Raw genomic sequence first — 113,107 nt, forward strand, 5'->3', positions numbered from 1 at the left:
ACGTACAGGCCTTGCTTGGCCTGCAGGATCCTGCGGACGCGACCGATTGGGGTCCGATTCGCGCCGCACAGCTTCATGCCGGGAGCAAGCTCGCCAGCTTTCTCGTGATCGCAAACGGGATCGGAGCGGTGCTGGTCGTGGCGATCCTGTCGCACACCGTCCCGCTCTGGCCACTGGCAATCTGGGGTGCGGTGACCACGCTCACCAGTGTCGTGGTGGCGGTTCGACGCCATGCGTCGCGACACCGCTCCGCCTATTCGGCACGGCTGAACGACATTCGCCAGACCTTGCTCGACGGCATTCTGCTCGGGGTCGTCTGGTCGATCCCGCCGATCTTCACCGGCCTGCGCGGCGACACCGCAACCGCGCTGTATCTGTGCGTCGCGCTGTCGTTGCTGATGACGACATCCGCCATCGCCATCGCCGCGCTGCCGCTCGCAACGCTGAGTTTCCTGGCGATCCTGGGGGGCGCTACCGCTGCGATGATGCTGCTGACCGAAAGCCCGCTGCTCGTGCCCGCGGTGCTTGCGTTCACGGTCGTCCTGATGGTGACGTGCTTCACCCGTGCCAAGGCGCTCGTCCTGTTGCGCGCAAGCGAGATCGCGATCGCCGAACGCGACGAGACCGTCAGTCTGCTACTGCGCGAGGCGGAGGAACATTCGTCCGACTGGCTGTGGGAAACCGATGCGTACCGCCGCGTCGTGCGCGCTTCGCCGCGCTTTGCCGCTTCCGTCGGGCTCGACGTCGAAACCGTCAATGGAAAGTCGCTGCTCGAGGTGCTCGCCGGGCCGACGTGGAAGGCCAGCGCGTTCCCGCCCGAACTGCGCCAGCTCGCCGAATTCCTGAAAGGGCGCGACGCCTTCCGCGGCCTGGTGCTCCCGGTCAAGGTCGGCTCCAGCGAACGCTGGTTCGAGATCACCGCCAATCCCCGTTATGACGAACGCGCGGTGTTCATCGGCTTTCGCGGGGTCGGATCGGATGTGACCGAACAGCGTGCGTCGGCCGACGAGATCAACCGGATGGCACGCTTCGATACGCTGACCGATCTCCCCAACCGCTTGCTGATCAACGAAACGCTCGCCGACGCGATGGCCGACGCCGCGAAATGGGGCAGCCGCTGCGCGTTCATGATGATCGATCTCGACCGGTTCAAGGCGGTCAACGATACGCTCGGCCATCCGGTCGGGGACCGCTTGCTCGGGCGCGTCGCGGAACGGCTGGCGCTGCTGATGACCGACAATGAGATCATCGGACGTCTGGGTGGGGACGAGTTCGCGGTGGTCGTGCGCGACGCAGGCGACTCGGCGCGGGTCGAGCGGCTCGCTCAGACGATCGTCGATGCGCTGGGGCAGCCGTACGACCTGGACCAGCACACGTTGTACACGGGCGCCAGCGTCGGCGTCGCGATCGGTCCGCGTGACGGACGGACTGCCGAGATGCTGATCCGTTCCGCCGATCTCGCGCTGTACCGGTCCAAGGATGCGGGCGGCGGCACCTATCATCGCTACGAACCACAACTCCATGTCGTTGCCGAGGAACGGCGCATCTTGGAACAGGCGCTGCGCCATGCGCTGAGCAACGACGAACTGCACATCTGCTATCAACCGGTCGTCAATTCCATGACCGGTAGGCTGATCGGGTTCGAGGCGCTGGTCCGCTGGACGCATCCCGAACTGGGCGTGGTCTCCCCCGACAAATTCATCCCCTTGGCGGAAGATGCGCGGTTGATCGCGCCGATCGGCGAATGGGTGCTTCGCGCCGCGTGCAACGAGGCGGCGCGCTGGCCCGGCACCGCGCGAATCGCGGTCAATGTCTCGGCCGAACAACTGCACCACCCCGGCTTCGTCGCGATCGTCGCATCGGCGCTGAGCACATCGGGGCTGCCCGCGCGGCGGCTCGAACTCGAAGTCACCGAGAGCGTCTTCATGCGCGACGATACGACCGCTGTGAAAGTGCTCGACCGGATCCTGGCGCTCGGGGTGCGGCTCAGTCTCGACGATTTCGGCACCGGCTATTCGTCGCTCGGCTATCTCAGTCGCACGCGCTTCTCGACCATCAAGATCGACCGCAGCTTCGTTACCGACGCGTCGAAGGGCGTACGCGAGGCGATCGCGATCGTTCGCGCGGTCATCGCGCTGGCGCAGAGCCTCGGCATGACCACGACCGCGGAAGGCGTGGAAACCGAAGAGGAATATCGCATGGTCCGCGACCTCGGCTGTACCAAGGTGCAGGGCTATTATTTCGGGCGCCCGCTGCTGGTCGAGGATGCGCGCGATGTCGCATTGCGGGCGGCACAGGATCTCGCGATTGCTTGATCCGCTTGCGATCCGCAAAATGTCGCGATAAGGAAGCCCTCGATAGGGGTGTAGCTCAGTTGGTTAGAGCGTCGGTCTCCAAAACCGAAGGCCCACGGTTCGAGTCCGTGCTCCCCTGCCACTTTCCAGAATCACCGCCTTTCTCGCGCCAGCTTGATTTCGCAGGCGGTGCGGATTAGGGTCGTTTCATTCCGAAATTGGGAATGACCGTCATCGGCCCTTCACAGGGCCGGGCAGCGGGCCCATGTCCCATCCTTCGGCGAAAAACACGAGTGCAGCACAGTGGCGAAGACGACTCCTCTCGAATTCATCCGTCAGGTTCAGGCCGAGACCAAGAAGGTCGTGTGGCCGACGCGGCGCGAAACGCTGATGACGGGGCTCATGGTTGTGATCATGGCCACGCTGCTGGGCGTCTTCTTCTTCGTCATCGACACCACGTTCGAGACGATCGTCCACCTGCTGCTGACCCTCGCGAAATAACGGACAGACAGACGACATGGCACGTTGGTACATCATCCACGCCTATTCGGGTTTCGAGGGCAAGGTCCGCGACGCGATCATGGCGGAGGCGACTCGCATGGGGCTCGAGCAGCTCGTCGAGCAGATCGAGGTTCCGACCGAGACCGTGACCGAAGCCCGCCGCGGCAAGAAGATCGCGGTCGAGCGCAAGTTCATGCCGGGCTACGTCCTTGCCAAGCTCAACATGAACGACGACGTCTATCACCTCGTCAAGAACACCCCGAAGGTGACCGGCTTCCTCGGGCCGAACGGCAAGCCGCAGGCGATTCCGGAATCGGAAGCCGCCCGGATGCTCAGCACCAAGGACGAAGCCGCCGCCGCTGCGCCCAAGCAGAAGGTCAAGGTCGACTTCGAGATCGGCGATTCGGTCAAGGTGCTCGACGGTCCGTTCGCAAGCTTCAACGGCATCGTCGAGGAACTCGATTTCGACCGCAGCCGCGTCAAGGTGTCGGTCTCGATCTTCGGTCGCGCCACCCCGGTCGAGCTCGAATTCGAACAGGTCGAGCGCAGCAAGTAAGTCATTGTAATACCAGGCGTCTGCACCGCCCTCTGGGGGTCGGACGCTTGGATTTCCTCCTGCCATGCGTGCGCCCGGCGGCAGGCCCTAGGCGTGATCCCCGATCAGCCATATATGCTCCGATACCATCGCCGATCGGACCCAGCATGAACCGCCGCATCCTGATTCTCACGCTCGGCGCGTTCGCCCTCGCGACGACCAGCGCGACCGCGGCACCCGCCGCCCCCCCGCCCGCTACACGTGCAACGATCACCGTCTTTGCGGCGGCATCGCTGACCGACGCGCTCCAGGCCGTCGGCAAGGCCTACACCGCGCGGACCGGCGTCCCCGTCCGCTTCTCGTTTGCGTCCAGCAGCCTGCTCGCCCGCCAGATCGAATCGGGCGCCAAGGCGGACATGTTCGTATCGGCGGATCTGGCGTGGATGGATCACGCGCAAAAAGCGGGTCGGATCGACGCAGGTAGCCGCCGCACGTTGCTGCGCGGCCGCCTTGCGCTGATCGCCCCGGCTGATTCGCGCGTCACGGTCCGTATCGCGCCGCGCTTCCCGCTGGCACAGGCGCTGGGGGCGAATGGCCGGCTTGCGGTCGGCGATCCGGCTTATGTCCCCGCGGGCATCTACGCCCAGACCGCCCTCACCCGTCTCGGCGTATGGCCGTCGATCCAGACCCGGCTTGCGCGCGCCGACAATGTCCGCGTCGCCCTGTCCTATGTCGCGCGACACGAAGCCCCGCTCGGGATCGTGTACGAAACCGACGCCCGCGCCGAACCCGGCGTCCGGATCGTCGGCATCTTTCCCGAGGCGAGCCACCCCGCGATCGATTATCCGGCCGCACTCGTCCGCGGTGCCACGCCCGCGGCGCGCGGGTTCGCCGCCTATCTGCAAAGCCCCGCCGCGAAGGCGACGTTCCGGCGCTACGGCTTCCGGACGTTCGGCTAAGGCGTGCTGACCGCGACCGAATGGGAGGTCCTCGCGCTCAGCGTGTCGATCGCGGGGCGCGCGGTGCTGTTCGCCCTGCCGCTCGCGCTGATTGCGGGATGGCTGATGGCGCGGACGCGCTTTCCCGGACGGACGCTGCTGGATGCCGTGCTGCACTCGTCGCTGTTCCTGCCGCCGGTGGTGGTCGGCCTCGTGCTGATCCTGCTGTTCGGCAATGACGGACCGATCGGAGAGGTGCTGGCACGGTTCGGCATCCGGCTTATCTTTACCGCCAACGGCGCGGCGCTGGCCGCGGGCGTGATGGCCTTCCCGCTGATGCTGCGCGCCTGCCGCCAGGCGATCGAAGCGGTCGACCCGCGGATCGAGGCGGTCGCGGACAGTCTCGGCGCTGAGTTCTGGGACCGGACCTTCTCGATCACGCTGCCGCTCGCCGCACCGGGCCTGATCGCCGCCGCGGTGATCGGCTTCGCCGCGGCGCTCGGGGAATTCGGTGCGGTGATCACCTTTGCCGCCAATATCCCCGGCGAAACGCAAACCCTCGCGCTCGCGATCTACGCAGCCCTCCAGCAGCCCGGCGGTGAGGCGGTAGCGCTGCGGCTCGCGGGGATCTCCTTCGGCGTCGCGATCGTCGCATTGCTCTCGTCCGAGGCGCTGCTTGCCTATGGCCGGCGGCGGAGCGGGCAATGATCTCGGTTGCGATCCACCGGACCCTCGGCGCGTTCGATCTCGACGTCGCGTTCGAAGGCCCTGCGGACGGCGTGACCGTGCTGTTCGGCCCATCGGGCGCGGGCAAGAGCGCGACCCTTGCGGCGATCGCGGGGAGTGGCGCTATCGATCGTGGGCATGTTGTGCTCGGATCTCGTGTCCTGTTCGACAGCGCCACACGCGTGAACGTCCCACAGCGCGCACGCCGGATCGGCTGGGTCTTCCAGGATGCACGGCTGTTCCCGCACCTGCGTGTCGAGGCGAACCTGCGCTACGGTATGAAGCGGGCATCCGGCGCACAGCGAATCGACTTCGACCATGTCGTCGGCGTGCTCGACATCGGGCATCTGTTGCGCCGCGGCGTCCGCGACCTGTCCGGCGGCGAGCGCCAGCGCATCGCGCTCGGCCGGGCGTTGTTGAGCCAGCCCGAACTGCTGCTGCTCGACGAGCCACTCGCCGCGCTCGACGGTGGCCGCAAGGCCGAGGTGCTCGCCTATATCAAACGCCTCAAGGCCGACTTCGCATTGCCGATGCTGTATGTCACGCACAGCCCGGACGAGGTTCATGCCGTGGCGGACCATGTCGTCATGCTGGACCACGGGCGTGTCGTGACGACGGGCCCATCCACGATCGTACAAGGCGCCCGGATCTGCGCGAAGATTGTCGGCCACGACGAACACGGTGTGCTGTTGCGCGTGCCGCACGGGGAAGCCGCCCCCGGAACGACGCTGGACCTGATCGTCGACCGCTGATCATCGCCCCCATATTGCGTTTTTCGCCGCCTTCCCCTATGGCGCGCGCTTCGGTCAGGGTCATCCCTGGAGGCTTGGCCGGAACATACCACTTCCAGTATTTCGGAGCATTGCAATGAGCGAACAGATGACGCTCGCAGCCGAGACGCGCGAACAGGTTGGCAAGGGAGCCTCCCGTTTGCTTCGTCGTGAAGGCCGCGTCCCCGCCGTAATCTACGGCAACAAGCAGGAACCCCTGTCGATCCACGTCGAGGAAAAGGCGCTGATGCGTCTGCTCAACACGGGTCACTTCATGAATTCGGTCGTCATGGTCGGCGCCGGTGGCCAGCAGGTTCGCACCCTGCCGAAGGACGTCACCTTCGACGTCGTCACCGAGCGTCCGGTCCATGTCGATTTCCTGCGGATCGGCGCGCATTCGACCGTCACCGTCGCGGTTCCGGTCGTCTTCACCGATGAAGACGAGGCCCCCGGCATCAAGCGGGACGGCGGCGTGCTCAACGTAACGCGTCACGAAATCGAAGTCGTCTGCGACGCAGCCGAGATCCCCGGCGAGATCACCATCTCGCTCGCAGGCCTCGAAGTCGGCGCATCGATCCACATTTCGGACGTGAAGCTGCCCAACGGCGTCGAGCCGTCGATCGCCGACCGCGACTTCGCGATCGCCACGATCGTGCCGCCGACGGTCCCGACCGCAGCGGACGAAGAGCTGGAAGCAGCGGTTGCCGAAGCGCAGTCGTCTGAAGCCGAAGCAGCTGGCGAAGCCGCTGCCGAGGACGACAAGGCCGAATAAGCCGGTCTGCCCCTCCCTGCTTGCAGGGAAAGGGCTGGAAAAAGGGACAGTCTGCGGCGCGAGCGTCCGGCGGGCTGTCCCTTTTTTTTGGAATTGACGATGGTGCGTCTCCCTGCCCGTTCGGTTCGAGCGGCACGAGAGATACAGCGGGCAGGCAGGACACGACATGCAACTCTGGGCCGGTCTCGGAAATCCCGGTGCGCAATACGCACTCAACCGGCACAATGTCGGCTTCATGGCGGTCGACACGATCGCCGAGATGCACGGCTTCGGCAGCGTCAAGAAGGCGTTCCAGGGCTGGACCCAGGACGGCCGGATCGGCAGCGAGAAGATCCTGCTGCTCAAGCCTGCAACCTTCATGAACGAAAGCGGCCGCAGCATCGGCGAGGCGATGCGCTTCTACAAGCTGACCCCCGCCGACGTCACCGTCTTTTATGACGAGCTCGATCTCGACCCGTTCCGCGTCAAGGTGAAGACCGGCGGTGGTGCCGCCGGGCACAACGGCATCCGCTCGACCGCACAGCATATCGGCGAGGAGTTCCGCCGCGTGCGGATCGGGATCGGGCATCCCGGGCACAAGGACAAGGTGTCGCCGTATGTGCTGGGCAATTACGCCAAGGCCGAGATGGACCCGTTGAGCGACGTGCTCGGCGCGATTGCGGCGGAGGTGTCTTGGCTTGCGGCGGGGGACGACCAGCGGTTCATGAGCGACGTGGCCTTGCGGCTGGCGCGGTAGGCTGGCCTTTTCCTTCTTCCCTTCCCCATTCCTCTTTTTCCCCCTTCCTGTTTCCCTTCCCCGGCGAAGGCCGGGGCCCAGTCGCGCAGGTCGAAGTAACGATGCGCCACCGCCGCCATGTTCGGCCCTCTCCTGGGCCCCGGCCTTCGCCGGGGAAGCGCGAAGAGAGGAAACCGCCGCCACCTAAAATGACCCGCGAAAGAAAAAGCGCCTCCACCAACCGCCGTGCGCAACCGATCGCTTGGCAACGGCAGCGCACTGGAGGATAGGCGAGCCATGAAAACCTCCCCCGTCCGCAGCCTGTTCGCCACGCCGTTCTACGACGGCAAATTGAAGGACGCGGCGCTGGTGGCCGAGCTCGACCGGTCGTGCCGGATGCTCGCGGAGGACGATCGCGCGGGGCGGACCTGGTCCAAGGCGCACGGCTATCGCGGCTACACCTCCTACGCCTCGCTCAACGACTTGCCGATGCGCGACCCCGCGTTCGGCGATCTCGTCAAACTGCTCAACAAACACGTCGCGAAGTTCGCCGAGGCGTGCGCGTTCGATCTGCAAGGCGGCAAGCTCAAGCTCGACAGCCTGTGGGTCAATGTAATGAAGCCGGGCGGCACGCATTCGGGGCACGTCCATCCGCACAGCGTGATTTCGGGGACGGTCTATATCGCGGTGCCGGACGGCGCGGGCGCTTTGAAACTCGAGGATCCACGCTTGCCGATGATGATGGCCGCCCCGCCGCGCCAGCCCGATGCGCGCGAGGACCAGCGGACGTTCGTCTATGTCGAGCCCGAGGCGGGCAGCGTCTTCCTGTGGGAAAGCTGGCTGCGTCACGAAGTCGCGCCGGGGACGGCCAAGGCCGAGCGGATCAGCATCAGCTTCAACTATCGCTGGTGACGGTTGGCGGAGCGGCTTTACCGTCTCCGCCCCCTTCCCGACACACTGGCATTCCGCCGCGCAACGGCCTATCGCCCACGCTTCACATCATAACGCGCTTCAAGGACCATCATGGGATTTCGCTGTGGGATCGTCGGGCTGCCGAATGTCGGCAAGTCGACGCTGTTCAATGCGCTGACGCAGACCGCGGCGGCGCAGGCCGCCAATTACCCGTTCTGCACGATCGAGCCCAACGTCGGCAACGTCGGCGTGCCCGACGACCGGCTGTCCAAACTGGCGGCGGTCGCGGGATCGGCCAAGATCATCGAGACGCAGCTTGGCTTCGTCGACATTGCCGGGCTGGTGCGCGGCGCATCCAAGGGCGAGGGCCTTGGCAACCAGTTCCTCGGCAACATCCGCGAAGTCGACGCGATCGTCCACGTGCTGCGCTGCTTCGAGGATGACGACGTCACCCATGTCGAGGGCAAGGTCGACCCGATCGCCGACGCGGAGACGGTCGAGACCGAGTTGATGCTGTCCGACTTGGAAAGCCTCGAAAAGCGCGTCCCCAACCTCGCCAAGAAAGCGACGCAGGGCGACAAGGAAGCCAAGATCGGTGCCGCCGTGCTCGGCCAGGCGCTCGAACTGCTCCGCGAAGGCAAGCCCGCGCGGCTGACCGTCCCCAAGGATGAGGACGAAGCCCGCGTGTTCGCACAGGCGCAGTTGCTCACCGCCAAGCCGGTCCTCTACGTCTGCAACGTCGAGGAGGCGAGCGCCGCCGAGGGCAACAGCCAGTCCGCGCGCGTGTTCGAAAAGGCCAAGGCCGAGGGGGCGCAGGCGGTCGTCGTCTCCGCCGCGATCGAGGCCGAGATCGCAACGATGGACGCCGCGGAACGCGGCGAATTCCTGTCGGAACTGGGGCTGGAGGAAACCGGCCTCGCGCGCGTCATTCGCGCCGGATACAAATTGCTCTCGCTGCTGACCTTCTTCACGGTCGGTCCCAAGGAAGCGCGTGCCTGGACGGTCCATGCCGGGGCCAAGGCCCCGCAGGCCGCGGGCGAAATCCATACCGATTTCGAGCGCGGCTTCATCCGCGCCGAGACGATCGCCTATGACGACTATATCGCGCTGGGCGGCGAAACCGGTGCGCGCGACGCGGGCAAGCTGCGCCAGGAGGGCAAGGAATATGTCGTCCACGACGGCGACGTGCTCAATTTCCGCTTCAACGTGTGATGTTGCTGGGCGAGCGGCGCGCGCGTAATAGTGCGTGCGTGTTCGCCCGGATGATCCTTGCGCTGTTGCTCGCCGCCTTCGCCTTTCCGGCGATGGCGAACGGGCCGTGCCATGATTCCGCTGCGATGATGCCCGGGATGACGATGTCAGCGATGGCCGCGCCGATGGCGCACCGCCAGAATGCACAGCACGACCGATCCGATCAGCCGCGCGGCATGGCGGCGCATGTCTGCATCGGCTGCATCCCCCCGGCGATGATCGCGCCGCGTCCGGTATCGACGCCCTTTACGTATGCGCCCGTGCGCCGCGCGATCGCCGTGACGGCGTTTGCCGCGGGTCGCAGCGCGCCGCCGATCCTGCCCCCTCCGCGACCGACGGTCTGACTCAAGCGGCGCATTTGCGCGCCGCGCAGACCTGATCGATCCGCGAAGGACTTACGATGAACCGACCCCTGTTGGTCACGGCATGCGCCGTGGCCGCGTTGCTGCCGTCCGTTGCACGCGCGCAACATGTGATGATGCCCGGCATGAAGATGGATACGCCGAAGGCAAAGGCGAAACCCGCCCACGCGCGTCCTTTGGCGCGAGCGAAACCCGCCCCTTCCCCTTCTTCTTCGCCTTCCCCGGCGAAGGCCGGGGCTCAGTCGCGCAGCGTCGATCCGCATGCGCAGCACACAATGCCCATGGACGCCACGACTGGGCCCCGGCCTGCGCCGGGGAAGCAGGACTTGAGTACATCTGCTCCCCCCGCCCCTTCTACTCCCCCTCCTCCTGCTACTTCCCCTTCCCCGGCGGAGGCCGGGGGTCAGTCGCGCAGCCTCGATCCCCACGCGCAGCACACAATGCCCATGGACGCCACGACTGGGCCCCGACCTGCGCCGGGGAAGCAGGGCGGGGCAACTGCGCCGACTCACATGATGTCGGACATGGGCATGGCCATGCCGGGTACCCCCGCCACGCCGCAAGCCCCCCACGCCGGACACAACATGGCGGGCATGACAATGCTCCCCTTCGACGGTGCATACGGCGAAGGCTCGGGCACGTCGCGCAACCCCGGTAATGCCGGACAAATGCTCGGCGAGCACCTCATGCTCGGGCAGTGGGGCGTGATGCTCCACGGCTATCTGTGGGGCACCTATACCAACCAGGGCGGCCCGCGCGGCGCCAACATGGCGTTCGTCGAATCGATGGCGATGCTGTCGGGCACGCGCGATCTGGGAACCGGCGCGCGGCTTCAGCTCCGCACGATGATGAGCCTCGAACCGCTGATCGGCAAAGCCGGCTACCCCAATCTGTTCGCGACCGGCGAGACCGCCGACGGCGTCAATCCGTTGATCGACCGCCAGCACCCGCACGACCTGTTCATGGAATTGTCCGCGCGCGTCGACGTCGACGCCGGCAAGGGCAGCGCGTTCCTTTATGGCGGCCCGGTCGCCGAACCCGCGCTCGGTCCCTCTGCCTTCATGCACCGCGCGTCTGCCACCTACGAGCCGATGGCCCCGATCACGCACCACTGGTTCGACAGCACGCACATTGCGTACGGCGTCGTCACCGCGGGCTATGCCGCCCCCCGCTGGCAAGTCGAGGCATCGGCGTTCCGCGGGCGCGAACCCGACCAGTATCGCTGGGCAATCGAACGCCCGTCGCTCGATTCTTGGAGCGTCCGCGCGACCTGGACGCCCTCCCCCGCCTGGGCGGTGCAAGCGAGCCACGGGCAACTCAAGAGCCCCGAACAGCTCGAAGCGTTCCGCAACGAAGCCCGCACCACCGCAAGCGTGCAATATGCGCACGGCGGGGTGGCCACACTGCTCGCCTATTCGGCCAAGCACAAATTGCCGGGCCGGGTGCTGAGCGCGTGGCTGGCGGAGGTAAACTGGGGCATCAATCGCCACGACACGCTGTTTGCGCGCGGCGAGAGCGTCGCCAACGACGAACTCTTCCCCGATCCGACAAGCCCGCTCCACGACGCGAAGTTCCGTGTCGGCAAGCTGGAGGGCGGCTACGCCTACCGGCTGCCGCTGGCCGGGCCGTTCGATCTGGCGCTTGGTGGGGCGGTCGGCGTTTATGCAAAACCCAAGGCACTGGATCAGGCTTACGGCACGTTCCCGGTGAGTTTCAGCCTGTTTGCCAAGGTGTCGCTGGCGCGATGAGTTCGGCCTTCGTTCGCGCCGCAAGAATGTCATTGTCGTGACGCAGTTTTCGCGCAAGGGCGGAGTCATGCGTTGGACCACCCGGATTCTCGCCGCTGCGCTGTGCGCCGCTCTGCAAGCCTGCGTCACCGCGCCCGTCAATGCGCCCAGGCGGGATGCGATGGCGGCGGTGGAAACGCCGCGCGCACCGGTCACGATCCTGATCTCGATCGACGGTTTCCGCCCGGACTATCGCAACCGCGGCGTGACGCCCAATCTTGATGCGCTTGCAGACGGCGGGATCAGCGCAGCGATGCGGCCGTCCTTCCCCTCGGTCACTTTCCCCAACCATTATGCGATCGTCACGGGCCTGCGCCCGGATCGCAACGGGATCGTCGGCAACCGCATGGAGGACCAGCGTCGCCCGGGCGAGGTCTTCACGATGCAGAGCGATGATCCGTTCTGGTGGACCGAGGCCGAGCCGATCTGGGTGACCGCAGAGAAGGCAGGCATTCGTAGCGCGACGATGTTCTGGCCGGGCTCCAACGTCGACTGGAACGGCATCCGCCCCGATGATTGGCAGCAATACGCCCATGCCATCGATGCGCGTCAGCGGGTCGACTCGATCATCGACTGGTTGCGCCGCCCAGCGGCGACACGGCCCAGATTCCTGACGCTCTATTTCGACGCGGTCGATAGCGCCGGACACAAATACGGCCCTGACGATGCCCATGTCACCACCGCGGTCCGCGACGTGGACACCGCGATCGGTCGCCTGCGCGCGGAACTGTCCCATCTGGGGCAACCCGCCAATCTAGTGATCGTCGCCGACCACGGGATGGCCCCGATCAGTCCGGCCCGTGTCGTGCGGATCGACAAGATGCTCCCGCCCGATGCGTTCCACGCCGTTACCGACGGTCCCTATGTCGGGCTGGACCCGGCAGCTGGGCGTGATGCGGAGGTGGCGCGTGCCCTCCTTGCCCCCCACGACCACCTGCAATGCTGGCGCAAGGGCGCGGTGCCGGAGCGTTTCCATTACGGGAAGAATGCGCGGGTCCCCGCTTTCGTATGCCTTGCCGAAACGGGCTGGCTCGCGCTGACCAAGGACGCGCCGATCGATCACCCGGTATCCGGCGGTACGCACGGCTTCGACCCCACCTCACCCGAGATGGCTGCGCTGTTCATCGCAAACGGCCCCGCGATTCGGCCGCGCGGCGCAATCCCGGCATTCGACAATGTCGATGTGACGCCGCTGCTGCGCGACTTGCTGGGCCTTCCGGCGGACGCGAAGCTGGACGGGGACGACGCGCCGTTCCGGGAAGTAGTGGCGCGCTGATTTCCGGAAAACATACCGGCCGGGGCCAGGCGAACTTGTCGCTTGCACTCGTGTCGCGGCCATCCGACACTCGCGCCATGCAGTATTTCGAAGACATCGTACCAGGGACCAAACAAGCGTTCGGTACGTACCCCGTCACGCGCGAGGAGGTGATGGCGTTCGCAAAAGCCTATGACCCGCAGCCCTTCCACCTCTCCGACGAGGCCGCTGCCGCCACGCATTTTGGTCGGCTATCCGCCAGTGGCTGGCATACCTGCGCAATGACGATGGCGATGGTCGTCGCCAATCTGGAGGCGAACCAGCAAGCCGGGCTGGGTTCCCCCGGGATCGACGCATTGCACTGGCTGAAGCCGGTCTATCCGGGCGACACGCTGCGCTGCGAGACCGAGATTCTGGACAAGCGCGCGTCCCGCAGCCGACCGGAAATGGGGAGCTATCGCAGCCAGATGACCGTGCTCAACCAAGACGATGTCGTGGTCATGACGTTCGTGTCGACCGGGCTGATCCGGACTCGCCCGATCGACTGACCCGCCTCAGCGCGGGCGGCCGCCACCCGAACGGCCGCCGCCCTGACGCCGCCCGCTGCTGCTATATCCGCCCGGACGTCCACCGGGGCGGGCACCGATGCTCCCGCGTCCGCCACGCGGAACCCCGAAGCTCCCACGATCCCCGCCGCGAACGCCGTAGCTGCCGCGGAAGCCGCCACCCGGACGACCGCGCACGCCGTAATCGCGCCACATCGGGCGGATCTCACGGCGCGCGCTGCGCCATCCCTGTGCGCGGCCCTGCCAGTATCCGCGTTGCTGCGCGTTCCAGCGATACCGACGATTGGACCGGTCGAACACGTAATAGCCGGTACCCGGATAGTAGAAGTTGTTGTTCCAGCCCCAATAGGGATCGCCGGCATAGCCACCGTAATAGGGGTCCCACGCCGCATTGGCGTAGCCGGCCCCGATCCCGACACCGCCGTATCCGCCACCATAGCCATAACCGTCAGCGCAGGCACCAAGCCCCAGCGTCGCCGTCAATGCGGCGACGGCAAAGGCCAGCTTCTTCAAGGGACAAGGTATCGAGATCGACATGGCGGGGCTCCAATGGTGGCCCGGCGCAGGTCGAGCGTGTCACCCTATAACCGTTTGCGACACTACCCGTTCCGCCCGCGCGCTCAGTGCCCGGGGAAGGCGATCAGCGAATCGACCGCGATCCCGTCTGCGCGCAGTGCGTCCGCACCGCCAAGATCGGGCAAGTCGACGAGGAACTGCGCCTGTTCCACCACCGCTCCCGCCTTGCGCAGCAGCCGCACAGCGGCGCGCGCGGTCCCGCCCGTCGCGATCAGATCGTCGACCAGCAACACGCGTTTGCCGGGCGCGCAGGCGTCCTCGTGCATTGCAATCCGGTCGGTGCCATATTCGAGCGCATAATCCTCAGCGATTGTCACGCCGGGCAGCTTGCCGTCCTTGCGGATCAGCAAGACACCGGCGTTGAGCGGTGCTGCAAGCGCAGCCGCGAAGATGAACCCGCGTGCCTCGATCCCCGCGACCAGATCGACCGGCCCGATCGTCGCTGCCGCCATCCGCGCGATGCTTTCGGCGAAACCATGCGGGTCGAGCAACAGCGTCGTGATGTCGCGAAACTGGATCCCGGGCTTGGGAAAGTCCGAAATGGTGCGGATCAGGGCCTTCAGATCATCGTTCACAGCGGACTTCCCTCGTCGGTCCGGCAAACGCCGGGGGGTGCCTCCTACCCACAAGCGGGATCGCATTCACGCAAAAAGAGGCGGCCCGGGCACTGGCCCGGACCGCCTCCGATATTGGATGACGCCACGCCGCAGCAGCGGCAGGGCGGATACTCAGTGCTTCAGGTCGCGCCAGATGTTCTGGTACGCGCCATAAGCGAGCGCCGAGAAGAACAGCAGGAACAACACCACCGCGATCCCCGCGCCATGTCGTTGCGGCAGATTGGGTTCGGCGGCCCATGCTAGGAACGCGCTGACGTCCTTGGCATTCTGGTCGACGGTCGAGGTGGTCCCGTCGAGATAGGTGACCTGTCCGTCCTGCGTCAGCGGGGGCGGCATCGCGATGTTGAGGTTCGCGAAATACGGGTTGAAGTAGAGCCCGTCCGGCGTCTTCGCGTCGGGGAACTTCTTGAGCAGCTCGGCGGGCTGGTCGGCATAACCGGTCAGCAGCGAATAAGTATAGGCCGTGCCGTCATGCCGCGCCTTGGTGATCAGCGACAGGTCTGGCGGGTTGCCGAGGCCGGGGTAATAGACCGTCGGGAACTTGTCGGCGGGCGTGTTGGGCCGCTCGACCTTGTCGCCGCTCTTGGGATCGATATCCACCGCCTTGACCGCCCAGTCCGCCGCGAACTTCTTCACCTGCCCAGCCGAATAGCCGAGCTGGGTCAAATCACGGAACGCGACATGCTTGAGCGAATGGCAGTTGGCGCAGACTTCCTTGTAGACCTGCAGCCCGCGCTGGAGCTGGCGCTGGTCGTAGGTTCCAAAGAAGCCGTTCGACGCGAGCGACAGTTCCTTGGGATGCTTGTGGAATTCCTCGGTCGCGGTGGGGGCGACGGGGTCGGTGATGAGCCCCGAGATCGAGCTGAACAGAGCCAGCCCGAGGACGAAGACGAAGGCAGCCCCGACGGCCCATGAAATGTAGCGGATCATGCTCGAATTGCCCCTTATTCGGCCGGAACCGGGCTACCGCTGACCGCGGTGTGCGCCGGACTTGTGCCACCCTTGCCCGCCAGCACCGCCTCGGTGATCGAGCCCGGCAACGGAAGCGGCCGCTCCATTCGTGCGACGATCGGCAGGATGATCAGGAAGTGCGCGAAGTAATAGGCCGCGCAGATCTGGCTGAGGATGACGTATACCGGCTCCGCGGGCGACCCGCCGCAATAGCCGAGGATCAGCACATCAGCGACGAGCACCCAGAAGAACGTCCGGTATACCGGACGGTAGTTGGACGAGCGCACCGGCGAACTATCGAGCCACGGCAGGAAGAACAGCAGCAGGATCGACCCGAACATCGCGAGCACCCCCCACAGCTTGGCCGGAAGGATGAAGTCGACCGTGAACGCACGCAGGATCGCGTAGAACGGCCAGAAATACCATTCGGGCACGATGTGTGCCGGCGTCTGCAACGGGTTGGCCGGAACGTAATTGTCCGGGTGGCCGAGATAGTTGGGCGCAAAGAAGATCAGGCAGGCGAAGATCAGCAGGAAGATGCCGAGCCCGAAGCCGTCCTTCGCGGTGTAATAGGGATGGAACGGCACCGTGTCCTGCTCACCCTTGACGTCCACGCCGGTCGGGTTGTTCGACCCCGGAATGTGCAGCGCCCAGATGTGCATGATGATGACACCCGCGATCACGAACGGCAGCAGGTAATGCAGCGAGAAGAAGCGGTTGAGCGCGGCATCGTCCGGCGCGTATCCACCGAGCAGCCAGATCCGGATCGTCTCGCCGACCACGGGGATCGCCGAGAAGAAGCCGGTGATGACCTGCGCGCCCCAGAAGCTCATCTGCCCCCAGGGGAGCACATAGCCCATGAACGCGGTCGCCATCATCAGCAGGAAGATGGTCACGCCAAGCAGCCAGATCATCTCGCGCGGGGCCTTGTACGACCCGTAATAAAGCCCGCGGAAGATGTGGATGTAGACGACGATGAAGAACATCGACGCGCCGTTGGCGTGCGCATAACGCAGGAACCAGCCCGCGTTGACGTCGCGCATGATGTGCTCGACCGAATCGAACGCGACCCCGCCGTTCGCCGCATAATGCATGGCGAGGACGATGCCGGTGATGATCTGGATGCCGAGCGCGGCACCCGCGAGCACCCCGAAGTTCCAGAAATAATTGAGGTTGCGCGGCACGGGATAGCCCGCGCCGACCGCGCCATAGACGAGGCGCGGGAGCGGCAGTCGCTCGTCGATCCACTTGGTGAACCCGCTTTGCGGTGCGTAATGCTTGGCCCAGGGAAAACTCATCGTTCTATCCTCAACCCACCGTGACCGTTGTCGGCGTCGTGAATGCATATTCCGGAACCGCCAGATTGGTCGGCGCCGGGCCTTTGCGGATGCGCGCAGCGGTGTCGTATTGCGACCCGTGGCACGGGCAGAAATAGCCGCCGTACTGGCCGCGATTCTCGCTTGCGACGATGCCCTGCGGAATGCAGCCGAGATGCGTGCACACGCCGAGCGTGATCAGCCAGTTCTTCTTGCCCTTGGTCCGCTGCTCGAGCGTCTCGGGGTCGCGCAGTTCGGACAGCGCCACCTTGTCGGCGGCGGCAATCTCGGCAGGCGTGAGGTTGCGGACGAACAAAGGCTGTTTGCGGAACGAGGTGACGATGCCGGACCCCGCCTCGATCTTCGAGAGATCCACCTCGGTCGTCGACAGGGCTAGCACGTCGGCGGAGGGGTTCATCTGGTTGATCAGCGGGACGATCGCGACCACGCCACCGACACCGGCGGCGGCGACTGCCGCGATATTGAGAAAGTCGCGACGGCGCGGCGCTGTCTCGTCGAATGGAGTGGGATCTTCCCCAATTGGCACGGCGGAATCGACTGTTGCCATTGAATAGCCCTTGTACCTCTGCCCTTCGCCCATCTGCTACGTGGCGACGGTCGTTCGTTCATATTGGGAAGAGCGGACACGAATGTGCCCGTCTGCCAGTCGCCCCCGCACCGTAGTTGGGGACGGTTCATGTTAGACGGCGTAACGACATTTTGCCAACAGCAATTCGTGCGTGGTAGCGGGCTGTCGATGCGTATCGCCCTTTACCAACCCGATATCGCCGGCAACGTCGGCGCCATTCTCCGTCTCGGCGCGTGCCTCGGCGTTCCCGTCGATGTGATCGAGCCGACCGGTTTCACCTGGAGCGACAAGGCGCTCGCACGGTCCGGAATGGACTATGCGGATACCGTCGACGTGACCCGGCATGCCGACTGGGATGCGTTCCTGCCGACCGTGACGGGCCGGCTGGTGTTGTTGACGACCCGCGGCGGGACTCGGCTCGACGCCGCGACCTTCGCGGCCGATGATACGCTGCTGCTCGGATCCGAGGGCAGCGGCGTCCCCGACAGCATCCATGCGCTCGCCGATGTCGCGGTGCGAATCCCGCTTGCGGCGGGGATGCGGTCGCTCAACATCGCGGTGGCGGCGGGAATCGGGGTCGCGGAGGCGCTGCGACAGACCGGCGGCTGGCCACACGACCCGTGATCCGACATTCCCTCAGGATCCGTCATTCCCGCGTAGGCGGGAATCCATTATCGCAGCGGCTGCAAGCGGCAAGGCAGGTCAGCCAGTATGGATCCCCGCCTCCGCGGGGATGACGGAATAGGGGATGATGGAATGGGGGATGACCGAATGCAGGAACGATAAAAGCGGGACGTAGCCCCCTAAGCACCTTTACCAATGGTTCACCCCGCGCACCGTGACGAGTAGAGCCCCTCCCCATCACAACAGGACAGCTAAGCCGTGGACATTGCACTCGACCCCGAACAGGCCCGCGCTCGCACATGGTTCGAGCTGTTACGCGACCAGATCTGCGCTGAATTCGTCGCGATCGAGCGCGAAGCAGGTTCGGATGCGGACTTCGAGTACACGCCGTGGGACCGCACCGATCCCGATGGCTCGCCCGGCGGCGGCGGCGTACGCGGGGTAATGAAGGGCAAGGTGTTCGAGAAGGTCGGCGTCAACGTCTCCACGGTCGGCGGTACGTTCGAGGGCGATTTCGCCAAGTCGATCCACGGCGCGGCGGAAAACCCGAGTTTTTTCGCAACCGGGATCAGCCTGGTGGCACACATGGCCAATCCGCATGTGCCCGCCGTCCACATGAACACGCGCTTCCTCGTCACGACCAAGCGCTGGTTCGGCGGCGGCGCGGATCTCAACCCGCCATTGCCCTATGCTGAGGATACCGACGAGTTCCACGACGTGCTGAAGGCCGCGTGCGACCCGCACGGTGCTGATTATTACGATCGCTACGCCAAATGGGCGGACGAGTATTTCTACATCCCGCATCGCAAAGTTCATCGCGGCGTGGGCGGCATCTTCTGCGATCACCTCGAGGGCGACTTCGACGCGAACTTCGCGTTCATCCAGGATATCGGGCGCGCGTTCCTCGACGTTTACCCACGAATCGTACGGCGGCGCATGAACCTGCCGTTCACCGCCGCCGACACCGCCCAGATGCTCGAGTGGCGTGGGCGCTACGCCGAGTTTAACCTCGTCTATGACCGGGGCACGCTGTTCGGGCTCAAGACGGGGGGCAATATCGATGCGATCCTGATGAGCCTGCCGCCGCTCGCGACATGGTCCTGAACACGGTCGGCATCGCATGGCGTTGATTCCGGTTCGCGAGAATGAGGTCGCTGCGGTGGTCACGACGCTGGAAATGCGTCGGCGCCCGCCGCTGCGACCGCTTCCTGCAGCACCGCTGCGGCTGGTGCGCTGGCATCAGCCCGACGCGGACAAATATCGCGCGCTGTTCCGCCGCGTCGGCGCGCCGTGGCTGTGGTTCTCGCGGCTGGTGATCGACGAAGCCGCGCTACTGAAGATCATCCACGATCCCGCCGTCCAGGTCTTTGCCGCGATCGATTCCGCCGGGATCGAGGTCGGGTTCCTCGAACTCGACTTCCGGCAAAACGCCGCGTGCGAAATCTGCTACTTCGCGTTGATTCCGGAACTCGCTGGTCGTGGGCTGGGACGGTGGCTGATGGCGGAGGCACTCACCCGCGGCTGGGGCAAGGACATCAAGCGCGTCTGGCTACACACATGCTCGCTCGATCATCCGTCTGCGCTCAACTTCTACCGCAAACAGGGGTTCGAGCCGATCCGTCGGACAGTCGAGACCTTCGTCGACCCGCGCCTCAGCGGTCACCTGCCCCCCGACAGCGCGCCTCACATTCCCTTGTTGAGCCGCCGATAGAGCGCAACCTGGATCAGCAAGGTCGTGACCATTCCGATCGTCACGCCTGCCGCCGCCCCCACCTGAAGAATCGCGGCGACAACGGGGTTTGCGAGCGGTGCCCCGGCCAATGCCGCGCCGATGCTGCGGAACGGCAGCGCCAGGATGTCGCCCATCAACACCGTGATGCACGCAAGCCCCATCAGGATCAGCCCGTGACCGCGCGTCAGCCGGAAGCTCTGGGTAAAGGCGGCGATCACCCCCATCGAGGGTTTGCCGATCAGCAACGGCAGGGCGAGCAGCAACCGCCCCTGCAAGTACAACCCGGGCAGGAACAGCAGCAGCGTGCCCAGGCTGACCGGGAACGACATCAGCAGCGACAGCAGCACGACGCGCGGCAACAGCGCCAGCGCCTGCAGCAACGCGCCTTGCGCGGTCGGGCGGTCACGGTCGAGATACAGGAACAGCACGGTTGCACTGCCGAACAGCAGGATGATCGACAGGGCGATGACCGGCAAGCTGTACACTTGCGACCACGCCTGAACGGCGGCCAGCCAGGCGCTCGTTTCCTCGGCATTGCTTGGCAGCGCGGGCGGCCTCGCCACGAACATCGCGAGCGCGATCTGCGGTACGAACAGCAGCAGCCCGCACACCCCGATCAACACATCGCGATCGCGCTTCGCCATCGCCCAGGCGTCGCGCAGGACGCCCGCGATATCGAGTCTTGCCAGTGCCTGTTTCATGCGCCCTCGACGATCGCGGCAAACGGGCCCGACGCATCCTTTGCGTCGCGCAATGCCAGATACAGTTTTGCCAGAAACGCGAACGCCAGCACCGAGAACAGCGTCGAGACGATCGCCACCACGCACGCCGTCAGGATTGCCGACAACGACATCAGTCCGACGCCCCCGATCAGGATGCCGAACACCGCACCCGCCACCATCCGCGCGGCCAGTCCGGCGATCTGCGACACGATCAGATACAGCAGGATCACGCCCATGATCTTGAGCGCGCTTCCGCGGGTCAGGCGAAACGCGCGGGCGAACACCCCCAGCCCGCGATGTTCGTTGATCAGCGTGGGGTAGATCACCGACAGGCGCGCAACGATCCACAACAGCACCGGCAGCAGCACGAGCGAATAGAGGCTCGCAAACAGCACGATCGGCGCGCTGACGGTTTCGAGCGACGGTTGCACCGTCGTCTGCCCCGTCATCTGCGCCATCGGAATACCGCTCATAGCGAAACCGATCATCGCAGGGAGGAAAAGCGCGAACACCGCGACCAGGGCGATGGCGTTGACGGCAACCACGGGAAGGAAGCGACGGTTGGCGGTTCGGACCGCCCCGCTCCGGCCTGCGGCCGGGTCGATCGCGAGCGCAGTCACCGCGACCGCGCCCCAGTTGCTCGCCAGCGACAGGATCACGACCAGAATGCCCGCGACCGAACTACCCGTCAGCCCGATCGCGCCGACGAGCGGCATGAGATTCCCGATCAGCGCGATCGGGACGAACATGCCCAACAGCACGATCGGCGTCAGCGGCGCGAGATTGTCGCCGACGAACTCGGTCGTCCGGTCCCATACCGTACTCATCGTCGCCGTCACATGTGGTCTCCCCGTCTGTCGACCCATAAGGGACGCCTGCCCCGAAAAGCGCATTGGCGCGCTGTTAGCGCAACGCCGGACAGCTTGCCAATGACTTGCACCTGCGGCGCGACTGGAGCAATCGAGCATGGGTGGACCATCTTCCCGACGACATCGAATGGCGCATCGCCCCCGCCCCCGTTCCCTATGCGGAAGCACTCGCCGAAATGGAGGCGCGCGCGGCAGCGGTCGCCGAGGGCCAAGCGCGCGAATTGATCTGGCTGCTCGAACATCCCCCCGTCTACACCGGCGGAACCAGCGCGGACCCCGCCGACCTGCGCGATCCGCAGTTTCCCGTGATCGGCACGGGACGCGGCGGGCAGTATACCTACCACGGCCCCGGCCAGCGCATCGGCTATGTCGTCCTCGACCTTACCCGGCGCGGGCGCGATGTGCGCCAGTTCGTCTACGCGCTCGAAGGGTGGGTGATCGATACGTTGGGGAATCTGGGGATCACCGCGTTCCGCGCGCCGGGGCGGATCGGGATCTGGACGACGGTGCCCGATCCGGTCTTTCCGCAAGGCACGACCGAGGCCAAGATCGGTGCGATCGGGGTGCGCGTGCGCCGCTGGGTGACGCTCCACGGTTTTTCGGTCAATCTCTCGCCCGACCTGTCCCATTTTGCGGGAATCGTCCCCTGCGGCATTGCCGACTTTGGCGTGACCAGCGCGGAAGCACTTGATACGCCGATCGATTTTGCAACCTTTGATGCCGCCCTGGCGTTGCGACTTCCAGCCTTCCTAGAAACTCATTCTTTGGGGCGGCAAAACTAGGCTTGAGGGCCAGACGTATTACGACTAATGTCCACCACGGTTTGGGTATTAAAGGTCTCGAGACCTGCCAATCCATCTATCTAGGGAGCTTTCCAATGCGTGCATTCATTTCCAAGGTCGCTGCTGGTTCGATGATCGCTGTTGCAGCGATCGCGATTTCGGCTTGCACTCCGAAGACCGAGACGACGACGACCGACAACACGATGGTCACCGACCTGAACTCGACCGACACGATGGCAACGTCGACCAACGACACGATGACGTCGACCGACGGCGCGATGGCAAACGACGGTGGCATGATGGCGAACGACACCATGATGATGTCGAACACCACGACCACGACCACGAACGCGATGTAATCTTCCCTCACGGGAAACATCGTTGAAGGGGCCGCTCGGGAAACCGGGCGGCCCCTTTCGATTCGTGGCATGCGGGGCGTCGCCGGGCCGGATTTTTCTAATCGGGATCCAGGCGATTTCAGACTTGGTTTGCGACGGGCCGATCGGCTAAAAGAGTTGGGAAGCTCCGCGAAAAGCCGTAAGCGCTGCTGCGTGAATCGAGAGGGAACGAATGACTGTGTTGCGTATTTTCGCTGCGTTGACCGCCACTTGCGGCGTCGCGCTGGCAACTCCTGCTTCGGCGCAGTTCTTTTTCCAGTCGCATGACATGACGGCACCGCCCATCTCGGGCGATGAACCCGGCCAGCTCGCGCTGCCGGATGCGACACCTGCGGAAGTGCGCGCCAATCTGCTGTGGAACCTGCGCTCCGCCCTCAACGTCGCGGCGCTGCAATGCCAGTTCGAGCCGACGTTGCTCAACGTCGAAAACTACAATGTGATGATCAACAATCACAAGGACGAGCTCAAGACCGCGTTCGACACGCTGGTGAAGTACTTCAACCGCGTCAACAAGACACCCAAGGCCGGTCAGGCCGCGCTCGACCGGTTCGGCACGCGGACCTATTCGTCGTTCACCACGGTCGGCGCGCAATACGGCTTCTGCCAGACCGCGTCGCAGATCGCGACCAGCGCCGCTTATGCAAAGCGCGGCGAGCTGTACAAGGTGGCGATCGCCGACATGGGCACGCTCCGCAACTCGCTGACCCCCTGGGGTGAGCAGCGCTTTGCCCGCCGCCCCCGAATCGAGACGCGCGTTTCGGTCCCCCGGTTCGATGAGATGTGCTGGTCCAAGAACGGCGAGTGGGTTTCGCGGCGTTGCGGCGAGTTCAAGGCAACCTTGCGCTGACACGACCGCCTCAGTGCGGGATGCGGCGCAACGCCTGCATCCCGCACTGGACGCCTAGCGCAGGCCCAGGGTCTTGTGCGCCTGCAACGTCAGCCGCCACCGCGGCCGCGCCATGACAAGATCGATCGCCGCTGCATGGTTCGCAACCGCATCGACACTGTCGAGCGGCTGGATCAGATGGTGTGCAAAATCCCACCGCTCCAGGTCGGCGACGTCGCTCCCCGGCTGTGGCCATACCAGCTTCAGCTCGTCGCCCTGTCGCTGAACCACCACGCTGCCCGCCTTGGGGCTGATGCACACCCAGTCGATGCCGGGATGTGCGGCCAGCGTGCCGTTGCTCTCCATGGCGATCGTGAAGCCGGCGTGATGAAACGCCTCGACCAGCGCGTCGTCGATCTGGAGCATCGGTTCGCCACCGGTCAGAACGACGAACCGTTCGCTCAGACCCTCGCCCCAAAAGTCGACCGCCGCTGCCACCAATTGCGTCGCGTCGGCGAACCGGCCACCACCCGCACCATCGGTACCGATAAAATCGGTATCGCAAAACCGGCAGACCGCAGTAGCGCGGTCCTGTTCACGCCCCGACCACAGGTTGCACCCGGCAAAGCGCACGAACACCGCACGACGCCCCGCCTGCACACCCTCCCCCTGGAGCGTCAGGAACATCTCCTTGACCGCATAGCTCATGGCGTCAGACCGCGTAGCGCGTCGGATCGGGCAGGCCAGCATCCTCGAAGCCCTTCTTGCGCAGGCGACAACTGTCGCACGTTCCGCAGTGCAGCCCCTCGGGCGTGGGATCGTAACAGGACCAGCTCATCCCCGCATCGAGCCCGAGCGCCGCGCATTCGCGTACGATATCGGCCTTTGTCATGTGCTGGAGCGGCGCGTGGATCTTGAACGGCTCGCCTTCGACCCCCGCTTTGGTGGCGAGCTCGGCCAGCCCTTCGAAGGCCGCGATGAACTCTGGTCGGCAATCCGGATAGCCCGAGTAATCGAGCGCGTTCACCCCGATGAACAGGTCGCGCGCGCCCGCGGCCTCGGCCCAGCCAAGCGCAAGGCTGAGGAAGATCGTGTTGCGTGCCGGAACGTAGGTCACCGGAATACCCGGCAGCACGCCTTCCTTGGGAACGTCGATATCCGCCGTCAGCGCGGACCCGCCGAATGCCGACAGGTCGAGCGGCAGGACGATGTGCCGCTCCGCCCCCAGCGCCTTGGCAATCGTGCCGGCGGCATCGAGTTCGCAGCGGTGCCGTTGATTGTAATCCACCGAAAGCGCGAACAAGCGGTAGCCGTCAGCCTTCGCCCGTGCGGCGGATACCATCGAATCTAGCCCGCCCGATACCAGCACGACGGCTGCAGGGGCGACCTTTGGGGTCTTTTGATCTGTCATGATGCGCCGGTAGATAAGCGCCGTCCCCGCGACACGCAAGCACGCCGCCCTGGATGGCCGCTGCACAGAAAAATGGGCCGCCCGTAAGCGACCCAGGGGGTGCCCGAGTATGGGCAGATCAGGAGAAAGCTTTCCGTCTGGAATGCAGTCTTTGATCTACCCCTCAATGCGTAAATGAAACACTAACGATACCGCCGGATCAGTGCACGCGTGCGCCCGGCGTGCAGGCCCCGATGTATCGCGCCTCGAACGAATCCTCGAACGGCGCGCCGTTGATGATGCCCTGCGTATCGAGGTTGAAGGAACGCGGCGTAGCGACCTTCACGGTGGTCTGCCCGTGGCTTCCCTGACAGGTGTAGTGCACCGCGGTGGCGTTCGCGTCGTTGACCGTGACGGTGTGCTGGCATTGCGCGACATCATGTCCGTAATGGATCAACACACGCGGGTCCCGGATGCAGAGCGTGCGGGTTTCGGGATTGGTCCCGATTTCCTTCAACTGCCACTGCCCTCGTTCGACCCGTGCCAGCGCCACGAGCGCAGGATTCGCTGCCGCCGTCGCAAGCCCGCCGCCCAACACCAGGGCAATGCCGACTAGCGAAGCCCGCACCATGTTCCGATTCTTCATGATCATCCTAGACGTCCCCGCCGAACCTGCTGCACGCCTGCCGCGCACCGCTGCCGCCTTGACCGCTATCTGGGGAGTGCGCGCCGACTTACAATGACGCAGGCGTAACAATCTCGAGTGTGGCGGGAACCGGAAACTTCTGCGCACAGAACGCACAATCGACGACGATCATGCCATCGGCGTCGGCCATGTCGCGCTGTTCTTCGGGCGGGAATTTGGCAAGAACAGACGCAATATAGTCGGGCGAACACCGGCAGCCGCGCACGAAGCGTGTCTCGCCCTGTACGCGCACCTCGGTCTCTTCGTTGAACAACCGCCATACCAGCATTTCCAATGCCAGCGCGGGATCGGCCAGTTCTTCTGGCTTCATCGTACCGCCCAGGATCGCGACATGCTCCCATTCGGGGTGATCGAGCCGCGTGTGGATCCGGTCACGCCCGTCCTCGCCCTCCGGCAGATGCTGCAACAGCAATCCGCCCGCGACACGGCCGTCGGCACCATTGCCCTGCATTCCGACGCGGATGAGGGTGGGGATTTGCTCGGACTGGAGGAAATAATGTTCGGCCGCCTGGCTGAGTGAATCGCCATCGAGCGGGACGATCCCCTGATAGCGTTCCCCGGTGGTCGACTGATCGAAGGTGATCGCCAGATACCCCTTGCCGAACAGCGCGTAGAGGCTCGGATCGGCTGGCGCTTCGGCGAGCCGATCGGCGTCGAAATCAACATAGCCGCGCAGTTCGCCGCCGCGGTAATCGCACACCAGCAGCTTGACGATCCCGCCCTCGGTCTGCGCCTGCATCGTGAGCTGGCCGCCTGCTTCCTTGAGCGTTGATCCGATCAGCGCAGCAAGCGTCAGCGCCTCGGTCAGCAAAGCCTCGATCGGTGCGGGATAGGCGTGCGCGGCGAGGATCGTGTCGAGCACGGGCGCAAGGCGCACGATCCGGCCACGGGCATGGCGCGCGGGGATGGTGAAACCGATCGCGCGATCGATGTCGGCGGGGGTGGTGGGGACGGGGGTCATACTTTTCTCGCGGCGATTACGTCACCCCAACCGTTCGCCCTGAGCGAAGTCAAAGGGCCCGCGCCACGCATGGGGCTTCGACTTCGCTCAGCCCGAACGGTGGGGAACTAAACGGGACAACAGAACCAAGAAGATAGGAACCCCCAGCCCCCAATCAACCGATCTGCCCGAAGCACCACCGGAGCACCGATTTCTGTGCATGCAGCCGATTCTCCGCCTCGGGCCAGATCAGCGACTGCGGCCCGTCGATCACCTCGGCGGTCACTTCCTCGCCGCGGTGCGCGGGGAGGCAGTGGAGGAACTTGGCATCGGGCTTGGCGGTCGCCATCAGCGCGGCATCGACCTGATAGGGCCACATCGCCGCGAGCTTGGTCTCGGCATGGTCCTGCCCCATCGAGATCCACGTATCGGTGACGATCACGTCCGCGCCCTCGACCGCCTCCTTGGCGGTGCCGACGATGCGCGCGCGCCCCTTGCCCAGCGCAACGTCGCTTTCGGGCGGCATGAACCCCTGCGGGCACGCCGCAACCACGTCGAACTGCATCAGCCCGGCGGCCTCCATGATCGACGCAAGCACGTTGTTGCCGTCCCCAAGCCATGCGACCTTGAGCCCCGGCAGCGGCTTGCCTGCTTCCATCAGCGTCAGCAGGTCGGCCATGATCTGGCACGGGTGCGAGTTGTCGGTCAGGCCGTTGATCACCGGGATGGTCGCATGGCGCGCCATCTCTTCCAGTTTCTCATGGTCGTCAGTGCGTAGCATGATCGCATCGCAATAGCCCGACAGGACGCGTGCGGTATCCGCCACCGTCTCCCCGCGCCCGAGCTGGGTCGTGCCCGCGTCGAGAATCACGCTGTTCCCGCCCAACTGGCGGATCGCCATGTCGAAGCTGACGCGCGTGCGGGTCGAGTTCTTCTCGAACACCATGGCGAGCGTATGCCCGGCGAGCGGCGCGTCCGCATCCGGCTTGCCCTTCGGCCAGCCGGCGCGCGCCGCCTTGCGGTCGAGCGCATCGGCAAGCATCGCGGCGACGCCGTCGGGGCCCGCGTCGGAGAGGCTAAGGAAATTGCGCATCATGCCTCCCTCTCCCCGCTCGCGGGGAGAGGGCAAGCGAGCGCAGCGAAGCGCGGGAGAGGGGCAGTCACGCGGACGGCAGTGTCAGGCACTGCCCCTCTCCCCGACCCTCTCCCCGCAAGCGGGGAGAGGGAGACTTGCGCGCTCACGCCGCCACCGCCATCGCGGTATACGCCCGCGCGCCGTCGCTCAGCTTCTGGACGAACTCGGTAATATGCGCCTCCTCGATCACGAGCGGCGGAAGCACGCGGACGACGTTCTCGCCCGCTGCGACCGTCAGCAGCCCGTGATGATCGCGCAGATGCGCGACGAAATCGCGCGCGACTGCGCTGTCCTTCAACTTGATGCCGAACATCAGGCCCTTGCCGCGTACACCCTCGAAGATCTGGTCGTGGTTCGGGATCATCTGCTCGACCGACGTACGCAGCCGTTCGCCCATCGCGGTGACATGCTCGAGGAAACCGGGTTCGAGCATCACGTCGAGGATCGCCTCGCCCGCCGCCATCGCGAGCGGGTTGCCGCCATAGGTCGAGCCATGCGTGCCGAACACCATGCCCTTGGCCGCTTCCTCGGTCGCAAGACACGCGCCGAGCGGGAAGCCGCCGCCGATGCCCTTCGCCGAGGAGAGGATGTCGGGGGTGATGCCGTAATGTTCATAGGCCCACATCTTGCCGGTCCGGCCGTAGCCGCACTGGACTTCGTCGAGCACCAGCAACAGGCCATGCTCGTCGCACGCCTTGCGCAGGCCCTGGAGGAACTCCGGCGTCGCCGCCGAGACACCGCCCTCGCCCTGGATCGTCTCGACCATAAAGCCCGCGGTCGTTTCGTCGATCAGCGCGAGCGCCGCTTCGAGATCGTTGAACGGCGCATAGGCGAACCCCGGCAGCAACGGCTCGAACCCGTCGCGCATCTTGGGCTGGTTGGTCGCCGAGATCGCACCCATCGTGCGCCCGTGGAACGCGTTGTTGAAGGTGATCAGCGTGGTCCGCTGCGGGTTGCCGGTGACGAAATGATAGCGCCGCGCGGTCTTGATCGCGCATTCGACCGCTTCGGTGCCCGAATTGGTGAAGAAAACCGTGTCGGCGAACGATTGCTCGACGATCCGCTGCGCGAGATGCTCGCCCTGTGGGGAACCGTAGAGGTTGGAGACGTGCATCAGCGTCGCGGCCTGCTCGGCGATCGCCTTGACCAGCGCGGGGTGGCCGTGGCCGAGCGCGTTGACCGCGATCCCGGCGGCGAAGTCGAGATATTGCGCGCCATCCTCGCCGTAGAGATAGACGCCCTCGCCGCGCACCGGACGCACGCCACACCGTGGGTATACGGGCATCAGGGCTGGGGTCGACACGACGCGTCTCCTTCAAAAAGCAAAAGGGCGACCTGTACGGTCGCCCGATCACGGTTTTTACGGAGATTGGGGGGCGAGCGCAACACCATGTGTTGGTGGTTGCGTGTCGGGCTCAGGCGGGGCGTTTCATAGGAAGGGATTTATCACGCAAAGGCGCAAAGGCGCGAAGAGAAGAAGATGATGCAGGCTTGACCGAGCAGGGCGCGCCAGGCTGTTCTGAATGAGCTTCGCTCGGCACACTCTGCCGCAGGCATTCAAAACCTTCCTCCTTCTTCTCTTAGCGGCTTTGCGCCTTTGCGCGATAAAACCCTTCTACCACCGCCAACCCAGGACGCAGCGTCAGTTCTTCAACCGCCACCCGCTCCGCAGCAGCAGATAGCACAGCAGCCCGAGCACGATGTCGATCGCCAGGATGATCACCGACCCCAGCATCACCGGCGAATCCGCCGTCCCCAGGAACCCGTAACGAAACCCCGAGATAATGTAGAAAAACGGATTGGCATGGCTGAACGCCCGGAACGCCGGTGCCAGCTTGTCGACCGAGTAGAACGTCCCCGACAACAACGCCAAAGGAGTGATCACGAAGTTGGTCACCGCCGCCGCATGATCGAACTTGTCCGCCCACACCGACGTCAGCACGCCAAGGAACGACAGGAACGCCGCGCCCAGGAACCCGAACCACAGGATCGCCAACGGATGCCGCGGCGTGACATGAACGTCCGGATAAAGCGCCATAGCCAGCCACACCACGAACCCGACGATGAACGCCCGCGTCATCGCGCCGCCAACCAGTGCGGTCAGCAATTCCATCGTCGACAGCGGCGGCTGGAGATAATCGACGATCGTCCCCTGGATCTTGCCGACCATCAGCGAGAAACTCGCATTCGCAAAGGCAGGCCCCATCATCCCCTGGCTGATGATCAGCCCGGGCGCGATGAAATCGGCGAACGGGATCTCGACCCCGCCGACCAGAACCGGGCGTTTCGCGCCGGTTGCGATGGTAAAGACGACCAGAAACAGCAGCGTGGTGATCGCGGGCGCCCACACGGTTTGCAACTGCACCTTGAAGAAGCGGCGAACCTCCTTGATATAGAGCGTTCGCAGACCGCCCCAATTGACGCTCCGGATGACCGGGACGCCGGGGGCGTTCATCGCCGTTGTACGAATTTCGCCGATTGGGGGCTGGCTGCTCATGGCATGGTCGCTAAAGACTGCCGCCGCCGCCTGCAACCCGGAACAGGAATTTGGCGGCCCGGGACGATTGGAAACGAGAGCAGATGAGCTGGACCGACGAACGCATCGATATGCTGCGCAAGATGTGGGAAGCAGGGCAGACCGCGAGCCAGATCGCCGAGGAACTCGGTGGCGTCAGCCGTAACGCCGTGATCGGCAAGGCGCATCGCCTGGGTCTCCAGTCGCGCCCGTCGCCGGTCAAGCCCAACGATGGCACCGCCAAGGCCGCCGCCGCTACCGCCGCAGCTGCCGCCCCCCAGGCAGCCGCACCGCCCGAACCCAAGCCGACCCCGGCCCCTGCTGCACCGCGTCCGCCGGTCGAGCGAGTCGCGCCTCCCGTCGCCGCAGCCCCGCCCCCGCCGCCGCCCGCTCCGCGCCCGGTGATCGAGGCGGACGCCGATGACGAGATCGAGGACGACGCCGACGACGACGCGACGGAGACCCCCGCCGCACCGCCGCGCCCGGCTCCGCCGATCATGCGCTCGGTCGGCCCCGGTGGCTTTCTCCGCCAGGCCCCCGGCGAACAGCAGGCCCCGATCACGCCCGCCCCGCCACGGCGCCTCGTTCCGGCAAAGCCGTCGGCCGACATGGCGGGCAAGACGACGCTGCTCGATCTGAGCGACAAGATCTGCAAATGGCCGATCGGCCATCCTGGCGAACCCGACTTCCACTTCTGTGGCGAAAAGGTGAACCCGGGGTTCCCTTACTGCGTCGGCCATTGCGGCCACGCCTATCAGGCGCAGCTTCCGCGCCGCGATCGTCGCCCCGCACCGCCGCTGCCTTTCGGCGGCCCGCGCGCGCGCTAAGCCGCTACGGCAGGTAGGAAAAAGGGGCCGCGCACCATCCGGTGCGCGGCCCCTTTTGTTTTTGCCGAGGTAGCGGCGGCCTTAGAAGCGGAACTGCGCGGTCGCGCGGACGCTGTGCCAGCGGAACTTGTCGTCGCTGCGACGGAAGTCGGTGCCCGCCGTGTTCGGCGCGAGCACGAACGGGTTGGTTGCAGGAGCCGACCCCTGCGTCACGCGAACGCGCGCACCGTCGTCCTTATACTGGTTGTACAGATACTCGAGCCCGACAGAGAAATGCTTGCCAAGCTTCTGCTCGACACCGCCGCCCGCGACAAAACCCCAGGCATCATCATCGCCGCCCGCTGCGAAGGCATTGGCGGTGTTGCTGGTCTCGAAGGTCGAGTTGATCTTGGCATAGGCAACGCCGCCGGTGCCGTAGAACAGCGTGCGATCGAGCGCATAGCCTGCGCGCGCGCGGATGTTGGCGTTGTAGTCGACTTCGCGCGTCATCGTGTAGGATGCGGGCGTGGTGCTGAACCCCGAGACGCTGTCGCGGACTTCGCTCTTGCCGAATTCACCGATCGCACCGACGACGATGTTGCCGAACTGCTTGTCGAACCCGACGCGTGCCGAATAGCTGATATTGTCCTTGTCGTTGCGGCAATTGGCGTTCGCGCTGGAGCGCGCTGCGCCGTTGCAGAAGCCCGGCGAGAAGGCATTGCCGCCCGCCGCCGTCGTCACCGTGTCGCCGAACCGGCCATCGCCGTTGCGATCGAACAGGATCGACGAGCCGACGTCATTGGGCTGCGCATCGAAGCCGACCGTGCCGCCGACATAGACGCCGTCGAACGGCTTATCGTCCATGTCCTGTGCGATTGCCGGCGCACCAAAAGACACCAGCGCAGCGCTCGCGGCTGCGAGGAAATAGGTTTTACGCATTAAAAACTCCCTGTCGTGCTTGTACAAAGCAGCTCAGGAACGTCTCGACCGGAAGATGGAGGCAGCGGCAACATTACTTTACGGCAACCGTCGGAACCGGCAAAATTCAGATCAATATTCAGGTCGGGCAATGCCGCTTGGCAGTGCCACCCCGCGCACCGTATAGCGGGGTATGTCCGAAGACCTGTTCGCAGCGACCCCGAAACACGTTCCTACCGATTATGACGCCGCGTCGATCGAAGTGCTCGAAGGGCTCGAACCCGTCCGGCGGCGGCCGGGCATGTATATCGGCGGCACCGACGAGCGCGCCTATCACCATCTCGCCGCCGAAGTGCTCGACAATGCGATGGACGAGGCGGTCGCGGGCCATGCCACGCGGATCGAGATCGAACTCGCGCCGGGCAACCGACTGACCATCTCGGACAATGGCCGCGGCATCCCGGTCGACCCGCATCCAAAGTTTCCGGGCAAGTCCGCACTCGAAGTGATCCTGTCGACGCTCCACTCGGGCGGCAAGTTCGACGGCAAGGCGTATGCGACCAGCGGCGGCCTCCACGGCGTCGGGGTCAGCGTCGTCAACGCGCTGTCATCGGACACGGTGGTCGAGGTCGCACGCGGACGCGAACTGTACCGCCAGAAGTTCGCGCGCGGCGAAACGCTCGGCCCGCTCGAGCATGTGGGGGCAGCACCCAACCGGCGCGGGACGACCGTTGCGTTCACCCCCGATACCGAAATCTTCGGCCCCGACATGGGGTTCAAGCCCGCCCGGCTCCACCGCCTCGCCCGGTCCAAGGCGTATCTCTTCGCAGGCGTCGAGATCCGCTGGAAATGCGCGCCGGAGCTGATCGGCGACGACACGCCCGCCGAAGCGGTGTTCCAGTTCCCCGGCGGCCTCGCCGATCACTTGCGCGAGCAACTTGGCAAGCGCGAATGCGCGACGACCGAGCTGTTCGTCGCGCGGCAGGATTTCCCCGGCACCGCGGGCCGCGTCGAATGCGCGGTCGCCTGGCCGTTGTGGAGCGACGGCAGCTACAGCTGGTATTGCAACACCATCCCCACCCCCGACGGCGGGACTCATGAGAACGGCCTTCGCGCCGCGCTGGTCAAAGGCATTCGCGCGTTCGGCGATCTGGTCGGCAACAAGAAGGCCAAGGACATTTCCGCCGAGGACGTGATGACGGGCAGCGAGCTGATGCTCAGCGTCTTCATCCGCGATCCGCAGTTCCAGAGCCAGACCAAGGACCGCCTCACCTCGCCCGAGGCGGCGACGCTGGTCGAGCGCGCGGTGCGAGACCATTTCGACCATTTCCTCAGCGACAATATGGACCGCGGCAAGGCGCTGCTGAGCTATGTCGTCGAACGGATGGACGAGCGGCTTGCGCGGAAGGCCGAGCGCGAGGTCAAGCGCAAGACCGCCACCTCGGCGCGCAAGCTGCGGCTGCCGGGCAAGCTGACCGACTGCTCGTCCAACGGCCCCGAAGGCACCGAGATCTTCATCGTCGAGGGCGATTCGGCAGGCGGATCGGCCAAGCAGGCGCGCGACCGCAAGACGCAGGCGATCCTCCCGATCCGCGGCAAGATTCTCAACGTCGCGTCGGCGACCTCGGCGAAGATCCACGCCAACCAGGAAATCGCCGACCTGATCCTCGCGCTCGGCTGCGGGACGCGCAAGGACTGCAACCCGGATCACCTGCGGTATCAGCGGGTCGTCATCATGACCGACGCAGACGTCGATGGCGCGCATATCGCGACGCTGCTGATGACCTTCTTCTTCCAGGAAATGCCCGAGATCGTTCGCGCCGGAAACGTCTTCCTCGCGCAGCCGCCGCTGTACCGGCTGACCGCGGGAACCAAGAGCCTCTACGCGATGGACGACGCGCACCGCGCGCAGCTCGAGGCGACCGAGTTCAAGGGCAAGAAGGTCGAGATCGGGCGATTCAAGGGCCTCGGCGAGATGAACCCGATGCAGCTGCGTGAAACGACGATGGACCCCAAGACGCGCTCGATGCTGCGGATCACGCTGCCGCAGGAATATGAGGCGCGCGCGGGCGTGAAGGATCTGGTCGACCGGCTGATGGGCACCAACCCCGCGCATCGTTATGCTTTCATTCAAGAAAATGCCGCCCGGATGGACGAGGACGCAATCGACGCCTAGCCTTTCTCCCGAATCAGGGAGTCCGGGCGATGGTGGCAACGCGGTGGTCGATATTCGGGGTTCTGCTGGCGGCGACGCCGCTGACAGCCCAAACCACCCCGCCCCCGGCCGTGCCCGACACCGCCGCCTCCGGACGCGACATCGTCGTCGTCGGCAGTCGTGCCCCCGACCTGCGCAAGCGGCTCGACATCTGCATCGCCGAGGGGTGTCGCCCCGACAAGGATATCGGGATGACGCTCGATCTGGCGCAGGCGCAGTTCGAGGCGGGGCATTATGAGGACGCGCAAGCCGCCCTACTCGCCGCCCGCCACCGCACCGCGCGGTTCGCCAAGGACTATCCGGTCGCGGTCGCCAACCTGTTCCACGCCACCAGCATGATCTCCGCGCACCTCGGTGATCCCGAGCCCGAATGGTCGAACGCGCTCAACACGATCAGCGCGATGAAGGCGGGAATGTCCGAAAAGGATCCGCGCGTGTTCATCGAACGCATCCAGCTCGGCGATGCCTATGCCCGCGCCGGGCGGTTCGACGAAGCCAGCGTGCAATATCGCGAGGTCGCTGGCCGCGCACGCAAGCTTGGGATGATCGAGACCGAAGGGTTGGCGCGCGTGCGCTACGCAACGCTCAAGACTCGCCTCGCCGAACAGGTCTATGCCCATTACGCGCCGGTCGCGCGCAGGGCGATCGACGCGATCCTCGAACGGCGCGAACCCGAAATGCAGCCGATGGTCGAAAGCGCGCGCCAGCTGAAGATCCAGCTCGCCGCGATGACCGCGACCGACGCCGAACTCGACCAGCTGATCGCGCGCTATCCTACTCAGGCGGCCGGTGCGCCTGCGGTGCTGCTGTATGCGCCGCCGGTGCTGATGACCCCGACCGGGCAGCGCCGCCCCAATGGCACTGCCGCCGACAGCTACACGTTATTCAAGTTGAACCCGACGACGGTCTTTCTGGAACATCTGGACTATCTCTGGATCGACGTCGTCTACACCATCGGCACCGACGGCCGGGTCCGTGATGCGCATGTTGCCGGTCAGGGCGAGCAAGTTGCCGGGACCGGGGACTGGCCCGACAAGATCGTGGAGGCGATCGACGCGCGCCGCTACGCGACCCAGGCAATGCCCTCCAGGGGCCGCGAGCGCTATACCTTTACGTCGAACATGACGATCAAGACCGGGACGCGCATTCCAGGCCGCAGCGGCGTTCCGCGTCTGCTTCGCGCCGATCTCGACCCCAGAACCGACACGCCGCTGCGCGAACAGCAGTCGTAACCAGAAGCGGGATCGGCGACGCGCATGTCGCCAATCCCGCCACGTGTCTTACAGCGCGACCACGCCGCCGTCGTTCTTGGTGATCACCACCGTGGCCGAGCGCGGACGGATCGTCGCCGCGGCGGTGCCGGTCGCCTGCGTGTCGGGCCAGTGGCTGGTGATGTTCGACGGGTTCCCGTTTTCGCCCGGATGCTGGATGTTGACGAACAGCGTCTTGCCGTCCGGGGTCGAATCCACCCCGGTGATTTCCGCCTCGAGCGGGCCGACCAGGAAGCGCCGTAGCGTCGTGCCCGGCGCCTTGCCGACGCGCGTCGCCTGCGTGCGCCCGGCGTTGCTGACGGTCTTGACGCCGCCGTCGTTGACCGGCCCCGGTATCGCGGCGAGCATCATGCAGTTGGTGACGTCGGTATAGGCGCTGTCGTCGGTCTGGATCCACAGCACCGGCGTCACCAGTCCCGAGGCGTTCGACGGCCGCCCGAACCACAGGCCGTCGGGGCTCGAGAAATCGTTGGTCGCATCGAGGCCGGACAGGTTGATGTTGACCGGATCGAGATCCGCGCCCGCGCCGAACGCATAGATGTCCCAGGCGAAGCCGAGCGCCTCGGACGTGTCGCCGGTCTCGCGCAGGCGGATGATGTGGCCGTTGCGGTTGGACACCGAGGTGCTGGGCGGATCGAGATAGGCGCGCGGGTTGGCGGCATCGGTATTGGCCGCGGTGCGCGAACTGTTGTTGGTGAGCGTCAGATACACTTCGCCGCTGACCGGGTTGACCGCGGTCCATTCCGGGCGGTCCATCTTGGTCGCGCCGAGCGCATCGCCCGCGAGGCGCGCGTTGGCGAGCACGTCCGCCTGATCGGCAAAGGCATAGGTCGCGTTGCCCGCGGTCAGCGGCCCGCTGCCGAATGTCAGCGGCGACCAGCTGCCCGAACCATCGGCGTTGAACTTGGCGACATAGAGCGTGCCGTTGTCGAGATATTTGTCGCCGATCGACAGGCGGTCGGCGGCGCTCGCATCGGCCGCGGTCCACGGCGTGTTCGAGACGAATTTGTAGAGATATTCATTCTGCGCGTCGTCGCCCATGTACCAGGCGGGCTTGCGCCCGACGACGAAGTTGGACGGCCAGCAGCCCTCATGATTGAACCGACCGAGCGCGGTGCGTTTGCGCGGCGCACTCGCCTTGTCATACGGATCGACCTCGACGACCCAGCCGAACTGATAGGGCTCGTTGCGGAAATCGTCGGTCGCGGTCGCGCCGGTGACCCGTGCGTCCCAGCGGCGGTAGAGCGTGTTGGTGCTGTCCGCGGGGACGACCGTCGACCAGCTGTAATTGCCCGTCGCGCTGGTCACGCCGGAACGGGTCAGCGCGGTGACTTCCCGTGTCGTCCGCAGCGCATTGTCGGTCGCGGTCGGGCGGCGGAAATAGCCCGCCCAATTCTCCTCGCAGGTCAGGTTGGTCGCCCACGGCGTATAGCCATTGGCGCAATTGTTGATCGTGCCGCGTCCAGCGACGCCGGTCGGCGAAAACGCGGTCTTGAGCAGGTCGCTGCCCTTCGCCGGTCCGTTGAAGACCATCGGCGTCAGCGGCGTGATCCGGCGGTTGAGCGCGCCCGCCTGGACATAGCTCCATGCACCCGCACTGCTGCGCGTCACCTCGACGACGCTGAGGCCGTGGCACTCCATTTCCTTGAGCGCTTCCGCCTCGGGGCGAACGCCGCCGGGGGAAGTCGCGCCAGCGGTGTGGAGATACGGCTGGTTGATGTTCTCGTGGTTCATCACGAGCAGCCCGCGCGTGCTGCTCGTGTCGTCGCGCGTCGTTCCGGCAGCGGCCAGGCCGAACCAGTGCAGCGCATCGCCATGATCGCCCGCGCGGGTCGAATAGCTCGTGTCGGTGCCGTCGTTCTTGTACGCGGGCGTTGCCGCGTCGATCGGATCACCCAGGCGGTAGAGGATCGAGACGGTATAGCCCGCCGGTACCGTGACGACGTCGAGCTTGTTCTTGGAAACGGCCGCAAAGCCGAGCGTTGCCGGGCTCACGACGACCGACGTGTCGGTCGTGATCGTCAGGCCATTGGTGTCGGTCGAGCTGTAGCGGAACACCAATGTGGTGGCCGCACTGACGCTCGGGGCGATGAAGGTCGTGCCCGCCGCCGTCTGCGTCAGTCCGACGCTGGGACCGGAAACCTGCGTGAACCCGCTCTGTGCGACTGTCGCGGTGTTGGCAGCGACACCGGTCAATGTAACGACACGGCCAGACGTCGTCTCGCCCGACGATCCCGCGGTGACGGTCGGTCCGGGGCCCGAGTCCTTGTCCTCGCCACACGCCGACAGCACCGCGCCGCCGAACACCGCGAACGCCGCCGCCTTGGTGCCGCCGAACAACGCGGCGCGGCGCGAATAGCGCCGGTCGATCAACGCGTTGAGCGAATTGCCGCCATTGCTGCGATTGGTGTCGATGTCGCCATCGTCATAGCCGATGGTGATGCTGGTCGAGTCGGTCATGCGTCTGCCCCCGTCGATCGCGTGGTCGCGTCGTTTCTGGGAGCAGCCATGCCGCGCCAACCTGACGGGAAGACGTCAATTCCGATACGGAACGAAGACGTTGCGATGACGGATCAGTGACAACCGCGGCAACGCCCGCGCGAAACCGTCATTCCGCGGGATTCATCCGCTTCTGGTGATATTTCAAGCGAATGACGACCGCAGCGATCATGTGAAGCGCAGCGACACCCAGCAGGAACAACGGCAGCACCATCGGGATCTGCGGCGCATAGCGCGCGCGCACCAGGGCCAGCACCGCGGCGATGATCGCCACCGCGACTCCCATCCACCGTACCGGGCGCGCGACCATCCGCAATTCGCGCTGATAGGCGGCGCGTTCGCCGGGATCGTTGAGGTTGGGCGGGGGTGTCATCGATCGATCCATTCGGTTGCGAGCAGCCCCCACAGGAAGGTGTCCCGCACGCCGATATGCGTCTCCCATTCGCCCCGCAAGCGACCTTCCAGTGTGAAGCCGAGCGCCTTGAGCAAAGAATTGGAGCGCACGTTGTCGGGATCGGTGTCCGCAAACACGCGCCGCTGTCCTTCGGTGACGAACAGATGGTCGATCACACACGCCACCGCCTCGCGCGCCAGTCCCGCACCGCCATGCGCGCGTGCAAGCACATAGCCGATTTCCCAGACGCCCGCGCGTTTCTCCCCTGCTGCGACGAAACCGATCGCGGTGTCGTCCGTCGGCAAGGTGATCGACCAGGCGCGCCAACTCCCCTCGCCTTGGACGAAACTGGCACGCACCGCCTCGACCGTCTCATACGGCGCATGCGACCAGTAGGTCATCGCGTGCGGGTCGGACAGCGTCGGGAACAGCGCATCGGCATCCTCCACCGTCCGCGGCCGCAACCGCAGCCGCGCACTGGCGAGGACCGGAACGTCCCTCACCGCGTCAACGCAGCGACGAGCGCCTTCACCTTCTTCTGTCGCCACTGCGGCAGCGGTGCGACGAGCCAGTACCCGAGCTGATACGCCTTGGCCTCCGTGATCGCGACGATCCGGCCGGACGCCAGATCCGCCGCCGCCAGCAATTCAGGCACCGTCGCGCGCCCCAGCCCCTGCGCCGCCGCATCGATCGCCAAGCCGGCATCGCTCACGCGAACGAGCGACACCGACTCGTCGTTAATGCACCCGGGCCACGAGATCCGCGTGTCCGCGCCGCCGCCCGGCCGTTCGACCGTCACCATCCCGGCGGAGGCGATCGCCTCGCCCTCATGCTCGCCCGGGCCATCGCCCCAGCGGATCGCGAGGTCGAGGTTGGCCTCGGTGAAATCGATCGCCGCGCTCGCATTGGACGCGTCGGCGGAAATCAGCACGAAGCGCATCTCCGGGTCATCGCGCGCGATGTCGGCAAGCCGCGGCATCAGCCATTTCTCGGTCAGGTCGCGCGGCGCGGCGATCGTCAGCGACTTGCTCGTCTGCCCCGCCTGCATCGCGCGGACGGCTTCCTCGAACTGCAGGAAACCGTGGCGCAGAGCCGCAAGCCCGCCCTCGCCCTCCGGCGTCAATTCGAGCCCCTTGGTGGTCCGACGGAACAGCACGACCCCGAGCGTGTCCTCCAGCGCCCGGATCTGCTGCCCGACCGCCGCCGGGGTGACCGCCAGTTCGTCCGCCGCACGCGTGAAGCTCAGGTGCCGCGCAGCCGCATCGAGCACGCGCAGTCCATTCAGAGGCAGATGCGTGCGTTTCATCCGCCGGTTGCCCCGAACAAACGACTCATGCGCCCACCGCCGGCGCGATCAGCGTGAACCGCGGGATGTCGACATCGAACGCGGCACCATCCTCGGCGAGCATATGATAGCTCCCGACCATCGCCCCGCTCGGCGTCGCCAGCGGACACCCCGAGACATAGTCGAAACTCTCGCCCGGCGCGATCGTCGGCTGTTCGCCGATCACACCTTCGCCTTCGACGGTATGGCGTGCGCCACGTCCGTCGGTGATGATCCAGTGCCGCGTCAGCAGCTGGACCGTCCGGTCCGACACGTTCTCGATCCGGATATGATACGCCCAGAACCACCGCCCGCGCTCGGGCTCGGACTGTTCGGGAAGGAAGCTGACGGACACCCGGACGACAACGCCGAAGGTTTCCGCGACATAGGGGAAAAGCGCCTTCACGAAGCGGACTCCCTGCACTGACCGCCCACGATACTCAAAGCCCCGCCGCCGTCAGCGCCTGATCGATGTCCCCGATCACGTCGTCCGCGTCCTCGAGCCCGACGTTGAGCCGCAGCAACCCCTCGGTCACGCCCATCTCCAGACGCTTGTCCTCGGCGACACTCGAATGCGTCGTCGAGGCAGGATGCGTCATCAGCGACCGCGAATCCCCGATGTTGTTCGAGATGTCGACAAGCTCCAGCGCGTCGAGCAACGCATGTGCCTGCGTACGCCCCGCCACTTCGAACGCGAAGATCGGGCCGCATGCCTCCATCTGGCTCATCGCCAGATTGTGCTGCGGGTGGCTCGGCAGGCCCGGATGCAGGATCCGCGGCACCCGCCCCTCGATGAACCGTCCCACCTTGACCGCGTTCTCCGACTGCCGGCGGATCCGCAAGTCGAGCGTCTCGAGCCCCTTGAGGACCACCCACGCATTGAATGCGCTCAGCGTCGGCCCGGTGTTGCGCGTGAAGGGGAGCAATGTGTCGTTGATGAACGCTTCCGTTCCGCACACCGCGCCCGCCAGAACGCGCCCCTGCCCATCCATCATCTTCGTCGCGCTATAGGCGGTCACATCCGCACCGAACTCCATCGGACGCTGCAGCGCCGGCGTCGCGAAGGCGTTATCCACCACCGACGTGATCCCGCGCGCCCGCGCGATGTCGCAGACCGCCTTCAGGTCGACCACGTCCATCGTCGGGTTGGCGGGGGTCTCGAAGAAAAACACCTTCGTGTTCGGGCGGCACGCATCCTCGAACTGCTGCGGATCACGCGCGTCGACGACGGTCGTCTCGATCCCGAACTTGGGCAGCAGCGTATCGACCAGCCACCGGCACGATCCGAACGCCGCACGCCCCGCGACGACATGGTCGCCGGTCTGAAGCTGGCACAACAGGACCGCGGTCATCGCCGCCATGCCGGTCGCCATCGTCCGGCACGCTTCCGCGCCTTCGAGCAAGGCGATGCGGTTCTCCAGCATCTCGACCGTCGGGTTCTGCAACCGCGAATAGGTCATGCCGGTCTGCTCGCCGGCGAAGCGCGCAGCGGCGTCCGCCGCGCAATCATAGGCATAGCCCGACGTCAGGAAGAGCGCCTCGGAGGTTTCCCCCCATTCGCTGCGCGCGGTGCCGCCGCGGACGGCTTGCGTTGCGGGGCGCCACTGGCGGGTGATGCTCTGGTCTTGTCCGGTACGGCGTTTCATGGTGCACGCTTTGCCGGTTGGCGGCGGGGCGCGTCAATGCCCGTTCCCGCCGACATCGCTTGAAAGCAAGTCCGTTCGGCTGGATAGAGGCGCTCGTGAGCGACGCCCGGCCCCATCCCTATCGTGCAGCGGCCGCTCTGGCGCTGCTCGCGCAGGCCTTGTTCAGCTATCGCCTGACGATTCCCACCAAGCTGATGTTCGACGAAACGCATTACGTCCCCGCCGCACGGACGCTGATCGCGCTCGCCGGACCGACCAATATTGAGCATCCGTTGCTCGCGAAGGAAATCATCGCCTGTGGCATCCTGCTGTTCGGCGATACGAGCCTGGGGTGGCGGTTCTTCTCGACGCTCGCCGGGACGGGCATCGTCCTCGGGGTGTTCGCGATTGTCTGGCTGATGCTGGGGCGCGTCCGCCCAGCGGTGTTCGGCGCGCTGTTCGCGCTGTTCAACGGCACGGTGTATGTCCAGGCCCGCATCGGAATGCTCGACGGCTTCATGGCGGCCTTTGCGATCCTCGGTTTGGCGGCGTTGATGTGGGCGATGCGGGGACGCACCGCGGCGCAGGCATGGTCCCGCTGGATTCTGGGGGCAGCGTTGCTGGGGCTTTCGGTTGCCGCGAAGTGGGCGGCGGCGCCATTGATCGCCTTTGCCGCGATCGGCTTCGTCCTGCTGCGGCTCCACGACGCCCGCAACAGCGGAAGGTCCGTGTTTGCCGCGCTGAATGCCGGGGGGCATCGCCACTGGCCCGGGATGTCGGCGGTTCCTGCCATTCTGGCGCTGGGAATGGTCAGCGTGGCGGTATATTTCGCCACCTTCGCGCCTGCTTTTTTCTACACCCACGATCCTTTGACGTTCGGCACGCTCTTCTCGTTCCAGCAGCGGATGTACGACCGCCAGACACTGCCGTTGCCGCCGCATCCCTATCAGTCTGACTGGTGGGCCTGGCCGATCATGCTCCGCCCGATCTGGTATCTGTACGAGCGCGTCGACGGGGCCCAACGCGGGGTGTTGCTGATCGGCAATCTCGCAGTGCTGTGGGGCGGGCTGATCGCGGTTGCCGGGTGCCTGTATGTTGCGGTTCGCGACAGGGTGCCGAAACTGTCCGCCGCAGCGGGATTGTGGGTCGCCAGCTATCTCGTCTGGATCGTCATTCCGAAGAAGATCGGCTTCTTTTATTACTATTATCTGCCGAGCATCGCGCTGTGCATCGCGCTTGCGGTGGCGTTCGATCGGTTCGCGCTGCCCCGGCGCTGGGAACACATGTTCCTCGCGGCGACGATCCTGCTCTTCGCGGTCTTCTACCCGGTGTTGTCGGCTGCACCGCTCCCGGGGCCAGATGCGTTCCGCTACTGGACGTGGTCGCCGACCTGGGTGTGAGCCGCGCTGAAGACGTAAGCTGGACTACCCAACGCCAACACCACCCCATTCCGTTCGTCCTGAGGTGCGACCGAGTAGGCGAAGCCGTATCGAGGGCGCGTATCGAAGGACAGGTCGCCCCGCCGCCCGACATCAAAAAGGGCGCCCGGGTTTCCCCGGACGCCCCACCAGTTCGGACTGCGCTTGGGAGCAGCCCGATCTGTTTCGCAATTACATGCCGTTCGACAGGTTCGTGTCGGCATCGTTGGTGCGCATGTCGGTTGCCTGGTTCTGGCCCGTTGCGCGCACTGCGTCTGCCGTGTTCTCGAGCATTGCTTCGCCTGCTGGGGTCGTTGCGTTGTCTGCAGCGTCCTCGAGGTTGTCAGCAACGGCTTCGGAGTTGGCTTCGATATTGTCGGCAGCCTGCTCGCGCGGGGTCGAGTTGCAAGCGGCCAAGGAAACCAGACCAGCAGCGGCTGCGAGAACGAACATCTTCTTCATCGTGATATACCCTTTTCGAACGGCTCGAAGGCCGAAGGGACATAAATCACAGCGCTCCGCTTTGTTCCAGTATCCACATCATAAATTTCGTATTCTGGGCGAACGATACTGTAAAATAACGATTATTTTATCTACAGTTGATCGCCTTCGTCCGCCGCGGCATCAGTCCAGCGTCAGGACGATCTTGCCCACATGATCCCCCGCCTCCATCCGACGATGCGCAGCGGCCGCCTCCGCGAGCGGGAATGTGCGATCCAGCACCGGCTTCAACCGTCCGGCCTCGACATGCGGCCAGACCGTGCGATGCAGTTCATCCGCGACGAGCGTCTTGAATGCGGTATCCCGCGCCCGCAGCGTCGATCCGGTCAGTGTCAGGCGCCGTCGCATGATCTCGAAGATCGGAATGGTCGCGGTCGCGCCGCCCTGTACCGCGATCGAGACGTGCCGCCCGTCTTCTGCAAGGCATTGCAGGTTGCGCGCGACATAGTCGCCGCCGACCATATCGAGCACGACGGCACATCCCGCCCCGCCGGTGATCTCCTTGACCCGCTCGACGAAGTCTTCGGTCTTGTAGTTGATCGCATGGGCCGCGCCGAGCGCCTTGGCCGACGCGCATTTGTCGTCCGACCCTGCGGTGACGATCACCGTCAACCCGAAGATCGCACCGAGAGAGATCGCCATCGTCCCGATCCCGCTGGTGCCCCCATGGATCAGCACCGTGTCGCCTTCGGTCGCGTAGCCGCGCTCGAACAAATTGGTCCACACGGTAAACAGGGTTTCAGGCAAAGCCGCCGCCTCGACCATCGACAGTGCATTGGGCACGGGCAGCACTTGCCCCGCCGCGACGGCGACATACTCGGCATACCCGCCGCCTGCGACCAGGGCGCACACCGGCTGGCCGAGCATGTGTCCCGCAACATCGGCACCCTGCGCCACGACGGTACCAGAAATTTCGAGCCCGAGAATCGAGGGTGCCCCCGGCGGCGGTGGATAACCGCCCTTGCGCTGGAGCACGTCCGGCCGATTGACCCCCGCGGCAACCACCCGGATCAGAGCCTCCTGCGCGCCGATCTGGGGCACCGGCCGTTCCACCACCGTCAGCACTTCCGGACCACCCGGTTCGCTGGGGTCGATCGCGCGCATCGTATCCGGCACATCCTGCATCGCTTCTACGCCCCGTCTTACTGAGCACCACGGGGAAGTCCCTTTGGTCCGCGTGCCTTATTGACATCCCCTGCGTGCGGGTCAACGATCCTCCCCATGGACATCGACGAGATTCTCCCGAACACGGCGGGCGATCCGCTCGCTGCGGTTGTAGCGCAGGACCTGGACCCGCTTTCGGTCAAGGAACTCGACGACCGGATCGTAATGCTCGAACGCGAGATCGTCAGGACGAAGGCGAAACGGGATCGCGCCGTCGATCATCGCGCCTCCGCAGACACACTCTTTAAGTCTTGAAGTGTCGGGTTCCGGAACACAGGAACACCGAGAGTCGTTTTCAAGAGGTTGATGCGGGCGTCCTGCCTTCCGACATAGCAGGAAAGGGCCGCCCGTCTGACGTGGCCCGCAAGGAGTAACTACAGATGCCATCCTTCGCCTCCGCGCTGGAAACCACGTTGCACAAGGCTCTCGAAGCCGCGTCTTCGCGCCGGCACGAATATGCTACGCTCGAGCATCTGCTGCTCGCCCTTATTGATGACGAACATGCGTCGAAGGTGATGCAGTCGTGCGGCGTTGACACCGCCGAGCTGACGACGACCGTCAAACATTATCTGGATACCGAGCTCGAGGCGTTGAAGGTCGACGCCGCGACCGATCCCTCGCCCACCTCGGGCTTCCAGCGCGTCGTCCAGCGCGCGATCCTCCACGTCCAGTCCTCGGGCCGCGACGAAGTGACCGGCGCGAACGTGCTCGTCGCCTTGTTCAGCGAGCGCGAGAGCTATGCGGTCTATTTCCTGCAGCAGCAGGACATGAGCCGCCTGGATGCGGTGAGCTTCATCAGCCACGGCGTCGGCAAGGGCGGGTCCGCGCCCGAAGCCTCCAGCCCCAAGGGTGCCGAGGAAGAGAAGCCGCAGAAGCCCGGCGAAAAGGGCAAGGAAAGCGCGCTCAAGCAGTTCTGCGTCGACCTCAACGAGAAGGCCAAGAAGGGCAAGGTCGATCCGCTGATCGGTCGTGGCCCCGAGGTCGATCGTACGGTCCAGATCCTGTGCCGCCGTTCGAAGAACAACCCGCTCTATGTGGGCGATCCCGGCGTCGGCAAGACCGCGATCGCCGAGGGTCTCGCGCGCAAGATCGTCGAGGGTGACGTTCCCGAGGTGCTGCTTCCCGCGGTGATCTATTCGCTCGACATGGGCGCGCTGCTCGCGGGCACGCGCTATCGCGGCGATTTCGAGGAGCGCTTGAAGGCGGTCGTGACCGAGCTCGAGAAGATGCCCGACGCGATCCTGTTCATCGACGAGATCCACACCGTGATCGGCGCTGGTGCAACCAGCGGCGGCGCAATGGATGCGTCCAACCTTTTGAAGCCGGCTTTGTCGGGCGGCACGATCCGCTGCATCGGCTCGACCACCTACAAGGAGTTCCGCAACCACTTCGAGAAGGACCGCGCACTGCTGCGGCGCTTCCAGAAGATCGACGTCAACGAGCCGACGATCGAGGACACCGTCAAGATCCTCGCTGGCCTGCGGACCGCGTTCGAGGAGCATCACAAGGTCAAGTACACGCCTGACGCGATCAAGTCGGCGGTGGAACTGAGCGCGCGTTACATCAACGACCGCAAGCTGCCGGACAAGGCGATCGACGTGATCGACGAAGTCGGCGCGATGCAGATGCTGGTGCCGCTCGCCAAGCGCAAGAAGACGATCACCAGCCGGGAGATCGAGCAGGTTATCGCTACAATGGCGCGCATTCCGCCTAAAAGCGTGTCCACGGACGACACAAAGGCGCTGGAATCGCTTGAAACCGATCTCAAACGCGTTGTGTTTGGGCAGAATGCGGCGATCGAAAAGCTCGCGTCGGCGATCAAATTGTCGCGTGCGGGTCTGCGCGATCCGGAGAAGCCGATCGGCAACTATCTCTTCACCGGCCCCACCGGCGTCGGGAAAACCGAGGTTGCCAAGCAGCTTGCGACGATCATGGGGATCCCGCTCCAGCGCTTCGACATGTCCGAATACATGGAACGCCACTCGGTCTCGCGACTGATCGGCGCCCCCCCCGGCTACGTCGGCTTCGACCAGGGCGGCCTCCTCACCGATGCGATCGACCAGCAGCCGCACTCGGTTCTGCTGCTCGACGAGATCGAGAAGGCGCATCCCGACCTGTTCAACATCCTGCTGCAAGTGATGGATAACGGGCGTCTTACTGACCAGCACGGCAAGACGGTCGACTTCCGCAACGTCATCCTGATCATGACGACCAATGCGGGCGCCAGCGATATGGCGCGCGAAACATTGGGCTTCGGCAACCTCACCCGCGAGGGCGAGGATGAGCAGGCGGTCCAGAAGATGTTCACGCCCGAGTTCCGCAACCGTCTCGATGCGATCGTGCCGTTTGGTTATCTGCCGACCGAGGTCGTGGCGCGGGTGGTGGACAAGTTCATCCTCCAGCTCGAGTTGCAGCTGGCGGACCGCAACGTCCACATCAACTTGGACGACGAAGCTAAGACCTGGCTCACCGCCAAGGGCTATGACAAGCTCTACGGTGCGCGCCCGATGGGTCGTCTGATCCAGGAGAAGATCAAGCAGCCGCTCGCCGAGGAACTGCTGTTCGGCAAGCTGGTCCACGGTGGCGAGGTGACGGTGAAGATGAAGGACGGTGCACTGTCGTTCGAAATCACCTCCGCCCCGCCAAAGAAACCGCGGCGCAAGACCCCCGGCAAGGTCGACACGACCGCCAAATAAGCATCTCGCCACGAGACATCAGCGCGGGTTCGGTTATGCCGAGCCCGCGTTTTTTGTTTGTGCGGTTTCCGCCCAAGCCTCCCCATCATCGAACGGCATTGCGCACTTGCAACGGGGACATTTGGTTCCGCTACCAAGCGGACCCCCGTGGTTGAGCGTGCCAAGCCACGGCAAACATTCCTTGAAATGCGTGGCAAAGTCGGATTGTTACTTTCTGTTCGCCCTTCTCGGCCTAGGAATCGGCCATGCGTCTCACGATCCCATCACGACTGCTCCTCCTCTTCCTGACGTGCTGCACGATCGTGTTTCTGGTCCAGCCGGCTAAGGCTAAGGCTAGGGGCACCGGTGAACCGATCACGACGTGCATCGTACGCGACCGACCGGGCCTGACGTCGACGCAACTGTTGCGTCCTTCAACACCCGTCTCGTGCCTGACGGACCAGCGGACTTTGGGTCCGGGGAACTACTGGATCCGCTCAACGCCCTTGCGCCGGGGCGGACCGGTCAACGTCCGCAGCGCCAGCCTTTGGCAAGGTACGCAGAACCTCTATGCGCTCTACGCGGACGGAGCCATCGTCCGCACGACGATCGATCAACGGCATGCATCGCGCTATATGCAATTAGGCGCCCTGCTGGAGGTGCCACTCCCCGAGCGTAACGCCCCACTCGTCCGCCTGCTGTGGCAGGTCGACGATGCCGCCAACCTCCGCGGAATCGTACGCGACCCCATGCTCGCGACGGACGCGGAAAGCGTCCGGTCCAACCTGTTGCTCGGCGGACTATATGCAGCGTTCGCGGGACTTTGCATTGCGCTGCTGTCGTACAATTTCGCGTTGTGGGTCGCGCTGCGGCACCGTTTCCAGCTTGCCTATTGCGCGATGGTCTTGGGGTTGCTCGCGTACACCGTGTCGTCCTCGGGGTATCTGGCCTGGATCTATCCGGACATCGGCAACAACGATCGCATCCGCTGCAACTATCTGCTGCTGGGCCTATCGACGGTCGCAGCGTTCGCCTTCGCGCGCGCTTTTTTTGAAGAGCGGGTGTTTGCGGGTCGGGTCGGAACGCTTGTCCAGATCAGTTGCGGGATCACCTTTACCGCCTCGCTCACCTTTTTCCTGTTTGGTCCCTTGCAGGTCAGACTGTTTGACCGGTTGTACTCGCTCGCCTTCGTGCTCCAGATGGCGATGGTGATCCCCCTCCTGTGGCGGGCCTGGGTATTGCGGAGCAATTACCTGTGGGTCTTCGCGCTGGCATGGGCGATGCCGATCATGATGGCGACCGTCCGTATCGTCTGTTCGCTCGGCATCATCCCCTGGAACTTCTGGCTCGACAATTCCACGATCGTATCGATGACCGTCGAGGCGCTGCTGTCGAGCATCGCAATAGCATATCGCATGCGGCTGCTGAGCAACGAACGCGACGAGGCGCGTGAGCGCGAAATTGCGGCACGATTGCTGGCAGATACGGACCCGTTGACCGGTCTGCTCAACCGCCGCGCGTTTCTCAATCAGGCGATCGGGCGAACGGGGGAACAGATCCTGATGATTGCGGATCTCGACCATTTCAAACAGGTCAACGAAACCGTCGGCCACGATGGCGGCGACGAAGTGTTGCGCGTGTTTGCGCGCACGCTGTGTCAGGTTGTCCCGGCAGACGCACTGGTGGCACGGATCGGCGGGGAAGAGTTCGCGGTTGTCCTTGCGGCGGGAGGAGCGTTTGATCCTGAAGACATCCTTGCGGGACTTCGGGCCGAACGGATGCCCTACGATGTCACGATCACCGCGAGCATCGGGGTCTGTGTCGGCACGCTCGAACGCGAACAGGACTGGAAAGCCCTCTACGGTTGCGCCGATCGTGCTCTATTTGAAGCAAAATCCGCAGGACGTGACCGCGCGCGTGTCCGCGTATTGACGAACCAGCGGACGGTGCAAATCGTACCGCCGCTTGCCGTCATCAGGTGAAGCGGTTATATCGGCTGCGTAAGGAGTCAGCTTGGTGCGAAATCGTCAAATGATCGTCGCATTGTGCGCCATTCTGGTCGTCGCAGCCGCAATTCAGCGGCATCCGACGGCGGATATTCGCGTTTTGACGCATGATTCGTCCGACCCGACGCCGCATCAGGTGAAGGCCGCGCTTGATCTCGGCTTGCTCGGGATCTCGGTTCTCTACACCTGGACCGCACGCCCGCTCAGCTGACACAATCGCTTACACGCGGGTCGCCGGGCGATGTCCGCAACGCCTTGCGGGTCCCGGATCGCTTGCTTACACCTGTGTCAATGAACAGACCCGAAGCGCTCTGGCGCGAATCGTATCGTCATCCCGCTGCCTGGGACAGCACCTACCCGCCGCTTTCGATGGCCACGCTGTTCGACGACGCTGCCGCGCGCGGCGGCAAGGCGCCGCTGATCGATTTCATGGGGCGGCATTACAGTTTCGCAGAGACATTGGACGGCGCGAACCGGGTTGCGGCGGGGCTCGCTGCGCTCGGCTACGGCCCTGGCGACCGTATCGGCCTGTTCCTGCCCAACGTGCCGCATTACGTTGCGGCCTATTACGGTATCCTCAAGCTCGGCGCGACCGTCGTCAATTTCTCCCCGCTCTATACCGCGGCCGAACTGGCGCATCAGGTCGAGGATTCGGGAACACGCCTGCTGTTCACGCTCTCGGCGAACCAGTTGCTCCCGACCGCGCTCGAAGTGCTGGAGCAGAGCGGGCTGGAGCGACTGGTGGTCGGATCGATCGCGGGTGCCCTGCCCCCGACGAAATCGCTGCTTTACCGCATGTTCAAAGGCGGTGAGGTGACGAAACGCCCCGACGATCCCCGGATCGTCGCTTTCTCCAAACTGATCGCGAACGACGGTGCCCATCGTCATCCCGAGATTGATGCGGAAAAGGACGTCGCGCTGATCCAGTACACCGGCGGGACCACCGGCGCGCCGAAGGGCGCGATGCTGACGCACCAGAACCTCACCGCCAACGCGCGCCAGGTGATGGCGATCGACCCGCATCCCGACGGCCCTGACCGCATCCTCGGCGTGCTGCCGATGTTCCACGTCTTCGCCAACACCTGCGTGCTCAACCGCACGGTGCTCAACGGCGGGTGCATCGTGATGCTGCCCCGGTTCGAAGCCGGCGCCGTGCTTGCCGCGATCGGACGGACGAAAGCCACCGCGCTGCCCGGCGTACCGACGATGTACCAGGCGCTGCTCGATCATCCCAAGATTGGCGCAACGGATTTCTCGTCGCTCAGGATCTGCATTTCGGGCGGAGCGCCGCTTGCGCCCGAACTGAAGGCGAAGTTCGAACAGATGACCGGGGCGACGGTCGTCGAAGGATACGGGCTTTCCGAAAGCTCGGGCGTGCTCTCCGCCAACCCGTATGAAGCCGAGGGCAAGCCCGGCACGATCGGCCAGCCCCTCCCCGCAACGCGCCTACGGTTGGTCGACAAGGCCGATCCGACTCTCGATGTGGCCGAAGGGGAACCCGGCGAGATCGTCGCCTGCGGACCACAGATCATGAAGGGCTATTGGAACCGCGCCGATGCCGATGGCGATGTGTTCATCAACAATGCCGACGGCAAATGGCTGCGCACCGGCGACGTGGGGACGATCGATGCCGACGGGTTCGTCAAGATCGTCGACCGGTTGAAGGACATGATCTCGGTATCGGGTTTCAAGGTCTTCCCGAGCCAGATCGAAGCGGTGCTGTACCATCATCCCGCGGTCAAGGAAGCGCTCGTGATCGGCCTTCCCGATGCGTATCGCGGCGAACATCCGCGCGCTTACGTCACGCTCAACGACGGCGTTGACGTGGACGGCATCACGCTGCGCGACTGGCTCAACCCGCAGGTCGGTCGCCATGAACGCGTCGATGAGGTCGTCGTCCGGTTGACTATGCCCAAGACAATGATCGGCAAGCTCAGCCGCAAGGATTTGATCGCAGAGGTCGTTGCGGATACGGCATGAAACCACGGCTCGGGTCGGCGAGCCAAAGGAGCATGCGATGGCGAACCTGATCCTGCACGAATATGCCGCGTCCGGTAATTGCTACAAGATCCGCCTGACCGCAGCGCATGTCGGCATCCCGCTCGAACGGCGCGAATATGACATCGTGGCGGGCGATACGCGGACCGCTGCGTTCCTTGCGGACATCAACCCCGACGGCCGCATCCCGGTCCTGCAAGTCGGCGACGATTTCCTGCCCGAAAGCGCTGCTGCATGTCTGTATCTGGCCGATGGATCGGCGCTCATCCCGCAGGATCGGTTCGACCGCGCCGACATGTTCCACTGGATGTTCTGGGAGCAGTATAGCCACGAACCCAATATCGCGACGGTGCGATTCTGGATGACGATGACCGGCGAGGATCGGCTGAGCGACCTCCAGCGAATGCAATTGCCCGCAAAACGCGCTGCGGGGGCCGCAGCGCTTGCGCTAATGGACGCGCACCTCGCGCGCACGCCGTTCCTGGCCGCGGGCCGGTTCACGCTCGCCGACGTTGCGCTCTATGCCTATACGCATCTGGCGGATGAGGCAGGGTTCGAACTGCACCGTTATCCAGCCGTCCAGGCATGGCTCGCCCGTGTGGCTGCGATCCCCGGACATGTTACGATGTGACAGTTGGATGAAGCACCCCACGTCCGATTGTAACAATCCCAAGGCATAGCCCGTGGTCATCCAAAGGCTTTCCGGGATGCCGAACGATGGACGCAATCACGACGCTTGGCCTCGAGCGCCCCACTGGCGAGCACCAGACCGCGTTCAACACGATCGCCGACCTTGCCGACTTCGCCAATTCGCGCCCGGCCATTCCAGAACAGCCGATCGGCGAACGCCGCAACTATCGCACGATCTGGATTTCGGACATTCACCTCGGCACGCGCGGGTGCAATGCCGGGATGCTGATCGACTTCCTCGACCATGTCGATAGCAAGCGGATGTATCTGGTCGGCGACATTATCGACGGCTGGCGGTTGAAGAAGAAGTTCTACTGGCCGGTCGCGCATAACGACGTCGTCTGGCGCCTGCTCAAGCGCGCACGGCGCGGGACCGAGGTGATCTACATTCCCGGCAATCACGACGAAGTGATGCGCCAGTTCACGGGGCTGGACTTTGGTGGCGTAGCGATCCGTCGCAAGGCGATCCACGAAACCGCCGACGGCCGCCGCTTGCTCGTGCTCCACGGCGACGAGTTCGACGCGATCACGCTGGCGCATCGCTGGCTCGCGCATGTCGGGGACGTTGCCTACACACTGCTGATGACGCTCAACCGCTGGATGAATGCGTATCGGCGGGCATTCAACCTGCCTTATTGGTCGCTGTCCAAGCATGCCAAGGCGAAGGTCAAGAACGCGGTGGAGTTCATTTCCAACTACGAAGAGGTGATCGCGCAGGCGGCGGGCTCGCGCGGGGTCGACGGGGTAGTGTGCGGACACATCCACACCGCGGAATTCCGCGACATAAACGGAATTGCCTATTATAACGACGGCGACTGGGTGGAGGGCTGCACCGCTCTGGTCGAACATTTCGACGGTCGCATGGAATTGCTGCATTGGGCGGACGAGATCGCTGCACGGGAGAAGGCTCGACCGAGTGCGAAGATCGCGCATTTGGCGGCCTGACGCCGGTGCGGATCGCGATCGTCACCGATGCCTGGAGCCCGCAAGTCAACGGCGTGGTGCGCACGCTGCAGGCAGTCCGCGCCGAACTGATCAAACAGGGGCATGAAGTCCTGATCGTCTCGCCCGATCTGTTCTATTCGATGCCTTGCCCGACCTACCCCGAAATCCGCCTCGCCTTTGCGCGGACAGCGGCCGTCGGGCGTATTCTCGCAGATTTTGCGCCCAATGCGATCCATCTCGCGACGGAGGGTCCCGTCTGTCTCGCCGCGCGCCGTTGGTGCCTGACGCGGGGTTTCCCCTTCACGACCGCCTATCACACGCAATTCCCCGACTATGTCTCGGCGCGCACGGGGGTGAACCCCGAATGGGTATGGCGCTACATCCGCTGGTTCCACTGGCCCGCGCAGTCGATCTTGGCTTCGACCCCGTCGATCGCCGCGACGCTCAAGGCGCATGACCTGACCCGCGTCCGGCACTGGGGCCGGGGTGTCGACCTGTCCACGTTCGGAACCGACATACCACCCGACCCCGCGATCCGTGCGCTGGCGGCGGATGGCCAGGGCCCGATCCAGCTCTATGTCGGGCGGGTGGCGGTCGAGAAGAATATCGAGGCGTTCCTGACCGCGTCGCATCCCGGCGTCAAAGTCATCATCGGCGATGGGCCCGCGCGCGCGGCGTTGACCGTGAAGTACCCCAAGGCGCATTTCCTAGGGCCGCGTTTCGGGCGCGACCTGGCTGCGGCCTATACCGCCGCCGACGTGTTCGTGTTCCCGAGCAAGACCGACACGTTCGGGCTGGTCATGATCGAATCGATGGCGTGCGGGCTGCCGGTCGCGGCGTATCCCGTGACCGGGCCGATCGACGTGCTCAATCTTCGGGTCGGCGCGATGGACGACGATCTGGATGTCGCGATCGCTGCCGCCCTTACGCGCGACCGTGCGGATTGCGCGGCATACGGCCAGAGTTTCACCTGGGCGGCGAGCGCGCGGCAGTTCCTGGGCGCGCTGGTGCCGGTCAACCACCCTGAGGCGATCGCGGCTTGAGGCGCAGTGCGCGAGGGCGTAAATTTGCCGACAGGCTGATGTGGCAAGAGACGATGGGCTGGACGTATCGGTCGGACCACGCTGGGGATCCTCCATCGAATCGATCGTTGCTGAGGGCCGCTACGCCTCCGCCGACGCGGTGATGCGCAAGGGGCTGCGGCTGTTGGAAGAACGCGAAAAGAAGATGAAGGCGCTGCGCGAGACGATCCAGGCTTCGATCGCACAAGGCAGGTCTCAAGTGGCGGTTCTCAAGGCTGAGTGCGACATAGATCGATACTTCGGCAATATCCTTCCGCCGCGTTGAGGCGTCCCCCGCAACCGCGCTTGCCACTCCCCTCTAACCGGCGTACATGCAAGGTCAGCACAAGTGGCCGCTCCGAAAGGGGCGGCCCTTTCCGTTTCTGAAGGAGTTCGCCGCATGGCCCAGCCGCTCATGCCCCATGCCACCGCATCGTGGCTCGTCGACAATACCGCGCTCAGTTTCGAGCAGATCGCGGAGTTCTGCGGTCTCCATATTCTCGAAATCCAGGCGATCGCGGATGACACCGCCGCGACCAAGCTGACCGGGCGCGACCCGATCCGTGCGCACGAGCTGACTCAGGCGGAAATCGACAAGGGTCAGGCCAATGCCGACTATCGGCTGCAGATCCTTAAGGGTCCGGAGCAGGTCCGTCGCACCAAGGGGCCGCGCTATACGCCGGTGTCGAAGCGTTCGGACAAGCCCGACGGCATTTCGTGGATCATCCGCAATCATCCGGAGATTAGCGACGGCGCGATCAGCGCGTTGATCGGCACGACCCGCACGACGATCGCGGCGATCCGCGACCGCAGCCACTGGAACATCGCCAACATCACGCCGAAGGATCCGGTGACGCTCGGCCTGACGACACAGCGCGAACTCGACGCCGCGGTCGGCAAGGCCGCCAAGGCCGCCGGGATCGAAGCGCCGGTCGACACGCGTCTGGAAGGCGACCGCGAGGCGCTCATCTCCGAACTGCGCGCCAACCGCGACCAGCTCGCGCGCGACACCGAAGCCGCCGAGCATGGCGAACCCGCCCCGCGCGCCGAGCCGACCGCCGAGACGCTGTTCAAGCGCTAAACCAGGACTGACGCCCTCCCCTCCCTCCTAAGGGAGGGGCCGGGGGTGGGTTGGTATGAGGCGGGTGCCGCGTTCGACAACGAACCGACCCACCCCCAGCCCCTCCCTTCCAGGGAGGGGAGCAAGACATGACAGACCAACCTCGTTTCGCCTTCACCATCGCCGCGACCGACGGCAAGGCACGCACCGGCGAAATCGCGATGCGCCGCGGCACGATCCGCACCCCCGCCTTCATGCCGGTCGGCACCGCCGCGACCGTCAAGGCGGTCAAGCCCGCCGACGTCCGCGCGGCGGGCGCGGACATCATCCTCGGCAACACCTATCACCTGATGCTCCGCCCCGGCGCGGAACGCGTCGCGCGGCTCGGGGGCTTGCACGATTTCATGGGCTGGGACCGCCCGATTCTCACCGACAGCGGCGGCTATCAGGTGATGAGCCTCAGCGACCTGACCAAACGTGACGAGAATGGCGTGACCTTCAAGTCGCACCTCGACGGCACGCGCCACACTTTGAGCCCCGAACGCTCGATCGAGATCCAGCGCCTCCTCGGCTCGGACATCGTGATGGCGTTCGATGAACTCGTCCCCACCACCTCCACCCCCGAAGTCCAGGCCGCCGCAATGGCGCGCTCGATGCGCTGGGCCAAGCGGTCGCGCGATGCGTTCGATGGCGGCGGCGCGCATGCCAAGGGCGCCGCGATCTTCGGGATCCAGCAAGGCGCGCTCGACCAGACGCTCCGCGCCGACAGCGCGGGCGCGCTGATCGACATTGGCTTCGACGGTTATGCGGTCGGCGGCCTTGCGGTTGGTGAGGGGCAGGAAGCGATGTTTGGCTGCCTCGACTTCGCGCCCGATCAATTGCCTGCGGACAAGCCGCGCTACCTGATGGGCGTTGGCAAACCGACCGACATCGTCGGAGCGGTCGAACGCGGGATCGACATGTTCGACTGCGTTCTTCCCACGCGATCGGGGCGGACCGGCCAGGCGTTTACGCGCCACGGCCCGATCAACCTGCGCAATGCCAAGTTCGCCGAGGATCAGGGGCCGCTTGATCCGGCCTGCGGTTGCCCGGTCTGCGGAACGTGGACGCGGGCATATCTGCATCATCTCGTCCGCTCGCAGGAAATCCTCGGCGCGATGCTGATGACCGAACATAACTTGTGGTTCTATCAGGGGTTGATGGCGGACCTTCGTGCGGCGATAACGGACGGGCGGCTCAAGAGCTTTGCCGACGGCTTTCGGGAGGCATATCGGTCTTCCCCGGTAACGCCGTCGGAGTGAGAGGGAATCATGGCTGAAATCAACGAAATCGAAGCAGCGGCTCGTGACCACAAGCGCGTCCGCGACGCCGCCGAAGCCGCCAAGGGTGCGGTCAAGGACAGCTGGCCGGTCGTACCGATCGCGATCGGCGTTGGCGTCGGCTCGGCCGCGCTGGCGGCGGTGCTGATGTACACCAACCGGGATCGTAGCAAGCCCTGACGCGGTGCAATAATCGCTGCTTCTACGTAAGCCGCTTCCCCGGCGAAGGCCGGGGCCCAGTAGTGAGGCCTGAGGTGTCGGGCGCTGTGCCCGATCGCAAAAACCTCCGCTACTGGGCCCCGGCCTTCGCCGGGGAAGCGGGAGGGGGGAGAAGCCACGCGCGCTTGTACGATTGACAGACCCCACCCCCAGGCAACACATGGCGACGTTCCCGTTTCGTCGGAGTTCCCCCCCATGCGTCTGTCCCGTGCTGCCCTCCTGCTGGGCGCAGCCCTGCTACCCGCGACCCTCGCCCAGGCGCAACCAACCACCCCCGCCCCAGCCGTCAAACCCATCGCCTTCACCGAACGCACGCTCGCCAACGGCCTGCGCGTCTATGCGATCCGCGACACCAGCACGCCCAACGTCTCGGTCCAGATGTGGTACGACGTCGGCTCGAAGGACGACCCCGCCGGCCGCTCGGGCTTCGCGCACATGTTCGAACATCTCATGTTCAAGGCGACGCGCAACCTCGTCTCCGAACAGATGGACCGGCTGACCGAGGACGTCGGTGGCAACAACAACGCGTCCACCAACGACGATTACACCGAATATCACGAGACGATCCCCGCCAACCATCTCCAGCGCCTGCTGTTCGCCGAAGCCGACCGGATGGCGAGCCTGGTGGTCGAGCCCAAGAGCTTCGCCTCCGAACGCGACGTGGTGAAGGAGGAACTCCGCCAGAACACCAACGCGCGCCCCTACGGCAAGCTGTTCTCGCAATATTTCCCCGCGATCAGCTACACCCGCCACCCCTATGCGCGCGGGACGATCGGCAGCATCGACAATCTCGACAGCGCGCAGATCGACGACGTCCGCGCGTTCCACGCAACCTTCTACCGCCCCGACAATGCGGTGCTGGTCGTCTCGGGCAATTTCGACCCCGCGCAACTGAACCAGTGGGTCGACCAGTATTTCGCTAAAATCAAACGCCCGGCCCGCGCGATCCCGCGCGTCACCACGACCGAGCCGCCGCGCACGCAGGCCGTCAGCCGCACGGTCTATGAAGCCAATACCCCGCTCCCCGCGGTGCTCATCAGCTACCCCATCCCCGCCGACCGCGACCCCGATAGCGCACCGCTCGCGGTGCTCAACACGATCCTGTCGCAGGGCGAAAGCTCGCGGCTGTACGAGAGCCTCGTCTATCGCGACCAGCTCGCGCAGTCGGCCGAGACCTATCTCGACGTCAAGCAGGGCCCGGGCAATCTCGCGGTGATCGCGATCATGGCGGGCGGCAAGGACGCCGCGACCGGCGAGGCCGCGCTGCGCAAGGAAATCGCGCGGATGCGCGACACCGCGGTCAGCCCGGCGGAACTGGCGAAGGCGAAGAACCAGATCGTCACCGCCGAACTGCTCGGCCGCGAAACCGCCGAGGGCAAGGGCCGCACGATCGCGCAGGCGACGATCATCGACGGCGACCCGCACGCTGCCGACCGGCAGCTCGCCGCGATCGGCCGCGTCACCGCCGCCGACGTCCAGCGCGTCGCGCGCAAATACCTCCAGGACAATCGCGCCGCGACGATCCATTACCTCCCCGCGGAAAGCGCAAACGGCGCGAAGGGCGACACGATCGCGGTTGCCCCGAGCGTCGTCGCGCAACAGCTCGTCACCCCGCCCGACGTCGAGATCGTCACACCTGCGACCGCCGCCAAGCGGATCGCGCCTCCCGCCCCCGCCGCGACGGTTCAAGCGACCACCCCCAAGCCGGTCGAATTCGCGCTCGCCAACGGCATGCGTGTCGTCGTCGTCGAGAAGCACGATCTGCCGCTGATGACCGCGCTGCTCGTTGGTCAGGGCGGCGGCGCGAACGATCCTGCCGCGCTTCCCGGCGTCAACAGCCTCGCCGCGACGCTGCTGACCAAGGGCACCGCGACTCGCAGCGCGACCGACATCGCGCAGCAGATCGAGACGCTCGGCGGCGCGATCTGGAGCGATGCGAGCTGGGACGGGTCGACCATCGACATCACGGTCAAGGCGGATCAGGCCGCGCCCGCGCTCGGCATCCTCGCCGACGTCGCGCGCAACCCCGCGTTCAAGCCCGACGAGATCGAACGCGCGCGCGCACAGGCGATCGACGGCGTGCAGGTCGCGCAGAAGAACCCGAGCCAGCTCGCCGGCCTCGTCGCCGCGCGCACCGCGCTCGGTGCGTCGGCTTATGGCCATCCGCTTGAGGGCACGCCCGCGTCGCTCAAGGCGATTGGCGCGAACGACATTCGCGCAGCCTATGCCGCGACCTGGGCACCCAAGCAGGCCGCGCTCGTGCTCGTCGGCGATATCACTCCTGCACAGGCCAAGCCGTTGGCGGAAGCCGCTTTCGGCACGTGGCGGACGGTCGCTACGAAGCCCGCCACCGTCCCGACGCAGAGCTATCCCAAGCCGCGCGTCGTAGTCGTTGACATGCCCGGCGCGGGGCAAGCGGGCGTCGTCGTTGCGCGTCCCGGTCTCGCGCGAAGCGATGCGCGATACTATCCGACCGCAGTCGCTAACACGATCCTCGGCGGCGGCTTCTCATCACGGCTCAACCAGGAAATCCGCATCAAGCGCGGTCTGGCGTACGGCGCGGGCAGCTCGCTCCAGGCGGGGCGACAGCCCGGGCTGATTGCGGGGCGCACCTCGACCAAGAACCCGTCCGCGCCCGAGACGGTGTCGATCATCCTCGCCGAGATGAAGCGGCTCGGCACCGAGGCGGTGACCCCTGCCGAACTCGACACGCGCAAGGCGGTCCTGGTCGGCAATTTCGGTCGCGCGACCGAGACGACCGGCGGGATCGCCGGGGCGGTCGGCGGCTATGTCGTGCAGGGCGTGCCGCTGAGCGAACTCGGTGCCTATGTCGCCAAGGTCGCGGCGGTCGATCCGGCGGCGGTGCAGGCGGCCGCGGCGGCGGAGCTCGATCCGGCGCGCGCCAGCGTGGTGGTGGTTGGGGATGCGAAGGCGTTCCTCGATCCGTTGCGGAAGGCATATCCGCAGGTCGAGGTGATTCCGGCGGGTGCGCTCAAGCTGGAGACCGCGGAGTTGCGGTAATTCTTTCTTCCCCCCTCCCCTTCAGGGGAGGGGATGGGGGTGGGGCAGTGCAGATTGCAAACGTTGGTTTTGCTAAACTGCCCCACCCCAACCCCTCCCCTGAAGGGGAGGGGCTTGTCTCGTTAGCCGCAAGTCGGGATCACAACCCCACCTTCAAATACCGATCAAACCAAGCCAGCGACCGCTTGCGCACATCCGCCGCATTCGCCGGCGCGCGAATCCCGTGCCCCTCCTCCGGATAGATCACCAGCGACGTCGGCACGCCCTGGTCCTTCAGCCCGTGCCAATATTCGATCGACTGAGTCGGCGGCACCTCGATATCGCGCTCCCCGACGTAGATGAAGGTCGGCGTCTTCGCGCGCGTCATGAAATTGACCGCGGAGACATCCTCATACGCCTTGCGCTCCTGGTACAGCGTCTTGCCGAAGAACGGCAGCATCCACTGGTCGATCCCGTTGGTGCCGTAATAGCTGACCCAGTTGGACAGCCCCGCCCCCGCGACGATCGCCTTGAAGCGGTTGGTCTGGGTGTTCGCCCACATCGCCATGAACCCGCCGTAGCTGCCCCCGGTCAGCCCGAGCCGCGCATCGTCGATCGGCGCGACCTTCTCAACCGCGTCGATCCCGGTGAGAATATCGCGCAGATCGCCCCCGCCGAAATCCCGCTTGTTGGCCGCGGTGAAGGCTTCGCCCTGTCCGAAGCTGCCGCGCGGATTGGGCAGGAAGATGTAATAGCCCGCGTCCAGCAGATCGCTGTAGCCCCCACCGAAATAGGGCGTGTTCGCCGCCGACGGCCCACCATGGACGATCGTGATCATCGGCGCCTTTTTGGCAGGATCGGCATCGAGCGGTGCCAACAGCCACCCTTGTGCGGTAAAGCCCTCATTCTTCCAACTGATCGAGCGCGCTGTCATCGTCGCCGGAATAGCGTCGTTATCGTGCGTTATCTGTACCGGCGCGGTCACCGGCCCGGCAAAGATCGCCGGTGCGTGGGTAAAATCCTGGGAGACCGTCGCAACGGTCTGGCCATCCGCGCTCCACGCAGCCTTGGCATCCCCCGCCGCGAGGCTGGCCGGGCGCGACCAGCCGAAACCGTCCGAGCGGTCCGCCGATACCGTGAACAGCCCTGCCCGGTCGCCGCGCAACGCAGTGCCGCGGATCAGTCGGTCGGTCCATTCGAGCGACGTTACGGTCAGCCGCGCATCGGGCGTGACGTTGCGTGGCGCGCCGCCGGCGAACGGCACCGTCCACACGTCCCCGCCGACCGAGCCGAAGTCGCTCATCAGGCCGCCGATGTAAGCGACGGTCGTGCCATCCGGCGAGACGCGCGGGAAGTTGAGTTGCGTCGTCGGCTTAGCGATCGTCCGCACCGCGCCGGTTGCCGCATCTACCGCATCCAGCGTCGCCACCCACCAGTTGTTGTCGCCGTTGCCGAGCGCGGACGTAACGACGAAACCCTTGCCGTCGGGCATCCAGTCATATTCATAGATGTAGCGGTCCGCCGGGGACACCGGCTTAACGGCATCCGCCGCCACGGGTGCGCCATCGACGTCGAACACCGCCAGCCGCTGCTCGTCGCTCTTCTCGCCGATCTCGCCGACCTGCCGGACGCCCGCTTGAGCCGCCCCCGATTCCTTGGCGGCCCCGATCGTCACCAACAGGGCAAGCCGCTTACCGTTGGGCGCGAAACGCGGAGTTTGCGCAATACCCTTGATCGTGGCGATGCTCCGCGCGGTACCATTGCGGTCCACCGCCAGCGTCACCGTCCCCGCGGTACGATCGCGCGCAAGCCAGGCCAGCGTCCCGTCGGGCGCGAACGTCAGCCCGGACAAGGTGCATGCACTGCGGCAGGGATCGAAGCTCCGCAGCACCTTGCCGCCACGTACCGCGCGGATCGTGATCGTCCCCTTGCCGCCGCTTGTGTCGACACTGGCGATCTTGTCGCCCTGCCCCGAGATGGCGAGGCTGCCATAGCCGTGCACCGCTGGTGGCGCAGCGGCCATTGCGGGCATCGCCAGGGCGGTAGTGGCGGCGGCAGTCAACAAGGCGAAGATCGGGCGCATCAGGATACTCCGGGAGTGATGGAGTGGGATAGCACAGTAAAACTGCGAGGCAATCGGCCGAGCGTCCCGTCCCCTCGCCATCTCCCCTGTCCCGATCCACCATCCGGCATTGCGTTACTTCTCCAGTCCGCGCGCCTTCCCCCAGGAACGTGCTGCAGTGTAGCCAAGATACCCGGTCCCGAAGAGCGCATAGAGCGGTTCTGGAATGCGGGAGAGGTAGGCGTTCATGCCGGCTGCGATGTCCGCCGCCATCTGCGGCCGGACCGCCGCGATCAGCCCCATCGGGATTGCCCACAACAGCAGTGCGTACATCACATACAGAAAGCTCGGTCGCGCGCGGCTTGTCCAGGGATCGGTCGATTGAGCCTCGGCAATGATCGCCGCCATCTGCGTCTTGACTTGTTCCAGTTCCTGGCTGCCTTGCAACGCAAGCAGGTTCAGCTTCGCCTCGTCGCGTGCTTTCGGGTCCGGGACAATCTTGTCGATAATCCCCGCGATCGGACCGATGAGTCCATCCAGCAATCCCATGTTCAACTCCCATGTTTAACCAATACGGTTTGACAGCCATCCGTAGAGGAACGTTTCATTTGCCGGGCGTGCTTCCGCCAGGGCGACGTACCGCTCTCCTCGCAGCGCCTCGACCGCCTTGGCCAGCACCGCATCGCCGCCTGCGCCGCGACGCGTAGCAAAACCGTTCAATGCTGCGATTGTGGCTGGCCCGATCACACCATCAGGCTGCACATCGGGATAGTCCTGCGCGCCGCGGTTGAGCGCGTTAAGCGCTCGCTGCAAAAACGCGACAGCAACCACCACTCCCATATTCACGCCGGTATCGAACAGAATAGCGGCAACGTTCGGTGTCAGTTTTGCGACCGCATCGAGCCGCGGCCGTTCCCAATAGGCTTCGCGGTAGATCTGCCGCGCAGTTGCGATGGGAAGGCCGCGCATCGGCCCCGCATATCCGTGCGCACGCGCGACCGCTGCGGTGATCCCGTACCGCGTTTCGCCGCCAGCGTCGGCGGGATCATGCGCGTATCCTCCCTCCCGTCGCAGCACGTCGTCGATCAGTCCGTCAATCGTCATGGCATCCTCCATGACGAGCGATGTAACCTTTTTGGTTTGTGTAGGACAGCCACGGGCATACCGCATGTGATCCACGACAGCCTGTCTGCGATTTGCTATTCAAGGCCGTGCATCCAACCCTGGTTTCCAAGGGCCCATGACAGCAGCGCTTTTACCTCCAAAGCAGGATCGGCAGACGCAGTGGGCCCATCGGGTCGGCTGGTTGCTTGCGCGGTGCCTATTCGGCGCGACGATCTTCGCGCTTGCCTGGATCGGGATCGTGTGGTCGGTCGGCGAGGAATCGATCGCGGCCTTGTGGCTCCCCAATGCGTTGCTGACCGCCGCCATTCTGCGAGGCGGCTGGGCCCGCTCAGCCGGATGGATCGTCGCAACGTTGATCGGGCTCGTCGCAGCCAGCGTCGCGGCGTCGGGTTCGGTCGGGGCGAACCTCATGTTTCCGCTGATCGACGTCGCCGAGGCGATGTTCGGATGCTGGCTGTTCACGCTCGGTCGGACAAGCCGCCCGGACATGCGCGAGATCGCCGACGTGACGCGCTACGTACTGTGCTGTGCCGTTGTCGCGCCGGCGATTTCGGGCTTCGCGGTGGCATTGCGCCTGGCCCCTCCTGGGGAATGGATCGTGTGGCGCGCGTGGCTTTCGTGGTCACTTGCCAACGGACTTGGGATGTTGATCACCGGACCGGTCGCGCTGATCGCGATCGACGCCTGGCCGCGCCGCCATGAAGTCGATCGCGCGCGGTTCCCGGAAATCGCGGGAATCCTGCTGGGCAGCGCGGCGCTCGCAATCGTGGTGTTCGGGCAAACGCGCTATCCGCTGGCGTTCCTGTGTCTGCCGATGATGATCGTCGCCGCGATGCGTCTGGGCATCATCGGTACGGCGGCGACGATCCTGGTCGTGTCGGTCATCGCGACCGTCGAGACGCTCCGCGGATCGGGGCCGATGTGGCTGATCGACGTGCCCTTCAGCATGCGGATCCACGTTTTGCAGGTGCTGCTGGCAACCGCGTTCGGGATCGGTCTGCCGTTCGCCTCGGTTCTCAGCACGCGGGATCGTACGCGGGCCGAACTGAAATATGCGCGCGATTTCTCGGATACGCTGCTGGCCGCGATGCAGGAAGCGGTATTCCGGACAGACGCCGAGGGGCGATGGATCTTCCTTAACCGCGCATGGGAAACCCTGACCGGCTATTCGGTCGAGGAAAGTCTTGGCTGGCACACCGCGCGGCTGCTCCATCCGGAAGACCGCACGCATGCGGCTACACACTATCCACGGATTGTCTCGGGCGAGATCGAGGAGACCACACTCAAGCAGCGGTTCTACACGGCATCTGGCGAATCCCGCCACATCGAGGTGACGTTGCGCCGCCTCGCCAGTGCGGATGGCACGTTTGACGGCACGATCGGGACGATCCGCGACATCACGGCCGCAGTCGCGACACAACGCGCCCTCGAGGACAGCGAAGTCCGGTTCCGCCGGCTTGCCGAGGCGGCGCCCGTCGGCATCTTCCGGGCCGGCCCCGATGGCGGCCTCACCTACGTCAACCGCGCCTGGGCGACCAAGATCGGCCTCTCGGTCGAGGAATCGCTCGGGACCGGCTGGATGCAGGCGTTGGTCGACCCCGGAACCTTCGTGCGCGAACCCGCCTGGCATGGGCTCACGCCCGGGACGATCAAGGTTCGGGATTTTGCCTTCCACGATCCCAAGGGTGGCGAGCTGTGGGTGCAAAGCGTCAACAGCGCCGAGTTCGACAGCCAGGGTGTTCTGACGGGATACGTCGGCGCGGTCGTCGACATCACCGAACAACGGCGCGCCAGAATTGCGCTGGCGGAGAGCAAGCGACTGTTCGAGACACTGGCGGCACTGTCGCCGGCGGGCATCTACCGCTCCAATGCGCAAGGCGGTATCGTCTATGCCAATCGCGCCTGGTTGGATGTGGCGGGGCTGACGCTGGAACAGGCATCCGGGGACGGGTGGATCCCGTCGGTTCACCCCGACGATCTGGAGCGTTTGCGCACGGAATGGCGCGAGACCGTACTCGAGTCGCGCGAGCTTCGCACCGAATTCCGCTTCGTTCGCCCCGACGGATCGATCCGTTGGGTCGAGACGATCACCACCAGCGAGTGGGACGATTCCGGCCGGCAGATCGGTTTCATCGGCGTCAACGTCGATATCACGCTTCGCAAAGCCACCGAAGCAGCCCTTCGCGAGCGAACCGAGCAGTTAAAGCTGCTGGCGGAGAACGCCACCGATGCGGTGTTCCGGACGTCGATCGATGGGGTTTGCCTGTACGTTTCCCCATCGGTGTTCGATCTCGTCGGATTGCGGCCTGATCAGTTGGTCGGGCGCAACATGCTGCGTGGATACCATCCCGATGATGTCGAAGACGTACTCAGGACGCATCGGGCGCTTGGCGCGGGGCTGATCGATCGGCGCGTGATCGCCTATCGCATGAAACGCGTCGATCAGCCCGACACCTGGCGCTGGCTCGAGTCGAACAGTGGGCTGGTGCGCGACCCCGTGACGGGCGAGCCACGCGAGATCATCTCCTCGGTGCGCGACATTTCCGAACGCAAGCGGCTCGAATTCGAGCTCGATTCCGCGCGACGCCATGCCGAAGTCGCGGCGCAGGCGAAATCGAGCTTCCTCGCCAACATGAGCCATGAAATCCGGACGCCGATGAACGGTGTGCTCGGCTTCACCGAACTGCTGCTCGCGGAAAATCCCCGCAAGGATCAGCAGCAGAAGCTCCAGATGATTGCAGATTCCGGCAAGGCGATGATGCGGCTGCTCAACGACATCCTGGATCTGTCGAAGATCGAGGCGGGGCATGTCACGCTCGCGCAGGACCGCGTCGACTGGCATCACCTCGCCCGGAGTTGTGCGCGGTTGATCATGCCGCTCACCACCACGGCAGGGATCGCGCTCGAGGTCGACGTCGCTGATTCCGTCCCGAACGCGGTGATCGGCGACGGGCTGCGCTTGCGACAGATCGTGCTGAACCTGCTCGGCAACGCGGCCAAGTTTACCGAACGCGGATCGATTCGACTGAGCGTATCATGCGATGATGCCATGATCGTCGTTGCGATCGCGGATACCGGTGTCGGCATTGCGGAGGATCGCCAGGGCGCGATCTTTCACGAATTCGTCCAGGAGGATGTGAGCACCTCGCGTCGGCACGGTGGCACCGGGCTCGGCCTCGCGATCTCGAACCAGCTTGCGCACTTGATGGACGGCACGATCTCGCTCACCAGCACGGTCGGCGTCGGGACGACGGTGACCGTGCGCCTCCCATTGATCGTCGCGCCCGCGGAACAGTCCGTCACCACCCCGACGCGCGCCGCCGCCCCTGCGCTGCCCGCCGTACCGGGTGCTCGCGTGCTCGTTGCCGAAGACCATGAGGTCAACCAGACGCTCATTAAGGCTATGCTAACACGGCTTGGCTATCGTCCCGCCATTGCCCGTACCGGGCTCGAAGCGATCGCGATGGTCGAACGTGCCAGGAGCGCGGCTACGCCGTTCGCGCTGATATTGATGGACATGCAAATGCCGGAACTCGACGGGATCGAAGCGACCAAACGGATTCGAGACGCGGGCATCTCGGCGGAAACGCTCCCGATCGTCGCGCTGACCGCCAACGCCTATGCCAGCGACGTCGAAAGCTGCGTCGCGGCGGGAATGCAGGGACATTTGGCGAAGCCTGTGCAGATGGGTGCGCTGGACGATATCGTGCGACGCTGGGCAGTGCCCAAACAGCCGCCGGTCGTGCCCCAGGCAACCAGTGACGACGCCGATCTCCAGGCGCAGTTCGATGCACGGGTGCGCAACCTCTTCGCGCTGTATGACGCCACAATCGCGCTGGATACGGTCGATGCCGCCGCGATCGATGCGCTGCGCCACGCGCTGCATCAGGTGGCGGGCACCGCGGCCTTCTTCGGCCGCGGCAAGCTCGGCACGGTAGCGCGGGACATCGACGACGGGCTCGACATCCCCGCCGGGGCGGCGCGCGACACGGTGCTCCAATCGGGTCACGCGCAACTGCACCGCGTGCGGCAGGCGGGATAAGGCGATGGCCCGCATCGTGATCGTCGATGACGACGAGTTGATCTGCGCGATCGTCGCGCGGACGCTGACGCCGCTTGGCCATGTCGTTCTGCCGGTGGGTGACGGTGCCGATGCGCTCGACAGCCTGTGGGATAGCGGTCCCGATCTGGTGATCCTCGACTGCGCGCTACCCGGGAAGACGGGTCTCGCGATCCTTGGCGAGATGCGGACATCGGCGATGTTCCGGGATCTTCCGGTGGTGATCCTGACCGCACGGCGGAGCGAATGGCACGTCAAGATGGCGCTGGATGCCGGCGCGAACGCCTATGTTCGCAAACCCTTCGCGCCCGAGGAACTGGTCGAGAAGGTCACCGCGCTGCTCGCCCCTGCCCCCGCCGCCGACTTGTCGCCCGCCACCGCCACCGCGCCGGAAACGCTGCTTGATTGCGACCGCCTTGCCGACCTGCGTGGCGCGGTTGGCGACGCGGATGCGGACCGGTTGCTCGAGATGATGGTGCGCGACATCGGGGCGCGCACGGAAGCGATCGCCGGAGCGCTCGCGGAAGGCAATCACGTCCGGGCGGAACGCGAGGCGCATGCCTTGCGCGGGGCGTGCAACGGGATCGGCGCGCTCGATCTCGCGCTGGCGTGCCTGGCGATCGAACGTGGCGAATGTCGCACAAGCGACGCCCTGACAGGGCTTGCCGTCCGCACGATGGCCGCGATCGAAGAGGCACGAGCGACCACTACCATCTGATATAATGTCGTTCTACATCAACGACTAAACGGCATCACGCAGCGACGTCCAGCGCTTGCAACGCCAGGATCGCCTGGGTCCGGTTGGTAACGCCGAGCTTGCGGAAGATCTGCGCAAAATGCGTCTTCACGGTCGTTTCGGCAATCCCGAGTTCATAGGCGATCTGCTTGTTCTGGCTGCCATCCGCGGCGGCGCGCAGGACGCGAAATTGCGCAGGCGACAGTTCGCCGATACGGGAGGGGAGCGTCACGACGTCGCTATCTGTCTGCGCCATCTCCGCCGGAAACGCGTTTCCGCCCGTCATTAGCGTCCGAATCGAGCCAACCATCGCACTCATCGGGGCGCTCTTGGGGATATAGCCGCTCGCCCCCTCGCGTGCGGCGCGGCGCATGACGGCAGGATCGTCGGTACTGCTGACGATCGCTACGGTGGCGCGCGGCTGGAGCCGGCGCAGCATCAGCAAGCCCGCGAACCCCTGCACATCGGGCAACATTAAATCGAGCAAGATCAGGTCGAAGCGACGCTGCTCCGCTACGGCGACCGCCTCCGCGATCGTCCCCACCTTGACCGTGTCGGCGCCCGGCGCAACCTGTTCGGTCGCCATTGCCAGCGCTGCCGCGCACATCGGATGGTCGTCTGCGATCAATACAGCCTGAGTCAAAACAATACTCCCCCGGATATATCCCACTTATAGTCGATCCTCCCGCGCAGAATTGCAATCCTTCGTAATTCTTGCGTGACGGCCGATGGGTTCGTCATGCTAACCGCAATCCATGCGGAGAGCCACACTTTCGGTGCAGATCGTTACGCTGCTGATCGCCGCCGGAATCATCACCCAGCTGGCAGTTTTCTGGCCGGGAATCATGACCTGGGATGCGATCCGCCAATATGGCCAGGCCGTCAGCGGCCATTACGACGATTGGCATCCGCCCGCGATGAACTGGTTGTGGCACCTGCTGCGGCGTATTGCCGCCGGACCAGCGCCGATGCTGGTGGTGCAGGCGATACTCTACTGGGCCGGGACCGGGCTGCTCGCGCTCGCTGCGCTGCGTCGCGGGATGCGGGGGCCGGTCGTCGCCATACTCGTGCTGGCGGTCTCGCCGATCGCGCTGGTGCTGATCGGCACGATATTGAAGGACAGCCTGTTCGCGGGCGCCTTGCTGTTCGCAGCAGGGCTGGTCGCTGTCACCAGTCCGACTGTGCATTGGCCCCGGATCTGCGCCGCCATGCTACTGATCGCCGCCGCATCGCTCCGTTTCAATGCAGTGCCAGCGTGCCTTCCCTTGCTTGTCGCGCTCGCGCCTGCCGCGTGGCGACGATCGCTGCCACGGCTAGCCGCGACCGCCACGCTTGCGATCGTACCGCTCGTCCTCGCACTCCCCCTCGCCAATGCGGCGTTACGGGCGGACCGCAGCGGGGTGGAACTGTCGCTCGTGATCTACGATCTCGGCGGGATCGGACGCTTTGCGAACGCTGACGTCTTCCCCCCGACCGGCGTCACTGATCCGGTCGCGGTCAACCGCGCCTGCTATTCGCCGATCTCCTGGGACAGCTACGCATGGTGGGTGGACGAACCCTGCGCGATCGGTTTCGCCACGCTGCGGGCGCCGCTAAACGCAAACCACGCAGCCTATCGCTGGTGGATTGCTGCAATTGCCGACCATCCGGGCGCCTATGTGGCACATAGGCTCGCCCATTTTGACCGCAATACGCGCGCTTTCGTGCAGGATGCGGACCTGCCCGGACTGTCGCTCGAGTCCGATCCCAATCGCTGGGGCTATGCGGTCACACCCGGCACGCTGCGCGATAGTATCGCAACGCTGGCGATCGCGAGTCTCGCCACCCCGCTCGGCTGGCCAGCCTGCTGGATCGCGCTGGCGTTCGGCCTGGTGGTGTTGCGCCCATCACTCGGCGGGGGAGACGGCGGGGCTGGCACGGGTGGGGCGGGCAACATCGCGCCTGCGCTTGCATGGTCGGCGCTGCTCTACGCCCTCAGCTACCTGCCGCTCAGCGTGGCGTCCGAAGTGCGCTATCATCTGTGGACGATTACCGCGACAGGCGTGGCGGCGGCGCTGTTGCTCGGCCAACCCGCGACATGGGCGGTGCCGCACTGGCGGCAGATGCTGGCGATCGGTCCCTTCGCCGCGATCCTGCTGGGCAGTATCGCGGCGCGGGTCATGGGCTAGACGTTACTTCTTGGCGGCGGCCGCAGGTTGCTGGCTCTTCGCGACGCCCTGGATCATTTCGGCGGTCGCGATCTGCTTGGCCTGGAGGCCGCGCGCGCAATTGGTCATCGTCTGAGCGATGTCCTTGCCCATCGGTTCCTTGCCGACCGCGACGACCGCGCTGCGGAACTGCGCAGGCGACAGCTTGGCGTCGACCCGGCCGAGATAATAAGCGACCGAGATGATCGCGACCTGCTTCTTCTTGGGGTCGGCTTCCTTCTCGGCGAAGACGTTGCTGACCAGCATGCACCGCACGTCCGGGTCGGCGGCCTGCGCGGTCGCAGCGGCGGGAACGAGCGACAGGCCAACGGCCAGCGACAGTAGAATGGTTTGACGACGCAAGAATATTCTCCGGACAAGCGCACGGCGCAAACGCCATGCTGGGGGCGGCTGTAGCGTGCTATGGGATGCCACGGCAACAATACTGGTCGTGTCTGCCACTCTGGCTGACGAATCGCGGTGTGGGTGGTGCCCGACCCACCGCCCGCATTGCTCACGGTGCCGCCGGAGGCCAGATCAGCGGCGTAAAGCGCCGCGCCAGATCGCGGGCGGCACTCACGGTCAAATGGTGGCTGTCGAACAGGATCGGCCGATTACCGGTGGTCAGGCGGCACGTGGTGGGCGAGCAGAAAACATCGCTTGGCCAGAGGACGACTACGCCCGATCGCCCAAGCCACTGTACATACCGGATCGTGGATGCCTGCCGGGTGCGATAGTCCTGAACGCGGATCTCGCGAGTGCCGGTCAGGAGCAGGTAATGGGGCAGATCCTCGCCCACTTCGGCTGGTGTCGGACCAAGCAGGAAGACCGTTTTCCCGCTCCGCTGCAGCGCCCGGATGCTCTCCAGCATACCACGCCGATAGTGCGGGTCGTCGAGGTTCCATGCGAAAAAGCTCGCAAGAATGACGGTATGGATGCGCGTGCTGGCTCTCAGATAGTCCAGGACCAGCGCGTTATGACCGACGCACGCCGGACGTTCGGGCACGATGAACCCCGTGGCGGGCGGGCAGCCCGAATATGTCAGCGACCGCAGTGGATGGGCCGGGCTGCCGAGCGCGTAGGCCAGTTCGATGCCATGGCTGTCACCCCATAGGGCCGTATGCTCGGTCTTGCCGCCAAAGACGCACGCTTTCTCCGGCGGGGCCAGGCCATCGAGAGGATGGCACCGGTCACGCTCGGGACTGGAGTCCAGCCGACCCGCATCGTACGCCAGCACTTCGGGCGAAAACCGCCGCCCGACGAGACCGTCGGTACTCAGCGCAAACGCCCCGCCGACCGTCAGCAGGATGGCCCCACTCGCGGCGGCAAACCCGAACACGTGCTTGCGGGCGAACCGCAACCTATTGCGGAACGGTGTCTCGATGAACTTCCAGGAAAGGTAGCCCATCACCAGGGAAACGATGACCAGACCCACCGCATGATCAAGGGCCGTCCCGGGCAGCGGCAATCGCCGCGCAAAGACAATCAGCGGCCAGTGCCAGAGATACAACGAATAGGAGATCAACCCGACAAACGCGAAAGGACGAAAGGCAAGCACCTGGCCCGCCCGCGTTCCGGGCGCGTAGGACACGATCAGTGCTGCGCCCCCAACCGGCAGCATCGCCGCCACGCCCGGAAAGCCGGTCTGCGGATCGAACAGGACGATCGCGGTGACGATCAGGACGATCCCGCACGCCGCAGCGATTTCCCGGATGAACGCCGAACGAACCTTGGGAACGGCCCCAAGCGCGATCAGCGATCCAGCCAGCAGTTCCCAGGCGCGCGTCGGGATCAGGTAGAAGGTCGCCATCGGTTTGACCGGGGTCAGGACAATACAGGCCGCGAGCGACACCACTGCCAGCAGGGCAACCAGCAACCGGCGTTGCGCGGGGAAATACCGGATGATGACCGCAAGAATGATCGGGAAACCGATATAAAATTGCTCTTCGACCCCGAGCGACCAGGTGTGCAGCAACGGCTTGTCATAGGCATTGATGTCGAAATAGCCCGACTGCCGCCAGAACACGATGTTGGACGCAAAAAGCAGCGTTCCCAGCACGCTCAATGCGAATGCATGCATTTCGGTGGGCAACACGAAATAATAGGCAGCGGCGATGCAGGCCGTAAGCATACCGATGAGCGCCGGGAAAATCCGACGGATCCGGCGTTCGTAAAAGTCCCCGTAGCTGAACCGTCCCTCCGTCACGTCACGGTCGATGATCCGGGTAATCAGAAAGCCTGATATGACGAAGAAGATGTCGACCCCGACGTAACCGCCGCCAAAACCCGGGATACCGGCGTGAAAGAAGGTAATCGGCAAGACTGCCAGGGCTCGCAGGCCGTCAATGTCCGCACGGTGTCCCGTCGACGTCGCATCGTGTTGCATTGGTGATCCCGAGCATATGCCTTGACCAAAGCTTTACACGACGCTCGATCGGCACGTCTTGATGACGATGCGGATACCACCCGTCGACAAGTTCATGACGGCGTTCGGGCAGAACACAACCTTTTTCGAAGCGGTACTTTGGTTCGAGGTCAAACGACCAAGCTATTGGGAAGCACATCTCTCCAACGTCGGGCGTCGCACACGCGCGTGATGCCGTCGCCGCAAGGCGTTACTGGCGTGTTCAACTGGCAGGATGTGAAATCTCTGGTCGGGGCGACAGGATTCGAACCTGCGACCCCCACACCCCCAGTGTGATGCGCTACCAGGCTGCGCTACGCCCCGACCGAGGCAGGCGCGTTAGGCCGAGAATGCGACGGATGCAAGTCACTTGAATTGACCAAGCGGTAATAAGCGGTTCGCAAGCGCCTGAACCCCGCGTGCGTCGCCATTTTTCAGCGGCGCGATCAGCAGAACGGCGCGGCGCTGAAGGATCCGGTCGAGCGCGGTCGGAGTCGCCGCGCGCGCCGCGGTTTCCGCCAGCGATGCGCCGACCGGGTCCTTGGGGTCGATCGCAAGCCGCAACAACGCTGCCAGCCCCGGGAACAGCGCGCGTTGCCCGCCGAGCGCAACTGCACGGTCGAGTGCGTCGAGCCCCGACGCCTTGCGCGCACCGAGCGCGCCACGCGCGACCAGCCCACCGAGCGATTTGACCGCACTCAGATGCCACGCACCGAGCGCTGCCTGTGCCTCCGCATCGCGCGGGTTGCGCGCGGTGATCGCCTCGAACTGCGCCTTTGCTTGCAGCGCGTCGGCACGACTGTTGGTCAGCTTCGCCCGGTAGCTCGTCGCCAGCGCGCGCGTCAGTTGCGCCTCGACGTCGCCGGGGGAGCGCAACAGCGTGGCCGCGGCATTCGCCTCGACATTGGCGATCTGCCGCAACGCGCTGGGGCGATCCGATGCGCCGAACGCGGTCTGGGTCAGCGTCTCGCGACTGCTTTCGGCCGCTACCGCAGGTGCGGCGCCACACCATAAGGCGACCGCCCCCGCGGTTGCGAGCCCCGTCCCGAACCGAACCATCATGCGTTTTGCCACAGGGTTTGCCGACCGTTGTTAACCATCCGACTGAGCCAACGGCTCAATCGCCGATCAGGGTCCGCGAGAAGCTGCCGTCCCAGGTCTTCACGCTCATCTCGACAATGCCGAGATCGCGCAAAGCGCGCCCGAAGGCTTTCTGGTGGTCGGCCTGTCCGTGCGCGGCGAGCGCGTCTTCCGATACCCAGCGCTCGGCGATGCGGATCATGTCCGGGTCGGCGACGTCGAACGAAAAGGCGTAGAATTCGCAACCGTCTTCCTGTTCGACGCGCGCGACATGTGCGGCCAGCAAGTCCTTGATGCGGGCGGCATCGCCCGGTGCGGTCTTGATGTGCCCGAGGACGAGGATCGTCATGTTCGCGTCTCCTGAAGTCATGATCCGTTGCACCGGCGCGCGTGAGATGATAGCGCGCGCTGCTTGTAGCGGGGCGTCTTCGTCCCGCAATCCCGCATGTCCCTTGCCCGCACGACGGTTGCGTGCAGGCGGGTCCGCTTTACCAAGGTAGCCCATGTTCGCCACCCCAGCTTCTGCCCAGACCACAGGCGCCGCCACCGGTGCTGGCCCCGACGGATTTCTGTCGCTGCTCGTCAACTTCGGCCCGCTGCTGCTGGTCTTCGTCGCCTTCTACTTCATGATCCTGCGCCCGCAGCAATTGCGCGCACGCAATCAGGCTGCGGCGATCAACGCGGTCAAGAAGGGTGATTCGGTCGTGACCGCAGGCGGCATCGTCGGCAAGGTGACCAAGGTCGAGGACCGCTTCGTCGAAGTCGAGATTGCGCCCACGACGCGCATCCGCGTCGTCAAGGCAACCCTCGCCGAAGTGACGCCGCTCGGCTCCAAGCCCGCGAACGACTGATCCGATGCTCGATTTCCCCCGCTGGAAGGTCATATCGATCTTCGCTTTCCTCGCCGCGCTGATGGCGCTGGCGATCCCGAGTTTTCTGCCCGAGTCGGTCACCGACCGCTGGGGCGCGTTCCCGCATCCGCGGGTTAACAAGGGGCTCGATCTGGCGGGGGGCAGCTATCTGCTGCTCGAGGCGGACACCAACGAGCTGGTCAAAAACCGGCTCGAGGCGATGCGCGAGCAGATCGTCACGCAAATGGCGCTCAACCCGGTGATCCCGATTGGCGACATCGCGACCGACAACGGCAAGCTGAGCTTCATGTTGCGGAACGTGACGCAGCTTGATGCAGCGCGCGAGCGGCTCAACAAGCTGACCGGCGGGGTCGGCCTGACCGGCCAGCGCGACTGGGACCTTCAGGTGGTCGATTCGTCGCGGATCGTGATGACCCCGACCGAGGCGGGCATCAACGCGTCGATCAAGGAAGCGATGTCGACCGCGCGGGACGTGGTCAGCACCCGCATCGACAAGCTCGGCACCAAGGAGCCGACGATCGTCGGCCAGGGCACCAGCCGCATCGTCGTGCAGGTTCCCGGCCTCAAGGATCCGCGCGCGCTGCGCGAGTTGATCGGCAAGACCGCCAAGCTCGAATTCAAGATGGTCGCGGACCAGCCCTATGTCCCCGGCGGGATTATCCCGGCGGGCACGCAGGCGCTCCCCTATCCCGAGGGTGGCCCCGGCGCGAAGATCCTCGTCAAGCGTCAGGCGATCATCACCGGCGACCAGCTGCTGACCGCGAAACAGTCGTTCAAGCAGGAAGACAACGCCCCGATCGTCGACTTCAGCTTCAACGCCGAGGGCGGGCGCAAGTTCGCCGCAATCACCCAGGCGAACACCGGCAAGCGGTTCGCGGTGATCGTCGACGACGCGGTCATCTCGGCACCCCGGATCAACACCGCGATCCTCGGCGGGGCGGGCTACATCGAAGGCTCGTTCACGGTCGAATCCGCGAACAACCTCGCGATCGCGCTCAGCTCGGGTAAATTGCCGATCTCGCTCAAGATCGTCGAGGAACGCACCGTCGGCCCCGATCTCGGGCAGGAATCGATCAACGCCGGCGTCCGCGCCTCGGCGATCGCGGTGATCCTGGTGATCGTGTTCATGATCGTCACCTACGGCCGCTTCGGTTTCTATGCCGACTATGCCGTCATCATCAACGTCGTCGTCATCATGGGCGTGCTCGCTTTGCTCAACGGGACGCTGACGCTGCCGGGGATCGCGGGCTTCGTGCTGACGATCGGTACCGCGGTCGACGCGAACGTGCTGATCAACGAACGCATTCGCGAGGAACGTCGCCGTGGCCGCAGCGTGATCCAGTCGGTCGAGCTCGGCTATAAGGAAGCGAGCCGGACGATCTTCGAGGCGAATGCGACGCACGCGATCTCGGGCCTCATCATGCTGATGCTCGGCTCGGGTCCGGTGAAGGGTTTCGCGGTCGTGCTGCTGATCGGCATCGCCACCTCGGTGTTCACCGCCGTTACCTTCACGCGGATGCTCGTGGTGTTGTGGATTCGCCGCAACCGCCCGACCGACATCAACATTTGATCGGCCAGACACCATGCGCCTGCTGAAAATCGTTCCGGACAACACCAACCTCCCCTTCGTTTCCCTGCGCAAATGGGCGTTCGGGTTGACGATCCTGCTGTCGGTCGCCGCGCTTGCGCTGGTGTTCACACGCGGGCTCAACCTCGGCGTCGATTTCGTCGGCGGGCTGATGATCGAGGAGAAGTTCGCTTCGCCGCCGTCGCTCGACAAGCTGCGGACGACCATCGACAATCTGGAGCTGGGCGAAGCGCGGCTCCAGTCGGTCGGCAACGACAATACCATCTCGATCAAGCTACCCCCGCCCGAGAGCACCGACGAAGGTGCTGCCAACCGCATCGTCCAGCAGGTCCAGGTCGCGATCTCGCGCGACTTCCCCGATGCGCGCTTCTCGCGGCAGGATTCGGTCAGCGGCAAGGTCTCGGGTGAGCTGATCTGGAAGGGCATTCTCGCGGTCGTTCTCGCAGTCGTCGGGATCGGGCTGTTCGCGATCTTCCGGTTCGAATGGCAGTTCGGCGTCTCGACCGTCGTGGCGATCGTCCACGACGTGCTGATGACGCTCGGCTTCTTCGCGCTGAGCGGGTTCGAGTTCGACCTCAACATCGTCGCCGCGGTGCTGACGATCATCGGCTATTCGATCAACGACAAGATCGTCATCGATGACCGCATCCGCGAGAATATGCGCCGCTATCGCAAGATGGATATGTCCGCGATCGTCGATCTGTCGGTCAACGAGACGTTGCCGCGCACGGTGATGACCTCGGTCACGATCCTGCTCGCCTTGTTCGCGCTGCTGATCTTCGGTGGCCCGGTGCTGCGCGGGTTTACCGCGGCAATGATCCTCGGCATCTTCGTCGGCACCTATTCGTCGATCTACGTGTCGTCGTCGCTGCTGATTTCGCTCGGGCTGCGCCCCGACCCGAGCCAGGCGGAGCCCGTCGCCGTGACGGGCACCCCGAAGGCGCGCTGATGCAGATCGACCGCGCCAGCGGATCGGGTCCGGCGATCACCGGTTTCTCCCCCAACGGCTTCAAGGTCGAGGCGGGGGATTTCCGGGGAGTGTACCGCGCGCTGACGATCGCCCCTGAAGCCGTGGCCGAGTGGGATGCGCCTGCGTTCGAGACGCTGTCGCCTGAGTCGCTCGGCGACCTGATCGCGCTTGATCCGGCACCGGAGTTCCTGCTGCTCGGGACGGGCGCAACGATGCGGCGTCCTGCCCCTGCGTTCGTCCGCGCGCTCGAGGCGAAGGGCATCGGGGTGGAGGCGATGGACAGCCGTGCGGCGGCGCGTGCCTGGGCCGTGCTGCGCGGTGAGGGCCGCTGGGTCGTGGGCGCGCTCTACCCGCTTTGATCGGCTGACGCGCGGCGCTTCTGTATCTCACGATGTATGCTCGCGCTGACCATGGCGCTTCCCCGGCGAAGGCCGGGGCCCAGCAGAGGGCGGGCTGATCGGGCGTCGCGCGCTCGACCTTGCGCGCCGCGACTGGGCCCCGGCATTCGCCGGGGAAGCGCTATTCTGGGAATACGTCCCGCCCCTGCCCTGCGTTCTCTGGCGCCGTCGAGGCATAGGACGGGCGTGCGGTGGCCCGTGCCGGGCTCGTGCTACACGGAGGGGGTCGCGGGGTGGTCGGCGCGCTCTATCCGCTTTGACCGGCTGACTCGCCGCGCTAATGTTCCCCAAGATATGTGCTTGCGATGACAATGGCGCTTCCCCGGCAATGGCCGGGAAAGCGCCGTGGTGGAAACGTCGCGCCAAGAGGTCGGGATCCTATGATGAAATCGCTTGCCGCCATCCTGCTGGCCTCCGCAATGCCCGTCGGGGGGTTAGCACAGACCCCCGCCCCCGCACCGACGGCCGAGGCCACACCGAAATACACCAACCCCGATGCCTGGCTGTGCCGTCCGGGTCGCACCGACGCATGCGCCGCCAACCAGGACGCGACGATCATCCGGGCCGACGGGACGCAATCGATCGAGCGATTCTCGCGCGACGACACACCCAAGTTCGACTGTTTCTACGTCTATCCGACGGTGTCGCTCGATGCGTCGCCCAACAGCGACATGACCGCGGGCCCCGAAGAGATCACCGTCGCGACGCATCAGGCGGGGCGCTTCGCCAAGCATTGCCGCGTGTTCGCGCCGCTCTACCGCCAGGTCACGCTGCTCGCACTGCGCGACGCGATGCTGGGGCAGCCGATGAAGGGAGATCGTGCGCGCGCCTTCGCCGATGTAAAGGCGGCGTGGGAAGAATATCTCGCCTATGACAATCACGGGCGCGGCGTCGTGCTGATCGGGCACAGCCAGGGGTCGGGGATCCTCAAGGAGCTGGTCGCGAAAGCGATCGAAGGGACGCCGGTCCAACGACAGATCATCTCCGTCATCATTCCCGGCACCAACGTTGCGGTCCCCGCGGGCAAGGACGTCGGCGGCGATTTCAAGTCGACGCCTTTGTGCCATAGCGACAAGGATAGCGGTTGCGTGGTCAGCTACGTCAGCTTCCGCGCCGATGCGCCGCCGCCCGCCAACAGCCGCTTCGGGATCGCGGCACAACCCGGCATGACCGTCGCCTGTGTCGACCCCGCCGCGCTCGACGGTGTGGTCAAGCCTGCCGACGCCTATCTCGGCGCGCGCGGTGCGGGGATCGCCAGCGCCTCGCAAGGGGCGTGGAGCCAGGACGGCGCCGTGGTGACGACCGGCTTCGTCAAGGTACCTGGGTTGCTCAGCACGCGCTGCGTCACGTCCGGCACCGCGTCCTATCTGGCGGTGACGACCAATGCCAACCCGGCGGACAAGCGCACCGATCATATCGTCGGCGATGTAATGTATGGCGGCAAGGCGCTACCCGACTGGGGGCTCCATCTGCTCGACCTGCCGGTCGTCATGGGCGATCTGGTCGAGCTGACCGACGATCAGGCAAAGGCCTGGCTTGCGAAGAACCCGCCCGCCGCCGCGGGCTGATAGGCGCTCGGTCGGGGAGGTCCCGGTTGCCCGGGACCGCTCCCTTACCCTTCCAGCTGGCGCAGCAGCGTGCGCACCGAGCTGTCGATTTCATGATCCTTGTCGCGCAGATCCTCGATCCGGCGGACCGCATGGATCACGGTCGAATGGTCGCGCCCGCCGAACTTGCGCCCGATCTCGGGAAGCGACCGCGTGGTGAGACGCTTGGCCAGATACATGGCGATCTGCCGCGGACGCGCGACGACGACGGCGCGACGCGCCGATACCAGATCGATCGGCTTGATCTCGAAATGCGCCGAGACCGCCTTCTGGATCTCGTCGATCGTGACCCGGCGCTCGGCCCCGCGGAGCACGTCGCCGAGCGTCGCGATCGCGAAGTCGAGATCGATCTCGACGTTGCTGAGCTGCGCATAAGCGACGACGCGGTTGAGCGCGCCTTCGAGGTCACGGATGTTGCCAGTAATCCGCGATGCGAGCAAATCGAGCACCGCCACCGGAACCTGCGCATTCGGCATGTCGGCCAGCTTGCGGTCGAGCACGCGGCGACGCAGCGCCAGGTCGGGTGCCTTGATGTCGGCCACCAGGCCACACGACAGCCGCGAGGTGATCCGCTGTTCCACGCCGTCGAGCCCCTGCGGGCAGCGATCCGCCGAGATGACGAGCCGCTTACCCGCGCCCATCACTTCGTTCATCGTGTGGAAGAACTCTTCCTGCGTCGCGTCCTTGCCCGCGATGAACTGAAGATCGTCGATCAGCAGCAGGTCGGCGGCGCGCAGCCGTGTCTTGAACGCATGCGTCTCGCGGGTGCGGAGCGCCTGGACGAATTCGTACATGAACCGCTCGGCCGACATCAGCAGGACGCGCGCACCGGGGACCGCCATGAGATAGGCGGCACCGATCGCGTGCATCAGGTGGGTCTTGCCCTGCCCCGTGCCGCTGTGGAGGAACAGCGGACTGAACCGCGGTGCCCCCGGCTGCGTCAACGCGACCGCCGCGTTGTAGGCGACGAGGTTCGACGGATCGACCACGAACCGGTCGAAGGTGAACCGCGGATCGAGCGACGGGCGCTCGATCGTCGGCACCGGTTCCGCCGGCTGAATGTTGGCCGGTGCCGGCAACGTGTCGATCGTCACGACCTGCGCTGACCGCGCGACGGTTTCGACCGAAACGCTGCGCACCGCCGGGATCAGCACGCGGAATTCGTGCAACAATCGGTCGGCGTAATGATTCCGTACCCAATTTGTCATGAATGCCGACGGCAACCCCAGACGCACTGCGTCCAGGTCGCTCCCGGGAATCAAGACGATCGGCTTAAGCCACTGATCGAACAACCGTACGCCCGATGATTCGCGAAGATTAGCACGGACCGTGGCCCATGCCTGCGCAACCATGTCGTCCTGCGTTTCGGCGGCGCTATGGTTGTTCGCGATCGCTACCCCCTGCCCCAAAAATGCCACGACAAAACCCTTCCCCGGCCCCCCAGCCAAGCTGGCGGAGCCTTGATATACAACGGACAAAAACCCCCACAGCCGGAATCAAGTCCGCCTGAACGCGCCATTCGAAATGAGTCGCGAGACGATCGTCTGCGCGGTGGAGGGCCAGTTATGAAGAACCGGCCGAGTCTATCAATCCCTGCCCCGGTCAGATTTCTGAAATAATCGGGATTGACTCGGATTCAGCCAAGGATTCGCGTCAAAAATCGCACAATCTGTTGAAATCGTTGGATTTTCAATCGTTACACTTCCGTGAAGGTTATGCGAATCGCAGTAAAACCACGCTTTCCAGAAACGGGACAAAAACTGTTCTTGCGATGTTCTTCCCGCGGTGAAAATCCATCTTTCGAACGATGTACACGGCACGACAAAAAGCCCGCCGGACGATGTCCGGCGGGCGAATTGATCGTTAGAGAACGCGCGTTCAGGCGAGCGCGGTGAGGCGCTTCGTCAGTCGTGCGAACTTGCGCGAGGCAGTGTTCTTGTGGAGCACACCCTTGGCGACGCCACGCATCAACTCGGGCTGAACCTGCAGCATGGCTGCAGTTGCCGCGACCTTGTCCCCGGACTCGAGCGCAGCCTCAGCCTTCTTGACGAAGGTGCGGATGCGGCCGACGCGGTTGCCGTTCACCAGTGCCCGTGCAGCGTTGCGACGGATACGCTTTTTCGCCTGTGGCGTGTTCGCCATGAAGCCCTCTGACTTTAGAAATAAGAAAGGGCGGGAGAAGTCTCCCGGCCCCGGAAGCCGCTGCCCTTACCGACAAGCACGGGGTCGGTCAAGAACACATGCCATAATTAGCGTTGGCAGGTCGGGCACCAGAAGGTCGATCGCCCCCCTTCGGCATAGCGCTGGACCAGCCCACCACAGGCGCACGGCTGCCCTTCCCGCCCATAGACCGCGAACTGCTTGGAAAAATATCCGAGCTCGCCGTCTGGCTTGGCATAATCGCGCAGGGTCGACCCACCCGCCTCGATCGCGGCGAGCAACACACTGCGAATCGCCGGCACGAGTCGATCGAGTTTCGCACGCGACACCTTCCCCGCCGCGCGCTTGGGCGAGATGCCGGCAAGGAACAGCGCTTCGCAGACATAGATGTTGCCCAGCCCCGCGACGATCCGCTGGTCGAGCAGCATCAGCTTGATCGACGCGATCCGGTCCTTGAGCATCCGGTGGAGATAGGCAGCGGTAAGGTCCGGCCCAAGCGGTTCGGGACCAAGCGTCAGGAAAGCGGGGAAGGCCGCGAGCGACCCGGTCTCGACAAGATCCACTGAACCGAACCGCCGCGCGTCGTTGAGCGCCAGCCGGTGCGTCGCGGTCTCCAGGATCAGATGGTCGTGCGGCAGGACCTCGGCGGGATCGACTCGCCACCGCCCCGACATGCCGAGGTGGAAGATCATCGTGTCGCCGCGGGTCGTATCGATCAGCCCGTATTTCGCGCGCCGCCCGAGCGCGGTCACCTTCGCGCCGGTGAGTCGCTGCCCGAGGTCCTCCGGGAACGGCCGTCGCAGGTCGGGACGGCGGATCTGCACCGCGGTGATGCGCTGCCCTTCGAGCACGGGGCGCAGGCCCCGCACGGTGGTTTCGACTTCGGGCAATTCTGGCATCGCAATCAGCTAGGTTGCGTTTGCCCGCGCCACAAGCACTGGCTAGAGCGGGGGCCATGAACGATACAGTCTCCTTCGGCTACGAAGACATCCCCGCCTCCGAAAAGACCGCCCGCGTCGGCGGCGTCTTCTCCAGCGTCGCTGCACGCTATGACATCATGAACGACGCAATGTCGGGCGGCATGCACCGGCTGTGGAAGGACCGCTTCGTCCGCCGCCTCAAACCGCGCGAGGGCGAACAGATCCTCGACATGGCGGGCGGCACCGGCGACATCGCGTTCCGCATCGCCGAGTCCGGCGCGAGCGTGACGGTTGCGGACATCAACCCGCAGATGCTCGAAGTCGGGATGGAGCGCGCGGCCAAGCGCGGGATGGACGGCCTCGTCTGGACCGAGGCGAACGCCGAGACGCTCGCCTTCCCCGACCGATTCTTCGATGCGTACACGATCGCGTTCGGGATCCGGAACGTGACCGACATTCCCAAGGCACTCCGCGAGGCGCACCGCGTATTGCGTCGTGGCGGGCGATTCTTCTGCCTGGAGTTTTCGACCACCGTGTGGCCCGGGTTCGCTGACGTGTACGACGCCTATTCACATAAGGTCGTGCCCCAGCTCGGCAAGCTGCTCGCGCAGGATGCGGACAGCTATCGCTATCTGATCGAATCGATCCGGCGCTTTCCCGACATGCCGACCTTCGAGGGGATGATTCGCGACGCTGGGTTTATCCAGACCGGTGTGGAACCGATGCTGGGCGGGCTGGTCGCGATTCACCACGGCTGGAAGATTTGATGACCCCGACGCTTATAGCCCCTCCCCTTCAGGGGAGGGGTTGGGGTGGGGCCGTAGCGGGCGCAGCTGCCCAATTCGGCGCAACCACCCAGCTCAGCCCCACCCCCGACCCCTCCCCTGAAGGGGAGGGGAGAAACATATGACCGCGCCTGCTGTCCATCTCTGGCGCTTGCTCAAATGGGGCCGCATCCTCGCGCGCCACGGGGCGCTGCGCGGCATCGAGCGCGATCCTAACACTCCCGCCCCGGTGCGCCGCCTCGCCCGGATCGCGCGGTTCGGCGCGCGTGTGCCCAAGGTGCCGCGCTATGCCGATGCGCTCCAGGCGATCGGTCCCGCCGCGATCAAGCTCGGCCAGACGCTCGCCACTCGTCCCGACATGGTCGGCGATGCCGCCGCGCTCGATCTGATGCGGTTGCAGGATGCACTGCCCCCCGTCCCCTACGAGACGATCCACGCCGCCTTAACGCGCGCGTTCCAGCGCGATCCGGCCGAGCTCTTCCAGTCGATCGAGCCCGTCCCTGTGGGGGCAGCCTCGATCGCGCAGGTCCACCGCGCGGTGACGACCGACGGCCGCACCGTCGCGATCAAGGTGCTGCGCCCCGGGGTCGAGGAAGACTTCACCCGCGCGATCGACACGTACGAATGGGCCGCCGCGCAAGTCGAGGCGATGGGCGGCGAACTTTCGCGGCTACGCCCGCGCCTGACGATCGAGACATTCAAACGCTGGACCGCGCGCGAACTCGATCTGCGGCGCGAGGCGGCGTCCGCGTCCGAACTCGCCGATTCGATGCAGGCGGAGCCCGACTTCACCGTCCCCAAGATCGATTGGCAGCGCACCACCGGCAAGGTGCTGACGCTCGAGTGGATCAACGGGATCAAGCTGTCGAACCGCCCTGCGCTGATCGCGGCGGGCTATGACCTGCCGCAGCTTGCCGACACGCTGGTCCATGCGTTCCTGCGTCAGGCCATCGCGGAAGGGTTCTTCCATGCCGACATGCATCAGGGGAATCTCTTCGCGCTGCCCGGCAACAAGATCGCCGCAATCGACTTCGGGATCATGGGCCGGATCGACCGGCGCGCGCGGGTGTGGCTGGCAGAGATCCTCTACGGGCTGATCACGGGCAATTACAAACGCGTCGCCGAGATCCATTTCGAGGCAGGCTATGTCCCCTCGCACCACAATGTCGCCGAATTCGCGACCGCGCTCCGCGCGGTCGGCGAGCCGATGCGCGGGATGGCGGTCAAGGACATGTCGATCGGGATGATGCTCGACGGGCTGTTCAACATCACGCGCGACTTCGACATGCAGACGCAGCCGCATCTGTTGCTGCTGCAGAAGACGATGGTGATGGTCGAAGGCGTCGCGACCAGCCTCGACCCCGACATCAACCTTTGGGACGCAGCGGCACCGTTCGTGCGCGAATGGATTCGCACCGAACTGGGCCCGGAGGCCGCGGTCGCCGACCGGATCGTCACCGATCTGCGCACCTTCGCGCGCCTTCCCGACCTGATCCGCAATATCGAGCGTCGGTTTCCCGATCCGCCGGGTGCCCCGCCCGAGCCCCCGCTCCGCAAGATCGAGGTCGTGCGGTTCGGTGGCGGGTGGCGCTATGCGATCGTCGCGATCGTCAGCGCCGCCGCGAGCCTTGGCGCCGGATGGATGTTGTGGGGCTAGCCACCCCACCACCCGTTCCGACCGGCGCCCCGCTATGGCTCGCCATGCCGTCGCGCTTTGCCGGCCTCAGTCGGTCGCAAGCACGCTGGGCGCTCGGGCTGCTGGTGCTGCTGCTCGGCGCGACGTTGCTGGCGCTCGCGGTCCCCGCCCCGGCGGGCGCGCCCGAAGGTGGCACGGGCGAGGTACAGACCGACGTTGCGCTGTACGATTCGATCGTGTCGGGGATTCGCGGGGGCGGGGACTATTACGGCGTCGCCGCCAAGGAATTGCGGCGCGGCGGCTATCCGCTGCAGCCGTTCATCACCTTTCGTCTGCCCGCGCTGGCGGTCCTTCAGGCGCATTTGCCGCCGATGGCGACTCAAGCGGTCCTGTTTGCGCTGATCGCTGGGACGGCCGGTGCCTGGTTCGTACGCTTCAGGGCCGCGTTCGTCCGGAAGCCACCGCTGGTGTTTGCGATGCTGTTGCTGGCGGGCGGGATGGTCGTCTTCATCCAGCGCGGGCTGATCGGCTTCCATGAAATCTGGGCGGGTATGCTGATCGCTCTTTCGCTGGCGCTTCGCCGGGATGACCAGTGGACCACAGCCGTCGCGATCGGGCTGATCGCGATGCTGATCCGCGAGACCGCTCTGGTATATGTCGCGATCATGGGGATTCTCGCGTTAGCCGAAGGGCATCGGCGCGAGGCGCTCGGCTGGGGCGCTACGATCCTGGTGCTGGCAGTGGTGCTCGGCTTCCATGCGCATGCGGTCGCCGATGTCGTCCGTCCGACCGATCCCGTGTCACCGGGCTGGATGGGGCTGCTCGGCTTCGGCTTTTTCGTCAAGACGATGATGCTGTCGACCGCGCTCGCGGTCGTCCCTGCAGTCCTTGCGGCACTGCTGGTGGGGCTGGCGCTGTTCGGATGGGCGTGCTGGGCAGACCCGGTCGCTTTGCGCGCCCTGACAGTGTTCTGCGGCTATGCCGCGTTGCTCGGGCTGTTCGGACGTCCCGACACCTTCTACTGGGGATTGATGATCGCACCGCTGCTCCTCGTCGGTCTCGCCTTTGCGCCCGATGGCCTGCGCGATCTGGTGGCACGTGCGCGCGATCGGCGTCGCATCATCGTCACGCGGCTGGTGCGATGAAGATCCTGCTGATCATCGGCGGCGGGATCGCAGCGTATAAGGCAAGCGAGCTGATCCGCCTGTGCCGCAAGGCCGGGATTTCGGTCAAATGCGTGCTGACCGCAGGGGGCGCACATTTCGTGACCCCGATGACGCTCGCCGCTTTGTCCGAAAATCAGGTCCACACGAGCTTGTGGGACCTCAAGGACGAGGTCGAGATGGGGCATATCCAGCTCAGCCGCGAAGCCGATCTGGTGGTGGTGGCCCCCGCCACCGCGGACCTGATGGCCAAGATGGCGGCGGGTATCGCCGACGACCTCGCGACGACACTGTTGCTTGCGACCGACAAACGCGTGCTCGCCGCGCCTGCGATGAACGTGCGAATGTGGCAACACCCCGCCACGGTCCGCAACGTGGTGACGCTGCGCGGCGACGGCGTGACGGTGCTCGAGCCCGATGAGGGCGCGATGGCGTGTGGCGAGTTCGGCCCCGGCCGTCTGCCCGAACCTCCTGCGATCCTTGCAGCGATCCAGCAGATGCTCGGTGGCTGACGCACGGATGCTGCAGGGCAAGCATATCCTCGTGACTGCCGGGCCGACGCATGAACCGATCGACCCGGTGCGGTATCTCGCCAATCGGTCGTCGGGGAAGCAGGGGTTTGCGATTGCGGGGGCGCTGGCTGCGCTGGGCGCGCGAGTAACGCTGGTGGCCGGGCCGGTTACCCTGCCGACGCCCGCTGGCGTCGACCGGATCGATGTCGAGACCGCGTTGCAAATGGCTGCAGCGGTAGAGGCAACGCTGCCCGTGGATGCCGCGGTGATGGTTGCAGCGGTCGCCGACTGGCGAGTCGAGGGCGCGGCGCAGAAGATCAAGAAGGGCGCGGAAACCCCAGTCCTTCGGCTGGTCGAAAACCCCGACATCCTCGCAACGCTGGCGCGCAGCCCGCAGCGGCCAAGGCTGTTGATCGGCTTTGCGGCGGAAACCGAACAGGTGATCGCCCATGCGACCGCCAAACGTCAGCGCAAGAACGTCGACTGGATCGTCGCCAACGATGTGTCGGGGGATGTGATGGGGGGCAGCGCCAACACCGTCCATGTCATCACCGAGGCGGGCACGGAAAGCTGGGATCGAATGCCCAAGGATAAGGTGGCAGACCGGCTTGCGGCGCGGATCGCTACGGCATTGGCTGATTAGAAAGAAAACCGCCGCCGCACTCCCTTCGGAGGCGGCGGCGTGACGAAAGTCTTAGTGGCCGAGCTTCTGCTTGAGCTCGTCGATCATCTTGGAGGCATCGCCCTTGTTCATGTCGGCGCTGGGCGGATCCATCTTCGCTTCCTCGCACAGCGTCGTCAGATACGACTTCTGCGCCCCCGTCATGGGATCGCCGCCCGAGACCCAATCCGCCGGATCCTTCTCGGTATTCGAGTCGGGATGTTCTTCGAGCTTCGGGTTGGGGAGCGTCTCTTCGGCCATGAACTGTCTCGCTATGTTTCGTGTATGTTCCTAACCCGCAACCCGCTTCCCGGTTCCGCGATTGACCGCGTTGCGGCAGACTTTACTCGCGCAAAGACAGACCGGTCTTCGCGCCCGGCGCAAGCATCGTTAAGAGGGCGGCCATGACGACATCCCCGATCACGATTCAGTTCCTGTCCTTGCCGCACGGTGCGGGACTGCCCTTGCCCGCTTATGCCACCGACGGTGCCGCCGGCATGGACGTCGTTGCCGCCGAGGCGGTGACGCTGGCGCCGGGCGCGCGCGGCGCGGTCGCGACCGGCTTTGCGATCGCCATCCCGACCGGCTTCGAGGTGCAGGTGCGCCCGCGCTCGGGACTCGCGCTCAAGCATGGCGTGACGTGCCTCAATACGCCGGGCACGATCGATTCGGATTACCGCGGCGAGGTGAAGGTCATCCTGATCAACCACGGGCAGGAGCCGTTCGAGATCGCGCGCGGCGACCGGATTGCCCAACTCGTCCCCGCCCCGGTTCAGCGCGCGGTACTGGAAACGGTCGACCGGCTGGCGGATACCGTCCGTGGTATCGGGGGCTTTGGATCGACCGGACGATGATAGCTGCGTTTCTCCTGCAGGTTGCCGACGTGCCGGCATCACCGCCAAGCTTGCCCAACGACTGGTCGGCGTTGCCCACCCTGCCCTATGTCGCGCCGCGCCAGGCGACGCCGCAAGTCACGACGTTCGTCGCCGGTGAGATCGCCGCGGGACGGTGTGTCGCGCAACGTCCCGGCGACGGGCATTACGTCCTGCCGGTCGAGGTCGCCGCGCTGATCGGTGCGGACGGCAGCGTGCGCAAGGTCGTGCCGCGCGCGATCGCCTGCCCGACGATCGAGCAATATGCAGCGGGTCTCGTTACCGGGTTCGCACGTGGCAATATCGCGCAGTACAAGCCGACGACTGACACTTGGTATCGCACGACCATCGTGTTCGACTGGCGCGGATGAACACGCTCGGCGACGCCGAACTCGATCGCTACGCCCGCCACATCGTCCTGCGAGAAGTGGGCGGCGCGGGGCAGCTGCGCTTGAAACAGGCGAGCGTCGCGGTGGTCGGCGCAGGCGGAATTGGCAGCCCGGCAATCCAATATCTCGCCGCCGCCGGGGTCGGACGGCTGGTTATCATCGATGACGACACGGTCGACCTGTCGAACCTGCAACGTCAGACGCTGTTCGGCGATGCCGACGTCGGCGCGTCCAAGGTCGCGGCGGCGGAAACCGCTGCGCGCCGTATTACGCCGCATGTCTCGATCGAGACGCTGGCGGTGCGGCTCGATGCGGCCAACGCCGCGACGCTGCTCGCCGGGGTGGACGTGGTGCTGGACGGCACCGACAGCTTTTCCACCCGGCTTGCGGTTGCGGATGCGGCGCATGCGCTACGCATCCCGCTGGTGTCCTCGGCGGTCGGACAGTTCGAGGGGCAGCTCGGGGTGTTCCGGGGATGGGAGCCGGACAAGCCCTGCTATCGCTGCTTTGTTGGCGACGCGCACGATGCCGCCGGGGACACCTGTGCCGAACAGGGCGTGATCGGCGCGATGACCGGCGTGATGGGGAGCCTGGCGGCACTGGAGACCCTGCGCAGTATCGTCGGCTTTGGCGAGGACAGCGCAGGCAAGCTTTTGCTGGTCGATGCGCTTGCGTTTCGATTTCGCACGATCATACTTCCAAAAGACCCGGGATGTCCGTGCTGCGGTTAGCGTAACGCTAGGCGATGGGGGATGGGGTCGGAATGATCGAGGCACAGCCCCCCCGCCCCGACCGCAAAGTCCTGGTCGTCTTCGGCACGCGCCCCGAGGCGATCAAGCTGTTTCCGGTCGTCGGGGCTCTCAGGGCGATCCCCGGGCTGGTGGTGCGTACCTGCGTCACCGCGCAGCACCGGGAACTGCTCGATCAGGTACTCGCGATCGCGGGGCTGACACCCGACGTGGATCTTGACCTAATGAAGCCGGGCCAGTCGCTCAACCGCCTGACGGCACGGCTGCTGGACGGCCTGGGCGATGTGATGGACGCCGAGCAGCCCGACCGCGTGATCGTGCAGGGGGATACCGCAACCGCGATGGCGGGTGCGCTTGCGGCCTATTATCGCAAGGTGCCGGTCGCGCATGTCGAGGCCGGGCTACGCTCGGGCGATATCCATCATCCCTGGCCCGAGGAAGTGAACCGCCGGATCGTGGCTTGCATCGCGGATCAGCATTACGCCCCGACCGAAACCGCCGCCGCCGCCCTGCGCCGCGAGGACATCGACCCCGCGACGATCCACGTCACAGGCAACACCGTGATCGACGCGCTCCATGCAACCCGCGCCCGGCTCCTCGCCGATCCGTCGCTGGCAGCCGGTCTGGACGAGGTTGCCGCGCGGTTCGCGGGCAAGCGGATCGTGCTCGTCACGACGCACCGGCGGGAGAATTTCGGCGGGGGAATGGAGAATATCGCGCGCGCGCTCGCCCGGATCTCGGAGCGTGACGACACCGCGATCCTCTTCCCGGTCCACCCCAACCCCAATGTCGTCGCGGTGATGGACGCGATGCTCGGCGACCGGCCCAACATCGCGCGGATCGATCCGCTCGATTACCCGCACTTCATCCGCGCGCTCGATCTCGCGCATGTCGTGCTGACCGACTCGGGGGGCGTGCAGGAAGAAGCGCCGGCGCTCGCCAAGCCGGTGCTGGTCATGCGTGAGACGACCGAGCGCCCGGAAGGCGTTGCAGCGGGGACGGCGCTGCTGGTCGGGACGGACGCCGACCGCATCGTTTCCGAGACGTCTCGGCTGCTCGATGACCGTCAGGCGTATCGGGCCATGGCCCGCGCGCACAATCCGTTTGGGGACGGTCGCGCTGCCACAAGAATCGCACGACGCGTCGCGGCGGGTTTTGAAGGCTGACCTGGTGGTCGTCGTGCTTTCGCGCGACTCAGGCGGCTGCGGTCAGCAGCGCGCTTTCGGTTTCCTCGATCCAGCCGCCGCCGATCACACGGTCGCCGCCGTAGAGCACGGTCGCCTGCCCTGGCGCGACGCCATATTCGGGCGCGTCGAATACGACCCAGTCGCCGTCGCGGCGCGCGGGCACGGGCTTGGCAAGCGAGCGGACCTTGGCGGTCAACGGACCGTCATAGTGCCCACCCAGCCAGTTGATCCCGCTCAGCCGCGCCGCGCGCACCGCCAGCGCCGCGCGCGGGCCGACGACGACGCGCCGTGTTTCCGCCTCCAGGCGGATGACGTAGAGCGGCTCGGGCGTGCCGCCGATCTCCAGCCCGCGGCGCTGGCCGACGGTGAAGTGGATCAGCCCCTTGTGCCGTCCGAGCACGCGGCCCTCGGCGTCGACGATCTCACCCGCGGTATCGGCCTCCGGGCGCAGCTTCTTGACCAGTCCGGCATAATTGCCATCGGGGACGAAGCAGATGTCCTGGCTGTCGGGCTTGCCCGCCACGCCGAGCCCCAGTTCGGCGGCAATCTCGCGCACGCGCGGCTTGGGCAGGCCGCCGAGCGGGAAGCGCAGGTAATCGAGTTGGGTCTGCGTGGTCGCGAACAGGAAGTAGCTCTGGTCACGCGCCGGATCGAACGCCCGATGAAGTTCGGCCCCCGCAGCCCCCTCGACACGGCGGACGTAATGCCCGGTCGCAAGGCAGTCCGCGCCGAGATCGCGCGCGGCGGCGAGGAGGTCGGTGAATTTCGGCCCCATGTTGCACTGGATGCACGGGATCGGGGTGCGGCCGGCGAGGTAATCGTCCGCAAACCGATCGATTACCTGATCGCGAAAGCGCGTTTCGTGGTCGAACACGTAATGCGCGATCCCCAACCGGTCGCACACCGCACGCGCATCGCGGATATCGCGCCCCGCGCAACACGATCCGGCACGCCCGACCGCCTCGCCGTGGTCGTACAGCTGCAGCGTTATCCCGATCACTTCCGCACCCGTCCGCACCGCCAGCGCGGCGACCACCGAGCTGTCCACGCCGCCCGACATCGCGACGACGATGCGCTTGCCCACGCCGTCGGGACCCAACTGAAATTCTGCGTCTGTCATGATGCGTCGAGAGATAGGCGCTTCGGAAGCAACATGCAAAACCGCCGGAAAAGCTTGCGGGCTTTACGCCCCCTTTAGAACCTCTGTCCTACAGCGTCCCGGCTCGCCCTGTGGATGTATGTGTGGACCTTAGCTTTTCCCGATTTGAAACAGACGTGCATGTGGTGGCGCTGTCGCCCGATCTTGCCGTGCTGATGGTTGGGGTGGCGGCCCGGCAGGCGGCGAGTCCGACCGCGCTGGCGCAAGCGCGGCTCCCCCGCATCCACGCTAGTGATCCATTCACCCCGGCGCACGGCGCATTCAACGTCGCCGTCTGGGAAATGGTCGAGTTTTGCGGTGACTGGAGGAAAGCGTGAACGCGACGTTTACCGAGACGCTTTAGCCAGCGTTCAAGTCCGACGGTTATGACCGTAACGAATAAGCTGCAGAGGGGCCTCCGCCCCGAGACAAGGTCTTGTAAGAATGATCGAGAACCAGAAGATCCGCCCAGCAAGAGTGATCGGTCCGCTCGGAGAGCCCTTGACGCTCGACTCGCTTCCGCCACCCGAGACGACGCGCTGGGTCGTGCGGCGGAAGGCGGAGGTCGTGGCGGCGGTCAATGGCGGTCTGCTGTCGGTCGACGAGGTCTGCGAACGCTACGGCCTGACGGTCGAGGAGTTCGCCAGCTGGCAGCGCGCGATCGACCGTTCGGGGATGCCGGGGCTCCGCGTAACCCGGATCCAGCACTATAAGTCGCTGTACGAGCGTCAGCAAAAATACTGATTTTCCGATCCGGTCGGGGTTTACTCGATCCGGAGCCGGAACAAAAATCACGGTTTGAGAGTCTTGTCTCCGTCATCCCGGACATAACCGGGCAACGGAGGGTAAAATGGTTGGACTTATTGTTTGGCTCGTCGTCGGTGGCGTGTGCGGTTGGCTTGCCAGCATGATCATGCGTACCGATGGCCAGCAGGGGATTCTCCTCAACGTCATCGTCGGCATCATTGGTTCGGTGATCGCATCGTTCCTGTTCGGGGCAGGGATCAACCAGGCGATCACGATCAACACGTTCATCTATTCGCTGATCGGCGCAGTTATCCTGCTCGCGATCGTGAATCTGATCCGTCGCGGTACGGTTCGCTAAGAATTCGGTCCAACCGGATGATCGGGCCGCTGGGGAAACCCAGCGGCCCTTTTCATGTCCGGCGGATAGGCGTCGGCTATTTGAGCAGGAAGCGCACGGTAACGGTGACGCTGACCTGCGTTTCGCCCGCCGCGATCGGCGTTGAATCGCTCGCCTTCATTGCGCGTGCCATCGCGAAGACCGGGGGTTGCGGGTTGGACCCGTCGTTGGTGCCATTCTCGCTGATCGTGACGATCCGGACGACGCTCATGCCGGCAGCCTTGGCATAAAGCTCGGCGCGCGACCGCGCGATCTTCACCGCATCGGTGCGGGCTTCGTCCAGCGCGGCGTCGGGCTTGTCGAGCGACAACGTCGGGCCATCGATCTGGTTCGCGCCCTGCGCGACCAGCGCGTCGAGGATTGCACCCGACTTGGCGACATCACGGAAACGGATTGAGACGCTGTTGCTCGCCTGATAGCCGGTGACCGCAGGGGGCTGGCCTTCAGTGTAGCGATATTGCGGATTGAGCGCGACGCTGGCGGTGCGGATATCGCGTGCGGCCACCCCGGCCTGCTTGAGCGCAGCGAGCACCCGCGCCATCCGCGTCGCATTTTCCGACAGGGCCGCAGCCGCGGTCTGCCCCTGCGTCACGACGCCCGCGCGGATCGTCGCCACGTCTGGTACACGCGCGGTCCGGCCTTCGGCGGATACGTCGAGCAGCGCGCCGTCGGGCAGGATCGTCGGCGCGGTCTGTGCCATCGCGGGGGTCGCCGCCGCCAGGACCGCAGGCATCAGCAGCATCATCGTCGAACGCATCGTCTTCTCCCAGAGAGTCGGGCAAACGAGCCCGTCCGGGGCCCTGTTGCCAGCTTTGGGTGAAACGAGCGATGAACAATCGTTACGCGGTGCGACCTATCTTTGCGGGATCAGCGACCCGCCAGGATCGCATCGATCGCTTCGGCCACGCCGTCGTCGTCATTGCTCGCGACGACATGGGTTGCTTCGGCGCGGACCGCTTCCGGCCCCTGCCCCATCGCATATGACACAGCGGCGCGCGCGAACATCGGCAGATCATTCGCCTGATCGCCGAGCACGGCGATCTGCCCGAGCGGCACATCCATTGCCTTTGACAAAGCGGTGAGCCCAACGCCCTTGTTCCCGCTGACCGGCGTGACGTCGAGGTAATAGGTTTGCGACTGCGCGATTGTAGCGCGATCGTCGAAGCCGTGCATCCGCTTGCGCAGGTCGATCAGCAAATCGGGATCGTCACTGACGAACGTGACCTTATCGACGCGATCGAACAGGTCCGTGAAATTCTGCGTCACGACAGGATCCTGGTTCGACGCACGCTTCTCGCTGTCGACATGACCGCCGACATCGGTGCTGGCGTACCAGAGATCGTCCGCGAACACCCACGTATCGACGGCGGCGCCCTCGGCAGCGGCGAACACGCCTTCAAGCACGGCACGCTCGATCCGGTCCGCGTGCGAGACGGTCCCGTCCCGCGTGAAGACAGTACCGCCATTGAACGCGCCCATCGGCGAATCGATTTCCAGCGCATCGGCGATTGGCATCATGCCCGAGCGCGGACGCGCGCTGATGATGCTGAACCCGATCCCGGCGTCGCGCAGGCGGGCAACCGCCGCGCGCACGCCAGGCGTGACCTGCTTGCTGCTGTCGACCAAGGTACCGTCAACGTCGGAGACGACCAGCCGGATGTCCGACACACCGCTCACTGCGGCATCTCGACGTGACCGCCAAAGCCGTAGCGCATCGCGGACAACAACTTGTCCCCGAACGTATGATCGACCCGGCTACGATAGCGCGCGAACAATGCCGCCGAGAGGACGTTGACCGGCACCGCTTCTTCCATCGCGGCCTGGACCGTCCAATGGCCTTCGCCCGAATCCGCGACCTGGCCCGAGAAGTCGTCGAGCATCTGGTCCTTGGCCAATGCCGACGCCGACAGATCGAGCAGCCACGACGAGATCACCGACCCACGCCGCCAGACTTCGGCGATATCGGTCAGGTTGAGGTCGAAGCGTTCGTCCTCGGGAAGTTTGTCGGACGACTTGCCCTTCAATACGTCGAAGCCCTCGGCATAGGCCTGCATCAGCCCGTATTCGATGCCGTTGTGCACCATCTTGACGAAATGACCGGCACCCGCCGGCCCGGCATGGATATAGCCCTGCTCGGCACGCGGATCGGCAGCCGCGATATCGCGATCGGGTGTACGCGGGATCGTCCCCATGCCCGGTGCGAGCGCGGCCAGGATCGGGTCGATATGATCGACCGCTTCCTTGTCGCCGCCGATCATCATGCAATAGCCGCGCTCGAGCCCCCAGACGCCGCCCGACGTGCCGACATCGATGTAGCGGATGCCCTTCTCCGCAAGCGCCTTGGCGCGGCGGATGTCATCCTTGTAGAAGCTGTTGCCGCCGTCGATGATGATGTCACCTGACTGTGCGAAGCCGGAGATCGTCTCGATCGTCTGCTCGGTCGGGCCGCCCGCGGGCAGCATGACCCAATAGATCGCCGGGGTATCGAGCTTGGCTTTCATGTCCTCGAGCGAGGTCGCGCCTTCCGCGCCGTCACCAACCAACTTCTGGACGGCGGCTTCGTCGCGATCGAACACCACCGACTGGTGCCCCGCGCGCATGATCCGTCGTGCGATGTTGCCGCCCATTCGGCCAAGGCCGATCATACCGATTTTCATGACGCGCGCGCTCCTGGGGGGTCAGATAAAAAGACGTCCGCCCCGGCATGACACCAGGACGGACGATGAAACGCCCAAAGGCGTTTTAGGCTGCAACCGGATGTTTGGCCGCGATCGACCCGAGCAGATCGTCGAACGCCTTCGAGAATGACGCGACGCCTTCTTCGACCAGTTCACTGGTGACACCGTCGAGATCGAGCCCAAGCCGCTCCGCTTCCGACAGGACATGCCGTGCACCTTCCACGTCCTGCGTCAGTGTTTCGGTCGCCGTACCACGCTCGCGGTAAGCGTCGAGCGTCTTGGGCGGGATCGTGTTGACGGTATCCTTGCCGATCAGCGTGTCGAGATACAGCGTGTCGGGATAGTTGGGGTTCTTGGTCCCCGTCGATGCCCACAACAGCCGCTGGACCTGCGCGCCCTTGGCGGCAAGCGCCTGCCAGCGTGCCGAAGCGATGAACTCTTCGTACCAGGCATAGGCGAGCTTGGCGTTGGCGATCGCGACCTTGCCCTTGAGCGGCTTGGCCTCATCGCCACCGACGCCGGCGTCGATCTTGTCGTCGATCTTTGAATCGATCCGGCTGACGAAGAAGCTCGCAACGCTGGCAATCCGGTCGATCGGCTCGCCGCGCGCAGCGCGCTTCTCGAGACCCTCGACATAGGCTTCCGCCACCGCCTGATACGCGTTTTGCGAAAAGAGCAGCGTCACGTTGACGTTGATCCCGGCGTCGATCGTCGCCGCAATCGCGGGGACGCCAGCCGGCGTGCCCGGGATCTTGATCATCACGTTGGGCCGGTTGACCGCCTTCCACAGCTTCTGCGCCTCGGCGATCGTCGCATCGGTGTCGTTCGCCAGGTAGGGCGAGACCTCGAGGCTGACATAGCCGTCCTTCGAATCGAGCCGGTCATAGACCGGGCGCAGCGTGTCCGCCGCTGCCTGGATATCGAGGATCGCGAGATGCTCGTAGCGGTCAATCGTCGGCGCTTCCGGGTTGGTCTTGTCATAGGCGGCGAGCTCGGCGTCATACGCGTCGCCATGCCCCATCGCCTTTTCGAAGATCGACGGGTTGGAGGTCACGCCAGTCAGCGCGTCCTCGTCGACCATCTTCTGGAGGCTGCCCTCGGCGAGAAACTTCTTCTCGACGAAATCGAGCCAGACGCCTTGGCCGAGTGCGGCCAGATCGTTGAGCTTGCCCATCAGTTCTTCTCCCGCAGTTCGTTGGCGATCTTCACGATGTTGTCGACCGTGAAGCCGTATTTGTCCTGAAGCTTGGTGATCGGCGCAGACGCACCGAAGGTCGACATCGTCACGGTCGCACCGTCGAGCCCGACATAGCGGTCCCAACCGATTTCGCCCGCCATCTCGATCGCGATGCGTGCCTTGACGCTCTTGGGAAGCACCGATTCCTTGTACTCGGCGTCCTGCAGCTCATAGCGATGCCAGCTCGGCATCGACACGACGCGCGACGCGACGCCATTTTCCTTGAGCTTCTCATGCGCTGCGACAGCAAGCGACACTTCCGAGCCGGTAGCGATCAGGATCACTTCCGGTTCGTCCGCGCCGTCGAGGATATAGGCACCCTTCTTTAGGCCATCCGCGCTTGCATATTTGGTGCGGTCGAGCGTCGGCAGCGCCTGGCGCGACAGGACCATCGCGGTCGGGTGGCTGGCGTCCTCGACGATCGCGCGCCATGCGGCGGCGACTTCGTTCGCGTCGCCCGGACGGATCGTGTCGAGCCCCGGGATCGCGCGGAGCGTCGCGAGATGCTCAATCGGCTGGTGGGTCGGGCCGTCTTCGCCGACGCCGATCGAGTCATGCGTGAACACCCAGACCGAGCCGACTTCCATGATCGCCGACAAACGGATCGGTGCGCGCATGTAATCGCAGAACACCAGGAAGGTGGAGCCATAGCCGCGCAGGTGCGACAACGTCATGCCGTTGACGATCGCGCCCATGCCGTGCTCGCGCACGCCAAAGTGGAAGTTGGTCCCGCCGTAATTGTCCGCCTCGAACGAGGGTGCACCCTTGATGTCGGTCTTGGTCGAAGGCGCCAGATCGGCGGACCCGCCAAGCAGCCACGGCAGCTTAGGCGCGATTGCGTTGAGCACCTTGCCCGACGAATCCCGCGAAGCGACGCCCTTGGCATCCGCCTCGAACACCGGGATGTCGGCGTCCCAGCCGTCGGGCAGGCTGTCCGACAGCATCGAATCGAGCTGATTGGCGAGGTCCGGGTAAGCCTTGCGATATTCGACGACCTTGGCTTCCCACTCGGCACGGAGCGGGGCCGCGCGGTCAAGCATCGATGCCTTGAACCGTTCGGCAACGCCTTCGGGGACGAGGAACTGCTCGTCCTCGGGCCAGCCATAGGCTTGCTTGGTCAGGCGAATGTTGTCAGCGCCGAGCGGCTCGCCGTGTGCCTTCTCGCTGCCCGCCTTGGGGCTGCCATAACCGATGACCGAATGGACGACGATGAAGGTCGGCTTGTCGGTGGTCGCCTTGAACGCTTCGAACGCAGCGCTGAGCGCGCCGACGTCGTTCGCATCGTCGACATGGATCACGTTCCAGCCGTAAGCGACGAAGCGCGCACCGACGTCCTCGTCGAACGCGAGCGCGGTGTTGCCCTCGATCGAAATGTGGTTGCTGTCGTAGATCCAGCACAGGTTGGAAAGCTTGAGATGCCCCGCCACCGATGCGGCCTCTGCGGTGACGCCCTCCATCATGTCGCCGTCGCCACACAGCGAATAAACGTCATGGTCGAACAGCGTGAAGCCCGGCTGGTTGAACCGCGCCGCGAGCCAGCGCTCAGCGATCGCCATGCCGACTGAGTTGCCGCAACCCTGGCCGAGCGGACCGGTCGTGGTCTCGACGCCCGTGGTGTGACGATATTCAGGGTGGCCCGGCGTCTTCGAATCGAGCTGGCGGAACTGCTTGAGATCCTCGAGGCTGAGTGCGGGCTTGCCCGACTTCTCGCCATCGGCACCGATTTCCTCGATCCCGGCCAGATGGATCAGCGAATACAAAAGCATCGACGCATGGCCGACCGACAGGACGAAGCGGTCACGGTTGGGCCAATCGGGCGTGGTCGGGTCGTAGCGCAGGAATTTGGTCCACAGCGTCTGCCCGACCGGCGCAAGCGCCATCGGTGTGCCGGGGTGGCCGGAGTTGGCGGCCTGGACCGCATCCATCGAAAGCGTACGGATCGTATCGATCGCGAGACGGTCCGCGCTGCCGTCCTCGTGGACGCCGGCGTCGGCGGTCTTGGTCTGGGTATCGGCCATGAAAATATTCGCCTTTTGTTTGCGCCCTGAACGCTTGCGGACAGGTCGGGTTGCGGAATGGATGCGCTTTAATCCGATGCACTGCTACGTTCCAGCCGCGTAACGACGCCGCGGTCCGCGATATACGCCGCAGACACTTCGGTCAGGAACAGGCCGTGGCCAAGGGCTCCCGGGATGGCGGCGATGTTCTGGGACAAGCGCATATGATCAATCGTAGCGGGAAAGACGCAGTCGATGATAGCGTTACCTTGGTCGGTCACGAAATCCTTTCGGACGGTCACGTGCGCGCCGAGATCGGCAAGTCGGGCGGACACGAACGCGATCCCGAACGGAAGCACTTCGACGGGAACGGGCGCGTTCCCGATCGCATCAACCCGCTTCGAGCCGTCGGCGATCACGATCATCCGTGTGCTTGCCGCCGCGACAATTTTCTCGCGAAGCATCGCGCCCCCTGCCCCCTTGATGGCTGCAAGCGTGGGGTCGATCTCGTCCGCGCCGTCAATCGTCAGGTCGATCTGCGCGGGAAGATCGATCAGCGGGATCCCGGCGGCACGCGCCATTGCCTCGCTCGCCTTGCTGGTCGCGACCGCGCGAATGTCGAGGCGGCGCTCCCCCAGCGCAGCGATCGCAAAGGCCGCGGTCGACCCGGTGCCGAGCCCGACGATCATCCCCGCACGGACTTCCTCGACCGCCGCCATCGCCGCGATCCGCTTGTCGGACTCGTTCATGTTGCCGCCTTTAGCATCGCTCTTCCTACCGCAAAGGCCGTATGACCAAAGCGCGGACATTTCCACTGGCCCCTGACGCGAACGCAGGGCAAAGCACCGATCCATGTTCGAGAAAATCCTGGCGACACTCGCCACTTTCACCATCTGGGTCATTTCCAGCGGCGGTTATGTCGGTATCGCGCTGTTGATGGCGATCGAATCGGCGTGCATCCCGCTCCCGTCCGAGATCATCATGCCGTTCGCAGGCTATCTCGTGTCGGTCGGGCGGTTCAACTTATACTGGGCGGCGACCGCAGGCGCGATCGGGTGCAACCTCGGGTCGATCGTGGCCTATGAGATCGGCAAGCGCGGCGGACGTCCGCTGGCCGAACGCTGGGGTCGCTACGTGCTGATCGGGCCGGGCGAACTCGACACGGCGGACCGCTTCTTCAAGCGCTTCGGCAGCATCGCGGTGTTGATCGGGCGCCTGCTTCCGGTGATCCGCTCGTTTATCGCCTTCCCCGCCGGCGTCGCGCGCATGCCGCTGATGCCGTTCCATCTGTACACATTCCTCGGCTCTTGGCCGTGGTGCTTCGGGCTTGCATGGGTCGGCATGAAGCTCGGTGACAAGTGGAACAGCGACCCGCGCGTCAAGGCGGCGTTCCATAGCGCGGACCTCGTGATCGGGCTGGTGGTGGTCGCGGCGATCGCCTTTTACATCTGGCACCGCGTCCGTGGCTTGAAGCGGCACTGAGGCATCCCGACATCCTTCTGGCGCGGCACCGCGTATCTCGAGCGGCAACGTCGGGAACGCGCGGGTTGCCCCAGCCGGAAAGGTGCTTTGCGATGCTCAAGCCGATTCTCTTTACCGCAGCCGTGGCCGGCGCGGCTGCATTCGTCCTGAGTGGCGGTGCGGCGCGTGCCGAACGCGCAGTCCCCATCCCCGCAGCCACCGCCGACGTCACCGGCGCGACCGGCCCGCAGACCGCGGTCTTCGCGGGGGGCTGCTTCTGGGGGATGGAAGCGGTGTTCGAGCATGTGAAGGGCGTCCGCCAAGTGACCGCTGGCTATGCCGGGGGCACGCGCGACACGGCGACCTACGACCAGGTCTCGACGGAAACCACGCGTCATGCCGAGGCGATTCGCGTCGTTTATGATCCCGCCAAGGTCAGCTACGCGACGCTACTCCGCGTCTATTTCTCGGTCGCGCATGATCCGACGCAGCTGAACCGCCAGACGCCCGACAGCGGCCCCAGCTATCGCTCCGCGATCTTCCCACAGAATGCCGCCCAGCGCGGGGTCGCCGCAGCGTACATCGCCCAGCTTGGCAAGGCCCGTGCGTTCGGCAAGCCGATCGTGACGAAGATCGAGACGGGCGCGTTCTTCCCGGCCGAGGCGTATCACCAGAACTTCTTCGATCGGAATCCGAACCACCCGTACATCGTGACGTTCGATAAGCCGAAGGTCGCGGCATTCCGCGCGGGGTTCCCGCAATTGGCGAGCTGAGGGAGGATTGCTTCCACCCCTCTGCTTCTTCCCCACCAAGGCCGGGGCCCAGTCGAGATGGCCGAAGTAACGAAACGCTGACCCCAGCTTTCCGCTGTCTCGCTACTGGGCCCCGGCCTTCGCCGGGGAAGCAGCTTTGGGTAGAACGAAGAACTTTACGCCGCCATGCGAAACCGCAGCGTGCGATCCTGCACCTAGATCAACGCCAAGACCGCGGCATTTTGTGTGGAATTCTGCAACTGGCAAACTGAGGGATGCCCTCACCACCCATCTGCTTCTTCCCCGGCGAAGGCCGGGGCCCAGTCGAGATGGTCGAAGTAACGAAGCGCTGCCCCCAGCTTCCTGCCGTCCCGCTACTGGGCCCCGGCCTTCGCCGGAGAAGCAGCTTTGGGTCGAACGAAGCGCTTCACGCCGCCAGGCGAAACCGCAGCATCCGGTCCTGCACCGGGATCAGTGCCTCGGCACCCTTCCCCACCGCGCGCACGATCTCGGGATGTTGCGCATCCAGCCCCCCGGTCAGCGCGCCGAACGCGGGCAGAATCAGCTTGCTCAGCGTAGCAATGAAGCAGCGGCGCGAGACGTTCTGGCCGCGCACGCGCAGTCGCAACTTTGGATGAAAATGCCCCGACAGTTCGGGCCGCGGGTCCGCCGGATCGGCCTCGTGCCGCAGGACGAGTCCGTCGACCACCGCTTCATCGACCAGCGCGCCGCCGCAGCGATCCGCCATGCCGCTGTCGTGGTTGCCCGTGATCCACGTCCAGCGCGTCGCCGCAGTCAGCGCGCGGAGCCGCGCCTGTGCCTCCGCGGGTAAGCGGTGGCAGCCTTCGTCGTCGTGGAAACTGTCGCCGAGACACCAGATCTCGCTCGCCCCGGTCACCGCAACGACCTCTTCGAGCGCTTCGAGCGTGACGAGCGAATCATAGGGCGGGAGCATCTGCCCGCGCTGTGCGAACCAGCTGGCCTTCTCGAAATGCAAATCCGCGACAAGCAGCGCCGATCGGCGCGGCCAGAACAGCGCGCCGCTACGGAGTGCGTGCAAATCGTGACCGGCGAACGAAAAGGGAACCATAGTGCCGTCTATGTCTGAAACACCGGCTTCATGCAACGTTCACGAAACCGCTTGCGCTCTGGTATCACAGGCGTAAAGCGCGCCGTCCTTCCCGGCAGGTCGCCCATCCTATCATGTCTGTAGCCACCGCCACGTCCACTACCGCAAGTCCCCACGGTGCGCCCGCGCACCCGGCGCTGTTTGCGCTGACGATCGGTGCGATCGGGGTCGTGTTCGGCGACATCGGGACCAGCCCACTCTACGCATTCCGCGAGGCGCTCGAGCTCACCGGCAAGGACGGGCTCGATCCGGGCGAGATCCTCGGCGTATTGAGCCTTGCGATCTGGTCGCTGATCTTGGTCGTCACGATCAAATACGTCGTCTTTCTGATGCGGATGGACAATCAGGGCGAAGGCGGCGTGCTCGCGCTGACCGCGCTGGCGCGACGTGCGCTGGGCAGGCGGTCGCTGATCGCGCTGGTGCTCGGGTCGGCAGGCGCATCACTGTTCTACGGCGATGCGATCATCACGCCGGCGCTGTCGGTGCTGTCTGCGGTCGAGGGGCTGAAGACGATACCGGGCATGGAGACCGTCATCAGCGAACAGGTCATCCTGTCGATGACGATCGTTATCCTGATCGCGCTGTTCGCGATCCAGAGCCGCGGCACCGCGAGCGTCTCCCGGCTGTTCGGGCCGGTCTGCCTTGTCTGGTTTCTCGTGCTCGGCGGCCTCGGCCTTTGGCACATCGCAGACGAGCCTTCGATCTTGCGCGTTGTGTCACCGCATTACGGTGCGCTGTTCCTGCTCAACCACGGCGTCACCGGGCTGTTTGTGCTCGGAGCGGTGTTCCTGACTGTGACCGGCGCAGAAGCTTTGACCGCAGACATGGGGCATTTCGGGCGGTTGCCGATCCGCATCGGCTGGTTCGCACTCGTCTTCCCGTGCCTGATCTGCAACTACCTCGGCCAGGGGGCATTCGCGCTCAACGCGCTGGAAGCGGCAAAGGCGGCGGGGCAGCCGTTCCATAACCAAGACTGGTTCTTCCTGATGGCGCCCGCGTCGATCCGTCCCGGCTTGATCGTCCTCGCGATGGCGGCGACCGTAATCGCGAGTCAGGCGGTGATCACCGGGGCTTATTCGCTGACCCAGCAGGCGATCCAGCTCGGGCTTCTCCCGCGGCTCCGTATCCGCCAGACCTCGGCGACACAGGCGGGGCAGATCTACCTGCCCTCGATCAACTGGTTGCTGCTGTTCGGCGTGCTCGTACTGGTCGTTCAGTTCCGCACATCCTCGTCGATGGCCGCGGCGTACGGGATCGCGGTGACCGGCACGATGGTCGTCACCACGCTGCTTGCCTATATCGTGATACGGCATCGTTGGAACTGGGGGCGTCCGCTCGCCTTTGCCGTGATCCTGCCCTTCCTGACGCTCGACCTGATCTTCTTCGGCGCAAACATCCTGCGCGTGATCGAGGGGGGCTGGGTGCCGCTGGTTGTCGCGAGTGGGATTGGCCTCGTCATCTACACCTGGAACCGCGGCCGCGGGATCGTGCGCGCGTTCGAGGCCCGGCAGAGCGTTCCGCTCGCTGACCTCGCCGCAGCCCTCTCCAAGCGCCCGCCCGAGCGGGTCGAGGGCATGGCGGTGTTCCTGACCGCCAATCCCGACAGCGCGCCGGGGGCGCTGCTCCACAATCTCAAGCACAACAAGGTGCTCCACGAGAAGAACCTGATCGTCAGCATCCGCACCGCCGACCGCCCATCAGTCGCGCCCGAGGAACGTGCCGAGATCCGGCAGGTCGACGACAATTTCACGATCGTCGTGCTGCAGTACGGCTTCATGGAATCGCCCGACGTGCCGCGCGATCTCGGGCTGGAGGCGCAATCGCACAAGAAGGCGCTCAACCCCGCCAAGACGAGCTATTTCATCGGGCGCAACACGATCAAGCCCGCCGCCGACCAAGGGATGCCGATGTGGCAGGACCGGATCTTCATGTTCCTGCAGCGCAACGCCAGCGACCCGACCGACTTCCTGCGCATCCCGCCGGGCAAGGTGCTCGAACTGGGCGAACAGGTAACTGTTTGAGGCCGTCGGTGCGGCGATGCGGGCGCGGTGCCTTTCCCGAGGCACAGGGCAGCATGATGTCGTTGCAGGCCGAAGTGGTAAGCGTTCCACGTCGTGACGGCGTGGAGCGCGATCGTCACAGGTGCCTGCTCACTTTCGAGACAATTCGCCGAACCGCAACGTCATCGTGATTTAAAAATGTTGCGATGCACATTGGCGCAAGATCGTTACGGCAATTTGCTTTTCTTTGTCGGTCAATAGGTTACGCTTCCTATTCGTAGGTACAGAGCAAGGGGCCGTAATGAACGCGATCAGCAATACGCCAAACGGGCCAGTCGAAGCCATCTTGCCGCCCAATGACGATATCCGCACGACCGTCGATCACATGGAAAAGATCGCGCAATTCACTCCGCTCGTGATCCTTGCCGTGCTGGTCGGGATTCCGGTCGTCAGTGCCTTGTTGCATGGGGCAATCGGATCGGCGATCCTGAGCGGGGTCATCATGTTCGTGCTCGCAGGGTTCGCGATCAAGATCGTCAATTCGCTGGTGATCGCCCCGATGCAGAACATCCGGTACAAGCGGATCGCAACCACGCTGGCGAGTCAGGTGCAGGCCCTGCCGCTGCCGACCAACCTGTGGCGCTCATGGTGGGCGGGTGCTCCGGGGGCGCTGGCGATCACGCAGGACGGGCATGTCGTGATCGTCGACAAGTCGACCGATTACACCCATCTCTGGCTCGGCGAAGGGCAGATCGTCAACGTCAGCGTCGAGCGCGAAGCGACGCAGATCACCAACACAAAGCACGGCGGCCGGTTCACCCTCGGGGGTGCATCCAGCAGTGGTGTGTTCGGGGGCTATACGTTCGGCGGGCGTTCAAAGTCGGTTACCCGGATCGTCGAGACGGCTTTCCTTGAAATCCGCTATCAATTCGAACGCAATGGCGCGGTTTATACCTCGGTTATTCCATTTAACGCGGATCGGCGTGGTGCCGATGAACTGTGCGCGGCGATCACCCGGATCGAACATGGCACCAGGCCCGCATAACATGGTTTCAGGGGAAGGATTGCCTCGCCATTTTGAAGAAAGCGGGGCATTCGGCCGAGGCAGCGCATAGCCGCGGGGAAAGAATGCCGATGTCCGAAGAGTACGACCACGGCCGCCGCGACGGCCTGCGCCTCGCGCTCGCCATCCTGTCGGCGGAGGAAGCGAAATGGGCGGCGTTGCTCGGCGAGAGCAAGTCGTGGCGGACCAACCAGATCCGCGAGGTCCGCCATAAGACGTTGCAGGTCGCGCAGAAGCGGGTTCAGACCGTGCTTAACCGCCTTTCGCCCAAGCAGGACACGGGGATGAGCGACGAACTTGCCGCCGCGCTCGATATCGCGGGGCTTTGACCGCCGCGTCCGTATACGCGGCGGTCTGCAAGCCCGAACCGCCTACCCCGCATAGGCCTTGACCAAGTCGAACAGGTAATCCCGCCCGTCGTAGAGCGACTTGACGTTCATCCGCTCGTTGAGCCCGTGTGCGCCGTTGATGTCCGCACCGATGAACATACCCGGCACGCCGTAGACCGGGATTCCCACCGCCTCGAGGAATACGCCATCGGTCGCCCCCGTCGACATCATCGGCAGGATCGGGGTGCCGGGGAAATGCTTCGCCGCGACCGCCTTGGCGGGACCGAGGATCTTGGGGTCGAGCGTCGGCGGGACCGCGGTCGGGCGGATCGGCTGGTTAGCGGTGACGGTCACCTTCGGCCCCGCGAGTTCCTTCAGCTTCGCCAGCGTTGCGTCGACCGTCTCGCCGGGGAAGATGCGGCAATTGACGTTGGCCGTCGCGCGCTGCGGGAGGGCGTTCTCTGCATGGCCGGCATCGACCAGTGTCGCGACGCAGGTGGTGCGCAGGACCGAGTGGAAGGTCTTGTTGCTGCTCACCACCGCGTTCGCCTCGGTATCGGCGGGGTTGGCGAGCAGCCGCTTGATCGCATCGCCCATCGGGCCGGGCTGCGCCGCCGCATTGCCCGCGAAGAAGGCGCGGGTGGTTTCGGTGAAGCGGATCGGGAATTCATACCCCTGCACTGACTTCAGCGCATCCGACAATTGGTAGATCGCATTGTCGGGGGTCGGTTGCGAACTGTGCCCGCCGGGGTTGGTGGCCACCAGCTTGAAGTTCTGCGCGGCTTTCTCTCCCACCTGGAGGAACAGCGTCTTGCGTTCGCCCTGCTCGGTCAGCAGCCCGCCACCGCCTTCGTTGAGCGCGAACTCCGCTGCGATCAGGTCGGGCTTGTTCTTGGCCAGCCACTCCGCGCCGTTGAACGCGAAGGTCGTCTCCTCGCCGCAGGTCAGCGCGAGCTTGATCGTGCGCTTGGGGCGATAATTGCCCGTCTTGAAGCGGATCATCGCGTCGGACCAGATCGCCGCCTGCCCCTTGTCGTCGGTGCTGCCGCGCGCGTAATAATAGCCGCCTTCCTCGACCAGCTTGAACGGATCGCGCGTCCAGTCCTCGCGCTTGGCCTCGACCACGTCGAGATGCGCGAGCAGCAGCATCGGCTTGATCCGGGCATTGCTGCCCTTGAGCACCGCGACGAGCCCGCCTTCCTTGGGGTGATCGGGGACCGCAAAATAGGTGATGTCGGTATCGGCATAGCCCGCCGCCTTGAGCCGTGCACCGATCTGCGCCGACGCCTGCGTGCAACTACCGACGGAGAGCGTGGTGTTGGTCTCGACCAGCTCCTTGTAGATCTCGAAGAACGCCTTCTGGTCGGGGCGCTCCTGTGCGGAGGCGGCAGGGGTCAGCGCGGCGGCGGCCACGGTGCCTAGAAGGATCGTCGAAAGCGTTGCGCGCATGGTGGTGCCCCCACAAGAGTATCCGGGCAAAGCTAGCGCGGCGCGATACGAACGCAACTGCTAGGATGTGCCCGCTACAATGCCGCTGCCGCGGCATGCGGCCGCGCCAGATGCAATTCGCGATTGGCAAAGTCGATCCGCACCTGCCCGAACAGGTGCATCGCATCCATCCCAAGCAACAGCGCGGGCCGATCCGCCAGTCCGAGCCGTGCGAACGGTGCCGCATCCGAGAACGCGATCGGCAGATTGGCGAGCTTGATATCGCCGACCTGAACCCCCGTCACGATACTGTACTGCGCCTCCAGCACCGCGCCGGTGACGCTAAGCAGCCGCACCGCCGTCAGCGGACCGCTGCTCTTGGCAACGAGCCGCTGGAGCGCGATGTTGCCCATGCTGACGACCGATCCGGTATCGATCACGACCCGGATCCGCCGACCACCATAATGCGCATCGGTGACGACCAGCTGGCCGAACAAGTTCTTCGCGCGGATGACGATGTCGTCGCGGCCAAAGAACTCGCGCCGGGTGCGCCGCGTCGCGGGGGATACGGTCATGACGTTGCGCGCAAAGTCGATCTCGACCGCCTTGCCCTGCAACGTATCGATGCCGATCAGCCCGGACGCGCCGAGATGCTGTTCGAACAGCACCGGCGCTTCGATGCGAGTCCCCGTCAGTTGCGCCCCCGCCTTGGGGGAGCCGACAACGATGTGCGGCACGAGGACGGTCGACACGGGCACCGTCCCCGCCATCGCGGTCACGCGTACCCTGCGCCCCGCCGACAGCCCCAGCGTGGCGGCAAGCTCGTGCGACAATACGGTGCGTTCAGAGCCGGTATCGACGATGAAACGAAACGGGCCACCGGCGCCGATCGTGACGGGCACCGTCATCCGCGTATGATCGATCCCGAAACCAAGTTCCTCGGCCAAGGCGGTCTGACCATCTTGCTGAGGCGATTGCTGCGCAGCAACCGGCGGCGTCTGGGGCGGAACGGGCTGTACCACGGTCTGTCCGGGGTCGAGCAAGGCGACCAGCGGAACGGCCAGGAACAGCGCCGAAAACATGGTCACAAACTACGCTCGTTCCGGCCCCTTCACAAGCGCGATCAGTCGATCCGCATCGCCTCGGCCGCCAGCACTTCAGCTTCCTCGAGCAGGGCATCGTCGGACATGCCCTGCGCGACTTTCTCGCGCCCGATCAGCGTCAGCACCGGCACCGCGAGCGGCGAGATCCGCGGCAGATCGACGTGCAGCATCGTCTCCGCCGCGCGGTCGAGCAGGTTGGCGAGGCGGCCAACGTCGGTCATCCGCGCACGCGCATCCGCCCATGCCGCCTGGAGCAGGATATGCGCGGGCTCGTATTTGCGCAGCACGTCGTAGATCAGATCGGTCGAGAAGGTCACTTGCCGCCCGGTCTTGCGCTTGCCCGGGATCTGCCGCTCGACCAGCCCGCCGATCACCGCGACCTCGCGGAACGCGCGTTTGAGCAGCGCGGATTGCTGCACCCATTCGACAAATTCGCCTTCGAGGATATCGGGCGAGAACAGTGCTTTCGGATCGGTGATCGGATCGAGCCCGAAGCACGCGAGCGCATAGTCGTTCGAGACGAAACCGATCGGCCGCAACCCCTGCGTCTCCATCCGCCGCGTGATCAACATGCCGAGCGACTGATGCGCGTTCCACCCCTCGAAACTGTAAGCGACCATGTAATGCCGCCCCTCACGGGGGAAGGTCTCGACCAGCAACTCGCCCGGGCGTGGCATCGTCGATCGCGCCTGCTGCGCCTCGAGCCATTCGCGCACGTCGTCCGGGAAACGCGCCCATTCGGATGAATCCGCAAGGAAGCCGCGCACCCGGTCCGCGAGGTTGGTCGACAAGGGCATCCGCGAACCGCCGTAGCTCGGGATACGGGCCGGGCGGGCGGTCGCGCGGACGACGAGATCCTCGGTGTCGATCCGTTCGACCTCCAGGCTCATGCCCGCGAAGAAGAAGGTGTCGCCGGGGCTCATCGTCGCCGCGAACGCTTCCTCGACTCGACCGAGCGTGCGCCCGTTCTTGAAGCGAACGCTGAGCATCGTCGCCTCGACGATGATCCCGGCGTTGAGCCGATGCTGCGCAATGAAACGCGGATGGGTGATCCGCCACATCCCGTCGGCGTCCTGCGTCAGCCGCTTGAACTTGTCGTACGCCTGCAGCGCATAGCCCCCGTCACGGATGAAGCTCAGCACCTGTTCGAACGTCTCGGCGGTCAACGCGGAATAGGGGAGCGCGGAGCGAACTTCATCGAGCAGTACGGCCTGATCGAACGGGGCTGCGCAGGCACACGCCATTACATGCTGCGCGAGCACGTCGAGTGCGCCTGCGCGAAACACCTCCTCGTCAAGTTCGCCTGCTTCAACCGCGTCGAGTGCTGCACGCGCCTCGAGATATTCGAAGCGGTTGCCCGGAACGACGATCGCTTCCGAGGCTTCGTCGAGCCGGTGGTTCGACCGCCCGATCCGCTGGAGCAACCGTGACGAGCCCTTGGGCGCGCCCATCTGGATCACGCAATCGACGTCGCCCCAGTCGACCCCCAGGTCGAGGCTAGCGGTCGCGACCAGTCCGCGCAACTTGCCGTCCGCCATCGCGCCTTCGACCTTGCGGCGGGCCTCGATACTCAGCGAGCCGTGATGCACGCCGAGCGGCAGGTTCATGGCGTTCGCCTTCCACAGATCCTGGAAGATCAATTCGGCCAGCGCGCGGGTGTTGCAGAAGACGATCGTGGTCTTGTGCGTCTCGATCTCGGCGATCACCTGTTCGGCAGCGTAGCGTCCCGAATGGCCCGACCACGGGATACGGCCCTCGGGGAGCAGGATTGCGATATTGGGCGCGGCACCGGGATCCCCCTTCACCAACTGGACGGTATCGATATCACCATCGGGCGCGAGCCACGCCCGGTAGCCGTCGGGGTCCGCGACCGTCGCCGACAGCGCGACCCGACGTAGGTCGGGCGAGATCGTCTGAAGCCGCGCCATGCCGAGCGACAACAGGTCGCCGCGCTTGCCCGTCGCGAAGGCATGGACTTCGTCCACCACGATCGTGCGCAACCCGGCGAACATCGTCGCGGCATCGGGGTAGCTGAGCAACAGGCTGAGGGATTCGGGCGTGGTCAGCAGGATCTGCGGCGGGCGGATCCGCTGCCGCGCCTTGCGGTCGCTGGGGGTGTCGCCGGTGCGGGTCTCGATTCGGATGTCGAGCCCCATCTCCTCGACGGGGGCGAGCAGGTTGCGCTGAATATCGACCGCGAGCGCCTTGAGCGGGGAGACGTAGAGCGTGTGGAGCCCTTCGCTGGGGTTTTCGATCAGCTCGGCAAGCGTGGGCAAAAACCCGGCGAGCGTCTTGCCCGCGCCGGTGGTAGCGACGAGCAACCCATGCGCGCCCGATCTTGCGACGGCGAGCATGTCCAGCTGGTGCCGGCGCGGTGCCCAGCCTTTTTCAGCGAACCAGTCGGTCAGGACAGCGGGGAGAGACGGCGCGGGTTGAGGCACTTGTGCCATATGGGACGTGCGGTGCGGCGGGGCTAGGATCGAATTAACGGTCGCCCCATCCACGTACGTCATGCGGTGTCCCGTCGGCTACCGCACCACGGCTTCGACCGTCAGCGCGCCCGCGGGTAGCGGGACGCATACGTCCGCCGCAGGGACTTCCCCCGACAGCCAGCCTGCTCAGTCTCGGCGCTCAACAATGACGATCTGCCGGTCGTGGTACGGCGCGATGTCGGGTCCGGGCGGGCAAATCAGCATCGTGAAGGCCTCCCCCACCGCAGGATGTTCGCGCCACAGTCCGGCGATCCCGAACCACGCCTCGCCGGTTTTGCTAAAGGACCATTTGTCCTTGCGCTTCTGCCGCGGGTCGGCGGGGGCGGTGAATTCGTAAAAGGCGTCCGCTGCGATCAGGCAGCGCCCTTGTGCCGCACTGTTGCGGAAGTCGCGACCGTCGGAACGGTAGTTGTAGACGGGCTTGCCCGATGGCCCGGGCCAGCTCCAGCGACGCATGACGCCCTCAGTGGCGAAGTCCGTGTCGGCTTCGGTGCGATCCGCCCGGATGATGAACGTCGTGTCAGTGATCTTGAAACTGTCGATGCTGGCCAGATTGGGCAGACCTTCGGGAAAGCGCAGCGGAATGCGCAGTTCGTTAAAGTCGTCACGCATCAGGCCGAGCGCGATCCGGCGGGCTGCTTCGTTGCACATGGCAGGAAGCTTACAATATCCCAGGCGAGGGTCGAGATACTTCCCCGGCGAAGACCGGGGCCCAATTGCGAAGGCCAATGTGATCTGGCGCGGTACCCGACACATGCGGTCTCGCTATTGGGCCCCGACCTTCGTCGGGGTGGTGCCAAGATAAATCGGAGCGCGGGAAGTGATACCCGCGTGCCGTCCTCAGCGAACGGCAGCAGCCTGGTTCGCGACCACTTCGCCGCGCTGCTCCGGGGTCATCGCTTGTGCGTTGACGTCCGCCGCGCGGATCGCATCGGCCCGGTCTTCGGCGGTCTCGCGTTCGGCCTTGGCGGCTTCCTGCAGATTCTCCGCCTGTGCCTCCATCGCGTCGGCACGGTTCTCGCCAGCCTTCTCGACTTGCTTGGCAAGCTTGCCGTCGCCGTTGCCACCGCAGGCGGCGAGCGGCAGTGCAAGCCGACAGCGCCACAAACATCGTCTTCTTCATCGGTAGATCCCTGTTACCCGTGCCAGATACGCGGCACGTCCGGGAAAACTGCCCGACCCGGAGATCGTTCCGCTAGCGGATCGGCATGGGGCAATGATGATGCCCCATGCCGATCCCGTTACCAATCAGACGTGGATCGCCTTGCCGCGAACCGCCATCGACGCTTCCTTCATCGCTTCGGCATGGGTTGGATGCGCGTGGCAGGTGTAGGCGATGTCCTCGCTGGTCGCGCCGAATTCCATTGCGGTGCACGCTTCCGCGATCATCGTGCCAGCGACGCTGGCGATCGCCCACACGCCGAGCACACGATCGGTCTTGGCATCCGCGATCACCTTCACGAAGCCGTCGGGCTCGTGGTTGGTCTTGGCGCGGCTGTTGGCGGCCATCGGGAACTTGCCGACCTTCACCTCAGCGACCTTCTCGCGCGCGGCTTCCTCGGTCAGGCCGACGCCCGCGATCTCGGGCCAGGTGTAGACGACCGAGGGGATGACGTCGTGATTGACGATCCCGGTGAGGCCACCGATGTTCTCGGCAACCGCAATACCCTCGTCCTCGGCCTTGTGCGCGAGCATGGGGCCGGGGACGACATCGCCGATCGCCCAGATGCCGGGAACCGACGTCTGGAAGCGGTGATCGGTCTCAACCTGCCCGCGCGCGTTGGTCGAGAGACCCGCGGCCTCGAGGTTGAGGCCATCGGTGTTGGGACGCCGCCCGATCGACACGAGCACGGTATCCGCCTCGATCGTCTCGGCTACGCCACCCGCAGCGGGCTCGACCGTGATCGTCGCCTTCTCGCCCTCGACGGTCACGCCAGTGACCTTGGTCGACAGCTTGAACTCGATCCCCTGCTTCTTGAAGATCTTGTTCGACTCCTTGCGGATCTCACCATCGAAGCCGGGGAGGATCTGGTCGAGATATTCGACGCAGGTGACGCGTGCGCCAAGCCGCTTCCACACCGAGCCGAGCTCGAGCCCGATCACGCCGCCACCGATGACGACCATATGCTCGGGCACCTTGGCCAGTTCGAGCGCGCCGGTCGAATCGACGACGACCTTCTGGTCGACCGTCACGCCCGGCAGCGGGGTGACCGACGAGCCGGTCGCGATCACGATGTTCTTGGCGCGGTAGGTCTGGCCCGCGACTTCGACGCTGTCCTTGCCGGTGAAGCTCGCCTGGCCCTTGAGCCATTCGACCTTGTTCTTCTTGAACAGGAAGGCGACGCCCGCGGTCAGCTGCTTGACCGCATCGCGACGCTGCTCGTGCATCGTCTCGAGATCGAGCGAGACGTTGTCCATCTTGATGCCAAGCTTGGCCATCATGCCATTCTTCGCGTCGTTGTAGAATTCGGACGCGTGAAGCATCGCCTTGGACGGAATGCAGCCGACGTTGAGGCAGGTGCCGCCAAGCGTCTCGCGGCTCTCGACGCACGCCGTGCGCAGCCCGAGCTGCGCTGCGCGGATCGCCGCGACGTAGCCGCCGGGTCCGGCACCGATGATCAGAACGTCGAAATCATAGTCAGCCATGGTGTGCTCCAGGGGGAAACGGCTTCGTCCGTGCCCCGTTCTTCGTCAGAGTAATCATCTGGCCCGCCGGTACGCCCGCTTCAAGCAAGGCAATCAGGCGGGCAGCGGTTTGCTCGGCGGCACGATGCGGTAGCCGCGTGTAGAGAATGGTCTTCGGGGCCGGCAGGCCGTGGTTGAAGATCAAGTCGCCAAAATCGCTGTCGTTGGTGATCAGGATGACCTGATCGATATCCGGTCGCGCGAGGATTTCCGGGTCCGATGCGCCGGGGGTCGTGTCGCTGATCCATTCCAGTTCGAACCCGGCATCCCGCAACCGCTCCACGACGATGCGGTGGGCATTCTCGTCGAGCAGGAGCCGCACCGTTCAAGCAGCCTCTCGACTCGCTGCCGAGGCCTGCTTGACCAACAGGTCGTGACTGAAAGCGATCGCCGCCAGCACATCGGCTTCCTTCAGTGAAGGATAGCCATCGAGCACCTCGCCGACCGGCGCACCTTCGGCGAGATACTCGAGGATCAGCTCGACCGATATCCGCGTTCCCCGCACGACGGGCTTGCCGCCGAGAATGTCGGGGTTCGAATGGATATGGTCGCGCCAGTTCATCGCATCCTCACAGGTCGATCAAGATCCGCGTCGGGTCCTCGATAGCATTCTTGAGCGCGACGAGGAACGTCACCGCTTCGCGACCATCGATCAACCGGTGATCGTAGCTCAAGGCCAGATACATCATCGGACGGATCACGATCTGCCCGTCGACTACGACCGGACGCTCGTCGATGCGGTGGAGCCCGAGCACTGCCGACTGCGGCGGGTTGATGATCGGGGTCGACATCAGCGAACCGAAGACGCCGCCGTTCGAGATGGTGAACGTGCCGCCCTTCATCTCGTCCATCTTGAGCGCGCCGTCCTTGGCGCGCTTGCCGAAGTCGCCGATCGTCTTCTCGATCTGCGCGACCGACATCTGGTCGGCATCGCGGATCACCGGAACGACGAGGCCACCCGGCGACGACACCGCGACCGAGATATCGGCGTAATCATGATAGACGATGTCATCGCCCTCGATCGATGCATTGACCGACGGGATGTCGCGCAACGCCATCGTCGCGGCCTTCACGAAGAAGCCCATGAAGCCCAGACGGACGCCGTGCTTCTTCTCGAACAGGTCCTTGTACTTGGCGCGCGCCGCGATCACCGCGGTCATGTCGACGTC

At 65.1% G+C, this 113,107-nt stretch carries 112 protein-coding genes, 2 tRNA genes and 1 pseudogene (2 of these 115 only partly in view); 62 read left to right on the forward strand and 53 right to left on the reverse strand.

The genetic code is table 11. The features are described from left to right. The 15 genes from AC3WJR_RS10985 to AC3WJR_RS11055 form a co-directional block, all read left to right on the forward strand. On the forward strand, positions 1-2,315 hold the 3' portion of the coding sequence (locus AC3WJR_RS10985; protein ID WP_492724942.1) for a putative bifunctional diguanylate cyclase/phosphodiesterase. 43 nt of this gene lie to the left of the window's left edge; only the last 2,315 of its 2,358 coding nucleotides appear in the window; the start codon falls outside the window, past its left edge; its stop codon occupies positions 2,313-2,315. Between the two features lie 44 nt (positions 2,316-2,359). Next, a tRNA-Trp gene (locus tag AC3WJR_RS10990) sits at positions 2,360-2,436 on the forward strand. A gap of 161 nt (positions 2,437-2,597) precedes the next feature. After that, positions 2,598-2,795, forward strand: a complete 198-nt coding sequence (secE, locus tag AC3WJR_RS10995) for a preprotein translocase subunit SecE (protein WP_354282007.1) — start codon at positions 2,598-2,600, stop codon at positions 2,793-2,795. Between the two features lie 16 nt (positions 2,796-2,811). Beyond that, positions 2,812-3,351, forward strand: a complete 540-nt coding sequence (nusG, locus tag AC3WJR_RS11000) for a transcription termination/antitermination protein NusG (protein ID WP_131527007.1) — start codon at positions 2,812-2,814, stop codon at positions 3,349-3,351. A gap of 146 nt (positions 3,352-3,497) precedes the next feature. Next, positions 3,498-4,289: a molybdate ABC transporter substrate-binding protein gene (gene modA, locus AC3WJR_RS11005; RefSeq protein ID WP_492724945.1), complete on the forward strand. Its 792-nt coding sequence runs from the start codon at positions 3,498-3,500 to the stop codon at positions 4,287-4,289. Between the two features lie 3 nt (positions 4,290-4,292). Further along, on the forward strand, positions 4,293-4,976 hold the full coding sequence (gene modB / locus AC3WJR_RS11010; protein ID WP_492724947.1) for a molybdate ABC transporter permease subunit: 684 nt from the start codon (positions 4,293-4,295) through the stop codon (positions 4,974-4,976). Next, positions 4,973-5,746 (forward strand): molybdenum ABC transporter ATP-binding protein, encoded by a 774-nt coding sequence (modC, locus tag AC3WJR_RS11015; RefSeq protein WP_492724949.1) that lies wholly within the window; start codon positions 4,973-4,975, stop codon positions 5,744-5,746. The genes modB and modC overlap by 4 nt, the downstream gene beginning before the upstream one ends. A gap of 115 nt (positions 5,747-5,861) precedes the next feature. Then, a complete protein-coding gene (locus tag AC3WJR_RS11020) occupies positions 5,862-6,536 on the forward strand; it encodes a 50S ribosomal protein L25/general stress protein Ctc (RefSeq protein WP_492724951.1) in 675 nt (224 codons plus the stop codon). Between the two features lie 166 nt (positions 6,537-6,702). Continuing rightward, the gene (gene pth, locus AC3WJR_RS11025; protein WP_492724953.1) at positions 6,703-7,272 is read left to right on the forward strand and encodes an aminoacyl-tRNA hydrolase; all 570 of its coding nucleotides are present in this window, start codon (positions 6,703-6,705) and stop codon (positions 7,270-7,272) included. Between the two features lie 276 nt (positions 7,273-7,548). Continuing rightward, entirely contained in the window at positions 7,549-8,163 is a 615-nt protein-coding gene (locus tag AC3WJR_RS11030) for a TIGR02466 family protein (protein WP_492724955.1), read from the forward strand. Between the two features lie 111 nt (positions 8,164-8,274). Next, the gene (ychF, locus tag AC3WJR_RS11035; protein ID WP_492724957.1) at positions 8,275-9,375 is read left to right on the forward strand and encodes a redox-regulated ATPase YchF; all 1,101 of its coding nucleotides are present in this window, start codon (positions 8,275-8,277) and stop codon (positions 9,373-9,375) included. A 38-nt stretch (positions 9,376-9,413) separates the two neighbouring features. After that, positions 9,414-9,758, forward strand: a complete 345-nt coding sequence (locus AC3WJR_RS11040; RefSeq protein WP_492724959.1) for a hypothetical protein — start codon at positions 9,414-9,416, stop codon at positions 9,756-9,758. A gap of 548 nt (positions 9,759-10,306) precedes the next feature. Then, positions 10,307-11,524 carry a hypothetical protein gene (locus AC3WJR_RS11045; protein WP_492724961.1) on the forward strand — a complete coding sequence of 406 codons (1,218 nt, stop codon included), beginning with the start codon at positions 10,307-10,309 and terminating at the stop codon, positions 11,522-11,524. Between the two features lie 67 nt (positions 11,525-11,591). Beyond that, positions 11,592-12,839, forward strand: a complete 1,248-nt coding sequence (locus AC3WJR_RS11050; RefSeq protein ID WP_492724963.1) for an alkaline phosphatase family protein — start codon at positions 11,592-11,594, stop codon at positions 12,837-12,839. Positions 12,840-12,916: 77 nt separating this feature from the next. Beyond that, complete coding sequence (locus AC3WJR_RS11055) at positions 12,917-13,366, forward strand: MaoC family dehydratase (RefSeq protein ID WP_492724965.1); 450 nt, start codon at positions 12,917-12,919, stop codon at positions 13,364-13,366. A gap of 6 nt (positions 13,367-13,372) precedes the next feature. Here AC3WJR_RS11055 and AC3WJR_RS11060 read toward each other — a convergent pair whose 3' ends face one another. The 5 genes from AC3WJR_RS11060 to petA all read right to left on the reverse strand — a co-directional run bounded on the left by AC3WJR_RS11060 (position 13,373) and on the right by petA (position 17,412). Then, positions 13,373-13,897: a hypothetical protein gene (locus AC3WJR_RS11060; protein WP_492724967.1), complete on the reverse strand. Its 525-nt coding sequence runs from the start codon at positions 13,895-13,897 to the stop codon at positions 13,373-13,375. 107 nt (positions 13,898-14,004) lie between these two features. Next, entirely contained in the window at positions 14,005-14,535 is a 531-nt protein-coding gene (locus tag AC3WJR_RS11065; protein ID WP_492724970.1) for an adenine phosphoribosyltransferase, read from the reverse strand. 153 nt (positions 14,536-14,688) lie between these two features. Next, positions 14,689-15,507: a cytochrome c1 gene (locus tag AC3WJR_RS11070; protein WP_492724972.1), complete on the reverse strand. Its 819-nt coding sequence runs from the start codon at positions 15,505-15,507 to the stop codon at positions 14,689-14,691. 14 nt (positions 15,508-15,521) lie between these two features. Continuing rightward, positions 15,522-16,826, reverse strand: a complete 1,305-nt coding sequence (locus tag AC3WJR_RS11075; protein WP_492724974.1) for a cytochrome b — start codon at positions 16,824-16,826, stop codon at positions 15,522-15,524. Between the two features lie 10 nt (positions 16,827-16,836). Next, a complete protein-coding gene (petA, locus tag AC3WJR_RS11080; protein ID WP_354281991.1) occupies positions 16,837-17,412 on the reverse strand; it encodes a ubiquinol-cytochrome c reductase iron-sulfur subunit in 576 nt (191 codons plus the stop codon). 189 nt (positions 17,413-17,601) lie between these two features. Between petA and AC3WJR_RS11085 the strand changes: the two genes are divergently transcribed. The 3 genes from AC3WJR_RS11085 (at position 17,602) to AC3WJR_RS11095 (ending at position 19,768) form a co-directional block, all read left to right on the forward strand. Next, entirely contained in the window at positions 17,602-18,057 is a 456-nt protein-coding gene (locus AC3WJR_RS11085) for a tRNA (cytidine(34)-2'-O)-methyltransferase (RefSeq protein ID WP_354281990.1), read from the forward strand. Between the two features lie 258 nt (positions 18,058-18,315). Next, positions 18,316-19,161: an oxygen-dependent coproporphyrinogen oxidase gene (gene hemF / locus AC3WJR_RS11090; protein WP_354281989.1), complete on the forward strand. Its 846-nt coding sequence runs from the start codon at positions 18,316-18,318 to the stop codon at positions 19,159-19,161. Between the two features lie 16 nt (positions 19,162-19,177). Further along, the gene (locus AC3WJR_RS11095) at positions 19,178-19,768 is read left to right on the forward strand and encodes a GNAT family N-acetyltransferase (protein WP_492724978.1); all 591 of its coding nucleotides are present in this window, start codon (positions 19,178-19,180) and stop codon (positions 19,766-19,768) included. Here AC3WJR_RS11095 and AC3WJR_RS11100 read toward each other — a convergent pair. Together AC3WJR_RS11100 and AC3WJR_RS11105 are read right to left on the reverse strand one after the other, a co-directional pair. Beyond that, the gene (locus tag AC3WJR_RS11100; RefSeq protein ID WP_492724980.1) at positions 19,741-20,490 is read right to left on the reverse strand and encodes a hypothetical protein; all 750 of its coding nucleotides are present in this window, start codon (positions 20,488-20,490) and stop codon (positions 19,741-19,743) included. The genes AC3WJR_RS11095 and AC3WJR_RS11100 overlap by 28 nt on opposite strands. Further along, on the reverse strand, positions 20,487-21,350 hold the full coding sequence (locus AC3WJR_RS11105) for a hypothetical protein (protein ID WP_492724982.1): 864 nt from the start codon (positions 21,348-21,350) through the stop codon (positions 20,487-20,489). The genes AC3WJR_RS11100 and AC3WJR_RS11105 overlap by 4 nt, the downstream gene beginning before the upstream one ends. Positions 21,351-21,481: 131 nt before the next feature. Here AC3WJR_RS11105 and lipB point away from each other — a divergent pair, with 131 nt between their 5' ends. The 3 genes from lipB to AC3WJR_RS11120 all read left to right on the forward strand — a co-directional run bounded on the left by lipB (position 21,482) and on the right by AC3WJR_RS11120 (position 23,407). Continuing rightward, positions 21,482-22,162 (forward strand): lipoyl(octanoyl) transferase LipB, encoded by a 681-nt coding sequence (gene lipB, locus AC3WJR_RS11110; RefSeq protein ID WP_492724984.1) that lies wholly within the window; start codon positions 21,482-21,484, stop codon positions 22,160-22,162. A 95-nt stretch (positions 22,163-22,257) separates the two neighbouring features. Continuing rightward, entirely contained in the window at positions 22,258-22,521 is a 264-nt protein-coding gene (locus AC3WJR_RS11115) for a hypothetical protein (RefSeq protein ID WP_354281984.1), read from the forward strand. Between the two features lie 211 nt (positions 22,522-22,732). Beyond that, positions 22,733-23,407 carry a hypothetical protein gene (locus AC3WJR_RS11120; protein ID WP_354281983.1) on the forward strand — a complete coding sequence of 225 codons (675 nt, stop codon included), beginning with the start codon at positions 22,733-22,735 and terminating at the stop codon, positions 23,405-23,407. Between the two features lie 54 nt (positions 23,408-23,461). Here AC3WJR_RS11120 and queE read toward each other — a convergent pair whose 3' ends face one another. The 7 genes from queE to AC3WJR_RS11155 all read right to left on the reverse strand — a co-directional run bounded on the left by queE (position 23,462) and on the right by AC3WJR_RS11155 (position 30,054). Then, positions 23,462-24,094, reverse strand: coding sequence for a 7-carboxy-7-deazaguanine synthase (gene queE / locus AC3WJR_RS11125; RefSeq protein WP_492724987.1), 633 nt, complete (start codon positions 24,092-24,094; stop codon positions 23,462-23,464). A gap of 4 nt (positions 24,095-24,098) precedes the next feature. Then, the gene (queC, locus tag AC3WJR_RS11130; protein WP_492724989.1) at positions 24,099-24,797 is read right to left on the reverse strand and encodes a 7-cyano-7-deazaguanine synthase QueC; all 699 of its coding nucleotides are present in this window, start codon (positions 24,795-24,797) and stop codon (positions 24,099-24,101) included. A gap of 199 nt (positions 24,798-24,996) precedes the next feature. Further along, positions 24,997-25,422 (reverse strand): DUF3617 domain-containing protein, encoded by a 426-nt coding sequence (locus AC3WJR_RS11135; protein ID WP_492724991.1) that lies wholly within the window; start codon positions 25,420-25,422, stop codon positions 24,997-24,999. An 88-nt stretch (positions 25,423-25,510) separates the two neighbouring features. Next, the gene (hslO, locus tag AC3WJR_RS11140) at positions 25,511-26,443 is read right to left on the reverse strand and encodes an Hsp33 family molecular chaperone HslO (RefSeq protein ID WP_492724993.1); all 933 of its coding nucleotides are present in this window, start codon (positions 26,441-26,443) and stop codon (positions 25,511-25,513) included. A gap of 154 nt (positions 26,444-26,597) precedes the next feature. Next, positions 26,598-27,515 carry an ornithine carbamoyltransferase gene (argF, locus tag AC3WJR_RS11145; protein WP_354281978.1) on the reverse strand — a complete coding sequence of 306 codons (918 nt, stop codon included), beginning with the start codon at positions 27,513-27,515 and terminating at the stop codon, positions 26,598-26,600. Positions 27,516-27,660: 145 nt separating this feature from the next. Continuing rightward, positions 27,661-28,860: an aspartate aminotransferase family protein gene (locus AC3WJR_RS11150; RefSeq protein WP_492724995.1), complete on the reverse strand. Its 1,200-nt coding sequence runs from the start codon at positions 28,858-28,860 to the stop codon at positions 27,661-27,663. 339 nt (positions 28,861-29,199) lie between these two features. Further along, complete coding sequence (locus tag AC3WJR_RS11155) at positions 29,200-30,054, reverse strand: ABC transporter permease (protein ID WP_354281976.1); 855 nt, start codon at positions 30,052-30,054, stop codon at positions 29,200-29,202. A gap of 83 nt (positions 30,055-30,137) precedes the next feature. Between AC3WJR_RS11155 and AC3WJR_RS11160 the strand changes: the two genes are divergently transcribed. Further along, entirely contained in the window at positions 30,138-30,899 is a 762-nt protein-coding gene (locus tag AC3WJR_RS11160) for a GcrA family cell cycle regulator (protein WP_492724997.1), read from the forward strand. A gap of 81 nt (positions 30,900-30,980) precedes the next feature. Here AC3WJR_RS11160 and AC3WJR_RS11165 read toward each other — a convergent pair whose 3' ends face one another. Further along, complete coding sequence (locus AC3WJR_RS11165) at positions 30,981-31,817, reverse strand: outer membrane protein (protein ID WP_492724999.1); 837 nt, start codon at positions 31,815-31,817, stop codon at positions 30,981-30,983. Between the two features lie 172 nt (positions 31,818-31,989). Between AC3WJR_RS11165 and parE the strand changes: the two genes are divergently transcribed. Continuing rightward, complete coding sequence (parE, locus tag AC3WJR_RS11170) at positions 31,990-33,972, forward strand: DNA topoisomerase IV subunit B (protein WP_354281973.1); 1,983 nt, start codon at positions 31,990-31,992, stop codon at positions 33,970-33,972. Between the two features lie 29 nt (positions 33,973-34,001). Beyond that, the gene (locus tag AC3WJR_RS11175) at positions 34,002-35,243 is read left to right on the forward strand and encodes a hypothetical protein (protein ID WP_492725001.1); all 1,242 of its coding nucleotides are present in this window, start codon (positions 34,002-34,004) and stop codon (positions 35,241-35,243) included. A gap of 48 nt (positions 35,244-35,291) precedes the next feature. Here AC3WJR_RS11175 and AC3WJR_RS11180 read toward each other — a convergent pair whose 3' ends face one another. The 6 genes from AC3WJR_RS11180 to AC3WJR_RS11205 all read right to left on the reverse strand — a co-directional run bounded on the left by AC3WJR_RS11180 (position 35,292) and on the right by AC3WJR_RS11205 (position 41,145). After that, complete coding sequence (locus tag AC3WJR_RS11180; protein ID WP_492725003.1) at positions 35,292-37,742, reverse strand: PhoX family protein; 2,451 nt, start codon at positions 37,740-37,742, stop codon at positions 35,292-35,294. A 148-nt stretch (positions 37,743-37,890) separates the two neighbouring features. Next, a complete protein-coding gene (locus AC3WJR_RS11185; RefSeq protein WP_354281970.1) occupies positions 37,891-38,154 on the reverse strand; it encodes a hypothetical protein in 264 nt (87 codons plus the stop codon). Continuing rightward, complete coding sequence (locus AC3WJR_RS11190; RefSeq protein ID WP_492725005.1) at positions 38,151-38,678, reverse strand: GNAT family N-acetyltransferase; 528 nt, start codon at positions 38,676-38,678, stop codon at positions 38,151-38,153. The genes AC3WJR_RS11185 and AC3WJR_RS11190 overlap by 4 nt, the downstream gene beginning before the upstream one ends. Further along, positions 38,675-39,481, reverse strand: coding sequence for a LysR family transcriptional regulator (locus AC3WJR_RS11195; RefSeq protein WP_492725007.1), 807 nt, complete (start codon positions 39,479-39,481; stop codon positions 38,675-38,677). Before AC3WJR_RS11195 ends, AC3WJR_RS11190 begins: the two co-directional genes overlap by 4 nt. A 25-nt stretch (positions 39,482-39,506) precedes the next feature. Beyond that, positions 39,507-39,905: a Co2+/Mg2+ efflux protein ApaG gene (gene apaG, locus AC3WJR_RS11200; RefSeq protein ID WP_354281967.1), complete on the reverse strand. Its 399-nt coding sequence runs from the start codon at positions 39,903-39,905 to the stop codon at positions 39,507-39,509. A 34-nt stretch (positions 39,906-39,939) separates the two neighbouring features. Beyond that, complete coding sequence (locus tag AC3WJR_RS11205) at positions 39,940-41,145, reverse strand: trans-sulfuration enzyme family protein (protein WP_354281966.1); 1,206 nt, start codon at positions 41,143-41,145, stop codon at positions 39,940-39,942. 59 nt (positions 41,146-41,204) lie between these two features. On the opposite strand from AC3WJR_RS11205, the gene AC3WJR_RS11210 reads away from it, so the two are divergent. Further along, positions 41,205-42,524 (forward strand): phospholipid carrier-dependent glycosyltransferase, encoded by a 1,320-nt coding sequence (locus tag AC3WJR_RS11210; protein ID WP_492725009.1) that lies wholly within the window; start codon positions 41,205-41,207, stop codon positions 42,522-42,524. A gap of 210 nt (positions 42,525-42,734) precedes the next feature. Here the strand turns inward: AC3WJR_RS11210 and AC3WJR_RS11215 are convergent, their stop codons facing one another. Then, entirely contained in the window at positions 42,735-43,004 is a 270-nt protein-coding gene (locus tag AC3WJR_RS11215; RefSeq protein WP_354281964.1) for a hypothetical protein, read from the reverse strand. A gap of 162 nt (positions 43,005-43,166) precedes the next feature. After that, positions 43,167-44,168 carry an NAD(P)H-quinone oxidoreductase gene (locus AC3WJR_RS11220; protein WP_492725012.1) on the reverse strand — a complete coding sequence of 334 codons (1,002 nt, stop codon included), beginning with the start codon at positions 44,166-44,168 and terminating at the stop codon, positions 43,167-43,169. Between the two features lie 96 nt (positions 44,169-44,264). On the opposite strand from AC3WJR_RS11220, the gene AC3WJR_RS11225 reads away from it, so the two are divergent. The 13 genes from AC3WJR_RS11225 to AC3WJR_RS11285 all read left to right on the forward strand — a co-directional run bounded on the left by AC3WJR_RS11225 (position 44,265) and on the right by AC3WJR_RS11285 (position 59,201). Continuing rightward, complete coding sequence (locus AC3WJR_RS11225) at positions 44,265-44,462, forward strand: DUF1192 domain-containing protein (RefSeq protein WP_354281962.1); 198 nt, start codon at positions 44,265-44,267, stop codon at positions 44,460-44,462. Positions 44,463-44,587: 125 nt separating this feature from the next. Continuing rightward, positions 44,588-46,903, forward strand: coding sequence for an ATP-dependent Clp protease ATP-binding subunit ClpA (clpA, locus tag AC3WJR_RS11230; protein WP_354281961.1), 2,316 nt, complete (start codon positions 44,588-44,590; stop codon positions 46,901-46,903). Positions 46,904-47,148: 245 nt separating this feature from the next. Then, positions 47,149-48,864, forward strand: coding sequence for a sensor domain-containing diguanylate cyclase (locus AC3WJR_RS11235; protein WP_492725014.1), 1,716 nt, complete (start codon positions 47,149-47,151; stop codon positions 48,862-48,864). Positions 48,865-48,898: 34 nt separating this feature from the next. Beyond that, complete coding sequence (locus AC3WJR_RS11240) at positions 48,899-49,099, forward strand: hypothetical protein (RefSeq protein ID WP_492725016.1); 201 nt, start codon at positions 48,899-48,901, stop codon at positions 49,097-49,099. Positions 49,100-49,179: 80 nt separating this feature from the next. After that, positions 49,180-50,868: a long-chain-fatty-acid--CoA ligase gene (locus tag AC3WJR_RS11245; protein ID WP_492725018.1), complete on the forward strand. Its 1,689-nt coding sequence runs from the start codon at positions 49,180-49,182 to the stop codon at positions 50,866-50,868. A 37-nt stretch (positions 50,869-50,905) separates the two neighbouring features. Next, positions 50,906-51,517: a glutathione S-transferase family protein gene (locus AC3WJR_RS11250; protein ID WP_492725020.1), complete on the forward strand. Its 612-nt coding sequence runs from the start codon at positions 50,906-50,908 to the stop codon at positions 51,515-51,517. Between the two features lie 86 nt (positions 51,518-51,603). Beyond that, entirely contained in the window at positions 51,604-52,521 is a 918-nt protein-coding gene (locus AC3WJR_RS11255; protein WP_492725022.1) for a UDP-2,3-diacylglucosamine diphosphatase, read from the forward strand. Positions 52,522-52,526: 5 nt separating this feature from the next. Continuing rightward, the gene (locus tag AC3WJR_RS11260) at positions 52,527-53,564 is read left to right on the forward strand and encodes a glycosyltransferase family 4 protein (protein ID WP_492726120.1); all 1,038 of its coding nucleotides are present in this window, start codon (positions 52,527-52,529) and stop codon (positions 53,562-53,564) included. A gap of 40 nt (positions 53,565-53,604) precedes the next feature. After that, positions 53,605-53,868: a type II toxin-antitoxin system ParD family antitoxin gene (locus tag AC3WJR_RS11265; RefSeq protein ID WP_492725024.1), complete on the forward strand. Its 264-nt coding sequence runs from the start codon at positions 53,605-53,607 to the stop codon at positions 53,866-53,868. 114 nt (positions 53,869-53,982) lie between these two features. Beyond that, positions 53,983-54,663, forward strand: a complete 681-nt coding sequence (locus AC3WJR_RS11270) for a cell cycle transcriptional regulator TrcR (RefSeq protein WP_492725026.1) — start codon at positions 53,983-53,985, stop codon at positions 54,661-54,663. 128 nt (positions 54,664-54,791) lie between these two features. Continuing rightward, positions 54,792-55,943 carry a tRNA guanosine(34) transglycosylase Tgt gene (gene tgt, locus AC3WJR_RS11275; protein ID WP_492725028.1) on the forward strand — a complete coding sequence of 384 codons (1,152 nt, stop codon included), beginning with the start codon at positions 54,792-54,794 and terminating at the stop codon, positions 55,941-55,943. A 9-nt stretch (positions 55,944-55,952) separates the two neighbouring features. Beyond that, positions 55,953-56,141, forward strand: a complete 189-nt coding sequence (locus tag AC3WJR_RS11280; protein ID WP_354281950.1) for a hypothetical protein — start codon at positions 55,953-55,955, stop codon at positions 56,139-56,141. A gap of 234 nt (positions 56,142-56,375) precedes the next feature. After that, positions 56,376-59,201 carry a M16 family metallopeptidase gene (locus AC3WJR_RS11285; RefSeq protein ID WP_492725030.1) on the forward strand — a complete coding sequence of 942 codons (2,826 nt, stop codon included), beginning with the start codon at positions 56,376-56,378 and terminating at the stop codon, positions 59,199-59,201. Positions 59,202-59,340: 139 nt separating this feature from the next. On the opposite strand, the gene AC3WJR_RS11290 is transcribed toward AC3WJR_RS11285, so the two are convergent. The 3 genes from AC3WJR_RS11290 to AC3WJR_RS11300 form a co-directional block, all read right to left on the reverse strand. After that, positions 59,341-61,263, reverse strand: a complete 1,923-nt coding sequence (locus AC3WJR_RS11290; RefSeq protein ID WP_492725032.1) for a S9 family peptidase — start codon at positions 61,261-61,263, stop codon at positions 59,341-59,343. A gap of 114 nt (positions 61,264-61,377) precedes the next feature. Beyond that, entirely contained in the window at positions 61,378-61,791 is a 414-nt protein-coding gene (locus tag AC3WJR_RS11295; RefSeq protein ID WP_492725034.1) for a holin family protein, read from the reverse strand. A gap of 15 nt (positions 61,792-61,806) precedes the next feature. Next, the gene (locus AC3WJR_RS11300; RefSeq protein ID WP_492725036.1) at positions 61,807-62,346 is read right to left on the reverse strand and encodes a glycoside hydrolase family 108 protein; all 540 of its coding nucleotides are present in this window, start codon (positions 62,344-62,346) and stop codon (positions 61,807-61,809) included. Positions 62,347-62,482: 136 nt separating this feature from the next. Between AC3WJR_RS11300 and AC3WJR_RS11305 the strand changes: the two genes are divergently transcribed. Together AC3WJR_RS11305 and AC3WJR_RS11310 are read left to right on the forward strand one after the other, a co-directional pair. Then, complete coding sequence (locus tag AC3WJR_RS11305; RefSeq protein WP_492725038.1) at positions 62,483-66,409, forward strand: PAS domain S-box protein; 3,927 nt, start codon at positions 62,483-62,485, stop codon at positions 66,407-66,409. A 4-nt stretch (positions 66,410-66,413) separates the two neighbouring features. After that, the gene (locus tag AC3WJR_RS11310; protein WP_492725040.1) at positions 66,414-67,145 is read left to right on the forward strand and encodes a response regulator transcription factor; all 732 of its coding nucleotides are present in this window, start codon (positions 66,414-66,416) and stop codon (positions 67,143-67,145) included. 34 nt (positions 67,146-67,179) lie between these two features. On the opposite strand, the gene AC3WJR_RS11315 is transcribed toward AC3WJR_RS11310, so the two are convergent. Continuing rightward, positions 67,180-67,806: a response regulator transcription factor gene (locus tag AC3WJR_RS11315; protein WP_354281943.1), complete on the reverse strand. Its 627-nt coding sequence runs from the start codon at positions 67,804-67,806 to the stop codon at positions 67,180-67,182. Between the two features lie 112 nt (positions 67,807-67,918). Here AC3WJR_RS11315 and AC3WJR_RS11320 point away from each other — a divergent pair, with 112 nt between their 5' ends. Then, positions 67,919-69,331: a hypothetical protein gene (locus AC3WJR_RS11320; RefSeq protein WP_492725042.1), complete on the forward strand. Its 1,413-nt coding sequence runs from the start codon at positions 67,919-67,921 to the stop codon at positions 69,329-69,331. A gap of 3 nt (positions 69,332-69,334) precedes the next feature. Here the strand turns inward: AC3WJR_RS11320 and AC3WJR_RS11325 are convergent, their stop codons facing one another. The 5 genes from AC3WJR_RS11325 to AC3WJR_RS11345 all read right to left on the reverse strand — a co-directional run bounded on the left by AC3WJR_RS11325 (position 69,335) and on the right by AC3WJR_RS11345 (position 73,182). Continuing rightward, the gene (locus AC3WJR_RS11325) at positions 69,335-69,712 is read right to left on the reverse strand and encodes a hypothetical protein (protein ID WP_492725044.1); all 378 of its coding nucleotides are present in this window, start codon (positions 69,710-69,712) and stop codon (positions 69,335-69,337) included. Between the two features lie 151 nt (positions 69,713-69,863). Then, positions 69,864-71,735: an acyltransferase family protein gene (locus tag AC3WJR_RS11330; protein ID WP_492725046.1), complete on the reverse strand. Its 1,872-nt coding sequence runs from the start codon at positions 71,733-71,735 to the stop codon at positions 69,864-69,866. Positions 71,736-72,000: 265 nt separating this feature from the next. Beyond that, positions 72,001-72,077: transfer RNA gene (locus AC3WJR_RS11335), tRNA-Pro, on the reverse strand. A gap of 42 nt (positions 72,078-72,119) precedes the next feature. Then, positions 72,120-72,815 (reverse strand): hypothetical protein, encoded by a 696-nt coding sequence (locus tag AC3WJR_RS11340; RefSeq protein ID WP_354281939.1) that lies wholly within the window; start codon positions 72,813-72,815, stop codon positions 72,120-72,122. Positions 72,816-72,870: 55 nt separating this feature from the next. Continuing rightward, complete coding sequence (locus AC3WJR_RS11345) at positions 72,871-73,182, reverse strand: putative quinol monooxygenase (protein ID WP_492725048.1); 312 nt, start codon at positions 73,180-73,182, stop codon at positions 72,871-72,873. A gap of 154 nt (positions 73,183-73,336) precedes the next feature. Between AC3WJR_RS11345 and yajC the strand changes: the two genes are divergently transcribed. From yajC to AC3WJR_RS11370, 5 genes are all read left to right on the forward strand, one after another. Beyond that, entirely contained in the window at positions 73,337-73,684 is a 348-nt protein-coding gene (yajC, locus tag AC3WJR_RS11350; RefSeq protein WP_354281937.1) for a preprotein translocase subunit YajC, read from the forward strand. A 4-nt stretch (positions 73,685-73,688) separates the two neighbouring features. After that, positions 73,689-75,275 carry a protein translocase subunit SecD gene (secD, locus tag AC3WJR_RS11355; RefSeq protein ID WP_492725050.1) on the forward strand — a complete coding sequence of 529 codons (1,587 nt, stop codon included), beginning with the start codon at positions 73,689-73,691 and terminating at the stop codon, positions 75,273-75,275. A 13-nt stretch (positions 75,276-75,288) separates the two neighbouring features. Continuing rightward, the gene (gene secF / locus AC3WJR_RS11360) at positions 75,289-76,242 is read left to right on the forward strand and encodes a protein translocase subunit SecF (protein WP_354281935.1); all 954 of its coding nucleotides are present in this window, start codon (positions 75,289-75,291) and stop codon (positions 76,240-76,242) included. Continuing rightward, entirely contained in the window at positions 76,242-76,622 is a 381-nt protein-coding gene (locus tag AC3WJR_RS11365; RefSeq protein ID WP_354281934.1) for an Mth938-like domain-containing protein, read from the forward strand. The genes secF and AC3WJR_RS11365 overlap by 1 nt, the downstream gene beginning before the upstream one ends. Before the next feature lie 422 nt (positions 76,623-77,044). Further along, positions 77,045-78,229, forward strand: a complete 1,185-nt coding sequence (locus tag AC3WJR_RS11370; protein WP_492725053.1) for a DUF3089 domain-containing protein — start codon at positions 77,045-77,047, stop codon at positions 78,227-78,229. 44 nt (positions 78,230-78,273) lie between these two features. Here AC3WJR_RS11370 and dnaA read toward each other — a convergent pair whose 3' ends face one another. From dnaA to mutM, 3 genes are all read right to left on the reverse strand, one after another. After that, positions 78,274-79,677 carry a chromosomal replication initiator protein DnaA gene (dnaA, locus tag AC3WJR_RS11375; protein ID WP_492726122.1) on the reverse strand — a complete coding sequence of 468 codons (1,404 nt, stop codon included), beginning with the start codon at positions 79,675-79,677 and terminating at the stop codon, positions 78,274-78,276. A 469-nt stretch (positions 79,678-80,146) separates the two neighbouring features. Beyond that, positions 80,147-80,410 carry a 30S ribosomal protein S20 gene (gene rpsT / locus AC3WJR_RS11380; RefSeq protein WP_354281932.1) on the reverse strand — a complete coding sequence of 88 codons (264 nt, stop codon included), beginning with the start codon at positions 80,408-80,410 and terminating at the stop codon, positions 80,147-80,149. A 107-nt stretch (positions 80,411-80,517) separates the two neighbouring features. Continuing rightward, positions 80,518-81,327: a bifunctional DNA-formamidopyrimidine glycosylase/DNA-(apurinic or apyrimidinic site) lyase gene (gene mutM, locus AC3WJR_RS11385; RefSeq protein WP_492725056.1), complete on the reverse strand. Its 810-nt coding sequence runs from the start codon at positions 81,325-81,327 to the stop codon at positions 80,518-80,520. Positions 81,328-81,383: 56 nt separating this feature from the next. Here mutM and AC3WJR_RS11390 point away from each other — a divergent pair, with 56 nt between their 5' ends. The 4 genes and pseudogenes from AC3WJR_RS11390 to coaBC all read left to right on the forward strand — a co-directional run bounded on the left by AC3WJR_RS11390 (position 81,384) and on the right by coaBC (position 86,087). Then, positions 81,384-82,115, forward strand: a complete 732-nt coding sequence (locus AC3WJR_RS11390) for a class I SAM-dependent methyltransferase (RefSeq protein ID WP_492725058.1) — start codon at positions 81,384-81,386, stop codon at positions 82,113-82,115. Positions 82,116-82,254: 139 nt separating this feature from the next. Further along, positions 82,255-83,790, forward strand: coding sequence for a 2-polyprenylphenol 6-hydroxylase (gene ubiB / locus AC3WJR_RS11395; RefSeq protein WP_354281929.1), 1,536 nt, complete (start codon positions 82,255-82,257; stop codon positions 83,788-83,790). 44 nt (positions 83,791-83,834) lie between these two features. Then, complete coding sequence (locus tag AC3WJR_RS11400) at positions 83,835-84,914, forward strand: hypothetical protein (protein ID WP_492725062.1); 1,080 nt, start codon at positions 83,835-83,837, stop codon at positions 84,912-84,914. Beyond that, positions 84,911-86,087, forward strand: a pseudogene (gene coaBC, locus AC3WJR_RS11405) (bifunctional phosphopantothenoylcysteine decarboxylase/phosphopantothenate--cysteine ligase CoaBC). Before AC3WJR_RS11400 ends, coaBC begins: the two are co-directional and overlap by 4 nt. 51 nt (positions 86,088-86,138) lie before the next feature. On the opposite strand, the gene AC3WJR_RS11410 reads toward coaBC, so the two are convergent. After that, positions 86,139-86,366 (reverse strand): DUF3072 domain-containing protein, encoded by a 228-nt coding sequence (locus tag AC3WJR_RS11410; RefSeq protein ID WP_354281927.1) that lies wholly within the window; start codon positions 86,364-86,366, stop codon positions 86,139-86,141. A 143-nt stretch (positions 86,367-86,509) separates the two neighbouring features. Here AC3WJR_RS11410 and dut point away from each other — a divergent pair, with 143 nt between their 5' ends. The 4 genes from dut to wecB are packed head-to-tail and all read left to right on the forward strand — an operon-like array spanning position 86,510 to position 89,281. Then, positions 86,510-86,959, forward strand: a complete 450-nt coding sequence (gene dut, locus AC3WJR_RS11415) for a dUTP diphosphatase (protein WP_492725066.1) — start codon at positions 86,510-86,512, stop codon at positions 86,957-86,959. After that, positions 86,956-87,348 carry a hypothetical protein gene (locus AC3WJR_RS11420; RefSeq protein WP_354281925.1) on the forward strand — a complete coding sequence of 131 codons (393 nt, stop codon included), beginning with the start codon at positions 86,956-86,958 and terminating at the stop codon, positions 87,346-87,348. Before dut ends, AC3WJR_RS11420 begins: the two co-directional genes overlap by 4 nt. Further along, a complete protein-coding gene (locus tag AC3WJR_RS11425) occupies positions 87,345-88,097 on the forward strand; it encodes a HesA/MoeB/ThiF family protein (protein WP_492725069.1) in 753 nt (250 codons plus the stop codon). The genes AC3WJR_RS11420 and AC3WJR_RS11425 overlap by 4 nt, the downstream gene beginning before the upstream one ends. A gap of 32 nt (positions 88,098-88,129) precedes the next feature. Next, positions 88,130-89,281 carry a non-hydrolyzing UDP-N-acetylglucosamine 2-epimerase gene (wecB, locus tag AC3WJR_RS11430; protein WP_492725072.1) on the forward strand — a complete coding sequence of 384 codons (1,152 nt, stop codon included), beginning with the start codon at positions 88,130-88,132 and terminating at the stop codon, positions 89,279-89,281. A 28-nt stretch (positions 89,282-89,309) separates the two neighbouring features. Here the strand turns inward: wecB and mnmA are convergent, their stop codons facing one another. Further along, positions 89,310-90,422: a tRNA 2-thiouridine(34) synthase MnmA gene (gene mnmA / locus AC3WJR_RS11435; RefSeq protein ID WP_492725074.1), complete on the reverse strand. Its 1,113-nt coding sequence runs from the start codon at positions 90,420-90,422 to the stop codon at positions 89,310-89,312. A 122-nt stretch (positions 90,423-90,544) separates the two neighbouring features. Here mnmA and AC3WJR_RS11440 point away from each other — a divergent pair, with 122 nt between their 5' ends. The 3 genes from AC3WJR_RS11440 to AC3WJR_RS11450 all read left to right on the forward strand — a co-directional run bounded on the left by AC3WJR_RS11440 (position 90,545) and on the right by AC3WJR_RS11450 (position 91,545). Further along, a complete protein-coding gene (locus AC3WJR_RS11440; RefSeq protein WP_492725078.1) occupies positions 90,545-90,778 on the forward strand; it encodes a hypothetical protein in 234 nt (77 codons plus the stop codon). A gap of 106 nt (positions 90,779-90,884) precedes the next feature. Then, positions 90,885-91,184: a CtrA inhibitor SciP gene (gene sciP / locus AC3WJR_RS11445; RefSeq protein WP_354281920.1), complete on the forward strand. Its 300-nt coding sequence runs from the start codon at positions 90,885-90,887 to the stop codon at positions 91,182-91,184. A 106-nt stretch (positions 91,185-91,290) separates the two neighbouring features. After that, positions 91,291-91,545: a GlsB/YeaQ/YmgE family stress response membrane protein gene (locus tag AC3WJR_RS11450; protein WP_354281919.1), complete on the forward strand. Its 255-nt coding sequence runs from the start codon at positions 91,291-91,293 to the stop codon at positions 91,543-91,545. A gap of 76 nt (positions 91,546-91,621) precedes the next feature. Here AC3WJR_RS11450 and AC3WJR_RS11455 read toward each other — a convergent pair whose 3' ends face one another. From AC3WJR_RS11455 to rpiA, 6 genes are all read right to left on the reverse strand, one after another. Next, on the reverse strand, positions 91,622-92,341 hold the full coding sequence (locus tag AC3WJR_RS11455; RefSeq protein ID WP_492725081.1) for an SIMPL domain-containing protein: 720 nt from the start codon (positions 92,339-92,341) through the stop codon (positions 91,622-91,624). Between the two features lie 110 nt (positions 92,342-92,451). Next, a complete protein-coding gene (locus AC3WJR_RS11460) occupies positions 92,452-93,261 on the reverse strand; it encodes a Cof-type HAD-IIB family hydrolase (protein ID WP_492725083.1) in 810 nt (269 codons plus the stop codon). Beyond that, positions 93,258-94,241, reverse strand: coding sequence for a phosphogluconate dehydrogenase (NAD(+)-dependent, decarboxylating) (gnd, locus tag AC3WJR_RS11465; RefSeq protein WP_492725085.1), 984 nt, complete (start codon positions 94,239-94,241; stop codon positions 93,258-93,260). The genes AC3WJR_RS11460 and gnd overlap by 4 nt, the downstream gene beginning before the upstream one ends. 85 nt (positions 94,242-94,326) lie before the next feature. Beyond that, positions 94,327-95,436, reverse strand: coding sequence for a transaldolase (tal, locus tag AC3WJR_RS11470; protein WP_492725087.1), 1,110 nt, complete (start codon positions 95,434-95,436; stop codon positions 94,327-94,329). After that, positions 95,436-97,517, reverse strand: coding sequence for a transketolase (gene tkt / locus AC3WJR_RS11475; protein ID WP_492725090.1), 2,082 nt, complete (start codon positions 97,515-97,517; stop codon positions 95,436-95,438). The genes tal and tkt overlap by 1 nt, the downstream gene beginning before the upstream one ends. A 68-nt stretch (positions 97,518-97,585) precedes the next feature. After that, positions 97,586-98,245, reverse strand: coding sequence for a ribose-5-phosphate isomerase RpiA (gene rpiA, locus AC3WJR_RS11480; protein WP_492725092.1), 660 nt, complete (start codon positions 98,243-98,245; stop codon positions 97,586-97,588). Positions 98,246-98,348: 103 nt separating this feature from the next. Here rpiA and AC3WJR_RS11485 point away from each other — a divergent pair, with 103 nt between their 5' ends. Both AC3WJR_RS11485 and msrA read left to right on the forward strand, forming a co-directional pair. After that, entirely contained in the window at positions 98,349-98,978 is a 630-nt protein-coding gene (locus AC3WJR_RS11485) for a DedA family protein (protein ID WP_492725094.1), read from the forward strand. A 92-nt stretch (positions 98,979-99,070) separates the two neighbouring features. After that, entirely contained in the window at positions 99,071-99,730 is a 660-nt protein-coding gene (gene msrA, locus AC3WJR_RS11490; protein ID WP_354281912.1) for a peptide-methionine (S)-S-oxide reductase MsrA, read from the forward strand. A gap of 406 nt (positions 99,731-100,136) precedes the next feature. Here msrA and pdeM read toward each other — a convergent pair whose 3' ends face one another. After that, positions 100,137-100,799, reverse strand: coding sequence for a ligase-associated DNA damage response endonuclease PdeM (pdeM, locus tag AC3WJR_RS11495; protein ID WP_492725097.1), 663 nt, complete (start codon positions 100,797-100,799; stop codon positions 100,137-100,139). Positions 100,800-100,912: 113 nt separating this feature from the next. On the opposite strand from pdeM, the gene AC3WJR_RS11500 reads away from it, so the two are divergent. From AC3WJR_RS11500 to AC3WJR_RS11510, 3 genes are all read left to right on the forward strand, one after another. Further along, positions 100,913-102,859: a potassium transporter Kup gene (locus AC3WJR_RS11500; RefSeq protein ID WP_354281910.1), complete on the forward strand. Its 1,947-nt coding sequence runs from the start codon at positions 100,913-100,915 to the stop codon at positions 102,857-102,859. Positions 102,860-103,139: 280 nt separating this feature from the next. Further along, positions 103,140-103,883, forward strand: coding sequence for a hypothetical protein (locus AC3WJR_RS11505; RefSeq protein ID WP_354281909.1), 744 nt, complete (start codon positions 103,140-103,142; stop codon positions 103,881-103,883). An 89-nt stretch (positions 103,884-103,972) separates the two neighbouring features. Continuing rightward, the gene (locus AC3WJR_RS11510) at positions 103,973-104,230 is read left to right on the forward strand and encodes a hypothetical protein (RefSeq protein WP_354281908.1); all 258 of its coding nucleotides are present in this window, start codon (positions 103,973-103,975) and stop codon (positions 104,228-104,230) included. A gap of 42 nt (positions 104,231-104,272) precedes the next feature. Here the strand turns inward: AC3WJR_RS11510 and AC3WJR_RS11515 are convergent, their stop codons facing one another. From AC3WJR_RS11515 to odhB, 9 genes are all read right to left on the reverse strand, one after another. Then, a complete protein-coding gene (locus AC3WJR_RS11515) occupies positions 104,273-105,679 on the reverse strand; it encodes a M20/M25/M40 family metallo-hydrolase (protein ID WP_492725101.1) in 1,407 nt (468 codons plus the stop codon). A gap of 74 nt (positions 105,680-105,753) precedes the next feature. Continuing rightward, on the reverse strand, positions 105,754-106,740 hold the full coding sequence (locus AC3WJR_RS11520; RefSeq protein ID WP_492726124.1) for an aspartyl protease family protein: 987 nt from the start codon (positions 106,738-106,740) through the stop codon (positions 105,754-105,756). 41 nt (positions 106,741-106,781) lie between these two features. After that, complete coding sequence (locus tag AC3WJR_RS11525; protein ID WP_492725103.1) at positions 106,782-109,211, reverse strand: ligase-associated DNA damage response DEXH box helicase; 2,430 nt, start codon at positions 109,209-109,211, stop codon at positions 106,782-106,784. 168 nt (positions 109,212-109,379) lie between these two features. Then, complete coding sequence (locus AC3WJR_RS11530; RefSeq protein WP_492725105.1) at positions 109,380-109,904, reverse strand: SOS response-associated peptidase family protein; 525 nt, start codon at positions 109,902-109,904, stop codon at positions 109,380-109,382. 189 nt (positions 109,905-110,093) lie between these two features. Further along, complete coding sequence (locus AC3WJR_RS11535) at positions 110,094-110,360, reverse strand: hypothetical protein (protein ID WP_492725107.1); 267 nt, start codon at positions 110,358-110,360, stop codon at positions 110,094-110,096. A gap of 141 nt (positions 110,361-110,501) precedes the next feature. Further along, the gene (gene lpdA, locus AC3WJR_RS11540) at positions 110,502-111,899 is read right to left on the reverse strand and encodes a dihydrolipoyl dehydrogenase (protein WP_492725109.1); all 1,398 of its coding nucleotides are present in this window, start codon (positions 111,897-111,899) and stop codon (positions 110,502-110,504) included. Further along, positions 111,892-112,260 (reverse strand): DUF5615 family PIN-like protein, encoded by a 369-nt coding sequence (locus AC3WJR_RS11545; protein WP_354281899.1) that lies wholly within the window; start codon positions 112,258-112,260, stop codon positions 111,892-111,894. The genes lpdA and AC3WJR_RS11545 overlap by 8 nt, the downstream gene beginning before the upstream one ends. A gap of 3 nt (positions 112,261-112,263) precedes the next feature. Further along, the gene (locus tag AC3WJR_RS11550; protein WP_131531017.1) at positions 112,264-112,500 is read right to left on the reverse strand and encodes a DUF433 domain-containing protein; all 237 of its coding nucleotides are present in this window, start codon (positions 112,498-112,500) and stop codon (positions 112,264-112,266) included. A gap of 7 nt (positions 112,501-112,507) precedes the next feature. Next, positions 112,508-113,107 carry the 3' portion of a 2-oxoglutarate dehydrogenase complex dihydrolipoyllysine-residue succinyltransferase gene (gene odhB / locus AC3WJR_RS11555; protein WP_492725112.1) on the reverse strand. The gene runs 663 nt beyond the window's last position, so the window shows 600 of its 1,263 coding nt (coding positions 664-1,263); its start codon lies off the right edge, out of view — the gene reads right to left on this strand; it ends in the stop codon at positions 112,508-112,510.

The sequence above is a fragment of the Sphingomonas sp. FW306-05-A genome (assembly GCF_058782275.1).

Coding starts and splice junctions, on each gene's coding strand:
- nusG (WP_131527007.1), top strand. CDS start 2,812: ATGGCACGTTGGTACATCATCCACGCCTATTCGGGTTTCGAGGGCAAG.
- modA (WP_492724945.1), top strand. CDS start 3,498: ATGAACCGCCGCATCCTGATTCTCACGCTCGGCGCGTTCGCCCTCGCG.
- modC (WP_492724949.1), top strand. CDS start 4,973: ATGATCTCGGTTGCGATCCACCGGACCCTCGGCGCGTTCGATCTCGAC.
- AC3WJR_RS11020 (WP_492724951.1), top strand. CDS start 5,862: ATGAGCGAACAGATGACGCTCGCAGCCGAGACGCGCGAACAGGTTGGC.
- pth (WP_492724953.1), top strand. CDS start 6,703: ATGCAACTCTGGGCCGGTCTCGGAAATCCCGGTGCGCAATACGCACTC.
- AC3WJR_RS11030 (WP_492724955.1), top strand. CDS start 7,549: ATGAAAACCTCCCCCGTCCGCAGCCTGTTCGCCACGCCGTTCTACGAC.
- ychF (WP_492724957.1), top strand. CDS start 8,275: ATGGGATTTCGCTGTGGGATCGTCGGGCTGCCGAATGTCGGCAAGTCG.
- AC3WJR_RS11045 (WP_492724961.1), top strand. CDS start 10,307: ATGGCCATGCCGGGTACCCCCGCCACGCCGCAAGCCCCCCACGCCGGA.
- AC3WJR_RS11050 (WP_492724963.1), top strand. CDS start 11,592: ATGCGTTGGACCACCCGGATTCTCGCCGCTGCGCTGTGCGCCGCTCTG.
- AC3WJR_RS11055 (WP_492724965.1), top strand. CDS start 12,917: ATGCAGTATTTCGAAGACATCGTACCAGGGACCAAACAAGCGTTCGGT.
- AC3WJR_RS11070 (WP_492724972.1), bottom strand. CDS start 15,507: ATGATCCGCTACATTTCATGGGCCGTCGGGGCTGCCTTCGTCTTCGTC.
- AC3WJR_RS11075 (WP_492724974.1), bottom strand. CDS start 16,826: ATGAGTTTTCCCTGGGCCAAGCATTACGCACCGCAAAGCGGGTTCACC.
- petA (WP_354281991.1), bottom strand. CDS start 17,412: ATGGCAACAGTCGATTCCGCCGTGCCAATTGGGGAAGATCCCACTCCA.
- AC3WJR_RS11085 (WP_354281990.1), top strand. CDS start 17,602: ATGCGTATCGCCCTTTACCAACCCGATATCGCCGGCAACGTCGGCGCC.
- AC3WJR_RS11095 (WP_492724978.1), top strand. CDS start 19,178: ATGGCGTTGATTCCGGTTCGCGAGAATGAGGTCGCTGCGGTGGTCACG.
- AC3WJR_RS11100 (WP_492724980.1), bottom strand. CDS start 20,490: ATGAAACAGGCACTGGCAAGACTCGATATCGCGGGCGTCCTGCGCGAC.
- AC3WJR_RS11115 (WP_354281984.1), top strand. CDS start 22,258: ATGCGTGCATTCATTTCCAAGGTCGCTGCTGGTTCGATGATCGCTGTT.
- AC3WJR_RS11120 (WP_354281983.1), top strand. CDS start 22,733: ATGACTGTGTTGCGTATTTTCGCTGCGTTGACCGCCACTTGCGGCGTC.
- queE (WP_492724987.1), bottom strand. CDS start 24,094: ATGAGCTATGCGGTCAAGGAGATGTTCCTGACGCTCCAGGGGGAGGGT.
- queC (WP_492724989.1), bottom strand. CDS start 24,797: ATGACAGATCAAAAGACCCCAAAGGTCGCCCCTGCAGCCGTCGTGCTG.
- AC3WJR_RS11135 (WP_492724991.1), bottom strand. CDS start 25,422: ATGAAGAATCGGAACATGGTGCGGGCTTCGCTAGTCGGCATTGCCCTG.
- hslO (WP_492724993.1), bottom strand. CDS start 26,443: ATGACCCCCGTCCCCACCACCCCCGCCGACATCGATCGCGCGATCGGT.
- argF (WP_354281978.1), bottom strand. CDS start 27,515: ATGCGCAATTTCCTTAGCCTCTCCGACGCGGGCCCCGACGGCGTCGCC.
- AC3WJR_RS11155 (WP_354281976.1), bottom strand. CDS start 30,054: ATGAGCAGCCAGCCCCCAATCGGCGAAATTCGTACAACGGCGATGAAC.
- AC3WJR_RS11160 (WP_492724997.1), top strand. CDS start 30,138: ATGAGCTGGACCGACGAACGCATCGATATGCTGCGCAAGATGTGGGAA.
- AC3WJR_RS11165 (WP_492724999.1), bottom strand. CDS start 31,817: ATGCGTAAAACCTATTTCCTCGCAGCCGCGAGCGCTGCGCTGGTGTCT.
- parE (WP_354281973.1), top strand. CDS start 31,990: ATGTCCGAAGACCTGTTCGCAGCGACCCCGAAACACGTTCCTACCGAT.
- AC3WJR_RS11175 (WP_492725001.1), top strand. CDS start 34,002: ATGGTGGCAACGCGGTGGTCGATATTCGGGGTTCTGCTGGCGGCGACG.
- AC3WJR_RS11180 (WP_492725003.1), bottom strand. CDS start 37,742: ATGACCGACTCGACCAGCATCACCATCGGCTATGACGATGGCGACATC.
- AC3WJR_RS11185 (WP_354281970.1), bottom strand. CDS start 38,154: ATGACACCCCCGCCCAACCTCAACGATCCCGGCGAACGCGCCGCCTAT.
- AC3WJR_RS11195 (WP_492725007.1), bottom strand. CDS start 39,481: ATGAAACGCACGCATCTGCCTCTGAATGGACTGCGCGTGCTCGATGCG.
- AC3WJR_RS11205 (WP_354281966.1), bottom strand. CDS start 41,145: ATGAAACGCCGTACCGGACAAGACCAGAGCATCACCCGCCAGTGGCGC.
- AC3WJR_RS11215 (WP_354281964.1), bottom strand. CDS start 43,004: ATGAAGAAGATGTTCGTTCTCGCAGCCGCTGCTGGTCTGGTTTCCTTG.
- AC3WJR_RS11220 (WP_492725012.1), bottom strand. CDS start 44,168: ATGCAGGATGTGCCGGATACGATGCGCGCGATCGACCCCAGCGAACCG.
- AC3WJR_RS11225 (WP_354281962.1), top strand. CDS start 44,265: ATGGACATCGACGAGATTCTCCCGAACACGGCGGGCGATCCGCTCGCT.
- clpA (WP_354281961.1), top strand. CDS start 44,588: ATGCCATCCTTCGCCTCCGCGCTGGAAACCACGTTGCACAAGGCTCTC.
- AC3WJR_RS11235 (WP_492725014.1), top strand. CDS start 47,149: ATGCGTCTCACGATCCCATCACGACTGCTCCTCCTCTTCCTGACGTGC.
- AC3WJR_RS11245 (WP_492725018.1), top strand. CDS start 49,180: ATGAACAGACCCGAAGCGCTCTGGCGCGAATCGTATCGTCATCCCGCT.
- AC3WJR_RS11250 (WP_492725020.1), top strand. CDS start 50,906: ATGGCGAACCTGATCCTGCACGAATATGCCGCGTCCGGTAATTGCTAC.
- AC3WJR_RS11255 (WP_492725022.1), top strand. CDS start 51,604: ATGGACGCAATCACGACGCTTGGCCTCGAGCGCCCCACTGGCGAGCAC.
- AC3WJR_RS11270 (WP_492725026.1), top strand. CDS start 53,983: ATGGCCCAGCCGCTCATGCCCCATGCCACCGCATCGTGGCTCGTCGAC.
- tgt (WP_492725028.1), top strand. CDS start 54,792: ATGACAGACCAACCTCGTTTCGCCTTCACCATCGCCGCGACCGACGGC.
- AC3WJR_RS11280 (WP_354281950.1), top strand. CDS start 55,953: ATGGCTGAAATCAACGAAATCGAAGCAGCGGCTCGTGACCACAAGCGC.
- AC3WJR_RS11285 (WP_492725030.1), top strand. CDS start 56,376: ATGCGTCTGTCCCGTGCTGCCCTCCTGCTGGGCGCAGCCCTGCTACCC.
- AC3WJR_RS11290 (WP_492725032.1), bottom strand. CDS start 61,263: ATGCGCCCGATCTTCGCCTTGTTGACTGCCGCCGCCACTACCGCCCTG.
- AC3WJR_RS11295 (WP_492725034.1), bottom strand. CDS start 61,791: ATGGGATTGCTGGATGGACTCATCGGTCCGATCGCGGGGATTATCGAC.
- AC3WJR_RS11300 (WP_492725036.1), bottom strand. CDS start 62,346: ATGACGATTGACGGACTGATCGACGACGTGCTGCGACGGGAGGGAGGA.
- AC3WJR_RS11305 (WP_492725038.1), top strand. CDS start 62,483: ATGACAGCAGCGCTTTTACCTCCAAAGCAGGATCGGCAGACGCAGTGG.
- AC3WJR_RS11310 (WP_492725040.1), top strand. CDS start 66,414: ATGGCCCGCATCGTGATCGTCGATGACGACGAGTTGATCTGCGCGATC.
- AC3WJR_RS11320 (WP_492725042.1), top strand. CDS start 67,919: ATGCGGAGAGCCACACTTTCGGTGCAGATCGTTACGCTGCTGATCGCC.
- AC3WJR_RS11330 (WP_492725046.1), bottom strand. CDS start 71,735: ATGCAACACGATGCGACGTCGACGGGACACCGTGCGGACATTGACGGC.
- AC3WJR_RS11340 (WP_354281939.1), bottom strand. CDS start 72,815: ATGATGGTTCGGTTCGGGACGGGGCTCGCAACCGCGGGGGCGGTCGCC.
- AC3WJR_RS11345 (WP_492725048.1), bottom strand. CDS start 73,182: ATGACGATCCTCGTCCTCGGGCACATCAAGACCGCACCGGGCGATGCC.
- yajC (WP_354281937.1), top strand. CDS start 73,337: ATGTTCGCCACCCCAGCTTCTGCCCAGACCACAGGCGCCGCCACCGGT.
- secD (WP_492725050.1), top strand. CDS start 73,689: ATGCTCGATTTCCCCCGCTGGAAGGTCATATCGATCTTCGCTTTCCTC.
- secF (WP_354281935.1), top strand. CDS start 75,289: ATGCGCCTGCTGAAAATCGTTCCGGACAACACCAACCTCCCCTTCGTT.
- AC3WJR_RS11365 (WP_354281934.1), top strand. CDS start 76,242: ATGCAGATCGACCGCGCCAGCGGATCGGGTCCGGCGATCACCGGTTTC.
- AC3WJR_RS11370 (WP_492725053.1), top strand. CDS start 77,045: ATGAAATCGCTTGCCGCCATCCTGCTGGCCTCCGCAATGCCCGTCGGG.
- rpsT (WP_354281932.1), bottom strand. CDS start 80,410: ATGGCGAACACGCCACAGGCGAAAAAGCGTATCCGTCGCAACGCTGCA.
- mutM (WP_492725056.1), bottom strand. CDS start 81,327: ATGCCAGAATTGCCCGAAGTCGAAACCACCGTGCGGGGCCTGCGCCCC.
- AC3WJR_RS11390 (WP_492725058.1), top strand. CDS start 81,384: ATGAACGATACAGTCTCCTTCGGCTACGAAGACATCCCCGCCTCCGAA.
- ubiB (WP_354281929.1), top strand. CDS start 82,255: ATGACCGCGCCTGCTGTCCATCTCTGGCGCTTGCTCAAATGGGGCCGC.
- AC3WJR_RS11400 (WP_492725062.1), top strand. CDS start 83,835: ATGCCGTCGCGCTTTGCCGGCCTCAGTCGGTCGCAAGCACGCTGGGCG.
- AC3WJR_RS11410 (WP_354281927.1), bottom strand. CDS start 86,366: ATGGCCGAAGAGACGCTCCCCAACCCGAAGCTCGAAGAACATCCCGAC.
- dut (WP_492725066.1), top strand. CDS start 86,510: ATGACGACATCCCCGATCACGATTCAGTTCCTGTCCTTGCCGCACGGT.
- AC3WJR_RS11420 (WP_354281925.1), top strand. CDS start 86,956: ATGATAGCTGCGTTTCTCCTGCAGGTTGCCGACGTGCCGGCATCACCG.
- AC3WJR_RS11425 (WP_492725069.1), top strand. CDS start 87,345: ATGAACACGCTCGGCGACGCCGAACTCGATCGCTACGCCCGCCACATC.
- wecB (WP_492725072.1), top strand. CDS start 88,130: ATGATCGAGGCACAGCCCCCCCGCCCCGACCGCAAAGTCCTGGTCGTC.
- mnmA (WP_492725074.1), bottom strand. CDS start 90,422: ATGACAGACGCAGAATTTCAGTTGGGTCCCGACGGCGTGGGCAAGCGC.
- sciP (WP_354281920.1), top strand. CDS start 90,885: ATGATCGAGAACCAGAAGATCCGCCCAGCAAGAGTGATCGGTCCGCTC.
- AC3WJR_RS11450 (WP_354281919.1), top strand. CDS start 91,291: ATGGTTGGACTTATTGTTTGGCTCGTCGTCGGTGGCGTGTGCGGTTGG.
- AC3WJR_RS11455 (WP_492725081.1), bottom strand. CDS start 92,341: ATGCGTTCGACGATGATGCTGCTGATGCCTGCGGTCCTGGCGGCGGCG.
- gnd (WP_492725085.1), bottom strand. CDS start 94,241: ATGAAAATCGGTATGATCGGCCTTGGCCGAATGGGCGGCAACATCGCA.
- tal (WP_492725087.1), bottom strand. CDS start 95,436: ATGGGCAAGCTCAACGATCTGGCCGCACTCGGCCAAGGCGTCTGGCTC.
- tkt (WP_492725090.1), bottom strand. CDS start 97,517: ATGGCCGATACCCAGACCAAGACCGCCGACGCCGGCGTCCACGAGGAC.
- rpiA (WP_492725092.1), bottom strand. CDS start 98,245: ATGAACGAGTCCGACAAGCGGATCGCGGCGATGGCGGCGGTCGAGGAA.
- AC3WJR_RS11485 (WP_492725094.1), top strand. CDS start 98,349: ATGTTCGAGAAAATCCTGGCGACACTCGCCACTTTCACCATCTGGGTC.
- msrA (WP_354281912.1), top strand. CDS start 99,071: ATGCTCAAGCCGATTCTCTTTACCGCAGCCGTGGCCGGCGCGGCTGCA.
- pdeM (WP_492725097.1), bottom strand. CDS start 100,799: ATGGTTCCCTTTTCGTTCGCCGGTCACGATTTGCACGCACTCCGTAGC.
- AC3WJR_RS11500 (WP_354281910.1), top strand. CDS start 100,913: ATGTCTGTAGCCACCGCCACGTCCACTACCGCAAGTCCCCACGGTGCG.
- AC3WJR_RS11505 (WP_354281909.1), top strand. CDS start 103,140: ATGAACGCGATCAGCAATACGCCAAACGGGCCAGTCGAAGCCATCTTG.
- AC3WJR_RS11510 (WP_354281908.1), top strand. CDS start 103,973: ATGTCCGAAGAGTACGACCACGGCCGCCGCGACGGCCTGCGCCTCGCG.
- AC3WJR_RS11515 (WP_492725101.1), bottom strand. CDS start 105,679: ATGCGCGCAACGCTTTCGACGATCCTTCTAGGCACCGTGGCCGCCGCC.
- AC3WJR_RS11520 (WP_492726124.1), bottom strand. CDS start 106,740: ATGTTTTCGGCGCTGTTCCTGGCCGTTCCGCTGGTCGCCTTGCTCGAC.
- AC3WJR_RS11525 (WP_492725103.1), bottom strand. CDS start 109,211: ATGGCACAAGTGCCTCAACCCGCGCCGTCTCTCCCCGCTGTCCTGACC.
- AC3WJR_RS11530 (WP_492725105.1), bottom strand. CDS start 109,904: ATGTGCAACGAAGCAGCCCGCCGGATCGCGCTCGGCCTGATGCGTGAC.
- lpdA (WP_492725109.1), bottom strand. CDS start 111,899: ATGGCTGACTATGATTTCGACGTTCTGATCATCGGTGCCGGACCCGGC.
- AC3WJR_RS11550 (WP_131531017.1), bottom strand. CDS start 112,500: ATGAACTGGCGCGACCATATCCATTCGAACCCCGACATTCTCGGCGGC.